The following is a 115343-nucleotide window of genomic DNA, read 5'->3' on the forward strand; positions in this document are numbered from 1 at the left end:
AATTAAATCATCGAATTCATTTCCACGATCAAGCCCGCCTGCTAATAACACAATCGGTTGTGTAAACGCAGATAAAGCTTTCTCAGTCGCTAACATATTCGTTGCTTTTGAGTCATTATAAACCTTACGATTGTTAATAGTTGTTACATATTCTAAACGATGTTTTACACCTGTAAAACGTTTTAACACCGCTGTAATCGCTTCATTAGAAACACCTAATAATTTTGCGATACTCATTGCTGCTAAAATATTTTCTAAATTATGTTGACCAGGTAAAACGATATCGCCTACTTCAACAACTTTTTCACCTTTAAAACAAAGAGCATTCTCTTTTATACATGCACCATCTTCAATTTCTTTCGTTGTCGAGAATAGTACTTTTTGCCCTTTACTATAAGCAGATAAAGCCATCACATCTGCATCATCTGCATTTATTACACTATAATCATTTTCTGTTTGGTTTTTAAAAATATTTGCTTTTGCTAAACCATATTCCTTCTTCGTCCCGTGATAATCTAAGTGGGCCTCAAATAAATTTAAAAACGCAGCAATTTTAGGCTGGAACAATTCTACTCCCATCAGTTGGAACGATGAAAGTTCTGTAACTACAACTTCATTTTCTTTTGCATCCTGTGCTACTTCACACGCTACAGTTCCTATGTTTCCTGCAATTACAGGATGCTTTTGTCCTTCTTTTAGCATTTCAAATGCAAGCATTGTCGTCGTCGTTTTACCGTTAGACCCTGTAATCCCAACAAATGGCGCTTCTGAAATACGATATGCTAATTCAACTTCCGTAACAATTGGAATTTGCTTTTCTTTCGCAGCAACTAATAATGGATTAGAATACGGGATTCCTGGATTTTTTACAACAAGAGAAATATTTCTCTCTAACAATTCTAAAGGATGACCACCGCATACAACGTCCATTCCTTTTGCTTGTAATTCTGCAGCAAGTACATTATCCGCTAAAGGCTTTCCGTCATTTACAATAACATTTGCCCCTAATTTTTGTAACAGCGTAGCTGCTGCATAACCACTTTTTGCAATGCCTAATACAAGAATATTTTTATTTTGAAATTCAGTTACAGTTTTCAATTACATCCACACCCCGATATAAATTCCTAACACAGCTAATAAAAATCCTACAGACCAAAATGTCACAACAACACGCCACTCTGACCAACCACATAATTCATAATGATGGTGTAATGGACTCATTTTAAAGACACGTTTTCCTGTTGTTTTAAAAGAAATGACCTGAATAATAACAGATAAAGTTTCCATTACGAATACTCCACCAATGATTACAAGTAGCAATTCTTGTTTTAATAAAATCGCTACAGCTGCAATGGCTCCACCTAAAGCTAAGGAACCTGTATCTCCCATAAACACTTTCGCTGGATTTGCATTGAATACTAAAAATCCAAGTACAGCTCCTACAACTGCCATACAGAATATCGCTACTCCAAATTGCTCTTGTGCTACTGCAATAATACTAAACGCTCCAAATGCAATAGCAGCTGTTCCTGATAATAAACCATCTAAACCGTCAGTTAAGTTAACTGCATTTGATCCACCAATAAGCATAAATAATACAAGTACAAAATACGCCCAACCTAGTTCAAACTTAACATCTGTTCCCGGAATCATGATGTATGTGTGGAACGCTTGCCCTTTTCCAATTAAAAAGAACGCAATAGCAATAACAAGCTGACCTACTAATTTTTGTTTTGATGTTAAACCAAGATTTCTCTTCTTAACTACCTTTATGTAGTCATCTAAAAATCCAATTAATCCGTAGCCAAATGTCACTAATAATAATAACGAAACCTCTGCACCTAAATGATTAAACTTAATCGCCATAATAAGTGAAGTTACCATCATAGATACATATATGACAATACCACCCATTGTCGGTGTCCCTGATTTTTTTTGATGTGACTTTGGTCCCTCATCACGAATACTCTGTCCGAACTTTAATTTCCTTAAAAATGGAATAAACAATGGCGAAAGGGCAACAGAAATTAAGAATGCTACCCCAGCCGTTACTAATAAACCTTGCTCAAGCACATGTAGTCCTCCTCTCACGTTGTTACTCTTCGTTGTTTAAACGCTCTGTAATTGCTTCTTTAGCGACTTCACGATCGTCAAAATGATGAACGTCTTTACCAATAATTTGATACGTTTCATGACCCTTACCAGCAATAATGATGATATCTTCAGCTTTCGCGTTAGCAATTGCATGGTATATCGCTTCTTTTCTATCAATAATTACTTCATAATTATTCCCATTTGCACCCTGCACCATATCATCTAAAATAGCCCCTGGCTCTTCACTTCTTGGATTATCAGAAGTATAAATTGCATGAGTTGCATATTTTGTTGCAACACTTGCCATGATTGGTCTCTTTGTTCGATCTCTATCTCCACCACAACCGACGATACAATATACATCGCCTTTTGCAAACTGTTTTGCTGTTTTTAATACATTCTCTAAGCTATCTGGTGTATGTGCATAATCAACAATAACTGTATAATTTTGTCCACCATCAACTACTTCAAAACGTCCTGGAACTCCAGCTAGTTGCTTTATTACATCAATAACCGTTTCTAAACTTACACCAGAAACAAGTCCTGCCGCTGTTGCTGCTAGTACGTTATATACATTAAATTTCCCAATCAATTTCATCGTGACATTTACACTTTCATACGGTGTTACAAGCGTAAATGTAGTTCCACCGCTCGTCATAACGATATCTTTGGCCATAATATCACTTGTTGTATCAATTCCATATGTTACAACAGTTGCCGCAGTACTTCTCATATATTCCGCAGTTACAGCATCATCATTATTCAGTACCGCGTACTTTTCACGATCATGGTTATAACTATTGCCAAGTTGTGCAAATAGCAATCCTTTTGCATGTTTATATTCTTCCATCGTTTTATGATAGTCTAAATGATCTTGTGTTAAATTTGTAAACACTGCTACATCGTAATCACATCCGTGTACACGACCAAGATCTAAAGCATGTGACGAAACTTCCATTACTGTACTATCTACACCGTGCTCAACCATTTTTGAAAACGTCTGTTGAAGTGTTAGTGCATCTGGTGTTGTATTTTTCACCTCAAATGTTTCATCACCGATTTTCATATTAATCGTTCCAATTAGCCCCGTTTTATGACCATGTGCGCGCATAATCTCATCCATAATATGCGATGTTGTTGTCTTTCCATTTGTACCTGTAATTCCGATTAAATGTAACTTGTGTGTTGGTTGACCATAAAAATAATCAGCTAAAACCGCTAACGAACGAAAAGTATTTTTCACAAGTACAACTGGAACGTCAACATCAATTGGTCTTTCCGCAACAATAGCAGCCGCTCCTTGTGCCGCTGCTTGCTTAGCAAAATCATGGCTATCAACCGTATATCCTTTCATACATACAAATAAGCTTCCCTCTTTCACTTTACGTGAATCAGCTTCTATAGATGTGATTTCTGGATTTTCTTTTGGAACAACTGGAAAATCATGCAAACATGATAAAAGTGTATGCAACTTCATTTCACTAAACCCTCTCTACATTGTGTATTTATCTCTTTTTTAATAGGCAACACGTTACCTCCTAAATATGTAAAATAGGAGGTAAGTGCTACTGTGTCTAATAAATAGACTTATTTATAATTAGGGCTCTTACAGCCTCAAATTAAGTAACTCTTCTATAAAGAACTCACTTCCACCAATTGTACCATAAAACGTACTAGGTTACCTTTAATTCCCGAAGTAAATTCTAATTTTTGAGCCCTCTTTTACTTTAGCTCCTGCTTCTGGGGATTGTTTAATTACTTTCTCTCCGTCTCCACTTATATCAAGCTTCAAATCGACGAGTTGTGTCTGTAAGTCTTTCTTTTTCATACCAATTAAATTCGGAACTTCCACAGTTGGTGTATCGCCCCATTTATATTCTCTCTCAACTTGTTCTTTTCTCGGTTTCACTCCCATAACAGGAAGTGCATCCCGAAGAATATTCCCAACAATTGGAGCTGCTACTACTCCACCAAATTGCGTTACACCTTTCGGATTATCAACAGCAACATAGACAACAATTTCCGGATCATCCGCTGGAGCAAAACCGATAAAAGATACTATATAATTATTCTCTAAATATTTACCATCTTTCACCTTTTGAGCCGTACCTGTTTTTCCACCTACACGATACCCATCAATGAAAGCACCTTTACCAGATCCCTTTGCTACAACATTCTCTAATGCATACCGAACTTTTTCTGAAGTTTCCTTGGAAATAACTTTTCTTTTTTCCACAGGTGTCTTTTTACTTACAACTTGATTATTTTTCGGATCAATAAATTCCTTAGCTATATATGGTTGATACAATGTCCCACCATTTACAGCCGCTGCTACTGCTGCTACTTGTTGAATTGGTGTTACAGAAACTCCTTGACCAAATGAAGTAGTTGCTTGCTCGACTGGACCAACCTTATCTAAATTAAATAAAATCCCACTACCTTCACCTTGCAAATCAATTCCTGTTTTCTGTCCAAAGCCGAAATTACGAATGTATTTAAACAATCGGTCTTTACCAAGACGATCACCAAGTTCAATAAATCCTGGGTTACATGAGTTTTGAACTACTTCTAAAAACGTTTGGCTACCATGGCCTCCTGCTTTCCAGCATTTCAATCTAGCTCCACCCACTTCAGCTGCTCCATCATCATAAAACGTATCTTTCTCTAAGTCTACTAAATTTTCATTCAAAGCTGCCGCTAACGTAATGATCTTAAATGTTGAACCAGGCTCATACGTACTCCATACTGGTAAATTTCTATTATACACTTCTGGAGAAACACTTTGAAAATCTGCTGGATCAAAACTCGGCCGACTCGACATACCTAAAATTTCACCATTTTTCGGATTCATTGCAATCGCAATCATACCATCTGGATTATATGTCGACTCTGCAATATTCATTTCTCTTTCCATAATTCTATTAATACGCGCATCAATTGTTAAGCCTAAATTCAAACCAGCTTCTGGTTTTTTGAAATCATCGCCAACATTAGGCATCCTTTGTCCTTTTGCATCTGCAAAAAAACGCACATGACCTTCATCACCATTTAGCTCTTTATCATAATATTTTTCAAGCCCCATCAAACCTTGGTTATCACTACCTGCAAACCCTAATACGTGTGATAAAAAGTTACCGAATGGATAGTACCGGATAGAGTCCTCTGCGATATAAACACCTTTCAAACTTAATCCTCGTACCTCTTTCGCTTTATCATGTGATATTTTTCTTCCGCCTTTATCTAACCTTACAATCGATTCTTTTTTTGTAATCCTCTTATAAATCTCATCTTTTTCCACACCTAATACTGCAGCTAACTTCTCTGCAGTCTCTGCTGGTTTTTCAATTTGCCTCGGTACAACAAAGACCGTTGGGGCACTTTTATTCGTAGCAAGTTCCACACCATTTCGATCTAAAATCTTCCCACGTTCAGGTTCAAAAGTAATATTACGACTCCACGAATCCTTTGCACGATCCGTTAACATATTCCCAAGAAAAAATTGTACATATCCAAGACGAATATCGATGATAGTGAAAATAAGTATACCTGATATGAGTATAAAAATAAGTCGTTTTCTAACCGTTACATTTGATACACGCATATTGGAACAAGCCTCCCTTACGCCTAGCTTGTTCCAATATATGCTTGTACTTATTTAATTAGAACTTCTTCTCTTTTACCATTACTGTTTTTCTGCTTCTTGTTGTGGTTCAAGTGGCGGTACAAGCGTTACACCTAACTCTGTACCAGGTTGCAACAATGTTCCTTCCGCCACACTTTGTTCGGTTACATATCCGGTACCAGTAGGTTTTAAGTTAAGCTTTAATGTTTTTGCTAAATTCATAACATCACGCAGTGCCCAGCCTTGTATATTTGGCATTGTAGGCTTATCTCCTACTAAGAAGACTCGATCGCCTTTTAATGTTTGCTCCGTTGCTTTTGGCACTTGCTGCTGCACTTTTCCTTCACCTAATACGATTGGACGAAGTTTTGCTTTATCAATTGCTTTTTTCGCTTCTTCCATCGTTTTCCCGGTTACATCTGGAACGACAGTTTGTTGTTCTTTCACATATTTTTTCGGGTCTTTTATTTCATTTGGCTTAATCTTTAAATACTCTAAACTATTTTTGGTTACATATTTAAAAATATCAGCTAAAGGCTGTGCGCCATTCTCATCATCTTTCAATTTCGGTTGTTTTACAGCTACATACACAACAAGTTGCGGATCGTCCATAGGTGCCATCCCTAAGAATGAGAATATATAATTCTCTCTTCCCGTCATATAGCCACCTTTTCCATCCGGAATTTGCGCCGTCCCTGTTTTACCACCCACTGAATATCCATCGACTTTATAAGCAGTTCCTGTTCCTTTCGGCGATGTAACAACACGTTCTAATAACTGTCTTACTTGCGCTGCTGTTTCTTTCGTAACAGGTTTTCCCACTTCTTCTGGCTTATGTTCTAATTTTACTTCACCTGTTATTGGATCTACAATTTTATCAATTGTATACGGCTTCATCATTTTCCCATCATTTGCAATAGCAGTTGCTGCTTGTACAAGCTGTATTGGCGTTACAGTAGAACCTTGTCCAAAAGCTGTTGTTACTTGCTGTATTTGCTGATCGAATAGAATTGTATTTGAACCTTCACCAGGTAAATCAATGTTCGTTTTTTCATCTAATCCAAAACTATGAATATATTTCCGGAAACGTTCTGGGCCAAGTTTTTGATCCCCTAAAATTGCAAACGCTACGTTGGAAGAACGCTCTACCCCTTCATCAAACGTGATAGATCCCCATCCAGCGCCTCCGTTATGATCTTTTATTTTTCGGTTTCCGACTTGGTATGTACCAGACTGATAATAATCTTGTCCTTTATACACACCTTCATTAATAGCTGCTGCTAGCGTGAAAATTTTCATTGTTGATCCAGGTTCAAATGCATTTGCAATTGCGTCATTATAAAAATACTTATTATTCTCTTCGTTCGGATCATAACTAGGCTTACTAGACATTCCTAATATTTTCCCTGTTTTTGGATCCGCAACAATCCCTATCAAACTTTCTGGTTCATAATGTTTACTCGCTTCTTTCATTGCATCTTCTAAATAACTTTGAATACGTTGATCTATCGTTAAATACGTGTTATCTCCATTTTTAGGTGCCTCTACATTCACTTTCCCGCCGTCAAGAGACACACCTTTACGATCGCCTGTATAAGCTACTTTTCCGTTAGAAGCTCCTAAATATTTATCCAAGCTCTTTTCTAAACCAAATTGCCCTATAGCAATCCCCTTATCATCGGGTCTCGCATGTCCTACGACATAAGATGCGAAATCACCGTTCGGATACACTCTTGCATTTTCAGTAATAAAAGATATACCTGGCAATTTTAATGCTTCTATTTGTTCCTTCTGTTCTTTCGTCAAGCCCTTACCTAATTTCCCAAATTCCACTTGACTTCTACCTTCTTTATTTAACGTATCTAAAATCTTCTCTTCATCTTTTCCGAGTACTCCCGCAATTTTCTTTGCAGTATCCTCTTTATTTTCAACATGATTCGCACCTTTTAATTCCGCTACAAGTTTATAAGAGTTTGCATCTTGCGCTAACACATGACCATTTTGGTCATAAATCGTCCCGCGATTCGCTTCCAGAACTCCTGTTTTACTATGTTTTTGCTTAGCGAGCGCATCCAAATCATGATCATGAACAGTTCCTGTTGCTTGTATGTAAAAAAATCGGGCTAATAATAGCAAAAAGAGCAGGAGGAATAAAATCATAAAATACCCTGCTCCCTTATTGGTATGAAATTTAGTCATATTTCTCTTCATTTTCCCTTCACACCTATTGCCTTATTTGAGGCCCTTCACATTATTCGCATTAATTTCTAGCCCGTGTTTTTTTGCAACTTCAGCGATTCGTTCATAGCGACTTAATTTCTCTACTTCAGCCTGTAACTCTTGATTTTCTTTTTGCTGCTGTACAATTTTTTGTTCTATCGTCGCTGCTTCTACATTAACTTGATAAAGGCCTGCTTTATTTCCAATAAACGCTACACAGGCATACAATAAAAAGCCAATAAATGCTACATACAACAGTTTTTCGATTCTTGTAATCTTCGCTTTAGCTTTTGGCTGAACCATCTGCTGTGGGGGCGTTTGAATCTGTACCTCTTCTTGTGCTTGTTGTTTGTACTTTACAGCTAAGTTACTCATACCTCTCTCCCCTTTTTATCGTTTTTCAGCGATTCTCAATTTCGCAGAACGCGCTCGATTATTTTCTTCTAACTCTATATCAGAAGGTAAAATCGGTTTTCTTGTAATAAGCTTTAATTTCGGCTTAAATTCATCAGGAATAATTGGTAATCCTGGTGGCAATTGTGGCGTTGTACTATTTCGCTTAAACGTCGTTTTACAAATACGGTCTTCTAAAGAATGGAATGTTATAACACTAACCCTTCCACCTGGCTTGACCATCTCAATCGCAGATTCCAACGCTTCTTCAAATACTTTCAATTCATCATTTACAGCTATACGGATTGCTTGGAACACTCGCTTCGCAGGATGTCCACCCGTTCTACGAGCAGGAGCTGGAATACCCTCTTTAATTAGTTCTACTAATTCTCCTGTCGTTTCAATAGCTTTATTCTCACGATACGCTTCAATTTTCCTTACTATTTGTTTTGAAAATTTCTCTTCACCATACTGGAAGAAAATTCTTACAAGTTGTTCATATGACCAGCTATTTACAACATCATATGCTGTTAATGGGGCATCTTGATCCATTCGCATATCTAACGGTGCATCATGATGATAACTAAAGCCACGCTCTGGTGTATCTAATTGCGGGGATGAAACACCTAAATCAAATAAAATACCGTCTACTTCTGTTATACCTAATTCCTGTAGTTTTTCAGATAAATGACGGAAATTACTTTTTACTGTTATGAACTGTTCACCGTATGAAGAGAATTTTTCTTTCGCATTTTGAATCGCTATCTCATCTTGATCAAACGCGATTAACTTTCCGCCTTCAGTTAATTGGGATAATAAATAAGAACTATGTCCTCCTCCCCCCAGTGTACAATCTACATATGTACCACCTGGCTTTATATCTAAGCCGTCTACTGTTTCCTTTAAAAGCACTGTTACGTGTTTAAACATTGTTGCACCTACTCTTTTTCCAATTAATTATGTTGAATGCATCTCCTCCTCCAAACGTATATTTCACGATTAGAGAACGAAATACTATGAAAGAACGACTCATTTAACTTGCCTACAAAGGCAGCATACTATACAAATCGCTATTTTCTTTTATTATATACTAAATTTTATCATCTTTTGCGGGAATTTAAATAAAAAACTGTCGAAAAAGATAATAATACGTTTACATTTTGTGCTATTTTGTCATATATTTAAGTATCCTGCATAATTACGATATTCACCGTTTGCCAGATTAATAATTCAGAAAAATTTCACTTCACAGTAAATTCAACGGAACAAAAATAAAATCCTGCTCCTAAGAGCAAGATTCTATAGTTTTATAACATGATGTTTTCCATCCCAAGAAAACGGTTTTTCCATTACACGCTCAACGAAATCCAAACCGAACTGATTTAAGTAGTAACATATATTCCACACACGCTCTTGCGGCGCCCCTAATGGACGAAGTGCAAATTGTATGCGACGGAATTTATTTAGCTGCACTTCATGTTTTTTCTCAACATTTCTTTTCAACATTCTTTCCAACAGTTCAATTTGTTCATTAATTTTGAATTCATTTTTCCCTGCAAACGCACTTAATCCAGGATCTATTTTCTTCACAAACTGTTGTAATGACGTATGGATATCCATTATTTCTTTTTTCGCCTCTACAAATCGATCATCTATCGGTTCCTCTATTTGATTAGATAACCAGTTTTCACGCAACTTATCTACGTTATTTAAAAACGGATCACTGTCTCGCAATTGTAAATCGTGTAAATCTGTCGCTACATCCCTCTCTATATAAGTGATTGTAATACGTGGAACGACAGGTGGCATTCGGAAACCGATAGTATGGAAGACTTGTTGTAATTCACTCCAGTAAGCTAATTCCCCTGGCCCTCCAATAAACGCCAGTGTAGGAAATACATACTCTTGCATAAGAGGGCGCGTTACAACATTATTACTAAAGCGTTCTGGGCTTCTCTCTAGCTCTTCCATCAATTCCTCATACGAAAAGGAATACGCTCCATCCTTCCCAACAAACTTCCCTTGATTGTCTTCAAGTAACACTCGCTCGTTATCAATTTCCATGAATATATGCACTGCATTATACTTCGTTTCAATAATCGGTTTATATCCTAATTCTTTAATTATTTCCTGTTGGTTATGAAGCCCCTCTTGCACTTCTTTATACTTACCTATAATTCGCTTAAAAAACGGCACTTCTAATTTTCTTAATTCAGGATGATGCGAATCGACAAGAATTAAACCAGAATTCACGAACATTTTCATAATAAGATGGCCAAAGAAATCTACATACGTATTCGATTTCCCCAAAGAATCATCAATAAATCGCAGTACATCCTTTGTAAAATTCGTTTCAGGGTATGTTTTAAAAATTTCTTCAATCCACTTTCTACAGTCCTCCAAAGAAAGATCGGACTCTGAAGCACTCGCCTTTTTCGGATTACGATCATGAAAAATAGTCTTTTTTATTTTTTTATTCTTCGTTACAAAAGTATGATTAATTTCATCCATATCATGGTCTTCACCAGCAATCCAGAAAACAGGAACAACTTTAACACCTAAACTTTCTTCCTTTTCCCTCGCAAGCTGTAAAACTGAAATGATTTTATGAATTGTATAAAGTGGTCCAGTTAATAAACCAGCTTGTTGTCCAGCTATAACAACATATGTATTTTCATCTCCAAGCGCTTTTACATTTTGAATCGTAGCTTCTCCCGCTTGTAATTTTGTATTATATTCTAATAAATGCGCTACTAAATCTTGGCGGAAAAACTCCCTCTCACGCAAATCATGTACACGCTGTTTAAAAGCATCTTCTGTTAACATATAGTCAAAACACGACCGTATCTCTTTTTTACCGTTCATATAGTCCGCTACAACACCTTGTTGCGGAACAGAGATTTCTTTTATCTCCATATAATTCTTCCTTTCGTATCCTGTTCTATCACCAATCCACATTGTAGTCAATGTTGCACGTAAAAGCAAAGAATTACACTTATTCTTTTACTTCTAATCCTTTTATTGCATCGAACAAAAATTGAAGTGTCGGAACGGATCGTTGCTGTTTCTTAGCTTCCTCTAATACATATCCAACAATCGCACCAATTTCCGTTTGTCTATTCGCCCTTACATCTGCCAGCATAGATGATGTATTATGAGACGTTCTTTCACATACGTGACGTACCATTTTCCATACCATTTCTTTTTCTTCTTTAACAAGAAAAACGACTTCCTGAAATACTTGCTCCATCAATCGATAAAAAAACGGGTTCGTAATCAACTCTCCGTTCTGGACTTGTAATAATGCTGTCAATGGATTGATACATACATTAACTACTAATTTTTTGTGCATGACATCCTTCCAATCATCTTCTATTTGAATCGGAAAATGAGGAAATGGAAAGCAATTAAATATTTTTTCAAAATGTATAAACTGGCCGTGCACGATTCCAAACTTCGTTACACCTATCCCCGTATGATAAACGGTATGTCTTTCTTCTTTTTTTGCACCATGCTCTACAATCCCAACCGCAATATTTTCATTCTTTATTTGCTGCATAGCATGAAGGTGCGACATTCCGTTTTGCAAAAAGATTAATGAGGATTCCCCTCGCACAAAAGGCAGTATGTCAGTTATATGATATTGCTTAACAGCAATAAATATATAGTCTAGCTTCTGGTCTAGCATACTTTCTATGGGCAAAACAGGTGGGAATACGGTTTCACGTTTTTCCTCCCTCATACAAGTTACACCCGTTATATTCAATTCCTCAGCCTGTTTAGCTGTCCTTGTAAACAACGTAACATCTTGATTACTTTTTTGTAAATAAAATGCATATAACAGACCGATAGCTCCTGGTCCCACAACTCCAATTTTCATTTTCACACAAGGAACTCATATAAATACGATACACAAGTCCCTTTTCCCTCCCCCTTTTTATCCCGCAAACGCCTGATTGGTGCGAAATTATAATTAACTAAAGGTGAACAAATCCCACCGATTACAGTTTCACTTTATCTTTCTCAATTCCATGAACACAGTTTACAATTTCATTGCTCTTTAACAAACAAATGCAACCTCTACTTTCAATATGTATATACTACCTATTAATATGCTTCTACTCTTAGTTTAGCAAATCCTCAAAAAAATAATAAAAGAAATATACTATCTTCTTCATAAAAATAAAAAAATGAGTTATAATATTATTATAAATATTTTTACTTTTCTGCATTCAACGAGACAAGAAAAGGATGTGATGTTATGGGATTCCCAAAAGTTGAGCGCTTGCTCATCAATTATAAAACATTAGACGAATTTAAAAAATTTAAAGGTTGCGGAGCTCAAGAATTATCCATGTTAGAAGAATTACAGGCAAACATTATTGAAAACGATAGTGAATCTCCATTTTACGGTATTTATTATGGTGGATCACTAATTGCACGTATGAGTCTATATATGAAAAGGCACGGCGGGGAACCATTCGAAATTACAGGTACTTACCTAGAACTCTATAAACTTGAAGTGTTACCAACTTTCCAAAAACAAGGATTCGGAGAAATGCTTGTAAATTATGCGAAGGGGCTACAGTTCCCAATTAAAACGATCGCACGTATCCATTCAGCTGGTTTTTGGGATAAATTAAATTTCCAGCCTGTATCAGTACCTGATGGTGATTTTTATGTTTGGAACCCCGAAACAAATTTGAATGCGGTTACAAACGAAGAGTCCGCATAAGAAATAAAAAAAACAGCTACATAGTAGCTGTTTTTTTATTTCTTTAACTTTTCTAATTTCCCATTCGAACGAGCGCTATTTCTTTCCGCTACCATTACACTTCTTTTTTGATCGATATAATCAAGCAATGTTCTATACTCTTCCTCATATACTGATAATCGCTCCAAAAGATTCTCTCTCTCTGTTTGTAACGATTCAATTTGCTGTTGCAACACCATTAAAGAGTTTTCATCTTTATAATTTTGCAAGAAATCAATAACATCATTTAATGTAATTGACGTAGGCTCTACTACCTTTGTCTCTTTTACTTCATAAGTTTCTACTTTACGTAGTTGCTTCGCTTCTTCAATACGTTCTTTGTATTGTTTTCTAACGTAAGAATTCCATCTAAAGCCACATGCTGCTGGTGTACGAGATAAATGTCTTCCCACTTCTTTAAAGGCAGATAATTGCGTTCCACCTTCTTGAATATGCCGGAGTACTACTTCTGCCAGAAGCAAATCTTCATCATCAGTCCAAGCATCTTGTCTTGTTGTCGCCATCTCTCTAGTCCTCCCTATGCATTTTTTATTAAGCATATGCAGTTACTAGAAAAGATAGAATACAACAAATAAAGAATAAGACAAAAAAAAATAAACGTAGAAGATATCTTCTACGTTTATTTTCCCGCAATTACTTGCTGATTACTTCTTTACCTTTGTAAGTACCGCATGCTTTACATACACGGTGAGCTAATTTCGCTTCACCACAGCTTGGGCACTCTACCATACCAGGTACTGATAATTTGAAATGCGTACGACGCTTTCTTTTTACTGTTTTAGAAGTTCTTCTAAAAGGTACAGCCATTCTTCCCACCTCCTTAAAAGAAATAGTTATTTTCATATGAAGGCCTAAACCAGTCTTCCGATTATTTGTCAAAAAACTTTGCAAGTCCTGCTAATCGTGGATCAACAGTCTTTTCTTTGTTTTCTTCCGAAATCACTTGCCAGTCTTGACCTTGCATCGGTGCTCCACCAGAAACATCATCACTGAAAATTTGCATTGGAATCTCCAAAAGTATATTTTCCTTGATTACGGGCAGTAAGTCAAGTACTTCTCCTTCTAAACAATGAATTTCAGCTTCAGTTTCAAATTCTTCTTGTGAAGTTTGGAACACCTCAGTTGTTTTAATGTCAAATGGTAATGTCACATCTACTAAAGAGCGAGAACATGGTAAAACCATGCTTCCAGTTATATGTAGATGGAACGTAAACTTACCGGATCCAAAATCAACTCTTCCTGTTACATGAGCAGGATTAATTTCACGAATATCTTTCTCGACCTCTTGTAGCTCACTTACATCTACCATCTCATCCAATGTCAATCCTTTATTTCTCAATTTATTCAATTGATGGATGGACCATTTCATATCATATCACCTCAAGGCAACAAACAAAATTATAGCTAGCCATTTTATATTTGTCAATGTTTTTTCTTTACACTATAATGAAGTCATCATAGTAAATAATATATAGAGTATCATGTTTTTCAAAAAGATGCTACATCGAAAGGAGAGATTACCATAAAAGCCAGTGGTATTGTTGTTGAATATAACCCTTTTCATAACGGTCATGATTATCATGTGCAACAAACAAAAAAGTTAACACACGCTGATATTACAATCGCCGTTATGAGTGGTCCTTTTTTACAGCGTGGTGAGCCAGCACTCCTATCCAAATGGTATCGTACCAAAATGGCCTTATCATGCGGTGTAGACCTTGTTGTAGAGCTTCCATACGCCTTCTCAACACAAAAGGCTGAAACCTTTGCAAATGGCGCTATTTCCATTTTAAACGCCCTGCACGTGTCTGAAATTTGTTTCGGTAGTGAAGATGGACAAATCGAAAATTTTTATAACACCATTTCTGTGCAAAAAAATGAAGACGAGACTTTTAATCGTCTTGTAAAGCAATTTATGAACGCAGGTAATAGTTACGCAAAAGCTACATCTGAAGCTTTCCTACACATTTTACCTTCTGAAAAAAACATAGACATGTCACAACCAAATAATATTTTAGGTTTCCAATACATGAAAGCAATCCTGACGCAAAATAGTTCTATGCACGCACAAACGATAAAAAGATTCGCATCTCATTATCATGATGAAACATTTAGCGACCAACATATTGCAAGCGCAACTAGTATTCGCAAGCAACTTTTTAGCGAAAATAGTTCTTTTACAGAAATTGAGCCTTTTATCCCAAAAGCGACTGCTTCTCTTATAGCAAATTACAAACAAAACTACGGGATATTACATAATTGGGAACAATACTTTTCATTTTTTAAATACAAACTCATGACGATGTCCCCAGAAGACTTACGACATATATATGAAATAGAAGAAGGTTTAGAGCATCGTATTTTATCAAAAATACAAACCAGTTCCTCCTTCCATTCATTCATGGAAGCATTAAAAACGAAGCGTTATACATGGACTAGATTACAAAGAGCTTGTACACACATTTTAACAAATACAACAAAAGAAGAAATACATAGCGCAAATATAGAGCAGCATGCACCGTACATTCGTCTACTAGGCATGTCACAAAAAGGACAAACTTACCTTTCAAAAAACAAGAAAAAAATAGAGCTTCCCATCCTTACCCATACAAAAACATTTGACCATCCTACTTTACGTATAGAGCGAAAAGCCAATTCTGTATATTTCTCCATCATGCAAGAACCATTCCGAACAGAACTACTAAAACAAGATGCAACACACCATCCAATTCGTTATGATGAATCAACTGCAAAATTTCTATAAAAAAACCTCTCTTTTTCAGAGAGGTTTATTTTTTCTCGCCCATTTTTTCCAAATACAGTAATGCATCATCCAGCGTATCAACTGGCACAACTTTCATTTTTGTTTTAATATCTTTCGCAGCCTCAAGTGCATCTTTATAATTCGATTTCTCCGCACCTTTTTCATTTGGCGCAAAGAACACTTCAGCACCAGCATCACTTGCAGCGACCACTTTTTGCTGAATACCACCAATCGGACCAATTTCTCCCTTTTCATTAATCGTCCCTGTTCCAGCTATTTCATGCCCTCTTGTTAAATCATCTTCCACAAGTTGATTATATATTTCTAATGTAAACATTAGGCCTGCCGATGGTCCGCCTATTTCATGAGAATCAATTTTCACTTTCGGATCTACCACTAGTTCTCTTTCCGTAACGATAGAAACCCCTATACCAACACGCCCATTTCCATTCGGAATGGTCTTTACATTTAAATTTTCTTTTAACTGTTTTCCATTCCTCTTGTACTCAACATTTACTGCGTCCCCTTCTTTTTTTCCCGTCATATATTCAATAAATTGCTCCGTCTTTTCAAATGTTTTTCCGTCGACAGCTACGATGACATCTCCAAGTTTAAGCTTTCCTTCTGACGGCATCCCTTTCGCTATACCAGCAACCAATACACCTTTATTTTCAAAAGAAACAGTACGATTTGCACGTTTATAAGCATTATAGATTGCTGCATTTTGCGAATCTTTCATCGCATAATTTTGGCGGAATTGATATTCTTCATCACTTTCACCTTTTTGTAATATTTCTTCCGCTTTCGAAATATGTGTATATTTATTAAACTGTGCCGCTATTAAATTCACCACATTTGCTGGCCCCATTGAAACCGTAACAAGCATAAAATCACCAGACTCTTTCGTTCCACCTTCAACTTGAACGTAAGGCTCTAATTTGGCCGCCATTCCTGGTTTTGTTACATAATACGGTAAACGTACGTAAACAAGTAACATCGCCAATATAACCCCTATTAAAATTGCATATATAAACCGAAAACGCTTAAACATTATGTTTCTCCTTCCACTTCTCAATTAATAAAAAAATATTTGCAACATGTTTTTCCGCTTCTACTTCTCCAACTCGAATAATGTCTTCAATGTTTGTAAAAGCACGTGAGCTAAATTGTTCTACAGCTGGTCGCATCATTAAATCCGATGCAATTTGTCGATTCATCACAAGCTCATGTTGCATAATTTCAATACTCTGCATAATTACATCATAAATAGACGTAACCTCTCCATTCACTTTAATCGGGGATACATCAACAGCGATAACAATATCGGCACCTAGCTCTTTCACAACCGACACTGGAATGCGATCAATCACTCCGCCATCCACCAATAATCGTCCATCTATTTTTTCTGGTACAAACACTCCAGGTACAGATATGCTAGCCCTCACCGCCTCTGCAACAGGACCACTTGTAAAAACTACTTTTTCCCCCTTCAAGATGTCAGTAGCCACAACAGCCGTCGGGATATCTAACTCTTCTAAATTTTTATTATATGTAAACATTTTAATCATATCTTTGACACGTTTTCCAGCAATAAATCCCATTTTCGGAACCGTAAAATCTAAATAATATTTCCTCTTAAAAACATTTGCCAGTTTATACAGCCTTTCAACGTTTGAGCTAGCTGCATAAAATGTACCTACTAAAGCCCCCATACTGCTTCCTGCAATCATATGAATCGGTATACCATTTTCCCTTAAAACTTTTATAACACCAATATGAGCAAATCCTTTTGCGCCCCCAGATCCAAGAGCTAAACCAATTTTCGGTTCTTTCATTTTTCTCACCCTTTATTTTTTTTCATTCCTTTTTTCATACTTATGGTCTAAATTCACCACGTATCCACGTATACTGAAATGAACGTTTTTTGGGACAAAGGGGGATTTACTTACATGTATGAAAAATGGAAAACGGCTTTCCTTACCATATCAACACTGTTTTTAACCTTTTCTCTTGTACTCCACCCCCAAGCTGCTCTGCAAGCTTCCATTCGAGGGTTAAATATATGGTGGGAAGTTGTATTCCCTTCACTTTTACCGTTTTTCATCATTGCGGAACTTCTAATTAGTATTGGTGTTGTAAAATTTATAGGCGTTATATTAGAACCACTCATGCGACCACTTTTTCGCGTTCCAGGAATAGGCGGATTTGTTTGGGCAATGGGAATGGCTTCAGGATTCCCTGCTGGCGCCAAATTAAGCGCTAGACTGCGTAAAAGTAATCAGCTAACACAAATTGAAGCAGAGCGCCTCGTATCTTTTACAAACTCATCTAATCCACTTTTTATTTTTGGAGCTGTTTCTATCGGTTTTTTCAATAATCCGAAATTAGGAATCGTATTAGCTGCTGCACATTATTTAAGTAACTTTTTCGTCGGGTTATTGATGCGTTTTTACGGCAATAACAACATTTCCACGAATGATAAACATACTACTAAAAAACGTCCTTTTCAAAATCCTTTTTCAATCCTACACGAGACACGCATGCAAGAAAAAAGACCCATAGGAAAATTACTTGGGGACGCTATCGTTTCTTCTATTCAAACGTTACTTATGATTGGTGGATTTATTATTTTATTCTCTGTTTTAAATAAAATGATTACTGTATTCCATATTACAACAGCACTTTCTTTTATTATGCAACATATTTTATCATTCTTCCAACTAACTACAGAATTTAGCATTCCGATATTATCAGGCATTTTTGAAATGACACTCGGAAGCCAAATGATTAGTCAAGTAAATGAAACACCCCTCCTGCAGCAAGCTATGGTAACAAGCTTTATTTTAGCATTTAGCGGCCTTTCTATTCAGGCACAAGTTGCTAGCATATTAGCTGAAACAGATATCCGATTTAAGCCCTATTTTTTCGCACGAATTATTCAAAGTATTCTTGCCCCTATTTTTACTTTTATATTTTGGAAACCATTTTATGAAAAAGTAACCTCTTTTTCACCAATGCAAAAAGATATCCCCGTATTTTTATCGAATCATTCTATACTGCATGAAATTTGGACATCTTTTGTACACTACGGACCGATATTTACATTATTTTGTTTATATGTATATGTTATCTTATTATTTTTTCGTAGCAACAAAGAAAAACCCCGTTCACTTTAACGGGGTTTGAAACTTTTCTTTTAAAGCACGTTCTACAACAGGAGGTACAAGATCTACCACGCTTCCTCCATATCTCGCAACTTCTTTCACAATGCTCGAGCTTAAAAATGAATATTGATTGTTTGTCATAATAAAAAAGGTTTCAATATTTTCATCTAATTTTCGATTCATAGAAGTAATTTGCATCTCATATTCAAAATCAGAAACCGCTCGTAGCCCACGTAAAATCGCGTTTGCATTACGCATTTTCGCATACTCCACTAATAGTCCACTATGTGAATCTACCTTTACATTCGGGATATGCTTTGTTGCTTCTCGAATTAAATCTAAGCGCTCTTCAACTGAAAAGAACGGTTTTTTTGACGAGTTGTTTAAAACTACTACATACACCTCATCAAATACTTTTGCTCCCCTTTTAATAATATCCAGATGCCCAAGGGTAATTGGATCAAAACTTCCCGAAGAAATCGCTATACTAGTCATTCCGTCCCCTCACCTTCATACTTATAAATCGATATTGCTGTAATCCCATAATTTTCAGCTCTTACTTTTACAAGTCTCCCTATAGAATCAGGTAGAACCACATCATTACCATGCTCTGACATAATTAATCCATCTCTATGTAACAATCCGTGTTGATCCATCACACTAATTAAAGATACAATTTTTTGATCTTTATATGGAGGATCAATTAATATAAGATCGAATGATATTTCACGTTTTATAAGAGCCTTTACCGCACGTTCTGCATCATTTCGATATACTTCAGCTTGTTCCTGTATTCGACAACTTTCTAAATTTTGATGGATTACCTTTATCGCTTTATTATCTCGATCAACAAAGATTGCTTTATCAATCCCTCTACTTATAGCCTCGATTCCAAGACCACCACTACCGCCAAATAAATCAAGAGCTGTACCGCCATCAAAATAAGGGCCTATCATATTAAAAATCGATTCTTTTACTTTATCTGTCGTTGGACGTGTTGTATTACCTGGCACCGCTTTAAGTGGATGCCCTTTACATTTTCCTGAAACTACTCTCATCTGTTGTCACTACCTTTATTTCAATCTATCGAGCAATTATAGAAAGCCTTTCTCCATTCAGTAACCGCTACCAAACTATACTATTCCATGAAATATTCCATTCATCTCTCAACGAACAATAGGAGAATTCGGCCGAAAATAACCGCTCTGCATTTTTATGTATTCATCTCACCATTCGCTAACACGAACCCATTATGTATATTTGTTTCACTTTATCTTTTTTATCCTATCATAAAATAAAAAAAAGAAAAATAAAAAGCCAAACATAAAATTTAATTTCATGATGTATATCTTCATTTAGATTGGACATAAATAATTATAACAACATCACCTTCGATGTTGTTGCCAACCGCGGAGAAGACTTACGTTTCCCCATAAGTTCTTCCTCCGGTTTCTCCTCTCCCTTTGCCTTCTTACTAGTACAAGCTAGTATAAGAAGGGCCCTGCTTTGCAGGGTTTTTTTTCTTTGTCTACTTTTCATTTAAAAAGTGAGATGGTACAGTAAGTAAAAGAAAGAGGAGGAAAAAATATGATTCAACGCTTTATAGAACTCGGAGAAGGCTACTCTGATTTATATGAATTACTTGAAATTGCCAAATCAAATCAAGAACGTATAACACATATGTTACAGTTTGAAACGATTAAAAATGAAAAAAAAGTGTGCTCACTTGTTGTAATATTAAAACCAACTACTACTGGTGATTTCCAACCATTATACATATGTCGTGAAGGCATTCCTGTACTTGAAAATAAAAAAAGTAAACGCGTCATTTTATTTGAAGAAACGGCAGAACAACTAGGAAAAAAAGTGACTAGCTTTACGGTAAAACCATCCACAACTTTCCCAGAAAAAGAACTGTTCTTCAATCATTTAATTGGTATTTTGCGAATGAATAATTTCATTCCTCCAATGAAATAACACTTTATTTCAAATAAAAAAATCCCCCGCTAAAATTAGCAAGGGATTTTTTTATTAACTATAATCGTATTCTTTTGCCCGATCAGGACGTGAATTTTCAAATTCCGTTTTTAAATACGGGCGGTACGACTGTTCTATCTTTTTCACAAAAGGAAGTTTGTTCAACTTTTGCATCATATGCTCAATTTGTTCCATATCACAATATACTACTGCGTATTTTAAGCGTTTTGATATGTAATGTATGTTACCATATTTCCTTAAAATCTTGGCATGTTTCAATGAATGTAAATAAACAATCATACTTTGTCGTTGCCCGAACATATTCTTCTCCATCTTCTCCTTTTAAAAACATATATTTTATATTTTATGAAAACCAATCAGAAATTTATGACATTACAGGACAAACTCTGTATACGTTTTCTTCTACCTTCTAAAAAACGGGGTGATTTACCCCGTTTTACAGCCACAACCTCCGCCGGTACCACAACCGCCACCACAGCCACCAGCATCAAAAAATGGATTTCCTGTTGGGACTTTGATGGAAGAAGAAACCTCAGAACCGATTGCGACACTAACTTCATCTAACAACTTTTGCAAAGCTGTTTCTACTCGTTTAAAAGCTGCAATCTTATCATGTAAGTCTATAGCACGCTTTAACTCCCTCATTTTCGTCGAAACGAAAGTATAATCAGGATGGTATTTACCGAAACGTTGCACTTCTTCATATCGTTCTTTCATCGCTGTAAATTGCTGAATTAACGTCTGAACTTCCATATCTTCATGCAATTCTTTATAACACTTACGATAATCTTCTGCTATATCTGAACAGATGATCGCTTTTGCAAGCTGCTCTGCCTTATCTAATATCAATACGCTTTCCAGCGTCGCTACAATCATGAGAGACACCTCCGAGTATTCATCATACCACATTTAGAATAGAACTACTAATTGAAGTGTCTCACTAAACAGAAAGATATCACTCTAACTATTTTCCGTATAATTCCAGCGTGTACTTATACATTAATATGTTCCGCAATATTATATTTCAGAACATCCCATTTCCCACCATTTTCTTTCACATAACTAATACATGCATTTTTTAATGGTGTCTTAAACGAAATATCTTCCGGTGCAATTGCATGTAAAATTGCTTTTATCGCATGTGAATGAGCTACAATGATAATACGTTTGCCAGAATGAGTTTCTGCAACATCTTTTACAGCAGCAAAACAACGAGTTACAATCTCTTCATCTTGCTCCATACCTTCTACTTTACCTTCTGCAATTAGCTCCCTAACAGTCGCAACCGGTTTCCCAGAAGCTTCACCAAAATTACGTTCAACAAATCGCTCATCTAATAAAATCGATTGCAATCCTGTAGCCCCTGCAATTTCCTTAGCTGTTTCGTGCGCTCTAATTAATGGGCTACTTATAATTACATCCCATGCTTCCGCTTGCAAAGCAACTGCACTTTGACTTGCTTGCTTCTTTCCCACTTCATTAAGGGGAATATCTTCACGTCCCTGAATAATCTCTTGAAAATTCCAATCAGTTTGTCCATGTCGTACTAAACAAATTTCCGTCATGCTCATGCTGCAACTCCTTTTTAAATAATCCGCTTCTATTGTATCAAAAGTTCTGCATGACGGACATAGTTTTCCCTTCCAATTATGTTGTATTTTGCTGCTTCATATACTGAAACATATCGATCATAATGGAGGCAACTGCCAATTGGTTTTGAAATTTCTCAACTTTATCTGGTATCGTTTTTTTGAAATGTTGCATAGCCGCTAACTCAAATGCCTCTTTTTCTTCAGGGTTTCGCGTTAGTTTTCTATACCAATACGGTTGCTCCCTAATATAGCGAGATAAATCCTCATCAGCCTTTATAAACTCCATAATTTCTGCTCTCATCCGCTTTCCCCCTAATCCTTCTGAAAGAAAAATGGATTATTTTCGGAAGTACTTTCTTCTTGCCGCGCGGGCTTCCCTTGAAATTGTTGAAAAACTTGTTGCACACTACCAATAGCACTCGTCACATTAGCTAAATGGTGTTGCATCTGTTCCACATCTAGCTTTTTAAAGAAAGAAAGCATTTGTCCCATCACATCAGCAGTTTTTTCCTCTTCAGTTCGAATATCTTTTTCTTTTTCTTGTTTATTTTCTTTTACCGAAGAAAAAGCTGGCGCTCCATCAGGTCTAAAAGTTGCCCATATTGGATCTTCTTCACCAAGTAAGTACCATTCTTCATAAAACTGTTGCCAAGTTTTGTGACCACTTCTAACCTCATGAACCATTTTAGGGTGATGGTTTACAAACTCTTTAAACTGTTGAACCGATGGATGTAACGGCCCTTTTGTTGTTGGCATAATCCTCACCTCTTCATGTATATCTACTATATAGTAAGAAAAAAAAGGCACATGGTTCGCCTATTTTTAGACGATTCATGCACCTTTTTATCCTGCTATTTGCATACGGTAAGATTCCGACCTACACTTCAGTGAATACGAAGTACTTAAACTTGAGGTGTCCCTACACGACTTAAAATTTCACTTTATTTTCGAATAAAGTTTTGTGTATAAAACTTATCGTATACCCCAACACCTAATCCTGTAAATTGTTCATTTAATACATTCTTTCTATGCCCTTCACTATTTAACCAACCTTGCACCGCCGCAATTCCATCACTATGTTGCGCCGCTATGTTCTCACCAGCAAGTTGAAACCCTACTTTCCCGCGCTGTAAACGATCTCCTAACGTACCTAGTGTAGGTGAATCGTGTGAAAAGTAATTATTATCCTTCATATCTTTACTATGCCCTATAGCCACATCTGCTGTTTGTTGATCCCAAGCTAACAGCGGTAACTTATGGCGACTTCGAATAATATTTGTTAAATCAAAAATTTGTTGCATATTCCCATTCTCTATTTGTTTCATTTTATCTGGAGTCAATGGTTGTTCAGCTAGTAATTCACCTGAATAAACAAGCTGATACGGTCTTTGGCGTAATAAGGTTTCATCATCCATATAACGAACACCAACAAGCTCATGTGTAAAATGATCAAAATATAATTGTGCCCAGCCATCTTCTACAGGTATTAATGGTTGTTCCATCACTTCCGTGTCAGATAACTCAAATTGATAACTATTTTTCCCTCTTTTCAACGAAATCTCATGCGAGAGTGGATTCTTTTTATACACTTCTTCATACTTTTCATTTATATAATAAGGCGGCACCTTAACTTGCTCTCCAGCAACATACGCCGTTACAACTTTTCGTTCCGCAACCCCAAATTGCACATACTGAGTTAAATCTTGATTGTATACCCACCATTCATATCCGTAAGCAGATGGCTCTATTCGAGATGGTTCGCCCCATTTTGCTAATAAATTTTCAGAGTCCCCACCAATCATATTTAAAACAGTATCGGAAGAGTCTTCATTTACTTGTTTTTTCTTTTTCACAATTTTATTTTCTTGCTTTGATTGAGATGGGGTTAATATATATTGTGAAACGAGTAATTTCCCGTATAAATCAACAGCTAAAATTAAAAATGTAATCATTACGATACGCAATAATTTCTTCAATCGATATACCTCCTGCACAAAACATAAAATTGAGATATACACAAATCCTTTTCTTCCCTTTTTTGTGTGTACCGTACTCTTTTCACTATATCATATTTTCACAAAAAAAGTCTGGATTATCCCTTTTCTCTCAATATGAATTGCACTTTCTTATTATTCATACTATTATAAAAATAATGATGTAACATGAAAAGAGGAGGTATTATATGCAATTTACAAATACGAAATTTAATGGGGCAGTCGTTGATTTAACACTATTAACAGAGATTATGGAAAAGAACCATTTCGTACTTGCTGGACAGTGGGATTATGAACGAGTTACATACGATTATAAATTTGAAATATTAAATGATATTTATTATTTGCGCGTACAAGGTTTGGCTGTTGAAGGTGATGTTGGTAGCAGACACGCTGAAATAAAGCTACTTCCTCCCTTATTAGGAAAACATTATTATCCTCACGGCGTTGAATATGGTGATGGTGAAACGTTCCCAACGAATGTACTTCAAAAAAGCGAACAACTCCTACAAAATATCGAAAAAGAGTTAAAAGAATTCCAAATCATTGAATAAAATAAAAGTGAGTGCATCAATATGATGCACTCACTTTTATTTCGTTTGTAAATACGGCGGCAATTGTTGCAACTGCTCTTTATCCTTTTCACGCTCTCGACGCGCCCATCGAAAGAATACATAGCCTATAATTGTGCCATACACTATTTCCTGGACAATTTTCATAATAATGCCGCCTGTTTGTTGGTCTTGTACGACTGGCATCCAGTGTAAAAATTCTGGTCCCGTTATATTTAAATCTGATAAAGTTCCCGCTGGTACACAAAGTTCCATCGCCTTCATCCAAGCAGCCGGATCCGTATACGTTGCGAATAACGGTGCAGTCGCAAAAATGATTAACGCACAAGCTGGCGTTAATAATATTCCGTTAGCAAACATATAACCAAGTTTCTTTATATCACTTAACGTTTGATATTCTGGTAATGGATTTAGCATCGGCCACCACATCATGATTGCCGTAAAGAACAATATAGCGAGACAAATAGGATGAGCAATTTGACTTTGTTTTACTGTATCAAAAACAACTGGTAAATGATAAAAAGAAAACAGGCCATTAAATACAAACAATGCAATAAGTGGCTTAGCAAATATCTTTAATATAATTTGAACGAACTTAAAAGAAGTAATATAACGATATAACCAAGTTGGTATACCAAGCAACAATAACGGTGGAACTGCAATATACATGACTGCCATTTCAAACATATGTGCACTAAATATAATATGACCAATTAAATCAATAGGCCCTCCCTTTACAAAGTACAAAAGAACAATCCCGGTCGTAAAATAAAAAATTTGCTTCTTACTTACCTTCGTCGCATGTTCAAATCGCATTCTATATGGCCCAATAATTAAAAAGTACCCAATAAGAATCGAAAGCATAAATAATAAAAAAATTGGACTCCATAGAGCTTGAAAACCAAATATCCACAAGTTACTCATTGTCACACCCACCTTCTGAAGGTTACCCTTTCACATAATATGAAGAGGGAGCTGTGACAACACAAGCTCCCTTATTTTTCACTTTTCAAATCCACACAATTGTCATAAAAGCTAAAATTGTAATTAACCCGATTAACAGACCGGAATAAAGAAAGAAACTTGCCGCTTCATGCCCTTTATGACTCATATGCATAAAATAATACAATTGAAAAATCACTTGTACCACTGCTAATAGTAAAATAAATGGTACTGAGAAAGTCGGACTAAAAGTTTTCGGATATGCTACTGCTACAAATGCAACAAATGTTAAAAAAATCATTAATGCAAACGTAATAACTTGATGCTTCATTTCCTCCGCACTTTTTCTCTTCCGATAAACAAGATCAACTTTAGGATTATTCGTTTGCTTTATCGCCATTGTTTATCCCACCATTCCCATTAAATATACTACAGTGAAAATAAACACCCAAACTACGTCAATAAAGTGCCAATAAATTGATGCAACATAAAACTTCGGTGCATTGTATAAATTTAGACCTCTCTTCGCATTTCTAAAGATTAATGTTAAAATCCAACACAATCCAAACAATACGTGGAGTCCATGTGTACCAACAAGAGCATAAAACGCGGAACCAAACGCACTACTTCTCATAGTATGCTTAAATTCATGCGTATAATGATAAAACTCATATATCTCAAATGCTAAAAACCCTAAACCTAGCAACACTGTTACTAGTAGCCAAAGTTGCATTTTTTTAAAGTTAAAGTTTTTCATATGATACATCGCATATACGCTCGTTAAGCTACTCGTTAATAAAAGCATCGTCATAATGAAAACGAGTGGCATTTGGAACATCTCTTGAGATGTTGGTCCACCATTTGTAGAATTCTTTAACGCTAAATATGTGCCAAACAAGGAAGCGAACAGTACTGTTTCGCCTCCAAGAAATAACCAAAAACCGACAAACTTATTTTTCCCCTCAAGGGTTGCTTTTTCAGGCTCTGCTGGAAATGTTTCATTCGTTAATTTTTCATCTACATGCATTATGCCTTGCCCCCCTTATCTTCTAAATCTTCCTTATGAATATGATATCCATGATCATCGATTACTGAACGTAGGAACATTGTGCCGAACGTAATGATTAAACCAATAATTGCTACTAATAACCAAAACTTATCTTTTCCACCCTGCATATACATTGCACCGAATGCCGCTATAAACAATCCTAAAGAAATGATAAATGGTGAAAACGATGGATTTGGCATATGAATATCACCAACTGGTTCCGCCGCGGTCATCTCTTTATTCCCTTCACGTTTTTCAATCCAAAACGGATCTAATCCGCGAACAAATGGCAATTGTTTAAAGTTATATTCCGGTGTAGGTGCTGGCATTGTCCATTCTAATGTACGTGCATCCCATGGATCACGACCAGCCTTTTCTTTTGATACTGTTGTTTTGATTACATTGAATAGAAGAACAATCGTTCCAAGAGCCATAAATACCGCTCCAATAGAACTAATCATATTCCCCATTTCCAACCCTTGACCTTCAAGATATGTGTAGTAACGACGCGGCATACCAATCAATCCAAGGAAATGCTGAATAAAGAACGTTAAATGGAAACCGATAAAGAATAGCCAAAATGTTATCTTTCCTAACGTTTCATTCAATACTTTATTAAACATCAGTGGCCAATAATAATGAGCTCCTGCAAGTAAACCAAATACCACACCGCCGACAATTACATAATGAAAGTGCGCTACTACGAAATAGTTGTCATGAAATTGATAATCAGCAGGCGCAGATGCTAGCATAACACCTGTAACTCCTCCCATTACGAATGATGGAATGAAAGCTACTGCCCACATCATCGGTGTCGTAAAACGAATACTTCCGCCCCACATCGTAAAGAGCCAATTGAATATTTTAATACCGGTCGGAACCGCAATCGCCATTGTTGCAACTGAGAAAATAGCATTTGCAACTGGACCAAGCCCAACAGTAAACATATGATGCGCCCATACCATAAATCCTAAGAATCCAATTAATACTGTCGCAAACACCATCGATGAATAACCAAATAATCGCTTTTTCGAAAATGTCGCGAAGATTTCTGAGAATATTCCGAAAGCTGGGAGTATAAGAATGTATACTTCTGGATGACCGAAAATCCAGAATAAATGCTCCCATATAATTGTATTCCCGCCCAATGCTGGATTAAAGAAACTTGTTCCAAATAAACGATCTAACATTAAAAGTCCTAATCCTACAGTTAACGGCGGAAAAGCGAATAATATTAGCGAAGATGTTACAAATGTCGTCCATGTAAACATCGGCATACGCATATACGTCATCCCTGGCGCACGCATATTAATAATGGTTACAAGGAAGTTAATACCTCCAATTAATGTACCAATACCGGAGATTTGCAAGCCGAGTACATAAAAATCAACACCATGGCCTTTAGAGGCTAAAGCTAAAGATGCATAAGATGTCCATCCTGCATCAGGTGCTCCACCTAAAAACCAACTTAAATTTAAAAATACTCCACCAAAGAAAAACAACCAAAATCCGAGTGAATTCAAAAACGGGAACGCTACATCGCGTGCACCAATTTGAAGTGGTACAGCGGCGTTCATAAATGCAAACACGAGTGGCATAGCTGCGAGGAAAATCATTGTTGTACCGTGCATCGTTAATACTTGATTATAAGCATCCCCAACAAGAAAAGCATTGTTAGGAATCGCTAATTGAAGGCGAATAAATAGAGCCTCTATTCCGCCTATTACAAAAAACAATCCACCTGCAATTAAATAGAGAATGGCAATCTTTTTATGGTCTACTGTCGTTAAATAATCCCATATGACAGCACCCATCCCCTGTTTTTTTGCTACAGAACTCACGTTTTCAACCTCCCCTTCGCGAATAATCCCTCTTTACTTTTCAACTTTTAACGTTTGTAAGTATGCATTTAATGCATCAATTTGATCATCCGTTAAGTTGCCATATTTACCAGTCATTTTATTTCCTGGTTTCATATTTTCAGGATCTTTCAGCCATTTTTTTAAGTTTTCTTCATTATTTTCGGCAATACCGGCAACCATATCGCGATCCGCAAAGTTTGCTAAGTTTGGTGCGATACGAGCGGAAGGTGGTCTACTATCATTAGATCCAACTGCGTGACAACCAATACAGCTTTTATTAAATATTTCTTGGCCCTCTTGCGCCTTTGTTGAAGCTACTTCTTTCTTCCCATCAATCTTCTTCATATCAGCAAGCCACTTTTTGTACTCGCTTTCATCTAAAGCTTTCACTTTGAATTGCATTAAAGAATGTGATGGGCCGCAAAATTCTGTACAAAAACCATTATAAGTGCCCGATTTATCTGCCTTTAACCACATTTTGTTCACATTGTCTGTATTTGTATCCATTTTCCCAGCTAAAGATGGAACCCAAAACGAATGTTTAATATCGGCACCCTTCAAATTCAAATACACTTTCTTACCTGTGGGGATGACTAAATCTTGAGAAGTTACTATCTTTTCTGATTTATAAGAAAATTCCCACCAATAAAGATTCGCTGTTACATCAACAACGATAGTATCTTTATCAATATTCTTTTTCTCCATCGCACTTACATCAGCAAGTTTGAATGTATATGTAACCGTCGGAACAGCTAAGATTAGCAAAAGAATAATCGGAATAACTGTCCAAATAATTTCTAGTTTGTGATTCCCTTCAACTTGCTCCGGAATATAATCTTCCTGACCTTTCTTTTGTCGGAAACGCACAATTACATATAAGAAAATAATAGTAACTACTAGTACTACTCCTACCATGATCGCAGTTGCTAGTAAGAGCAAATCATATTGCATTTTTGCTACTTCTCCTTGCGGAATTAAAGTAGATTGAAAGGCTTTACCGCATCCCCCTAACAGTAAAGCCAGCAGTGAAACGAACGAAAGCAGTCGCCACTGTTTCTTCATACAAACAACCCCCACTTTCCTTGTGAATTAGATTGTACTTTATAGTTAAGTAAAGTAAATCTCAACGTAAAGAAATCCAATTATGTCGTTGTCTTAGAAGAATGTAACTACAATCATTGATACAAATAAGATTGTTAAATAATTTAGGGAATAAACAAACATTTGTACGGACCATTTGATGTCATCTTGCTTACGGAAGCCATAAAATCCTAAAACGATCCATCCGATGTTTAACAATGTTGCAATTACCATAAATGTTATCCCTAGTCCACTCATATAAAATGGTAGTGGTAATAAACATACTGTCCAAATCATAATTTGGCGTTTCGTAATTTCAAATCCATGAACTACAGGAAGCATTGGAATTCCTGCATTTCGATATTCATCAACACGTTTCATCGCTAATGCGAGAAAATGTGGGATTTGCCAAATAAACATAATTAAAAATAACATCCAAGCAATTGGATGACCTAAAGATGGATCGATTGCTGCCCATCCAATTAAAGGTGGAACTGCTCCAGATATACTACCTACAACAGTATTTAGTGTATACTTTCTCTTTGTCCATAATGTATATAAGACAACATATGTGAAAGCACCAATAAATCCCATTAATACTGCCATTGGTGTTGTTAATAATAAAAATACAAATCCAAGAAGTAATATAACTAGTCCAAATGTAAGTGCAAATCCTGGTTTATACTTCCCAGTAACCGTTGGACGGGTTTTTGTTCTTTCCATTAACGGGTCGATGTCTCGATCAATGTAGTTATTTAAACAACATACCCCTGCCATAATTAATCCAGAACCAACGATTGTAAAGAATAACTTATCCAGATTGTCCATCACACTTAATCCATTAAAATGTAATGCCAACCAAAATCCTGTAAATACAGTAAGTGTATTTGAGTTTACAATCCCCATTTTAACGAGCGCTGATAAATCTTGTAGCCGAGTTGTTTCCGGTACACTTGTAACAGCTGACTCATCATGCAGCTCACTTGTTGCATGGTTCATCACTTTAACCCCCTCTTAAAACTTTCATCTTTCTTTTTGCGCCTATTTCGAATGAAATATTTCGCTTCTATATAGCAATATTATTACAGTAGAAATATTGTTAATCCATTCTACTACTAATCTACGCCCATACTCCAATATATTAAATCATATTTCCCGAACATTTTGTGAAGAAAACATGAACTTTTTGTGTCGAATATAAAAACTTAATTCTTACTTGTCCTTATCATAACATGATGTTACCTTCTATAATAAACTTTTTTGTCATATTTAACACGTATTCTCCCCATATCTTTTCAAAATAGCCTGTTTTTCACCTAAAAATTCCCTTATACATCCTATTTCCACACCCATTTTCTCTCCCCTGTCTGCCCCCGCCATTTCTTTGCTATTTTATTATTTTTTATATATCATAGGAACTAGCGCTTTTTATTCTATACATAATGGAATGAAAATATTTCGCAATAACTTCATAGCAGAAAGATGGTGAAATAGATTGCAACGCTTTATTAAATGGTTAGCAGTCATTACGAGTCTTGATTTATTAATAGTTTTACTAGGAGGCGCCTTAGTTACAAAAACAGGTTCTGGCCAAGGGTGCGGTAAATCATGGCCACTTTGTAACGGTGAATTTGTTCCATCTAATTTATCAATGGAAACTATTATTGAACTAAGTCACCGCCTTACATCAGGATCAGCAGGAATTCTTGTCACTCTCCTTTGTATTTTGTCCTGGAAATATTATAAACATGTGCGCGAAACAAAAACGTTAGCAATTTTATCCTTCGTATTTTTAGTTGCACAAGCATTAATGGGAGCTGCAGCAGTTGTTTGGGGACAAATGCCAGCTGTACTTGCTATCCATTTCGGTATTTCCTTAATTTCATTTGCATCTGTCATTTTATTAACGTGTCTTATCTTTGAAATCGACCAGAAATTTGATGCACGTTCACTTATTATGGACAAAAAAATGAAATTTCATATTTATGGTGTAACAATTTACAGTTATATTGTCGTCTACACTGGGGCTTTAGTACGTCACGAACGAGCTAGCTTAGCCTGTCCAGACTTTCCTTTATGTAGCAAAAATAGACCTATGCCAACTCAACTACATGAATGGGTTCAAATGGGACATAGAGTTGCAGCGATGTTAATTTTCGTTTGGATACTATACGCGATGATTCTCGCTATTCGCCATTACAAACAGCAGCCTGTCGTATACTGGGGATGGATCATTTCATTTACCCTTGTTACACTTCAAGCGATCGTAGGAATTTTAGTCGTATTTACAAATGCTAATTTAGTAATGGCATTATTACATTCACTATTTATTTCTTGCTTGTTTGCTGTACTATGCTATTTAGTTATGTTAGGTACAAGAAGTAAAGCGAATGCAAAAGAAGCTGAATCAACTTCTAAACAAACAAAATAAATTTAAATTCAAATTAAAATACCTTGCCGAATTGGCAAGGTATTTTTTGCGATAAAAAAAGAGCTGTATTTACACAGCTCTTTTTCTATTTTAGTGATCTAATTCAATCAGTAAGTCACCCGTTTGAATTGCATCTCCATCATTAACATATACTTTTTTCACTTTACCATTGAACGGCGCTTGAACTGTCGTTTCCATTTTCATCGCTTCTGTAATTGCCATAGAATCGCCTTTTTTCACTTCATCGCCTTCTTTTACAACTACTTTAATAACCGTTCCTGGCATTGTTGCACTAATATGGTTTGGATTTTCACGGTTTCCTTTCACACGTTGTGCCACTGTTGCTTTCACACTTTCATCTTTCACAACAATCTCACGTGGTTGTCCGTTAAACTCCAAGTAAAGAATTCGATTTCCATCCGGCTGTGGCTCTCCAATTGATACTAGTTTAACCATCAATGTTTTACCTTGTTCGATTTCCACATTGATTTCTTCACCAAGTCTCATACCATAGAAGAATGTCGGTGTATCAAGTACAGATACACTTCCATAAAGCTCCGCAACTTTTTCGTAATCCATAAATACTTTTGGATATAATGCATATGCAACGACATCAAAAATCGTCACTTCACGTCCAAGCTTATGGAATAGCTCTTCTTTTAACGCGTCGAAATCTACTGGCTCTAATAATTCACCCGGTCTTACTGTTAATGGCTCTTTCCCTTTTAAAATAATTTCTTGTAACTTTTTCGGGAAACCACCATATGGCTGTCCTAAATCTCCTGCGAACATTTCAACAACAGATCCAGGGAAGTCCAAAGCATGTCCACGCTCTAAAACATCTTGTTCTGTCAGGTGGTTTTGAACCATAAATAATGCCATATCGCCAACAACTTTTGATGACGGTGTTACTTTTACAATATCTCCAAACATGTCATTCACACGACGGTACATTACTTTCACTTCATCAAAGCGATCTCCTAAACCAACCGCCTTCGCTTGTTGCTGAAGATTACTATACTGTCCACCTGGCATTTCATGCATATATACCTCTGTGTGAGGTGCATTCATACCACTTTCAAACGGTGCATAGTATTTGCGTACATCTTCCCAATAATGAGATAGCTTTTCTAAAGAATCGATATTAACATCTGGTTGTCTTTCATTTCCACCTAGTGCATAGAATAATGTGTTCGCACTCGGTTGTGACGTTTGACCAGCCATAGAACTCACTGCTACATCGACAATATCAACACCTGCTTCAATTGCCTTCGTATACGTTAATATACCATTTCCACTCGTATCGTGCGTATGCAGGTGAATCGGAATCGATACCGTCTCTTTTAATGCTGAAACTAAATCATATGCTGCGTTTGGTTTTAGTAAGCCAGCCATATCTTTAATACCTAAAATGTGAGCTCCCGATGCTTCCAACTCTTTTGCTAAGTTTTTATAATAATTCAAATCATATTTACTACGTAACGGATCATGAATATCTCCTGTGTAGCACATTGTTGCTTCTGCAATTTTACCAGTATCTCGTACAGCATCAATTGCAACTCTCATACCTTCTACCCAGTTTAAACTATCAAAAATACGGAACACATCAATGCCTGCTTGAGCAGAACATTCCACAAATTTTTGAATTAAATTATCTGGATAGTTTTTATAGCCAACTGCGTTTGACGAACGTAGTAACATTTGGAATAAAACGTTCGGCATTTTTTCACGAAGATCTAGTAATCGTTCCCATGGATCTTCTTTTAAGAAACGATACGCGACATCAAACGTTGCACCGCCCCACATTTCAGCTGAGAATAGGTTTGGTAACATTCTCGCTGTTGGCTCTGCAATTTGATGTAAATCTTTTGTACGAATACGAGTTGCAAGTAATGACTGATGTGCATCACGGAATGTTGTATCCGTTAAAAGTACACGGTTTTGATCCTGTACCCATTTTACTAACCCATCTGCTCCACGCTCATCCAAAATTTGTTTCGTTCCGTTTTGAATCGGCTCTGAGTGTAATACATTCGGTATACGAGCATCCGGGAAAATTGGCTTTTCTTTTTTCCCTACTCCTGGGAAGCCATTTACTGTTACTGAGCCAATGTAATTTAACATTTTCGTTCCGCGGTCTTTACGTTTCGGGAACAAGAATAGTTCAGGTGACACATCAATAAACGAAGTATCATATTCTCCTGATAAGAAGTTTTTATGTTTTACTACATTCTCTAGGAATGGAATATTTGTTTTAATACCACGAATACGGAATTCTTTTAAGTTACGTTCCATTTTTGCAGCAGCTTGCTCAAAAGTAAGTGCCCAAGTTGTAACTTTTACAAGTAAAGAATCGTAGTATGGTGTAATAACTGCACCTTGGAAGCTATTTCCTGTATCAAGACGCACACCAAAACCACCGCCTGATCGATACGCCATAATTTTTCCTGTATCCGGCATAAAATTATTTAGTGGGTCTTCAGTTGTTACACGAGATTGGATTGCAAATCCGTGCACAACCACTTCCTCTTGCTTCGGAACACCTACTATTTTACTATGTAATGCATGTCCATCAGCTATTAAAATTTGTGATTGAACGATATCGACTCCTGTAATCATCTCTGTAATCGTATGTTCTACTTGAACACGTGGATTTACTTCAATAAAGTAAAACTCATCATCTTTTACAAGGAATTCTACTGTTCCTGCGTTTAAATAATTTACATTTTTCGTTAACTTCACAGCAGCATCACAAATACGCTGGCGCAACTCATTTGAAAGTGATACACTCGGTGCTATTTCTACAACTTTTTGATGACGACGTTGTACAGAACAGTCTCGCTCGTATAAATGAACAACATTGCCCTCTTCATCTGCTAAAATTTGAACTTCTATATGTTTAGGTTTTTCAACGAATTTTTCTACGTATACTTCATCATTACCAAAGGCTGCTTTTGCTTCTGACTTCGCTCGATTATACGACTCTCTTAATTCTTCACTAGTACGTACAATACGCATACCACGGCCGCCACCGCCAAGGGAAGCTTTAATAATAATCGGGTAATCATACTTTTCAGCAAATTCTTTGACTTCTTCTATTGAATTTACTGGCCCATCACTACCAGGAATAACTGGAATTTGTGCTAGCTGCGCTTGTGTTCTTGCTTTCACTTTATCTCCAAACATATCTAAATGCTTACTCTTTGGACCGATAAAGATAATTCCTTCTTCTTCACAACGTTTTGCGAATTGAATATTTTCTGACAAGAAACCATATCCAGGGTGGATTGCATCTACATGATTACTTTTTGCAATCTCAATAATGCCTTCAATATCTAGATAAGCATCAATTGGCTTTTTTCCTTCCCCAACTAAATAGGACTCATCAGCTTTATAGCGATGATAAGAACCACTATCCTCTTTAGAATAGATTGCAACCGTTTTTAATCCGAGTTCCGAACAAGCTCGAAACACACGAATTGCAATCTCTCCACGGTTAGCTACCAATACTTTTTGAATACGTTGCAGCTTTGTCATGATTTTCCCCCTCTACTTTCCTACCACTCTAGAGATAAAATATATACACACCATAAAGAGCGTGAAGTTCTTCACTTTCTACATTATATTATACTTAGAAAGCTTCACTTTATTTTTATCCATCATACCTTATTTTTTAACAAATGATAAGTTTTCTGATCAATTTGTTTCACAAAAATAGTATAGCATACCTCTTCCTTTTCTAACAACTCAATTGTATATCACATTTAATTAAATGTGATATATTTTTTATTATAAATACTAATTAATATATCATATTTAATATTTTTAAAAAATAAAAAAACACATCGCGCTCTAAAGCACAATGCGTTTTTTATTTTACAACAACAAGACGTGGTCCATCTTGTTCTCTTTCTTTCATTATCTCATTTTGCTCTTTTTCTTGTCGTTTTACATGACTAGCAATATTTAATAATATACCCATCGAGATTAGATTAGCCAACAAAGAACTACCACCATAACTAATAAACGGTAAAGGTACTCCTGTAAGCGGTATTAATCCAGACATACCACCAACGTTAATAAAAGTTTGTATCCCAAGTAAACTTGCAATTCCAATCGCAACTAAACTTCCAAATGGATCTTTACATTTTTGTGCTACTCTAAACGACCGAATAATAATAAGTAGTAAACAGATTAAAATGATAGCTACACCTATAAACCCAAGTTCTTCAGATATAATTGCCATAATAAAATCCGTTTGCGGCTCTGGTAAATAGCCATACTTTTGTATACTATTCCCTAATCCTCTACCACCTAATCCACCTGAGGCAATTCCAATAAAAGAATTAACTAATTGGAATCCATCATTTTGAGGATCGTTAAATGGATCAAGAAAAACTGAAAATCGAGCTTTTTGGTAGTTACTTAATTTATAATTTCCGATAAAATACAACGCCGGAATCCACACGACAGATGTTAATAAAAATCTTTTAATCCACAAGTTAACATTAACTCCTGAACAGAAGAACATAATTAACACTGTTCCACCTATTAAAATGTCAGTCCCTAAGTCATTTTGTAATAAAATTAATACCATCGATCCACCGACAATAACTAGGGGAGGTATTATTCCTTGGAAAAAAGGAGTTTGCCTCTCTTGTTTCTTAGCAAAAAAACTTGCTAGCGTAATAATAACTGCTATTTTTACAAACTCAGCTGGTTGTATACCTAGTATCCATCCTTTTGCGCCATTTATGACCTGCCCGAAAACTAAGGCTGCTGTTAGTAAGGCAAGGCTCCCTAACCCGATTGCTGCTAGAACCATTTGTTCTCTCCAAAATTTATAAGGGATTATAACGACAATCACTAGTATTACCGTTCCAATAGCAAGAGCAACTAATTGTTTTTTAAAAAAGTAATCTGCTGGCCAGTTATATTTCGACAAAATCGCGACAATGGAACTAGAACTATATACCATTATAACTCCCAACACACATAAGATAACAAGAGGAAGTAACAATGAATAATCCATTGATTTCCATACTCTTTTCATTTCATTTCCTCTCTCTGTTTCAATTTAATTATTGTTGTATTCCATATGTACATTGATTCTTCCTGCTTTATTATACAAATAAAAAGCCCAAACTTTTTCAGTTTGAGCCCCCTTATTTGAACCCGTTATTGTTGTTTGTTTGTAAATGCTTCATGAAGTGCAGATAACTCACGTTCAAGCTCTCCTAACATTGCTTTCCCTTGTTCTTCTGCAATAAGACCAAGGCGAACTGCAAAATCGACCTCGCGGGATAGTCCAAACATTTGTGTGTCTAACACTTCTTCATATAATGGACATTGCGGCATTGTCAGATTGTCCATTTGTACCTTAATAAGTCTTAAAATCTTCTCCGCATCCGCTTGTAGAAGGGCTAGTGCCTTTTCCTGATGATTTGATACTGTCTCAGACGCCAAATTGATTCCCTCCGTTTCCGTCCTACTCTCTCCTATCTATTAATATTAGCGATAGTTTTAGTAAATTGCAATAGAAACATTTTTTGTGACAACCGTGTCTAATGCTATTATACTGAAAAGTGGGAGTATAACACAAATGGGGGAACAACAATGAGCGAAATTTTATTTATTAATGGAAAAGTTCGTTTTCCAATCACTATCGATCCAACTGTTTGGATCTTTGATGATCGAAAAGTAGATTTGACAACTTACTTTGATGAAACAAGAGAAAACACGTCTGAACTAGAAGCTTACTTAAAAAACACTTCAGAACATTGGGATCGCGAAATCCGTGATGGTGCTGCGTTTCCACCGATACAACAAAGTGTAAAGAAATATAAAAAAGAACAGCTAATTACTGGAACGTTCGGTATACCATTTCATCCATTTCTTGCTAACGCCGAAATTTCAGATGACGCTACGCAAGTCGAAATTGAAACAGTAGATCAAACAATACTACTTCCATTAGAAACTGTAGAAAATGCTATTCTTGGTTTTTCAAAAGAAGGAAAGCCATTAAAAGAGGATGGACCTGTTCATCTCTATTTCAATGATGGATCTAATCAACAAAATCCAATCCGTAACATCCGTAAATTTACAATTCTTTAAAGTATATACGTTAGAAGAAAAAGGAGTGAGCCTCAGCTCACTCCTTTTATAATAAATCCGCTGCTAGTTGCGCTAAATTCGATCGCTCCCCTTTAACAAACTTTACATGACCACTAATACGTTGCTCTTTAAACTTCTCTACAACATATGTTAAACCGTTATTATACTCATCCAAATACGGATGATCAATTTGCTGGGGATCTCCCATTAATACGATTTTACTTTTTTCTCCTACTCTTGTTAGTATCGTTTTCACTTCATGCTTCGTTAAATTTTGTGCTTCGTCAATTATAATGAACTGATCCGGAATACTTCTCCCACGTATATAGGTAAGAGCTTCCACTTCAATCGAACCCATTCCAGCTAAAATAGCATCTAACTCTCCTGGCTTTTTCGTATTAAATAAATACTCTAGATTATCAAAAATCGGTTGCATCCACGGTCTTAACTTTTCTTCTTTTTCTCCTGGTAAATAACCGATATCTTTTCCGACTGGAACAATTGGCCTTGCAACTAGTAGTTTTTTATATAGCCCTAAATCTTCAGTTTGCATGAGCCCCGAAGCTAAAGCTAGTAATGTTTTTCCTGTACCAGCTTTCCCAGTTAACGTTACTAGCGGAATATCTTCACGAAGCAACAATTCTAATCCCATAATTTGCTGCACATTTCGTGGTCGTATCCCCCATACTTGTTCATTGTGAAAAATAAGTTTCTTTACCTTCTTACCTAAGTGATCCACAATGCCAAGTGCTGAACTAGATCCCCCTAATGCATCTTTCATCACTACAAACTGATTTGGATAAAAAGGGTGATTTGCAATTTCGGATAAAGGCAATTCACCTTTTTCATAAAAATAATCCAATTGCTCTTTTGATATATACCCTTCTAAAAATCCTGAATATATATTATCTACTTCAATTACACGATCACTTAAATAATCTTCCGCCTTCAAACCAATTGCATCAGCTTTTACCCTTACGAGCACATCTTTACTTACTAAAATAACAGACTTCCCGTCCTCTTTTTCTTGTTCTTCTAAAGATAGATTTTTTGCTACAGCTAAAATTCGATTATCATTTGTTTTTTCTACAAAAATATCTTGTAGTTGAACAAATGAACGATGATTTAATTCAATACGAAATGTACCGCCGTTTTCTAGCGGAATACTTTCATGCAGCTTTCCTATTTCACGAAATTTGTCTATTAACTTAGATACATAACGAGCGTTTCGTCCTACTTCATCCATATAACGTTTTTTCGAATCAACCTCTTCTAATACAACTGCCGGAATCACTACTTCATTGGCTTCAAATGAAAAAATAGATAAAGGATCCTGCAAAAGTACATTCGTATCTAACACATAAATTTTATCCAACCTGTTACCCCCTGACTCCACTTTTAAATTTGTAGAACAAGGGTTTCATCCATAAAATATGGACGAACCATTGTTATAATTATATGTACCGTATAAACGAGGTAGAATCGAAATTCACAGCCATTAAACCTTTTATTTATTTTTTATTCATTTCTATTCAATATATTACTTTTAATTATAATTATTAACATAAAATCACAATAACTGATTACAAAAGTTAATAACTGATTTTCTGATTTATCACATTTATAATTCTTTTATTCCTACTAACACTTGGTTATCCAGCTTTTTCGCTGCGCGAATGTCATATGTTTTCTCATACGTTGGCTCAGTTGCAAGTTTCGCTCCATAAAACATAACATCACGTACTTCTTGTACATTTACTTCTATTACAGTTAATTTTAGAGGAATGCCTTCCATTCTATCAGTCAAAATTTCACCTGCACCACTTATGGAAAATACGGATTCATTCGCCATTATAGTCAATACTACCCCAGTACTATGACGTATATTTTCCACAATACGCGAACGGTGATCTACTGCAAATCGAATACTAGTTTTACTCACTGCATACACCCAAGAAATAGCACTTACGTTAGGAACTTGTTTTTCGAAGTCTGTTGTTGCTACCATAACAATACATTCTTTACGTAACGTTTGTACTAAATCATCTGTTAATGTAGGCTCTACTACATTCGCCATATTTCCACCTCCAAATATACTTAATATATCCTTATCATAACTTATTTTTCGAATTGCGAAAATATTATTTTTTCCCGCTATTATTCAAAAACATTATACTTCCATGATATACTTGTACTGATAGAATCCGTATTGAGGTGACGAAATGAGAGTCAAATGTATGATTTGTGATAAAAAAGATATGTTAGATGATGAAAATCCTATGGCAAAAAAACTGCGTAACCGCCCTATTCATACATATATGTGCATGGAATGTTCGGAACGAATTGCAGAACGTACGGTGGAACGTCATGCAAGTGGTAATTTCCGATTATATCGTGATAAAAAAGTCGAAGACGATTGGTAAAATGTAAATAAGTCCTTAATCATATAGATAAGGACTTATTTATATTTTTCAGGTTCACGATTCATTTGATCCAAAAAGCAATCAATAGCTTCTAATGGAAACCTGGCAGATTTTTTTTCTCCATTCATTTCATATGTAATCAAATACATTTCTTCGTTCTTTTGAACTTCCACATTTTTTAATTTATGTTCTTCATATATCATATTTTGAAATAACAAATACGTTTCTTTTGCAGCACGATCATCTGGACGTGCTTCGGCAACTGTTTTAATCGTTAACCAATTATATAATGCATCTTGTACTGAACGCATAAAAATTCGCCCCCTCACCCAGCTTTTTGTTGTCTTGCTTGACGTAAACGCAACCTATAAATCCCAAGTACAATTGCCGCTACAACAAGGCCCTCTCCAACAGGTAAAAAAACTGCAAAGAAAGTTAAAACTGTACACCCAATCGCTAACGATATATATATCACTATATTTTTTATTATTGATAGTTTTCTTGCAAAACCTAAATTATACACAAGTGCACTTAATATAATAATGATGCCATACAGTAACCACATCCCTAGTTCTGGATTTTCATCAACTTTACATAATTTCGCAAAAAACGACATTCTTTCTAACATCATTCATCCCCCTTTCTCACAAAAAACAAATTTTATTTATGTACTTAATACAAGAGTAACCTGCAAAAAAAATACTGTCCACAAAAAAGAGTAAATATTCCAAAAATAAATATAATAAAAAAACAGCTACCCCTCAAAGGTAGCTGTTCTATTATTTTACGCTTCTACAGATTTCTTTTTCTTAGCAGCTCTTTCACGTTCGCTCTTATCAAGAATCTTTTTACGTAAACGAATTGATTCTGGAGTTACTTCACAGAACTCGTCATCGTTTAAGTACTCTAATGACTCTTCTAAAGTCATTAAGCGTGGTTTTTTCATTGTTGAAGTTTGATCTTTCGTCGCAGAACGAATGTTAGTTTGTTGTTTCATTTTCACAACGTTAACTGTTAAGTCGTTCTCACGAGTGTGTTCTCCGACAATCATACCAGCATATACTTCTGTACCTGGTTCAACGAAGATTACACCACGGTCTTCAACTTGCATAATACCATATTGTGATGCTTTTCCTGTTTCAAGTGAAACTAGAACACCTTGGCGACGTCCACCAACTTGTCCAGCGTGTACTGGTTGGTAGCAATCGAATGTATGGTTTAAAATACCGTAACCACGAGTTAATGTTAAGAATTCTGTTGTGTAACCAATTAAACCACGTGCTGGAACCATGAAAGTAAGGCGAACTTGACCGTTTCCGTTATTCACCATATCTAACATTTCACCTTTACGTGCACCCATAGATTCCATAATAGAACCAGTGTATTCTTCAGGTACATCGATTTGCACGCGCTCTACAGGCTCACATCTTACGCCATCAACTTCTTTAATAATTACTTCAGGCTTAGATACTTGTAGTTCATAACCTTCACGACGCATGTTTTCAATTAGGATAGATAAATGTAATTCTCCACGTCCAGATACGATCCACGCATCAGGAGAATCTGTATTATCTACACGTAAACTTACATCTGTTTCTAATTGTGAACGAAGACGCTCTTCAATTTTACGAGATGTAATGAATTTACCTTCACGACCTGCAAATGGGCTGTTATTTACAAGGAATGTCATTTGTAGTGTTGGCTCATCAATACGTAATAATGGTAAAGCCTCTTCATGCTCAACCGGACATACTGTTTCACCTACGTTAATGTCTTCCATACCTGAAACCGCTACTAAATCTCCAGCTTTTGCTTCTTCAATTTCTTGACGTTTTAATCCAATGTAACCAAATAATTTCGTTACACGGAATTGTTTTACAGTTCCGTCAACTTTCATTAATGCAACTTGTTGTCCTACTTTCATTGTACCACGGAATACGCGTCCAACCCCGATACGACCAACATAGTCATTGTAATCAAGAAGTGCTACTTGGAATTGAAGTGGCTCTTCGCTGTTATCAACTGGTGCTGGAATATGTTCAATAATTGTGTCAAACAATGATTTCATATTCTCTTCTTGATTTGCTGGATTTGAATCTAAGCTTGCTGTTCCGTTCATTGCTGATGCAAATACAACTGGGAACTCTAATTGATCTTCATTTGCACCAAGTTCGATGAATAAGTCAACTACTTCATCAACTACTTCATCAGGGCGAGCGAAGTCACGGTCAATTTTGTTTACAACAACGATTGGAGTTAAGTTTTGCTCAAGAGCTTTCTTTAAAACAAATCGTGTTTGTGGCATACAACCTTCATATGCATCAACAACAAGTAGAACACCATCAACCATTTTCATGATACGTTCTACTTCTCCACCGAAGTCAGCGTGACCAGGTGTATCTAAAATGTTAATTCTTTTATCTTCATAGTGAATCGCAGTATTCTTCGCTAAAATTGTAATACCACGTTCTCTTTCTAGATCGTTTGAGTCCATTGCGCGTTCTTCAATATGTTCATTCGCACGGAACGTCCCCGCTTGACGTAATAACTGGTCAACAAGTGTTGTTTTACCATGGTCAACGTGGGCAATAATTGCTATATTTCGTAAATCTTGTCGTTTTTTCAACATGTCCAACTCCTAATGTCTTTTTAATCCTTCTCTATTATAAGAGCGAAGGGGATACAATGGCAATCAAAATAAAATCAAGAATGAAAATATAGTTGTATTCTTACTTTTGTGAAAGTAAAATAAAATTGGAGGGTGAAGAAATGGAACACATTCAATATCGCTTTTTATTAACTGCAATTATCGGTGTTATTTTCTTAATCGGTATCGGCATTATGGTTGCAGAAAATAGTCCCATCGGTATTATTATTTGCATTATCGGCACATTTGTTACAGTTGGATACGGTTTTGTAACAAAAAGAAAAATGCGTAAATCGCAATAACGTCAAAAAGTAAGAAGCGCTTATACAGCCTCTTACTTTTTTTGTTACTCCGCTATAAATCGTAACACCTCTTCATACACCCCTGGTTTTGCAACTAATACGCTGCTCTTCTCTACCATAGAAAGCGGGGATCCAGAAAATGTTGTCACCTTGCCTCCAACTTCCTCTACAATTATCTGTCCCCCACCAAAATCCCATGGTGATAATCTCGGCGTTACATATGCATCTATTCTTCCTGTCGCAACGTATACCATCTCTAACGCTGCACAGCCATATGATCTCGTGCCTCTTGCTTTCTTAACCAGTGCCATCATACTTTCCTTATTAAGCAATGGATTGTCGGTAAGCCATATCGCATTTAAAGCTACAATACCTTGCTCTACAGCTCCTTTTTCCAATAAAGGTATTGGTACTTCATTACAAAATGCTCCAGCTCCCTTTACCGCATGGTATAATTCATCATGAACTGGATCATAAATGAGTCCAACCTTTCCGATACCATTCTCATAAATTCCAATTGAAATTGCGAAATTTCTTTTTTGATGAACAAAGTTCATCGTGCCATCAATTGGATCAATTAACCAAACAACCCCATCCGAAGAAGTTACCTCATCTCCATAACCTTCTTCTCCTAAAATATTATGGTTCGGGAATGTCTCTTTAATTTTCCCAATTAAAAACTGTTCTATTTCTCGGTCCATATTTGTTACTAAATCAGCTGCATTGGATTTCGTTTCTATAATAAGTGCGTTTTCCATTGATGCCATTAAAAATTCTCCTGCATCTCGAATCCACTGCTTGGCGTGTGCATCGATGTCTTTCCATACTTCTTGCATGTTTAAACACTCCGATCTATACTGTTCACAGAAAAAACGAACCCTTTATAAGGTTCGCACCAACTAATTTTTTATACATATACTATTATTACGCTTCTAAACGAATCATTTCAAGTCTTAACACTTCTAACTTTTGTACACACTCTTCTTTTTTCAGTTTATCATTTTCCATCATCGCATCATATAAAGTTGCTAATTCATAATCTAGCTCCAAACGTAGCACCGGTATTCTCTTTTCAGCATCTGTTCTCTTTAACGCATTAATCACCTGTCTCATATTATTTGCCTCCTCCCAATATTCGTCTGCCCTCGGACTAGAATTGATTTAATTTTCTGATTTTTTGTTTTATACTATACTATGTTGGATAAATCATCTATGCAACAAAATTATATTTTTTTATTTAAATTTTTTTGTGCTGTTTTTTTTATGAATAGTACAAGCTATGCTAAAATAAAAGCAAAATAGGAGTTGGAGGAACAATCATGACACTACAAACATTCAAGTCAACTGATTTTGAGGTCTTTACAGTTGATGGTCTCGAAGAACGAATGAGTGCAATTAAAACGAACATTCATCCTAAACTGGAAGCTTTAGGGGAACAGTTTGCAACGTATTTATCCAAACAAACTGATGAGAACTTTTTTTATCATGTAGCAAAACATGCACGTCGCAAAGTCAATCCACCAAACGATACTTGGGTTGCTTTTTCAACAAATAAACGCGGATATAAAATGCTACCACATTTCCAAATTGGATTATGGGGTACTCATGCCTTCATATACTTTGGTTTAATCTATGAGTGTCCACAAAAAGTGGAGACGGCTCACGCCTTCTTAGAACATTTAAATGATTTAAAAACAAATATTCCAAATGACTTCGTTTGGTCCATTGACCATACTAAACCAAGTGTAAAATTACATAAAACACTTGAAACAGCAGACTTACAAAAGATGATTGAACGTCTAGCTACTGTGAAAAAAGCAGAATTATTAGTTGGTATTCATATATCACCAGAGGAGTTTTCAGCAATGACCAACGAACAATTCCTTGCTAAGATTGAATCTACGATGCAATCACTCCTTCCTTTATATGCACTTTGTAATCGATAGTAGAAAACGGACAATTTATATTGTCCGTTTTTAGTTGTTATCACATTATATCACTTCAGTTTTCATTTTTCAAAATATTTTTTACAATTTCACAAGCTTTTGTTCTTCAGTTTCTTTCGCCCTTTGAATCGCACGGTATATAGAATATCCACTTACTTCTTGAAACTCTTTATCAATTTTCTTCTCTTCTGCTTTGGATGGAACAATCTCTTTAAAACGACGATATAATGCCATTAATTCTTCTCTTATAATTCCTTTTTCGTATGCTTTCTCAATTGCTTCATAAAACTTCACAATTGCAACCATTTCCTCATTTGACCAATCATAATCTAACGGATATTGATATTCCATTTTGCACCTCATTTATCATTTCTTCTTATTTCAATATGCTATCTTAAAGGGATTTTTTCTTCTTCACTATAGCCACTTTGCATTATACACTATTTATTCATTGTGATGGAATTGTCTTCCTCTATAAGGCAATTGGAAATAACTATTTAACATATTCACTGTAAAAACATTTTTTTCTATACATCTATAATTATTGGTGATATAATCCTTTTGTTTTATAGAAAATAAAGTGAACCTACCATCTCAAAAACGCTTTTGTGATTGGCAGAAAAACAAGTCTCATTCTAAAAAAGCACTTAACTTTTTTAGAACAGATTATATAAAACAAACTCTAATAAATATTATGAAAAAGAAGGGGTGTATAGATTGTCCCAATACGAAACACCATTGTTTACCGCTTTAGTTGAGCACAGTAAGCGAAATCCAATTCAATTCCATATTCCTGGTCACAAAAAAGGACAAGGCATGGATCCTACATTTCGCGAATTTATTGGGCATAATGCATTAGCAATTGATTTAATTAATATTGCGCCGCTCGATGATTTACATCATCCAAAAGGTATGATTAAAGAAGCACAAGATTTAGCAGCCGCTGCATTTGGTGCAGATCATACTTTCTTTTCTATTCAAGGTACAAGTGGTGCAATAATGACAATGGTGATGAGCGTTTGCGGTCCTGGTGACAAAATCCTAGTGCCACGAAACGTGCATAAATCAGTAATGTCAGCTATTATTTTCTCAGGTGCAAAACCGATTTTCATGCATCCTGAAATCGATCCAAAACTTGGTATTTCACACGGAATCACAATTCAATCTGTCAAAAGGGCACTTGAAGAGCATTCAGATGCGAAAGGCTTACTTGTTATTAACCCAACATACTTTGGCTTTGCTGCGGACTTAGAACAGATTGTACAATTAGCACATTCTTATGATATCCCTGTATTAGTTGATGAGGCTCATGGTGTTCATATTCATTTTCACGATGAATTGCCGATGTCAGCGATGCAAGCCGGTGCAGATATGGCAGCAACAAGCGTTCACAAACTAGGTGGATCTTTAACGCAAAGTTCTATTCTTAATGTGAAGGAAGGCCTTGTGAATGTAAAACATGTTCAATCTATCATTAGCATGCTTACGACTACATCAACTTCTTACATCTTGTTAGCGTCCCTAGATGTTGCTAGAAAACGTCTTGCTACAGAAGGAACGGCACTCATAGAACAAACAATACAATTAGCGGAACAAGTTCGTGATGCTATTAACGCTATTGAGGATCTTTACTGTCCTGGGAAAGAAATGCTAGGTACAGATGCTACTTTTAACTATGATCCTACAAAGATAATTGTATCTGTAAAAGATTTAGGTATTACAGGCCATCAGGCTGAAGTATGGCTTAGAGAGCAATATAACATTGAAGTAGAACTCTCAGATTTATACAATATACTATGTCTTGTCACTTTTGGGGATACAGAAAGTGAAACAAATACACTTATTGCAGCATTACAAGATTTAGCAGCGACATTTAGAAATAAAGCCGATAAAGGTGTTCAAATACAAGTAGAAATTCCAGAAATACCAGTGCTAGCACTTTCTCCTCGAGATGCTTTTTATTCGGAAACAGAAGTCATCCCGTTTGAAAATGCAGCAGGTCGTATTATAGCTGATTTCGTTATGGTTTATCCGCCAGGGATTCCAATCTTTACTCCGGGGGAAATTATTACACAAGATAACTTAGAGTATATTCGTAAAAACTTAGAAGCGGGTTTACCTGTACAAGGTCCTGAAGATATGACATTACAGACATTACGTGTAATTAAAGAGTACAAGCCTATCAGTTGATAGGCTTTTCTTTCACCCTTTTTCCCTTTTCTCATACGATATTAAGTAATGTAACGTATAGGTGGGGATACGATTATGATTGTAATAGGCCGTTCTATTGTACATCCTTATATCACAAATGAATATGAGCCATTTGCAGCTGAGAAACAACAAATTTTATCGATAATGGCAGGAAATCAAGAAATTTATTCCTTCCGAACATCTGATGAACTCAGCTTTGATCTAAATTTGCGAGTGAACATTATTACTTCTGCATTAGAACTTTTTCAAAGTGGATTTCAGTTTCGCACATTTCAACAATCCTTTTGCAACCCCCAGTATTGGAAAAGAACGTCACTTGGAGGATTTGAGCTCCTACCAAACATACCCCCTTCCATTGCCATTCAAGATATTTTCAAAAACGGAAAACTATATGGAACTGAATGCGCCACCGCAATGATCATTATTTTTTACAAAGCTTTACTAACATTATATGAGGAAGAAACTTTCAACCGTCTCTTTGCAAACCTTTTACTTTATACATGGGACTACGATCAAGATTTAAAGCTCATAACAAAAACGGGTGGCGATCTTGTTCCGGGTGATCTCGTTTATTTTAAAAATCCACAAGTGAATCCAGCTACGATCGAGTGGCAAGGAGAAAATACAATCTATCTAGGAAATTTCTTTTTTTACGGACATGGCGTAGGCGTAAAAACAAAAGAGGAAATTATATACTCATTAAATGAACGACGAGTCCCTTACGCTTTTATTTCAGCTTTCTTGACCGATACGATTACCCGTATTGATAGCCGTCTGATGAGCCACTACGCCTCTCCTAGCACTCCACAGACATCGATAGGATTTATTCCGATTAGAGATGATGCAATCGTTGCAACAGTTGGCCATACAACTACAATTTATTAAAAAAGCGCCTACATATGTATATGTAGGCGCTTTTTCTTATTTAAGCTTTTGTATGTTCTTTATGGTCACATTCGCAATGAGATCCACATTTTCCGTATAGTACTGTTGATTTTTCATCTTCAAAATGTCCGATTGTTCCTTCACATACTTGGCATACGATTGTTCCCATTTTTCATTTCCCCCTGAGTTTTAATACTAATCTACTTATTTATAATTAAGCTTTCGCCTTGTCTCTATTAGCACAGTCACAATTTGTACCACATTTTCCGTAAAGTACTGTCGTTTTTTCATCTTCAAAATGTCCGATTGTTCCTTCACATACTTGGCATACGATTGTTCCCATTTTTCATTTCCCCCTAAGTTTATGGTCCTAAAAACTTTTAGCTGTCCATTTCCTATCAATCATTGGGCTTTTGTATGCTCTGTGTGATCACATCCGCAAGATCCACATTTCCCGTAAAGTACCGTTACTTTTTCATCCTCGAAGTGTGCAATTGTACCTTCACAATCTTGACATACGATCGTTCCCATTTTTCATTTCCCCCTAAGTTTATAATCCCAAAAACTTTTGTAACCGCTTAACTTTCTGTCTTTATTTTAATATGTTATACTTTTTACGTCAATAGGTTTTTAGTATAACACATTAAATATTTTTAATTTAAATTAGTATGCGATATTAAAACAAAAAAACAGCCATATTTATACGTACGACTGTTTTACATTAATTATTCTTCATACTCCGCATGCAAAGAAGTAGGTGGGACTAAAAATTTAAAAAACTGAGCTAGCTCTGCTGCTTCCTCTTCTGATCCTAATTTAAAAACTTCCTGTATATGTTGCACATTCTCTACATCATCTCTTCCAAGTAAAGTAGACCTTCCTGTTTGCATGCAAACAATGAGCGGCTTTCCAAAAAACATATTTGTATAAATAACACCAAAATCATAACGAGTATCATGTGTCATAAACCCCAAAAATCGTACCTTCACACTTTCATGCTCATCATACAATTTTTCAAACATCGTTTTCCACCTTTCTACATCACCTTTCATTAAGTATATTAAACAAAAAAAGGAATACTCCTTTTAATTGTCGAAAAATTCAGTAGGATGTAAAATAATAGTATTCTACTAAGTTAGGAGGAACTTATATGCAACATGCCTTTATTACGCTTGTACCTAAATCCAATCAACAAGCTGTTTCAACAGATGATATAAAACAACTTTTTCAGTACTATAAAACAGTTACTTCCAAAACTGGTGTTCAAATTAATTATACTTATACGAATACCGCTTTCCCTTACGAAATTTTAGATACATCAGCAACAACATTAAAACTACAATCTACTCACGATCGATATGACTCCATTTATGTTGGTGTTGGTATAGAAAAGGAACAATCTTTTATTCAGATTTCTTTACCACCTAATGCAACATTCGGTGATAAAGGAAAAGCAAATGAATTTTGCCGTTTTCTGGCGAAGAAATTAGAAGGAGAATTACAATTATTTAATGGAAGAACAATGTATTTCTATAAACGTTAATTTAAAAACAAAAATAAATGATTAGAAAGATCATACTATTTGTGCAAGTAAGAAGCATCGCTTTTCTCCTTGCACTTAGTATGACATACGCTATTACATACGCTAAGTACAAAAATATAAGAAAAAGAAAAATTTTATAATGAAGTTTATCACGACTTGACAGTAATAACACTGCTGAAAATCCACTCCATAAAACTAGATGAAAAAATGAAGCTAGCGTAATTTTCATAGCGTTACCTCCTTCTTCTTCCTATTATATGCTTCAGCTCTTCCCTCTTAACATTTTGAAAGTAGACTTTTCCAAAATCCACCTAATTCATCGTTGGATTTTTTCTTTTATAAATTCTCCAACTATTCAAATACGAATATCCCTCATTTTTAACAATAAATTCTCTTCTATCTCCTATAAGATAGATTATTCATTTATCGCATGGTATACTCCTTAAAAAGAGAAGATAGAAAGGAATTAATGATACATGGTATTTAGCAATTTGTTTTTTTTATGCCTTTTTTTACCTGCAATTCTTTTCGTGTACTACTCAGTACGGAAAGAATTACAAAACATAGTTCTTCTATTATTTAGTTTATTATTTTATGCTTGGGGAGAACCAATATATGTCTTCCTAATGCTTTTTTCTATTTTCATCAACTATTGGTTCGGAATATGGCTTAATAAAGACCGACTGTCTAGTTCGAACAGAAAAATTATTCTGACTATAGCAATCGTTGTCAATACTGCTATACTCGGATATTTCAAATATGCTAATTTCTTAGTAGATAATATAAATGGAATTTTCCATACAAACATTGTACTAGAAAAAATCCCCTTACCAATCGGGATTTCATTTTTCACTTTCCATGCAATGAGTTATATTATTGACATTTATAAGAAAAAAGTAGAAGCTCAGCGAAATCTATTTGATCTCGCACTATACTTTACTATTTTCCCACAATTAGTAGCAGGACCAATTGTTCGATATAATACAATCGCTTATCAATTACATGTTAGAACAGTTACTGCTGATAAGTTTTCAGAAGGAATTCGTCGTTTTATCATTGGATTAGGAAAGAAGGTTTTAATTGCGAATCAATTAGGAGCTATTGCCGATGAAATATTTGCGATGGATCCAGCAACAATGAGCGTATCTACCGCTTGGATTGGTGCGATCGCTTACACATTACAAATTTATTTCGATTTTTCAGGTTACAGTGATATGGCAATTGGATTAGGAAAAATGTTCGGATTTGATTTCTTAGAAAATTTCAATTACCCGTATATTTCCAAATCTATCTCTGAATTTTGGCGTCGTTGGCACATTTCACTTGGTTCTTGGTTCCGTGATTATGTGTATATTCCATTAGGTGGGAATCGCGTATCCACTTGGAAAATCTATCGTAATCTCTTCATTGTATGGGCGTTAACCGGATTTTGGCATGGAGCTAGTTGGACATTTATGATTTGGGGTATTTATTACGGATGTTTAATTGCTTTAGAAAAGGCTGGTTTCGAAAAATTATTACAAAAATTATGGTGGCCGATTCAACACGTATACGTTATGTTTTTAGTGATTATTGGTTGGGTGTTCTTCCGCGCTGATAATTTTAGCTACTGTTCTAAATTTTTACAAGCAATGTTCGGATTAAATGGATCGTTGACTGACATTACGAGTTATTTCTATGTGATGAATTATTGGGGAATCTTTATACTTGCTATTATTACATCAGCTCCAATTTTCTCTTGGATCAAGAATCAATTAGCAAATAAAAAGGTAGTCATTTTATCTCCACTTTATTACTTGAGTGTCTTAATCATAACTATGATGTATTTAACGAATGCAACTTACAATCCATTTATTTACTTCCGCTTCTAAAGGAGGGCTAACTATGAAAAATTTCACTAATCGTATATTAATTACAGGATTTCTCACGATTATTTTTGGAATGTGTATATGGACCGGAAAAATAATATATTGGGACAAAAAAAGTTTTTCTGATTTTGAAAATAGAGAATTAGCTTTGAATCCAGTCCTAACTATTGATACTATAAAATCCGGAAAATATTTCAAAGATACTGAATTACACTTTACAGATCACATTGCAGCACGAGACAGATTTATTGAAACATACACAAAGTTACAAATGAAATTCAATCGAACTTTCGTAAATAACAATTATGTTGCAGATGACGGGTTTATTTTATCTGCACCTACCAAAATAGATATGCGTAATCAAATTAAACAATCTGTTAACGAATTAGAAAACTTACAAACTCAATTTCCAAAAACAGAATTTTATTTCTTGTTAGCTCCAAGTAAACTAACGGCATTTTCGTATAAATACCCGCCATATGTAGATCGTGGGTACGATCAAAAGCATCGGGATTATTTTGTACAAGAGTTACAGAAAATAAATTTTCCTGTTATTGATGTTCTTCCTGCTTTTCAAAAAGAATTTACTCATGAACAATTAGAAGAGCTATACTTTAAAACTGATCACCATTGGAATATGAAAGGTGCATTTTATGCATACGAGCAAACAATGAAGCACATTGCTAATGAATCTAAAACATTTAAAGGTAATGCTGTTAATCGAGATGATTATAAAATAACTATAGAAAAACCGAATGGACAATTTATCGGTAGTTGGAATAAACAACTGTATAATTTAATAGAAACACCTGAAACAATCCCATATGTACAATTAAAGCAAAACCCAAATATGTGGGATAATTACACTGTATATCTCGGTCCAAAATCAGAAGAATCGATGAAAATGCCGATGAAGGAATTCTTTGCAGTGGACAAAAATAAGCATTCACCAGACTATAGTTCCGTTTATCAAACAGACTATGCACAGATAAATATCTTAAATCCAGATGCAAAAAACAAACTACATGCTGTCATTATTAAAGATTCTTATGCAGATGCAACTTATCCTTTATTTGCACAAGAGTTTGAACAAACAACATTTATTGATCCACGATTTGCGGCAAGCAAAAATGTAAAACAAGAACTCGAAAAACTAAATGCTGATATCGTGTTATTCCTTTATAATGACACTAGTACAAATAAAGAAATGTATCAATTTGAAAATAAAGAATAAAAACAAGAGGTGAATCAACAAAATTCACCTCTTGTTTTTCTATGCATATAACGCATAAAAAAAACGTCTTCTAAATTTAGAAGACGTTTTTTTATAATTATTTTACAATGTGAATTGGCATTCCAAGAGCAACTTCAGCTGCTTCCATTGTGATCTCACCTAATGTTGGGTGAGCGTGGATTGTTTGAGCGATATCTTCTGCAGTCATTCCTGCTTCGATAGCTAAACCAATCTCAGAGATAATATCAGAAGCGCCTGCACCAGCAACTTGAGCACCTACAAGAAGACCATCTTCTTTACGTGTTACAAGTTGTAGGAAACCGTCAGTGCTGTTTAATGATAATGCACGACCGTTAGCAGCGAATGGGAACTTAGATACAGCTACTGTCATTCCTGCTTCTTCAGCTTGTTTCTTAGTGTAACCAACAGATGCTAATTCTGGATCAGTGAAGCATACTGCTGGAATTCCGATGTAATCGATTGCTGATGCATGGCCACTAATTGCTTCAACAGCTACTTTACCTTCGTAAGAAGCTTTGTGAGCTAATGGTGGTCCAGGAACGATATCACCGATTGCATAGATGTTTGATACGTTTGTACGACATTGCTCATCGATTTCGATGATGCCGCGGTCAGTCATTTTAACTCCAACTTGCTCAAGACCGATTTCTTGAGTGTTTGGACGACGACCTACAGTTACTAATACGTAATCTGCTTCTACAGTTTGGATTTCACCTTTAACTTCAAAGCTAACTTTTACGCCAGTTTCTGTTTCTTCAACGCCTTTAGCCATAGCTTTTGTATGGATATTAACGTTACCTTTCTTTTGAAGAGCACGTTTAACAACAGAGCTCATAGCTTTTTCGAAACCAGCTAAGATTTCGTCGCCAGCTTCTACTACAGTAACTTCTGTACCGAAGTTAGCATATGCAGTTCCTAATTCCATACCGATGTAACCGCCGCCGATTACAACAAGTTTTTTAGGAATTTCAGGTAAGCTTAAAGCGCCTGTAGAGTTGATAACACGTTTAGAGTATTTGAATCCTGGAATTTCGATTGGTGTAGAACCAGTTGCAAGAACAGCATTTTTAAACGTATAAGTTTGAGCTGCATCTTCAGTCATTACGCGTAATGTGTTAGCATCTACGAAGTAAGCTTCACCGCGAATGATTTCAACTTTGTTACCTTTAAGAAGGCCTTCAACACCGCCAGTTAATTTCTTAACTACGCCGTTTTTCCATTCTTGAACTTTTGTAAAGTCAACTTTTACGTTCTCTGCAGTGATACCCATGTCATCAGAATGCATTGCATTCTCATAACGATGACCTGCATTGATTAACGCTTTTGAAGGAATACATCCAACGTTTAAGCATACGCCACCAAGGTTAGCTTTTTCAATGATTGCTACCTTTTGACCTAATTGTGCTGCACGAATTGCCGCAACGTATCCACCAGGACCTGCACCAACAACGACTGTATCTAATTCAATTGGGAAATCTCCTACTACCATTGTTATTACGCCTCCATTACTAATAATTGTGGGTCATTCAATAGACGTTTAATTTGGTTTAATGCTTTTTGAGCAGTTGCACCGTCAATTAAACGATGGTCAAAGCTTAGAGATAATGCTAATACTGGAGCTGCAACGATTTCACCGTTTTTCACAACTGGCTTCTCAGCGATACGGCCGATACCAAGGATTGCTACTTCTGGGTGGTTGATAACTGGAGTGAACCATTGTCCACCTGCAGAACCAATGTTTGTAATTGTGCAAGAAGCACCTTTCATTTCAGCCGGAGCTAAACGACCTTCACGTGCTTTACCAGCAAGATCATTGATCTCGTTAGAAATAGTGAAGATTGATTTACGATCTGTATCTTTAACAACTGGTACTAATAGACCTTTGTCTGTATCAGCTGCGATACCGATGTTGAAGTAATGTTTATGAACGATTTCTTGAGAAGCATCGTCTAAAGCAGTATTCAACATTGGGAATTCACGTAATGCAGATGTTAAAGCTTTAACAACGTATGGAAGGTAAGTTAATTTAATACCTTTGTCAGCTGCAACAGCTTTGAACTTCTTACGGTGAGCAACAAGCTCAGTTACATCAACTTCATCCATTAATGTTACGTGAGGAGCTGTGTGCTTAGAGTTAACCATTGCTTTTGCAATCGCTTTACGGATACCACTCATTTTCTCACGAGTTTCTGGATATTCACCAGCTGGGATTGGTTGTGCTTTTGGTGCTGCTTCTTCTTTCGCTGCTGCTGGAGTAGCTTCTACTGCTGCTGGAGCCTCAGTTGCTGCTACTGCTTGTCCACCATTTGCAAATGCATCGATGTCAGCTTTAACGATACGGCCGTTCTTACCAGAACCAGCTACTTTATGAATGTCTACGCCGTTTTCACGAGCATATTTACGAACAGATGGCATAGCGATTACGCGCTCATTTACTACTTCTGCAGTTGCTGCTGGAGTAGCTTCCGCTGCTGGAGCTTCTACTGCTGCTTCTTCAGCTTTTGGAGCTTCGTCATGATCGTCACCTTTAAATTTAAGATTTTCGTATCCAGGAGCATCAAATTTAATTAATGTATCTCCTACAATTGCAACTGTTCCTTCTTCTACAAGTACTTCAAGTACTTTACCTTTAACAGGAGAAGGGATTTCTACTACTGCTTTATCATTTTGTACTTCAAGAAGTACATCGTCTTCGTTTACTTCATCGCCTGGTTTAATAAACCATTTTACGATTTCACCTTCGTGGATACCTTCACCGATATCTGGTAGTTTAAATTCAAATGCCACGGAATTCAGCCCCCTGATTCATTTCATTATTATGGAATATGTACAAAAGAAACCAGCATGTGCTGATTTCTTTTGCACATGAAAAGCTAAAAATTAGAAGTTCATTACTTTGTTAACAGCTTCAACAATATCTTTATGGTTTGGTAACCATACGCTCTCAGCTTGAGAGAATGGGAATACTGTATCAGCAGCTGCAACACGTACAACTGGAGCTTCTAAGTTTAAGATTGCACGGTCGTTAATTTCCGCTACAACGTTAGCTGCAATACCAGCTTGTTTTTGCGCTTCTTGAACTACAACTACGCGGCCTGTTTTTTCAACAGAAGCGATGATTGTTTCGATATCTAATGGTTGAACTGTACGTAAGTCAACAACCTCTAAAGAGATACCTTCTTTTTCAAGTTCTTCAGCAGCTTTTAATGCAGCGTGAACCATAGCACCGTAAGCGATAACAGATACATCTGTACCTTCACGTTTGATATCAGCTTTGCCTAAATCAATTGTGTATTCGCCTTCTGGTACATCTTGACGGAATGAACGGTACAATTTCATATGCTCTAAGTAGATAACTGGATCGTTGTCACGAATCGCAGAGATTAAAAGACCTTTTGCATCGTATGGAGTAGATGGAATAACAACTTTTAGACCAGGTTGTTGAGCCACTAATCCTTCTAAGCTATCAGCATGTAGTTCAGGAGTATGAACGCCACCACCGAATGGAGAACGAATTGTTACTGGAGCAGTCCAACGTCCACCAGAACGGTAACGCATACGAGCTAATTGACCAGAAACTGAATCCATTACTTCATAAATGAAACCGAAGAATTGGATTTCTGGAACTGGACGGAATCCTTCAAGTGCAAGTCCAACTGCAAGTCCACCAATACCAGACTCTGCAAGTGGAGTATCCATTACACGATCTTCACCGAATTCAGCTTGTAAACCTTCAGTAGCACGGAATACACCGCCGTTTACACCAACGTCTTCACCAAACACAAGTACGTTAGGGTCATTTTTCATTTCAACGCGTAAAGCATCAGTGATTGCTTGAATCATTGTCATTTGAGCCATGGCTTACTTCGACTCCTTTTCTTTGTAAATTTCATATTGTTCAGCTAAGTTGTAAGGCATTTTTTCGTACATGATTTCCATTAAATCAGTAACTTTTTGTTTTGGAGCTTGGTCAGCCTTAGCAATTGCTTGTTTGATATCTTCTTTTGCTTCTTCGATTACTTTCTCTTCAACTTCTTGAGACCATAGGCCTTTGTTTTCTAAGAATGCACGGAAGCGTACGATTGGATCTTTTTGTTCCCATTCGTTCTCGATATCTTTTGTACGGTAACGAGTTGGGTCATCACCAGCCATTGTATGTGGACCGTAACGGAATGTTAAAGTCTCGATTAAAGTAGGGCCTTCGCCATTTACTGCACGCTCACGAGCGAAAGCAGTTGCTGCGTATACAGCTAATGGATCCATACCGTCTACTTGAATTCCGTAAATACCTGCTGCTACTGCTTTTTGTGCTACAGTTTTAGCTGCAGATTGCTTTTCTACTGGAGTAGAGATTGCATAACGGTTGTTTTGTACAACGAAGATTGCTGGAGCTTTGAAAGCACCTGCAAAGTTCATACCTTCGTAGAAGTCACCTTGTGAAGCACCACCGTCACCAGTGTAAGTAATTGCAACAGATTTTTTACCACGTAGTTTCATACCTAACGCAACACCAGCAGTTTGGATGATTTGCGCACCGATAATGATTTGTGGAGCAAGTGCATTTACATTCTCAGGCATTTGGTTACCCATGAAATGTCCACGAGAGAATAAGAATGCTTGGTATAATGGTAAACCGTGCCATACTAATTGTGGCACATCACGATATCCTGGTAAGATGAAATCTTCTGCTTCAAGTGCGAAATGACTTGCTAATTGAGAAGCCTCTTGTCCAGCTGTTGGTGCGTAGAAACCTAAACGTCCTTGACGGTTTAAAGAAATAGAACGTTGATCTAGTACGCGAGTATACACCATACGGCGCATTAATTCTTTTAATTGATCATCTGATAATTCAGGCATAGCTGCTTCATTCACAACTTCGCCTTTTTCATTTAAAATTTGTAATGTTTCAAATTGAGCTGCGATAGCTTTCATTTGCTCATCAACATTAAATAGGGTCTTTTTTGTTTTAGTACCCATTCCGTTCACCTCTTCCTCTCTTGAACCATATTCTGAAACGCTTTCACTATCTATTAGCTAGACTGAAAACGCAACAATGTAAACCAACAAATTTATCTGTCGGTTGAGAATAATTTTGTGTACCTAACAATCTGTACTAATGTTTTTTCAGAAACATATTAATACAATCTTGATCACGTTTTTTAGTTTACAACTATTCTAATTACGATGTCAATTACTTTGAATACGTTTTTTTATAAATAATCTGCAGGTTTCTTCTACACAAACGTGTTTTTATTTTTCACATCTGTATTAGTAAGCATTAACCTGCTGTTATATTATTCCCTTTTTAACTTGTTTTTTCTCTTAGAATAATATGTAAACGATTTAATTCTTTTTAGTTTTTCTCTCTTCTTAACAAAAATATACAAACTCTTCTTCCTTTTATAGGTAATTACCCATACATTTCTACTCTTCCCTCCATACATTATAGTAACCGCAATATTAGCGGGAAATGATAAAGGAGGTCATCTCATGTACGGATACTCATATTGCTATCCAACTTGTTCATATCCTTCCTACGGTTATGGCGATTCTTGTGGTGGGTCTGGACGCGGCTTCGCCTTAATCGTTGTGTTGTTTATTCTTTTAATTATCGTTGGTGCTGCTTGCATTCGCTAATGTAAAATGAAACAACTATGGAAAAAAACAGACAGCTTTGCCGTCTGTTTTTTTATTACATACATAAATATTCTATAGTAAAACGCTTTCCAAAGTGCTTCCCTACTTGTCGATGACTTTTTTCATCTCCTTTGGTAGACTAAAGAAGAAAGGAGAGATTACATATGCTTACAATGAAAGATGTCATTCGCGAAGGAGATCCTATTTTGCGAAACGTTGCAGAAGAGGTATCAATGCCGGCGAGCGAAGAAGATACAACTGCCCTTAAAGAAATGATTGAATTTGTAATCAATAGCCAAGATCCTGAAATGGCTGAAAAATATAGTTTACGCCCTGGAATCGGATTAGCTGCTCCGCAAATCGGTATTTCAAAGAAAATGATTGCAGTTCACGTAACAGATACGGACGGTACGTTATATAGTCATGCATTATTCAACCCAAAAATCATTAGTCATTCTGTTGAACGTACATTTTTACAAAGCGGGGAAGGCTGTCTATCAGTAGACCGTGAAGTACCTGGTTATGTCCCTCGTTACACAAGAATTACAGTGAAAGCAACATCTATTAGTGGTGAAGAAGTAAAATTACGTTTAAAAGGTTTACCAGCAATCGTATTTCAGCATGAGATTGACCATTTAAATGGTGTTATGTTCTATGATCACATTAATAAAGAAAATCCATTTGCTGCTCCTGACGATTCAAAACCTCTAGAGCGATAATAAAAAAAGGCGGGAGTAAATCTTCCGCCTTTTTTTATGAAATGGGTTCCATATTCACTTATAGCAATCCAGCCCATTTTAAGCCATGATATATGCCGTCTTCACTAACATCCTTTGTCACATGATTTGCAAGTTTTTTCAAGTCTTCATGACCATTCCCCATCACAATACCTGTCCCAACTGCTTCAATCATTTCTAAATCATTTAAGCCATCTCCAAATGCATACACTTGTTCACGGTTAAATCCTAATTTTTCAATGAATTTCTCAATTCCTTTTGCCTTCGAACCACCATTTGGAATAATATCCATTGAATATGCATGCCAGCGAATAAAATGAAAGTCTGGATACTGATTAATAAACTTTTCCTCTTCATTCACTTCACAGAAAAGAAGTGTTTGATAAATATTACGTTTCTCATAGAAATCAGGTTCATATGCCGGATGCTCAAAATTTAAGCTTCCAAAACCTTCTTTCACATAATCATGATATTCCACTGATGCTCTCATTTCTTGATGATCAAGGTATACAAGCGGATATCCTTCTTGTTTTGCAAACTGAGTAAACTTATGTAAGGCAGCTGGATGTAACGGGTTATTAAATATTACCTCATCTTCAAATACAACGTACTGTCCATTAAAGCTAACATAATTGTGTATATTGAGTTCCTCACGAATATCTTCAAACATAAATGGCGCACGTCCTGTCGCAATTGCTACATGCACACCTTTTTCTTGTAAATGTCTTACTGCATCTCGTGTAGATTGTGGAATCTTCTTATCATGATCTAATAATGTTCCATCAATATCAAAAAAGACAATTTTATCATTCATTTGTCAAAATCCTTTCTGTTACTCTATATTCCTATTTTGATTATCGCTTTTCAAATTCTAAAAAAAAGTATAACATATTAAACATCTGTGAAGAAAGCGTTCACTTTCTGACCTTATTTATGAAACCTGCATATATATATTAGTAAAAAATGTGGATACTTGTTCGTATGAATTTTCTTTTCTATTCTTTCTCATACTATACCTATAACTAACGGCTACTAATCGTTACTATAGAATAACTTTCCCTGTATGAGAAAGGACAAGATTCAACATTCACTTTTGTCTTCTTTCTTATATCAGAGACGGAGTTTTCACTAGTAATATGCATGTTTAAAATAAGGAAAGGAAGGAGTAATCATGCTGAAGAAGCTGAAGAAAAAGCTCAAGCGTTATTTAAAAGATCTAGTCCGTAAAAAGACAATCGCTTAAATTGTGCCCATTTCGGGCTTTTTCTTCATTCTCATTCGAAAAAACATGAAAATCGTGACTGTTTGCTTTATAATAAGTAACAGATAATGCAAAACATAGACAAGGAGAGGTTTTCCAAATGATTTTTAAAGTATTTTATCAAGACAAAATGACTGAGGTTCCAGTACGTGAAAATACAAAAGTTTTATATTTAGAGGCTACGTCTGAAAAGGATGTTCGTAAGAAATTAAATAAGTTCGCATATAATATCGAGTTCGTTCAGTCTGTTACTGGTGCTCATCTTGAATATGAAAAAGAAAACGCTGATTTAACATTAGCGGAAATCGTATAGTCATATGAAATTTCTAAAGAATGATCAGGCTGCCGTTTTTGCTTTAGGTGGACTTGGTGAAATCGGTAAAAATACATATGCTGTTCAATTTCAAGATGAAATTATTATTATTGATGCTGGAATTAAATTCCCAGAAGACGAACTCCTCGGAATCGATTATGTAATACCAGATTACACTTATTTTGTGCGAAACGAAGATAAAATTAAAGGATTATTCATTACACATGGTCACGAAGATCATATCGGTGGAATTCCTTACTTATTACGTCAAGTAAACATCCCGATTTATGGTGGGAAATTAGCAATTGCGCTAATCAAAAACAAATTAGAAGAGCACGGATTACTTCGTAAAGCAAAACTTTATGAAATTCAAGAAGATGATGTTATTAAATTTAAAAAGACATCTGTTTCCTTCTTCCGTACAACTCACAGTATCCCAGATTCATACGGAGTTGTTGTGAAAACACCTCAAGGACAAGTTGTTCATACTGGTGATTTCAAATTTGATTTCACACCAGTTGGTGAACCAGCGGACTTAACAAAAATGGCTGAAATCGGAAAAGACGGTGTACTTTGTCTCTTATCTGACAGTACAAACAGTGAAGTTCCAAACTTTACAATGTCTGAGCGCCGTGTTGGTGATAGCATTCAAGATATTTTCCGCAAAGTAGAAGGTCGTATTATCTTCGCAACCTTTGCATCAAATATCCATCGTCTACAACAAGTTGTTGAAGCGGCTGTTGAAAACAATCGTAAAGTTGCTGTGTTCGGTCGCAGTATGGAAGCAGCGATTGAAATCGGACAAAACCTCGGTTATATTCGCTGTCCGAAAGATACATTCATAGATACATCTCAACTAAACCGCCTACCGGCTAATAAAGTTGTTATTTTATGTACAGGTAGTCAAGGTGAACCAATGGCAGCACTTTCACGTATTGCTAATGGTACTCATCGTCAAATTCAAATCATTCCTGGCGACACAGTTGTCTTCTCTTCTTCACCAATCCCTGGTAACACAATTAGTGTAAGCCGTACAATTAACATGTTGTATCGTGCTGGTGCTGATGTAATCCACGGAAAGCTGTCAAACATTCATACAAGTGGACACGGTGGACAAGAAGAACAAAAACTAATGCTTCGTCTAATTAAACCGAAGTATTTCATGCCAATTCACGGTGAATATCGTATGCAACGTATGCATATGAAGTTAGCAAATGATTGTGGTATTCCAGAAGAAAACTGTTTCATCATGGATAATGGAGATGTTCTTGCTCTTCGTTCTGATGAAGCAAGCGTAGCTGGTAAAATACCATCTGGATCTGTCTATATTGACGGAAATGGTATTGGAGATATCGGTAATATCGTATTACGCGATCGTCGTATTCTTTCTGAAGAAGGTCTTGTTATTGTAGTTGTAAGCATTGATATGAAAGAGTTTAAAGTTGCAGCAGGACCTGATATTATCTCACGTGGTTTCGTGTATATGCGCGAAAGTAGTGATTTAATTAATGATGCTCAAACATTAATTACAACTCATTTAGAAAAAGTAATGGAGCGTAAAACAACACAATGGTCTGAAATTAAAAATGAAATTACAGACACATTAGCACCATTCCTTTATGAGAAAACGAAACGTCGCCCAATGATTTTACCAATCATTATGGAAATATAAGAAAAAGGACAATACCTTCATGGTATTGTCCTTTTCTCTTATCTTAAAAAGTGTTTGAAACGATCTACTTCATCGTCATGACCAATTACAATTAATATATCTCCCGCTTGAATATTTTCCGTAGCCCGAGGAGATACAATAACTTCTTTACCACGTTTAATCGCTACAATATTCAATCCAAACTTCGCACGAATATCTAATTCGATTAAAGAATGACCATCAATTTTTTTATTCGCAATAATCTCTACAATACTATGCTCATCTGAAAGCTCAAGGTAGTCTAATACATTACTTGATGCAATATTATTAGCAATCCTTTTTCCCATATCACGCTCAGGGTGCACAATGTGATCTGCCCCTATTTTACTTAACACTTTTTCATGGTAATCATTTTGAGCTTTTACAGTAATATTTTTTACACCTAACTCTTTCAGAATTAATGTTGTTAAAATACTTGAATTTAAATTGTCTCCAATCGCAACGACTACATGATCAAAATTACGAATACCAAGACTTTTTAATACCATCTCATCTGTCGAATCTGCAATTACAGCATGCGAAGCGATATTTGCAAACTCATTAATTTTATCCTCATCTGAATCAATTGCCATTACTTCCATACCTAATTGAGCGAGTTCCCGGCAAATACTTCCACCAAAACGTCCAAGCCCAATGACAGCAAATTCTTTCTCTTTTTCACCCACAGGAATTCCTCCAATAACATCGAATACTATGTATTTTTATTGTAACATACTTTAGATTTGCTACAAAAACCTGTATATCATTCTTATTTTTGTTTTTGCATATAAAAATACTGTTGTAAATAAAATGCGATACTGAAAATTAACATACCAAATACAAATATATTTCCAAATGAACTAAATGTTTCAAAAACGAATAATAACGTTTCTTGTCCGAAGAAAGCAAATAATAGTTGTGTAAATGCGAATAGCAATGCCAATATATAATGATGTTGATGGAATAAATAATGTGTTGCACCTAAAAAAGCGATAAACGAAATGATGAAAATCCACCAATTCTCTAAAAACAGTTGCCAATTAGTAAATTGATATCCATTTACTAATATCGCAATAATTCCTATAACTGCCATCGTTGGCACACTCCAAAATAATGCTCGTCCTCTAAAGAAGAGAGTTCCTTTAACATCACCTTTTTCATGTGCAATGTATGTTAGTACTACCGTACTTATATACAAAACTGAAAGAATTGTTAAAACGATAATAAGCCAAAAATGTAATTGATAGTACTCATGCTCTATGTTTGTCACGATAGCCGCTAACATACACGGGATTAGCATTCCAGTCCAACCATCTACTTTTCTTTCATTCCAAAACACCGTGTTACCAATCCGTATTCCTAACAACATAAAAATAATGATACCTAGTACAAATAATGTCGTTTTATTCCCTACTAAACTCGTTGAGAAAGCAATTAATCCAATAAATAAAAAGAGCACAAAGCCATTCATAATTTCTAATACAGGTGATAAATATCTCTTCACCCATTTATATGTTTCATCATATTCATGATTATCCACTAAACGGTAGGCATAAAAACTTATCCCAAAATACACCGCCGCAATAATAACATACGCATATAAGACGAAACACAACATTGCACTGCTAATTTGCACGTAATTCCCCACCCTTTTTTCTATGTTTCACATTGATTTTACACACTTTCTACACGAAATGTAAACATATATAAGCTAGTTACTAATCATCTTCCCAATAAGCGATAATGAATAATGAGCAGCGGCTCAAAACCACTGCTCATTACTTTATCCATTTGTATACCGATGTCTATCCAAAACAAATATGAAAGATGTTTTCGTCTTGGAACTAACAAGTACCCACTTTAAATTTTTGCAAATTTGGCGAGCAAGTTTACTTTCTAGTTCCTTTCCACTTCACATATTGATCTAAAAATGCGATAGCTTTCTCAATAGCCTCTTCATCTGGTTTTAATTTTGCGTGGTGTAAACCATATTCTGAATTTACCCCAAGCCAAAACATAAATCCAGGAATCTCTTGAAGCATATAACCAAAATCTTCCCCTGTCATTGCCTCAGTACATGTAATTACATTCATATCAGTTTGTTCACTTACAAACTGCATAAACTCTCTCGTTAATGCTTCATGGTTATATACTTGATGGTACATCGCCCCGTAGTCAATGGCTGCTTCACATTGAAAGGAAGCTTCTATACCTGCAACAATTGCCTCAATTCTACTTTTAACACGACTCATTGATTCCACTGATAACGTTCGGATCGTTCCTTCTAACCGAGACTTTTCTGCTATGATATTTTGAACTGTACCACCTGTTATTTTTCCGATTGTAATTACTGCACTATCAAGAGGATTCACATTACGACTAATAACGGATTGAAGTTGTGTAACAAGGTGACTTGCTGCAACAATCATATCATTTGCAGTATGCGGGTAGGCTGCATGTCCACCTTTCCCTTTTAAATCAACATATAACTCTGATGTATTCGCAAATAATAGTCCCTCTTTTGTTGCAATTGTTCCTACAGCGTATTCAGGTGCAATATGAAGACCAAGAATTATATTCGGCTTCCATTCTTTTAACTCTTCACTCTCTAACATAGGAAGAGCCCCTCCTGGACCTTCTTCAGCTGGTTGGAATAGAAACACAAGGTGATCATCTATTCTTTCTGTTACAGCTGCTGTTAGAAGGCCTAAACCGATTGTTGTATGCAAATCGTGCCCACATGCATGCATCATTCCTTCATGAATAGAAGCAAACTCATATCCAGTTTCTTCGGTAATTGGTAAACCGTCTATATCTGCGCGATAACCGATAATTTTTTCTGGATTCTTTCCATTTACTTTAACAATGACACCCGTTTTCCATACTTTCACTTCCACATATTCATTCGAAAGCGTTCCTATGTAATCTAAAATATACTGTTGTGTTTTCCACTCTTTAAATCCAATTTCCGGTATTTTGTGTAAGTCTCTACGAATTTGAACGAATTTGTTTACTGCCATTTTTGCACCTCTATCTATAAAAAGCGTAAGAGCCTGTTATGCTCTTACGCTTTTTGTTTTTATTTCTCTGGGTTTAATTGACGAAGCTCTTGTTTAATTTCAGTTTTTGCTTTTGTCTTCTCATCAATCTCTTTAATTACACGTGCTGGAGTACCCGCAACAACTGTATATGGAGGTACATCTTCTGTTACAACAGCTCCTGCTGCTACAACTGCACCCTTACCTACTGTAACTCCCTCTAACACAACTACGTTAGCACCAATTACAACATCATCTTCAACGATAACTGGTTTTGCTGAAGGTGGCTCAATAACACCTGCAAGTACTGCACCCGCACCTACGTGACAGTTCTTACCAACTGTTGCACGTCCACCAAGTACCGCATTCATGTCAATCATAGTACCTTCACCAATTACAGCACCGATATTAATTGTTGCATTCATCATAATAACAGCGTTGTCGCCGATTTCAACGTGGTCACGAATAATCGCGCCTGGCTCAATACGAGCTTTAATACCTTTTAAATCAAGCATTGGAATCGCAGAATTACGACGGTCATTTTCAACAACGTAATCAACAATGTGCTTGCTATTTTCATCAAGAATTGTCTTAATATCAGACCATTCTCCAAATAATACACCAGACTTTTTATTTACAAATGCTTGTACTGTTTCAGGGAATGTTACTTCTTTTAAATCCCCTTTTATGTATACCTTTACAGGAGTTTTCTTTTCACTTTTTTGAATAAACGAAATAATTTCGTTAGCGTCCATCATTTTCATTCTTGTTGCCTCCTAAATCCATTTATAATGTTACTCTACCAAACGATAGAGCGAGTAGCAAGATAATAATCCTATTTTTCCATTTGAATTTCTTCTATAATTTCTAAAAATGCCCGTACTTGCTTTAATTGTCTAGCGGATTCACTCGTCAATAACCATGTTTCTCTCGTTAATTGAACAGGTGTTTTATACATATTTTCCTGTACTTCTTTTAAAACAGTAGAAGGTAAAAGAGCATAACCTATACCATTTAAAACGAGTTGTTTACAAGTCTCAATTTGATCAACGACAATTGTTCTCTTAGGTGGATTAGAAAATAAACCATACCACCAATTTTGTATTTGTCCATAATAAGTCGAATCACTTTTAAATTGAATAAATGGTCTATTTGTTTCTTTTAACATCGAAATATCTTTTATTTCTTTATCCACTAAATAAAGTTCATCTTCAAATAATTGTTGTTTCTGACCTTTATATTCTTGTGTGCCTCTCAATATAGCAACATGAACGTCTCCTTCATAAAATTGCTTTTGCACTTCACTGCTCCAGCCAGTAAACAGCGATATTTTCACAGAAGGGTATTTATGTACAAACTTCTTCAAAACAGGAGGAAGCCAATATTGACCAATAACTGATGCAACAGCTATTTTTAACGTTCCGTGAGTTTCCGTTCTAAAAACAGCTAGCTCACTTTTAATATCCTCTTCCTTTTGTAGCATTTCTTTTGCATAATTTGCGACTTTTTCCCCTTCAGGTGTAATTGTCAATCCTTTTTGTGAGCGAATAAAAAACTTCATTCCCCATTGTTTCTCCATAGATTGTAATCGTTGACTAAGCGCAGGTTGTGAAACAAATAAACGTTCCGCCGCTTTTCTCATATTTGATTCCTGAGCTAACACAACCATCATTTGAAAATCATCAATTTGCAACTTTCTCCCTCTTTCCTTAGCTTCCATACACCTTATCTCAATAAGCTTTTCATCCTTAATTTAACTTCATACTCTTATATTTTTTATCTTTTTAAATATAATACATACACAACTGATATGCACGAAAAAAAGTGACTTCTCCGCTTCTATGAAGTCACTTTTCTCACATTAACGATTATGTTGCCTTACTTTTTTATTCAACAATTTTAAAATAGCTCGACGTGTTAAAATCCCCTCAAAATATCCCTCTTCATTAACAGCGCAAATAAAAGGATGATCAATTGTCATTTCTAAAGCTTTTGCAAACGAATCTTCTAACTTAAGAACCGGAATGTCTTCCTTCATCACCTGTTCTACTTTCATTTCGTCAAGTCTTTCAAACTCAATGCGTTCTAGCCCTAACATACCGTCTAAAATCATAGCAGTACTAATTAACCCATGCAATTTATACATCGGGTCCAAAACAGGTATCGCCGAATATCCAGATTTCACAAGAACGAGTAAAGCATGCTCTAAACCATTCCCCATTTGGACATGTGCTACTTTTTCTGATGAAATCATTAAATCTTTCACAAAAATTTGTTGAAACTCGTCTTTTGGAATACTAATCATGTTACATCCCCCATCTTCCCTTTTTCCTACTTTTAATCACCGACTCTATTCACATTTTATGATAGCGTTTTCATATTATTATTTTGTCCTTACTTTATTTCAATAAAAACAAAATTACACAGCTATTTTAGCATACAACACAAAAAAAAGACTACCATTCCGGTAGCGCTTAATACCCTTTATTTTTTAATCTGTAAAATAACCTTGTGATTTTTTTATATTGCGTCACATCTGTCTGTTTTAAACCATTCTCAATATCTGTAAGTTCCACAGCTAAAATTTCACTCGCATAATTTTGCTGAAATAGAATATCTAGTAACAAACTCTCTTCTTCTTCCGTTAAAACAAATTCCCTTTTCATATACCCCTTCTCCTTATACTCGCATCGTTACTCTTATTATATAAAATTTCCAGCCTATTTAATAGATGTAATATTCAGTTTTTAGTGAAAGATATATATAAAATTGTTTTTTATTTCGTATATCGATTCGCATAACTAAACGCCGCATAAGCATCTGGCTTAATTTTTGCAGTTAATCCCATCGCTTGAATTTTCGCTGTCATATCTAGAATAAATTCTTTTGTTAAACCATCATTTCCGATATCCAAGTGAATTTCCATTATAAATCCAGCCCCATCTTGAGCATATGGATGCAATAAATCCCATATTGTTTGTATATGTTTTGGAGTAAATAGGCATGCAATCTCTTGGCTAAACTGCGTTTCTAAATATATTTTCTCACGTAAAGTTGCTGGCTTATCTTTCACTGATTTATGGTGTAAACACCCCCAGGCACCTTTTCCAACGCGATGAATATGAATTGCCGTAATAAACCTCGTATCCTTTTGATGTGCTTGTGAGTCTGTCCCAATGGATAAGCGATATAAATTTCGTGGATCCTTTTCAATGAAACTACAAATACGGCTAAAGACCATATCAAAATTTAAATGTCTCTCTGAAACATTATAAAATGTATGTTCACCGGCCACATAGTCACGTCCTTTCAATTAGACAGACTTTTCGTATTCTCATTGTATGGGACAAAAATAAAAATTATAACTTCCTATCCTTTATTCGTTTCAATATTTCGAATTACATAATGGCAAACTTGACACGTATAAATTACATTTTGATTCGATTGAGCCGTTAATACATGAAGAATCTCAGCAGAATTGTGACATTTAGGACAAATCACAACTGGTAAACGTTCCATACAATACACCTCCTCGTTATTTTTATCCCGCTTTTGCTATCATTGGTGATGACTACTATTCAGTATAGGACGAATAAGCCCCACTGATTACAATTTCACTTTATTACCATTGTGGGAAAAATAAAAATTCCCTATACATATATGCTAAAAAGTAATAGAACTAAAAAAGGTGTTGCCATATGGCAACACCTTTTTTATATGTATCAAGAAATGATATCGTAAATCTCAATTGCAACCATGTCGATATTATCGAATTGATACACTTGAGGTTTTTCACCTTGTTGATACACTTCTAACTCATACATTTCACTTTTATCGAAAAATTTCACGCTACATTTGCGCTCACCGTTCACTTCAAAATAGCGTTGTGCTACTTCACCGCTTTCAGCTTGTTCTTGTAGACTAACAAGTCGAGTTAAAATTCCTTGGAGTAGAGACATGAAATCTCTCCTTTCTCTGATCTTCCTACCAATAGGTTTTACAGCTATACTCATTCTATCCGTCATAACAGAAAAAATGTTCCACAGTCTAGGATAAAGGTTATTGGCCAGAAACTCAACTAAAAATTTGTCGAAATGCGAAGGAAAAAAACAGAAAGAACATCTTTTCCCTTCTTTATTGCGATTTTTATACTGGAAGAATATAATAAAAAACAGAAAAAAGGAGGAATTACAATGAAAAAAATTGAGGTTTACACACAACCTGATTGTCCGCCATGTGTCATTGTGAAAAATTTTTTAAAGCATAATAACATTGTATATGAAGAATTTGACGTAAAAAAAGACGCTGCTGCACGCAATCGTCTTTTATATGACTATGATTCGTATTCAACTCCAACAGTTGTAATTGATGGAGAAGTTGTTGCTGGTTTTCAAATTGAAAAATTACAACAGCTACTCAATATTGAATAAGAATAGGTAGAGACCTATTCTTATTTTTATCCCGCTATTTGTGGGCTATTACTCAGTGGGAGATGAACACCCCTCACCGAGTAAAGTGTCACTTTATAATTGTTGTAATCTTTTTATTTCAGTTAAAAGTTCTTGACTTTCATGATATCCGGCCAATTTCCATTTCCCTTGATCTCTTTGCAATGTTACAATTTGATATTGTCCACTTTTTGCCCGCTCATATACATATAAAATTTTATGCTCTTCATCATATGACATTTTCGTTTCTGAATGAAAAGAAAACGGCGCTTCTTTTGCTGGAAGTAAATATTCACCACTTTGTTTATCACTTCTACTATTTTCATCTGTAAATACTTGAAGGAAATTCTCTGTAAAATATGGTGATAACGTTTCTATCATCTTATTCATCGGCAAATGCTTCCCACGAATTGAAAATTGGGTTTCATAGCCCTTTTGTATCGTTGTAAACACTTCTTTCCGATCGACTTTCACTTCCTCTTTTCCTAAAACAGTTGTGACACTATAACCAACTAGAAAGGCAACGCATACAAATAGAACTAACCATATTCCATATTTCCTCATTTTTTCACCTTCCTTTTAAGAGAACTTGTCTTTGTAGTATTCATTGTAACAATGATTATGCAAAGAAAGGGCTGGTTTCGTTCGTAAAATCTTTACAACGATAGACAGCATTTTCATCACCATTTTCACTATTACCAATTTATGATAAAAACAAACAAAAAATGCACGAATCTCTTCGTGCATTAAAATAAAACATCTTCTTCATATAAATATTCATACGATAAATCTATAAATAAAAAGTTTTCATCATCAATTGGGAAAGAAAATGTTCGTACCATCTCACCGGTTTCAATATCAGCATATAAATCTGAAAGTCTTGCCTTATTCTCAAAACGCATTTTCATAATATTTTCTAGAAAATACGGACGCCAACTCCAGTTCTTCATATAATACTCAGGCATCACAATCCATTCCCCATCTTTTTTCATAACGTTTCCTGATTGCTGGAAACCATCTTCGTTACAAATAAATATGCGGAAACTATACTGTGATACACTTTGGCTAAATTGTAATAACCAATCATTTATATCTTCATTCTTCTTCTGTTTGGCTAGAACATCACCAATTCGATCACGTAACATTTCGGTTAAATTATAAATTTTTTGTAATTTCTTCTTTTCATGTTGAATAAATTGATGACACTCATTACCAAGTCGTTCTTTCAAAACGTTCGTTTCAATAAAATCAGGTAAGCACTCTTTCAAATAATTCCCTTGATAATATCTACCACCGTTTTTCCAAGCATATTGTAGTTGATAAAAAGCATCTATTTCTTCATATAACAATGTCGCACCAATTCTTCTAGCAAGTAATGATAAAGAATATAAAATATCTTGATAAGATTGTAAAAGTGCAGTTTGTCTTAAGTTTGTTAAATCTACTTTTAAAATATCTGGTGCTAACACGCTAATACGTTCTAAATTACTTGTACCCGTTCCGACTTTATTAATCGAAATTTGAATACCATATGTACGATAATACATAAGCAAATGATTAAATTGCTCTATATCTTCTTTACACTCATGCTCTGTAATTTCTAAAACAATGTGTTTCAAATTTAAACCTTGCTCTTCATACATCAATAAAAGTTGAAGTAAACTTTCATCATCATCGTTCATTAATACGTTAGCATTCCGATGGATAAATAATAATAGTTTTTGATCACTTTCTAAATAACGATTTAAAGCTTTTTCTACTATAATGTTATCCGCTTCCAGTTGAAACTCACTTGGAATAGAATCATCATGAAAGAAAGAAGCTAAACTTTGTATGCCCTCTTCTGTTTGAATACGTCCTACTACTTCATATCCAATTACAGTATGCTCATCAGCACTAAAAATAGCTTGATAATAAGGAAGGACTTTATCCAAGTTACTCATTACATCTAATGCATCTATCAACGTGCTTCCCTCCCTTTACTTTTCAAAAATTATAACATGATATTTACGGAAAAATAATAAAAAATCCCTTCAGTTTTCCTGAAGGGATTAGAGGGGTAAAATGCTAAGGGGAATTAGCAATTCTACTATGAAGAAAAAAGAGGTCTTAAATATAACGTATATATGACCTCTTGTAAACACCTTTCTTTCATATGTCACAATTCCGTCACATTTAACCGTAAAAAAACGAATCGAACATTCATTTTCTCATCCCTTTTAAAATGGATATTGATGTAAATGTTGTCCTCCATCCATTGTCATGCAAGTCCCATTTATGTACGCAGCTTCATCTGAACATAAATAATAAGCTAGACCTGCGATTTCTTCTGGCGTACCTAGCCTTCCAAGCGGAACACTTTGTATCGTACGCTTAGCCATTTCTTCTGAAATCCATAATTTATCAGCACCGCCCGTACGTTCAATTGGTCCTGGTGCGATAGCGTTAACTCGTATTCCATATTTACGTCCCCACTCAACAGCAAGAGTTTTTGTCATCGCTAATACACCGGCTTTAGCTGCTGCCGAATGGATAACCCCTGGGCCTGCATCCCATGCATATGTTGCTACCATGTTAATGATATTCCCTTTTATACCTTTTTCAATCCAATATTTTCCGACAGCATGGCTACAGTAAAATGTACCGTTTAACACAATATTAATGACTGAATTCCAGCCATTCACGGATAAATCTTCTGCCGGACAAATAAAGTTTCCAGCTGCATTATTTATTAAAACATCAATTCGACCAAACTTCTCATCAATCTGTTCAATCATTTTCTGAATATCATCCGTATTCCTTACATCCATTTGTACAGGTAATACTTGCCCTGGAAATTGTTCAATTTCCAACTTTGTTTCCTCTAGTTTTTCCTTTGTACGTCCTGTAATAACAACTCGTGCCCCTTCTTTTGCAAAACGAGTCGCCATTCCTTTTCCCATTCCACTTGATCCACCTGTTATAATAACTACCTTCTCTTTCACATACATCCCCTCCAAAAAAATGAATACACATTCATTTTATCACTTTATTTAATAGAAATCTTTATATTTTTAAACTTTTCTGATATTTTAACGTAAAGAGGTTTCTTTTTATTCGTTTTTTTCGTAATCTATACTACTTTTTATTATTTAAAATATATTTTAAATAAACTGAAAGGAGATTTGAGTAACCTATAATTGTAACGAACACATGTGATATAAGTCAAATAGGTATACTCATATTTTTATGAAGAAAATTACTAGAAGAGATTTTTTAAAAGTTGGCATGCGCACTTGTCTATATTCATTTATAACCACTAGCATCGGATACTATTACGCTAAATATATTGAGCCTCATTTACTCTCTTTTACAGAGCATACACTTACATCACAACTCATACCAAAAAGTTTTCATGGTATGAAGATTCTTCAATTTAGTGATTTACATCTCGGATACTATTTCTCTCTCCAACATTTATCTCAAATCGTTTCTAAAATTAATGCTGTAAAACCCGACATTGTTCTTTTTACTGGTGATCTCATTGATAATTATCAAACATATACTGACACTCCTTTCGTTTCATCCATTTTAAAAAATATACAAGCACCCTTCGGTAAATTTTCTATTTATGGTAACCATGATCACGGCGGATATGGAACGGAATACTACGAACACATCATGCGCGAATCCGGATTTGAACTATTATTAAATAGCGAAAAGAGAATTCGTCTACTGGATAATAGTGAAATTTCAATTTTCGGTCTTGATGATATACTACTAGGCAAACCCAAAATAGACGAGACACTACAGTACGCGAGGCAAAACACTTATAATATTGTTCTTGTTCACGAGCCAGATATTGCACCCAAAATTGCTAAATATCCTGTTAACTTACAACTTTCTGGTCACAGCCATGGCGGACAAGTACAAATTCCTTTTGTAGGCGCTATTATTACCCCATCACTTGCTAAAAACTATGTTGAAGGCTTCTATACGATTCAAGACTTAGCTCTCTATGTCAATCGAGGCCTTGGAAGAACACGTGTCCCATTCCGATTTATGTCAAAACCTGAAATTACGATTTTCACGCTCCAACATTCGTAATAATTCGCCTATTTTCTTACATATCCTTTCTTGTACGCGCTCATCCATGTTTCATTTACCATATGATAAAAGTGAGTCCAATAAAGGAGGTTTGTTCATGTACCCATATTATCAACCAATCCCAGTCCGCTCAGCACCTATTGGTCCAGTAGGCGACTCACGCTTCTTTCCGTTTTTTGGCGTTCCATTTCTAGCTGGCATTGCTGGTGGACTGCTCGGCGGAGCATTAGCTTTCGGTCCTAGACCGTATTACCCACCATATCCACCACCTTTCCCACCGCCAACACCTTATCCTTGTTATGGTGGACCTTGTCAACAACCATACTATTATTAATGTACCGTACAATTCTATCAATGTTATTCCCTCTCTTAACCGTTTCATGATCCATTAGCATGCTTACAATAAAAACTATTCTCTCTACGCATTCTTTTAATTAAAGAACGTATAATAAGTAGAGAACAAAGTAAAAAAACCTCTTAAAAAAGAGGTTTTTTTACTTTGTTCTCATTATTCAGCATCCGTGTTTTGATACGCCATCTTAAACAACTTCACTTGGCTATCAATTTCTTCTGTACTACTATTAATAACGTAATAATAGTCACCGGTTTTATTTTGTTCACGCGTTTTCACATTATCAGCTAATGTTAGCTGTAAAATCGCCTTAATTCTCGCCTTCATTTCAATATCTAATATCGGGAAAGATATTTCTACTCGCTTTTCCATATTTCGCGTCATCCAATCAGCCGAAGATAAATATATCTTTTCCTCTCCATTATGATGGAAATAATAAATTCGGCTATGTTCTAAATATCTCCCGACAACACTAACTACCCGAATATTTTCACTTACACTTGGAATACCAGGCCGTAGGCAACATGTTCCTCGAACGATGAGCTCTACCTTTACTCCAGCTTGTGATGCTTCATACATTTTTTTTATTAATGGTTTATCTGTTAATGAATTCATCTTAGCAATAATATATCCATTTCCATATTGCCTATGATAACGGATTTCTTCATCTATTAAATCCATAAATTGCTCTCTTATATCAAATGGCGCAACCGATAAATGATGAAAATGTGGCTTTGTTGTATAACCACTCAAATAATTAAAGAAATTTGTTGCATCGACCCCGAAGTCTTTTCGTGATGTAATATACCCAAAATCAGTATATAACTTTGCTGTTGCGTCATTATAATTTCCAGTCCCAAGATGTACGAACCTTTCAATTTTTCCGTTTTTTCTTCTTACAACTAGCGTAATTTTACTATGTGTTTTCAAATGACTTACACCGTAAATAACGTGACAGCCTGCCTTTTCTAATTCTTTAGCCCAATGCACATTATTTTCTTCATCAAATCTTGCCTTTAACTCAACTAATACCGTCACTTGCTTTCCTTTTTCAGCCGCTACTTTTAGCGCCTGAATAATCGGCGAATCCCCACTTACTCGATATAATGTTTGTTTGATCGCAAGTACATTCGGATCGTCTGCCGCATCACGGACAAAATCAACTACCGGCTGAAATGATTCAAAGGGATGATGTAATAAAATATCATGCTCAATTGCTTTTTCAAATACATCTTCCGCATCCCCTAAGTCTTGAGGCCGTTGCGGAATAAGAGCCGGATATACTAGATGTTCATATAAAGGAGCTAGTTTTTTATATAAAGAAAATAAACATGTTAAATCTAGCGGTCCATCCATTATATACACATCTTCATCTTTTACTTCCAACACCTCATATAATAATGCTAATACTCTTTCATCAATATGCTCTTTGCCAACTTCTAAACGTACAGCAGCTCCCCACTTACGCTTCTTTAATTCTTTTTCAATTACCTTTAATAAATCCCTCGCACCTTCTTCATGAATTGTTAAATCCGCATTACGTGTAATACGGAAACGAGTAACAGATGATACATTATATCCTGTAAATAATTTATGAGTAAAACCACTAATTACATCTTCTAATAAAATAAATTTATGCTTTTGCCCTTCACTCGGTAAAAATATGAAACGTTCGAGTAATGAAGGAACTTGTACAATTCCTAACTTCGTACGGTTTTCTTCCTCCACTTGTTTCTCATCATATAAAAGAGTAGCTAAATTCAAACTTTTATTTAATAACATTGGAAATGGACGGTATGCATCGATAGCTACAGGTGTTAAGACTGGGAAAATTTGCTCATCAAAATACTCTTCTATAAATTCTCTCTGTTCTTTCGTCAAATCGTGGAATGTTAAACGCTCAATTCCCTCTAGCTCTAGCGCTGGCAACACATAATTTTTAAACGTATTATATTGTACAGTCATTAATTCATGGGCCTTTATCGCAATTTTATTTAATTGCTTTTTTGGTGTTAAGCCAGCCTTATTTTCTGGTTGGTTAAACCCAGCACTCACTTGATCCTTCAATCCTGCCACGCGTACCATAAAGAATTCATCTAAATTTGAGCTGAAAATGCTAATAAACTTTAATCTTTCCAAGAGCGGATTCGTTTCATCCTGTGCTTCTTGTAGTACACGTTCATTAAATGCTAACCAACTTAATTCTCGATTATTGTAATAAGCTGTATCATTTAAATTTACTATATTCCCCTTCAACATTTCCATCCTCTTCACACTTCCCTTGAAACTTTTTTACTATAATTTAGTTACTTTTATTTTAGCAAATTACAATATTCCAAAGTGTTAATTTTTTGTAAAGACATCCGTACAACTTAACGTTTTGATTCAAAGGATAAATGAATAGTCGTTTTCAATACTCTTTCTAACTGTTTTTTTTGTTTTTCAGCTTGCACTTTTTCCGCTAATGCCGATTGCTCACATACAATTTTAAATGTTAACCCTTCTTTACTTTCTGTTATAGATATCGATTCAACAAGCGATCTTTGTCTTATATTTAGAGCTGCTGAAAATTGTAAAACAGCTCCTAATAGACGGATTTTTTTTTGTTCATTTTTATCGAACCATCCTTCAAATGGGGACAAGTGTTGTTTGAATAACATTTTTGATTTATAAGACGCAATAAGCGCTAATCTAACTCGCTCTTTATGCATCATCCCATCAATTGTTTTATTCGCTAATAAATAAAACGTATGTAAGCGGCTCGCTTCTTCATCTATATACTTACCTATATTAAATACTTTCGCCGCTTGATGGAATACTTCCCAGTCTTTTGCTGACATAGAAATTAGCCCTGTTTCCTCAAGCTGTTGACAAATCAATCTTCCATGTTTAATAAGCTGAATTACAAATTCCATATCCATTTCATATTCATGTGATAATAAATGTAAACTTTCTTCGACTACGTTCGGATAATATGAAATCCCCAAGTCTTTTGTCAACTCTTCATAGAAAACACCTTCTCGTAACCCTTTTCTACTTAATACAAATGCTGGTGCCTCTATAACATTAACAAGCGTATGAAAAACTTCGACTGCTGGAATAATTGTATCTGCTCGATCTTTTGCCAACCCTTCCATTTTTTGAAGTTCTATGAACGACAATACTTCCAATTCTTCTTTCACATTTTTAATATCTTCTTCTTTCATTTTATATAAATGTACCCCTGCTATAGGATAACAAATTAAATTTTGATGGATTTTCACTAAATTCCTCGCACTACCACCAATTGCAATAAGAGGCAATTTCTTATCAATTAACCATGGTAATGTTCGAAATTGATATTCTAAGTACGTTTGAATCTTTTCCAACTCGTCTTCAGTAGGTATATCCTCTTTGATAAATTGTTGCTTTAAAGAAAGTGCTCCAAAAGGAAAGCTACGATACTCTAATATCTCTCTATTTCGAAAGTATGTTACTTCCGTACTTCCTCCACCAATATCTACTGTAATTCCTTCAGAGAACGAAGTTGAATTCATAACTGCTAAATAGCCGTAACGTGCCTCCTCATATTCTGATAATACTCTAAGAGTAAAGTCTGTTTGTCCTTCAACAAGTTTTTTAATTGCCACTTGATTCTCAGCCTGTCTAATTGTTGCTGTTGCAACACAAAGTACATGATGCAACTGGTGGAATCGTGTACTTTCCTGAAATTGAAATAATGTTTGTAACAATACCTCTATTCCTTCTTCAATCAACACACCATCAATTAAATAATTCCTTAACCGAGCAACTACTTTCGTATTTTCAACCTCCTTATAAAAACCTCCATTTTGCTTTTCATAAATAACTAAACGCATTGTATTAGATCCAATATCTATAATGGCATATTGCTGTTTTAATATTTCTTTCAAACTTCTCACTCTTTCATTATCAAATTTCTAAAGCACATTCTATTACTATTATACAAAATAGTTGTTTTTTGTAACAATATTGCTTTAATATTGAAAATATATACAATCACTTTTTGCATATAATAAAAACCTCTTTTATTTATGTTATAATAATAAAAAATTGAAAGGAGATTCCATATGAAACCTTCACAACCACAATCTCAATTACAAAACCAACATTCTATTAATCGACTAGCTCAATCTATTTTCGTTGTGAATCGTCATGCTAAAGCTGCAACTAATCCGAAGTATTTATACTGGTTAAAAAAGACGGCTTTAGAACGCTTAATTGCTGAAAAAAAAGCTATTAAAGAAGGATTACATTTTTCTAGAAATCCACGTTTTAGCCAACAACAATCTGATGTTCTTATACGTTTAGGTGATTATTTTTTCCATATTCCTCCTACCAAAGAAGATTTTCGAATCCTACCACATCTTGGTCATCTTGAATCCTCCTATCGAAATCCGAAAACAACCTTATCTTTAACAGTAGCAAAAAAAACACTTCAAGATTATATTGGTCCTGAAGCACTGAAACAAGAAAAAAAATTAAGTGAACCTGTCCCATGGTATAGTCGTACTTATACAAAAAAATAAAACAGTTTGGCCAATTGATAGGCCAAACTGTTTTATTTTTTCTCTTCTTTAATTTTAATATTTGCTTGTTTATAAAAAGCTATTTTTTCTGTATTATAAGATTTCGTAAATTCATTAAACTTGTCTTTTTCGGATTCAATATCCTTATACGATTGATTTACTACCTTTACCTTTTCACTAATATCTTTTAATTTTGTACCTTTATCTTGTAACATTGTATATAATTCTTTTTCTTGTTTTAACGATTTATTATAGCTATCATACATTTTGTTAAATGAATCTTGTCGTTTCTCATATGTGCTTTTCACTTTATCCGCTTGATCTTTCAATTTCTTATCTTCAATTTTCTTCACATATTTATCTGCTGATTTTACTTCTTCTTGTGCTTTATTTAAAGATTCTTTTTCTTTTGTAAGCACTTTTTCTCGTTCATCTGTATTTTTCACTGCTTGGTTCAGTTTTTCCTTAACAGTTTGATTATTATCTTTTCCTTCTTGAACAATCTGGTTATATAATTCTTGTCCCTCTTTCTCTAAAGTTTCAAGTTTCTTTGCATCTTCAAACATTGTTTTCTCTTGCTTTGCAGCATTTTCAAACGCAACATATAATTCCTCTTCTGGTTTCGGCCCGAAACAACCCGCTAGTAAAGTCATTGATAATGCAGTTACAATTGCTAATTTACTATACTTCAACATCTTTTTCCTCCTACTTATATACGATCATCGTGTAAAAAGCTATGACAGTTATATACCCTTCTATAAACTCCACACTCGCACCTTTTTTACGAAAATCATTATTATTGTTTATAATGCTTGTACAAATTGTATTACTTGAAATTGCATTTTACGTTTTTGAACTAAATAGCAGTTTCATATCCATCTTTTACTTGGCACTTTTTAAAACCTGTTCATACTATGTATTACATAAAAGTACAACGGAATTCATCACAGCCATAATAATTTGAAGAACAACAGTAATCATTCACCTAGTAAAAGATGTTCGTTGTTCTCTCACGTCTATCATTCTATCATTCCCTTTCCGCTTTCTATCAAATAATTTCTTTGTTCATTTTACACAGTTTAAATACTAACTTGTAACAACTTACAATTATTCTTGCCATTCTCTAAAAAGGAAAAGTGTAGAGCATGCTTTCCTCTACACTTTTAAAATGAAACACATTGTGCAAAATGCATTGACACATCCATCATAATTATATGCTTATTCCATATATTTTTAAAGACTTTTATTACAATAAAAGTTCTTTTTGTAATAAAAGTCAAAAAAATGTTACATTAAAAACTTCTTCATATCATATTTCTTTAAATCGAAGTTTCACTCATTTTCTTACAAATCCCTATGCTGGTACAATTGATTTTGTGCCTTTCTTAACAATTCTTCAAAAGTTTTTCCTTCTATTGGATAACTAGCAGCTCCAAATAATAGAGTTATACTTAACAAGCCATTTTCTATTTCGCTTTCAATACTTTTCATTAATCGGTTTGTTATTGTCGACTTTTCATGTCCGTTATCAATCGCCACAATCACATACTTATTTTCATCCCACCTAGTAACGACGTCTCCTTTACGAATTGTCTGTACAATCGTACTCTCCAATTTTTGTACTAGCACCTCCAATTTTTTTTCTTGCACTGTTTCTTTTAGTTCTTTCCATTCTTTCATAGAAAGAATGTACACTGTAATATTATGAGAATCCCGTTCTGATAAAGCAGCTACTTTCTCAAAGAAATCAACTACAAAATTATTACTTGCCATTCCTCCTACTTCCGTATCCATACTCCTGCTCGCCCTTTTATCATACCAATGTCCAAAATAATAGCTGAGTATCATTTGCAATATATAAATAATAAAGACAGTATAAAATGATCGCGAATCCAGTTTTGTAATTACATCCTGAAGCGCAATCCATTCTGTAACTGCCACTGTATTCCCAAGTAATAATCCACTAATTTTCCCTTTATGTTTCATACTTCTCCTCCCTTCTATACCAATATATGTTTCTATAACAATTATGTTTTTCTACAAAATAAAAAATGTACATATTGAGTGTACATTTCCGCTTAAGCTTGTCTACCATTTCTATTCTATTTCATATATATACTATATATCGTTTTAGAAAGAGGTGACTTATATGCTACAAAAAGAGAATCTATCAGATATTATACGTTTACTAGCAGGTTTTCTATTATCATTAAAATTACTGTTTAATTCTTTCGGAGTGAACTTTATTACAAACGATCAAATTGATGCTATTGTAAATGTTGCTTCCTTTCTTTTCATTTTATATTTTGGTTATAAAAATAATTATGTAGGAAAAAAAGGAATCGCGCAAAAAAAAGTACTCAAAAAACACAACCTTCATTAAAAAAAGGAACCTTTCGTACAGGTTCCTTTTTATCATTGCCGCACTACAACTTCATTTGTTTGCAGTGGACCATATGATACTCCTTTATATTGAAATGTATATGTAGCCTGAAATAATGCGTTTTTAAGTGCTTTATCTTTATTTGCTTTTATTTTACAAATTAGCTCTACCTTCTCATTCGGTAATAAATTATCAATTCGCCACCTTACAAGCTGGAACAGGAACTCACTCATCCCCTTATCGGCCTTTAATGAGTTTGGAATATAGGCAAAATAATCTCGAATCATATGACTTACTACAACTCGTGAAATCATTTCCATTCCTTTATTTTCAACTTCAATTCGAATAATAAGTATGTCATTTACATCATAGGTCAGTTCATATGAAAATTTTTCTTTATACATACTACGGATTTGCAATGTAACTGCTACATTAGGACATTCGTTTTCCTTTTTTGAGCCATCAATCCATAACACCGGTTGTAGCGGTATTGAACGCCTTCCTTGATCCGAAATTCGTTTCCATATTTTCATAATAATATTCACCCCATTTCAGATGCATCATATCCATACGACCTTATTCTGCCTCTCTACACAATATTAATAAAGCTTGTTACAAACGATATATAGTTATTACTCTTCCTTTTATCCTATTCGACAATATAAAGAAAAAACCATTTTTCCTCTGTTAACAGAAGGTATTCTTACTGAAATATTTTTTTACAATTTCCTTCATTGACTTTACACCAATACTAAGTATTGTTCACTCTTTCTCTGTCCATACAACAGAATATTTTGGCGGAAGAAAAAGTTTGCCTTTTAGTCAAATTTGACTATAATATTCTTTATGGCTTTGTCAGTGCACTTGTATTGATTTAAAAACTATATTTCAAATTTTTATGTGCTGCACTCAAAACTTCATATAGTTTACTTATTATTAAAGGAGGGTTATATTTGGAATCTCAATTATCAAAAAAAGACTCCAACAATACAAAATTTGTTGTTGCAGGTTTATTACTTGGTATTTTAATGGCGGCAATGGATAATACAATCGTTGCAACAGCAATGGCAACGATTGTTGGAGACCTAGGAGGATTTGACAAGTTCGTTTGGGTCACATCTGCATATATGGTAGCAACAATGGCAGGGATGCCTATCTTCGGAAAACTTTCTGATATGTACGGACGGAAACGCTTTTATATTGGTGGCCTCATTCTTTTCTTATTCGGTTCTGCACTTTGTGGAACAGCATCTAGTATTGAACAGCTAAGTATTTATAGAGCAATTCAAGGGATCGGTGGCGGCGCTCTTATGCCTATCGCCTTCACAATTATGTACGACATATTCCCGCCAGAAAAGCGCGGAAAAATGACAGGGCTATTCGGTGCGGTTTTCGGGACATCTAGTGTATTCGGCCCTTTATTAGGTGCTTATATTACAGACTATATAAGTTGGCATTGGGTCTTCTATATTAATATTCCATTAGGACTTATTTCCTTCTTCTTCATTACGAAATACTACAGTGAATCTCTAGAATTTAGAAAACAAAAAATTGATTGGGCTGGCGCTATTACACTTGTTATTAGTATCGTTTGCTTAATGTTCGCCTTAGAGCTTGGTGGTAAAGAATATGCATGGAATTCTACTGTAATTATCGGTTTATTTACAACAGTTGTGATTATGCTTATTATTTTCTTCTTCGTAGAACGAAAAGCAACTGAACCTATCATTTCTTTCCATCTATTTAAAAAACCTTTATTCGCAGCTAGCCAAGGAGTTGCCTTTTTCTATGGTGCCGCTTTTATTATCTGTACAGTTTATATCCCAATCTTCGTTCAAGGTGTTCTCGGTGGTTCAGCCTCCAATGCTGGATTAATTTTAACACCTATGATGGTTGGCTCTGTAATTGGAAGTCAAACAGGTGGACAGTTAGCTTCTCGAACAAGTTATCGTAACATCATGATGGTGTCTGGTGTTTTCTTCGTAATTGGTATTTATTTACTAAGCACTTTAACAATGGATACACCTCGTCTACTTGTAACGCTATTTATGGTTCTCACTGGACTTGGAGTTGGTTTCTCGTTCTCAGTTTTAAGTATGTCTTCTATCCACAAGTTAGAAATGCGAGACCGTGGTTCTGCTACATCAACAAACTCATTCTTCCGTTCACTCGGTATGACTCTTGGTGTAACGATTTTCGGTACCATTCAAAACCATATTTTTACTACTAAATTAAACACTGTGTTCCCTCCTGAACTAGCTAAATTAGCTCCAAAAGGCGGAGACACAAGTTTCTTATTATCACAAGGTGCTACCGAGAAGATTCCAGCTGAAATATTAATTGGTATTAAAGATGCTCTCGCTACCTCTATTGCCAGTACATTCTTCTGGGCACTTATCCCGGCTGTACTAAGTATTATTTGTATTTTACTTATGGGAAATGAACGCCTCTTTACAGGTCCAAAAACGAAACAAAAACAAAAGCAAGTAAGTTAATATAGAGAAAAGAAACGGCATATCCCTTTATGAAAACGGATATGCCGTTTATAATATGTATAAAGTTTTTATTTATAGGAGTTGAGACAGCATGAGCATGAAATTAGTCATTCTCGGCTTGCTACTCGAAGGAGATAAACATCCATATGAAGTGCAGCACATCATGAAAGAACGACAAATGGATTGTTATATTAAATATGCAAAAGGATCACTTTACTACGCCTTCGAGCAATTAGAAAAGCAGGGTGCAATTAGTATTACCACGATTGTTCGAGATACGAATAGACCCGATAAAACAATCTTTCATATAACAGAAGAAGGTAAACGGTTATTTCACACGTTACTATTAAAACAATTCGAGGCAAAAAATCAAATATATAAACCAATTTATTCGGCACTCTCTTTCGCTCATTTTGGTGATGATCAAGAGTTAATTCCTATTTTAGAAAAAAAGAAAAATGATACCGTTCAATATTTACATAAAATGCAAACTATTTATGATTGTAGCAAAGGACAAATTCCACGTGCACAACTATATATTTTACAAAGCGTTATTGAACATATTACAGTTGAATTGCAATGGCTAAACACCCTCCTTACAGATGCAGTTGCAGGACGACTTTCAGAAATTGATATAGATGAAGGTTAAACTTATAAAGAAGAAACTGTAAAAAGACAATAAAGTTATTTCATTTTAAAACCTAAAACAAGCATATCCCCGTTCTACTTTAGGTCGAGGTTATGCTTGTTTTATTTTCGATATAAGATGGACCGATTGTTAAATACTATAACTGGCATCTTATCTCTGTACAGGTACACACTTCTTTATAAGTTTAATCGCACTTTATTTCAATTACCGCTACCTCTCTCCAACTCTATAAGAATCAGAAGAATCCGAATAATAAAAATAAAAAACTTTAGAATTTTCTTATTTTAAAACAGTAGACAAAATTCCAAAAATTGTGTTAGAATTTGTTTCAATATCATATCGCTTGTTAAATTCCTTTCAAAGGGAAAATGGGTACACGAACATTTTGTTTCGTGTTTAAAAGGGAAGATTGGTGAAACTCCAACACGGTCCCGCCACTGTAAATGCTGAGATTTCTTTTTAGTGCCACTGTGAAAACGGGAAGGTGAAAGTAATTATATGAAGCATAAGTCAGGAGACCTGCCTGTTTTAACAACACTGATAGATTCACGGATGATGATGAGGTGTTAAAACAAAAAGGAAGGCTTATTTTCTATGCCTTTGTACTTTTTGTTATAGGTATTTCCTAGTAAACGGAAATGCTTACTTTCAATTAGGGAGGAATTTGAAATGGCAATTCAAACAAGTAATTTAGGTTATCCACGTATCGGACTACAACGAGAGTGGAAAAAAACATTGGAAGCTTTTTGGTCCAATAAAATCGATGAAGAACAATTTTTAACAACAATGAAAGAAATTCGCCTACAACACGTTAAAGCACAGCAAGAAAAAGGGATTGAACTTATTCCAGTTGGCGATTTTACATATTATGATCACGTTTTGGATACTGCTTATATGCTAGGATTTATTCCATCACGTTTTTCTGAGTTTACATCTTACCTTGATGTATATTTCGCAATGGCGCGCGGCTCTAAAGATCACGTAGCTTCCGAAATGACAAAATGGTTTAATACAAACTATCATTATATCGTTCCTGAATATGAAGAGGGATTACAAATCTCTTTAAAAGATAATCGTCCACTTCGCTTATATGAAGAGGCAAAACAAGAATTAGGAGTAGATGGAAAGCCTGTTATTTTAGGACCATATACTTTCTTAAAATTAGCGAAAGGCTATACACAAGAGCAATTTGCTACGATTTTAAACCAATTAGTTGCACCTTACGTACAACTAATTTCAGAACTACATGCAGCTGGTGCACAAATCATTCAAGTTGATGAACCGATTTTCGCTTCTTTAAAGAAAGAAGAAATTCAACATGCAAAAGAAATTTACGAAGCTATTCGTAAAGAAGTTCCAAATGCGACTCTTCTTTTACAAACATATTTTGATAGTGTAGAAGAAAACTATGAAGAAATCATTACATTCCCTGTATCTAGTATTGGATTAGATTTCGTTCATGGTAAAGAAGGAAATCTAAATGCTATTTCAAAATATGGATTCCCAGCTGATAAAACTTTAGCTGTCGGTTGTATAGATGGCCGTAACATTTGGAGAGCTGACCTTGATGAAGTTCTTACGTTATTTACAACGTTACAAAAACAAGTCCAAACGAAAGATTTCATCGTTCAGCCTTCTTGTAGCTTATTGCATACACCAATCGATAAAACAGAAGAAACCCACTTATCGACTGAGCTATTTGATGCGCTAGCATTTGCAAATCAAAAATTAGAAGAGTTAGTTCTTATTCATTCTGCTCTGACTCAAGGTACAGAAAGCATTAGTAATGAGCTAGAAACATATCGAAATGTACATCAGACAATTCGCTCATCTGCTGCACGTAACCGTGAAGATGTCAAAGCAGCACGAACAGCACTAAAAGAAGAAGATTTTTCACGTCCTCTTCCATTTGAAAAACGATACGAATTACAACAAGTTGCTCTGGAGTTACCATTGTTACCAACAACAACTATCGGTAGCTTCCCGCAAACAACTGAAGTTCGTCAAACGCGAAAAGAATGGCGTAATGGTGTTATTTCAAATGAACAATATGAACAATTTATTGAAAAAGAGACAGAAAAATGGATTCGTTACCAAGAAGAAATTGGTCTTGATGTTCTTGTTCATGGCGAGTTTGAAAGAACTGACATGGTCGAATATTTTGGTGAGCGCCTTGCTGGTTTCTCATTCACTAAAAACGGTTGGGTACAATCATACGGTTCCCGCTGCGTAAAACCACCTGTTATTTATGGTGATGTAGCCTTTATTAACGGAATGACTATTAAGGAAACGGTTTATGCACAAAGCTTAACAGAGAAAGTTGTAAAAGGAATGTTAACTGGACCTGTTACGATTTTAAATTGGTCCTTCGTTCGAAATGACATTCCAAGAAAAGAAGTTTCGTATCAAATTGCATTAGCTCTTCGTCACGAAATTGAACTACTTGAATCTTCCGGAATTCGAGTAATCCAAGTCGATGAGCCAGCACTTCGTGAAGGAATGCCACTAAAAGAAAAAGATTGGGACGCTTATATTACATGGGCAGTACAATCCTTCCTTTTAGCAACTTCTTCTGTAGCAAATGAAACACAAATTCATACGCATATGTGTTACAGTAATTTCGAAGATATTGTTGACGCGATTCGCGCATTAGATGCAGATGTGATTTCTATCGAAACATCAAGAAGTCACGGAGAATTTATTGATACATTAAAACATACAACATATGAAAAAGGCATCGGTCTAGGGGTATATGATATTCATAGTCCACGTGTACCGAGTAAAGATGAAATGTATAAAATCGTAGAACAATCTTTAGAAGTATGCGACCCTAAATATTTCTGGATTAATCCTGATTGTGGTTTAAAAACGAGAAGAACGGAAGAAGTTATCCCAGCTTTAGAACACATGGTGCAAGCAGCAAAAGATGCTCGTTCCCTGCTAAAAACAAACGCATAACAAAAATGGGTTATCCTTTTTGAGGATAACCCATTTTTTATTCTTTACTTTCAAAAAAGAATTCGTATTGTATTTTATATAATTCATCATCCGTTGGTTCTTCAAGAGGAATTGCCTGTAATACAACTGTATACTCACCATTTGGAATAGGGATTTGAAATTTATTTGAAAGAATACTTGTTACAACGATACACCCATTTTCAACTGTAAAAGGAACTGTAACCGTTCTAATCGCTTCTTCTTTCTCAATATGCTTTCCGCAAGTCACTTTTACTTCACAAGTATAATCAGAAAGTGCTTCAAAAATAACAGTTCCATCCGCCTTCGCATAACCTCTTTCAAAATCTTCATCCGTCCAGTCCACGTAAGGCTGATCACCGTCATAGTTCATCAACATTAATTGCGAATAAGAAATTGTTAACTCCATCGTTCCCATTCTCCTTCATTATGAAATATGCAACTACTACTTTACGTCAAATTTCACACGCGTACCATCTGGGTATTTATCTAACTTATTTCCTACCCAAGACCCTGCTCCGCGGTTATCTGCTGGACTTATATATTCAATATGTGCTCCTTTTCCGCCTTCTTTACACATCGCCATTGGCCATTCATCACGATCATACCCTTTTTTTGATGGATATGGAGCTAACGATAATTTCCTTCTATCCGCAGCGCCACCACGATCGATTGTACAAACTTCTGAATGTCCTTCTTTTATAGCATCCGTAATATGTTTCCCTGTCTCTGGATATCGCTCTTTCGGAAATTCTAGAACTTGATCATACGCATTCGTTTTTTTGATACTTGTTTCCTCTGGAACAAGTACTTCATACACCGCTACTACAATAGAAAGAATTGCAATAATTGAAATGATAATACCTTTTAATTGCTTCATGTATACCTCCATGATTCTACCAGTTTCTTTTCCTCAGTTATTATAACAAACTTCTCCTGTATATGTTTTCAGACATTATTTTAGCTCTTCTTCGCCATTCCGCCAAAAAACTCTCATTTTCCTTCATCTTTTCACTAATGCTGTAGAAAACTAATAACCTTCCGACATTCTTTTTCAAAGGAAGTCCTCATAAAAGATTGAAATGATATATACGATACTTTTTGGGGAGGAAATATTATGGAAGCTACCTATAAAACGAAAGATGTCACGAATAAAACAGGCATCCCAAAACATATAGTTCGCAAATATAGTCAACTGTTAGAGGATCATGGTTATATCATTTCCAAAACAGCTGATGCTCGCATTTATAAACTGGATGATTTAAAACTATTGAAATCTATACATGAAAGAGCTGCTACATTGCAAGAAGACATTTCAGAAACGATACCTATTATTTTAAAAGAAAAAGAGGCCCCACCTGTACCCGTTATACAAGATAAGCAAGAAATACAGCCGAAAGAAAAAGAAGATGGGCGTAACTTTGAGGAGTTCATGTTAAAACTTGAAATGCTCGCTCAATTAAATGAAGCAATTATTCATCAAAATTCTACCCTTATTACCCAAAATCGTTTAAAAGATGAAAAGCTAGATGAATTGATGCAACAAGTTTATGTAAAAGAAGGCTCTCAAGAAAAAATGCTACAAGAGTTAGTGGATCATGCGGCTCAAACAGATGCCCTGCAAAAAGAAAAGATGGACTTATTAATGAATCATATGTATAAACGAGAATCTAAGCAAGAAGAAAAAATGAATAAACTCGTAAATCAAATTTATAATAAAGACAGCAACCGTGATGCACAACTTATGCAAGTAATTCGCGAAATTCAAGAAACAAAAAGATTAGTCGCAGCTTCGAAAGAACAAAGCTTTTTTCAATCATTTAGAAGTTTATTTAGCCGAACAAAACAAGAAAAAACATCTGAATAAAATACTATATTTTTTCCTATATAAAATAAAAAGTTACCTTCCATCGGTAACTTTTATTCCTTATTTCTTACAGCTGGCAATATAATAATCGCTTCAGTTCCTTTCCCACTTTCGCTTTTATATTCCAGTGTACCATTATGCGCTTGTAAAATACTAAATGTTACCATAAGCCCTAATCCTGTCCCTTTTTCTTTTAAAGAATAATATGGTTGTCCCAGCCTTGCTAACTGTTCTGTCGTCATTCCAACACCACTATCTTTAACTCTTATTACAATCGTTTCATCTTTTTGCATAGCCGTTACTTTTAAATATCCTTTATTTCCTTGAATTGCTTCAATACCATTTTTAACAACATTCATAATAGCTTGCTTCAATTTCGTCTTATCTCCGATCGTATAAAGACTTTCAGAAATCTCAACTTGCAAATATACACCTTGCATCGCTGCAAATGATGACATAAGAGTTGTCATTTCTATTAATTGAGCGGATAAGCAAATGTGTTCTTTTTTCTCAATTTGTGGCCTTGCTAAATTCAAATAATCTGAAATAATTTGTTCTGCCCGATCCAATTCGGCTAATACGAGACGCATATAATCCTTATTTTTCACATCTTCCGTACTTTGTAACAATTGAATAAAACCACGAACAACAGTGAGCGGATTTCGAACCTCATGTGCAACACTTGCTGCCAACTCACTTACAATATTAAGCTTTTCTGACTTTTGCATCTCTGTACGTAATATTGCATTTTCATTTAAATATTCTGTTAAGTACACTTGAAATACCATAGTCATAACCATAATAAGCGAAGCAAATATATATCCGCTATATAAGTGTGAGATATGTGGTGTAAACCCCGTTTCTAACAGAACGTTAATCATTCCAATCACTAAATAGACAAGTACGTATAATGATGAAATCATAAATGCTAAAATTAGCTTCTTATCTCTTGAAAATAGAGACCATTTCTTTGATAAAAATAATGGCACTATCAATAGAAATATTACTTCTATGACTGGAAGAAGGCTCATTCCCTTTAGCGCCCATTCATATGCAACAAAAATAACGGCCGGGATTAAACCAACAATCCCACCATATAAAAAACCACTAACAATCGGGATTGGGTGAAAATTATACCCACAAATGTCACCAAAACAAATAGAGTATGTCATAGAGAGAACGAGTGTAATGCTGGATAAAAACATAATAAAGTAGCGGTTCGGCTTCGGAGGCATTTCTTGATAACGATTTAAACGAATCGCTTCATATAAAAATAGTGGCAAAATAATGATGGCAATTTGGATCATTAAATCACGGATCAGCTCCATAACCTCTCATCCCCTATATGTATTTTGATATGATTATATCATTTTACGGGTTTATTTGTTTCAAAATTTTGATTTTTCTTAACATATTTGTTAATTCTTTGTTAACAGCACATAATAATTGTTACAGATTTTCGAAATGAATGTAAACCCTGTACCAAATTTCCGTCGGACAGTATACAATGAATACGGATTACAAAGAAAATAAAAAATACTTCATGAGACGGACAACTATAGCAAAATACAGCATATAATCCATACTATCTATGTTTACAAATAAGTGATCATTATTTTAGTAGGAGGAAGATAAATATGGCGGGTACTACGCTTGTTTTAAAAGAAGAAAATTTGGTCGTTCTAGAAAATGTTGAAAAATCAGTATATGAAGAGTTACAGCATAAAACCGGAGAAGAAAATTGCACATGTGCTGTGAATGAATCAGTTGTTCACCTTGGCAAAGTATCCTCTGTACTTTGGAATGAAGATGAAATAGATTGGGAGTACGGATATTAAAAAGTCGCTTACAGCGGCTTTTTTTCTATTTCCTTACTCTTTCTACATAACATATACGCAAGCGAAACCATAGAAAATATGTTAAAATGAACTTAATTTTCAAACGGAAGAAAGGGAGATACAATGGAACAATTCATTAATCCTAGAGTAAAAGACATCCAAATTTCTGGAATCCGTCAATTCTCTAACATGATTCAAAACTATGATAATCTTATCTCTTTAACAATTGGACAACCCGATTTCCCTACGCCTTCTCTCGTAAAAGAAGCGGCAAAACGGGCTATTACAGAAAATTATACAAGCTATACACATAACGCCGGTTTACTAGAATTACGCAAGGCAGCTTGTAACTTTGTAAAAGATAACTACGATTTACAGTATTCACCTGAAAACGAAACCATCGTTACAATCGGTGCCAGTGAAGCAATTGATATTGCATTCCGAACGATTTTAGAGCCAGGAACAGAAGTTATTTTACCTGCCCCTATTTACCCAGGATACGAGCCAATTATTCGATTATGCGGTGCTACACCTATTTTTATCGATGTTCGTGAAACTGGATTTCGTTTAACAGCCGAAGCGCTAGAAAATGCTATTACAGAAAAAACAAGATGTGTTGTACTACCGTATCCTTCTAACCCGACTGGTGTAACTTTATCAAAAGAAGAATTACAGGATATTGTAACTGTCTTAAAAGATAAAAATATTTTCGTTCTTTCTGATGAAATTTATAGCGAACTTGTATACGAAGAAAAACACACATCTATCGCTCATTTCCCAGAAATGCGTGAAAAGGCGATTGTCATTAACGGTTTATCTAAATCACATTCTATGACTGGCTGGCGTATCGGTCTATTATTCGCACCAAGCTATTTAGCAGCACATATACTAAAAGTTCATCAATACAACGTAACGTGTGCTACTTCAATCGCTCAATATGCTGCAATTGAAGCATTAACAGCTGCTAAAGATGCACCAAAAATGATGCGTCATCAATACAAAAAACGCCGTGATTACGTGTATAATAGACTCATTCAAATGGGCTTAACAGTTGAAAAACCAACAGGTGCATTTTACTTATTCCCATATGTTGGTCATTTAACATCTTCATCATTTGATTTTGCACTTGACCTTGTCAAAGAAGCTGGACTAGCTGTCGTTCCTGGAACAGCATTTTCTGAATATGGTGAAGGTTATCTTCGCTTATCCTATGCGTATAGTATTGAAACTTTAAAAGAAGGCTGTGATCGATTAGAGGCCTTTCTACAACAAAAAGCTAAGAGTTAAACTCTTAGCTTTTTTTATGCATAATGATCGCAAGTTTGGCGCTTTAGTAATTTATGAGGAATAATAATACACTTTGCAGTAGACTCCGCATTCTCTACTTTATCCACTAAAGCTTTTGCTGCCTCATATCCTAGTTGATAAATATTCACATCAACTGTCGAAAGTGGCGGACTCGCAATTTCTGATAATAAAGCATTGTTAAAGCTTATAATGGAAACATCCTTTGGTACAACGAATCCTTTTTTAGAAAGAGCACTTAACACACCAAGTCCAATTAAATCATCCGTTGCCACAATTGCTGTCGGTGGTTGCTGTAGTCCCATTAACTCCTCAACGGCTTGTTGACCACTTTCCCTCGAAAAATCAAAATGTAAAATATACTCTTTTGGTAATACAATGTCCGCTAATTTTAAAGCATCACTCATACCAGCCAAACGATCTCTCGTTACAAGTAAATCTGATCCACCGCCGATGAACGCGATTTGTTTATGACCTAATGAAATCAAATATTCTGCTACTTCTCTTGCAGCTGTATAATTATCATTATCTACATATGTAATTTCATCTTTTCGATCATACGGTTTCCCAATTAAAACAAACGGGAAATTTTGTTTATGCAAATATTGAATAATCCGATCATTCTCTCTTGAATATAAAAGAATAATGCCACCAATTTGGCGCCCCTGCACCATCTTTACAACACCATTATAAATTTCATCTTCCGTTTCACCTGTCGACATATAAAGCGCATACCCTTCCACATGTGCAAATGAACTAATCCCTCTTATAACTTCTGGGAAAAACGGATTTTGAAAAGCTTTACTTGCAGAACTTGGCATAACAAGGCCAAGTGTTTTCGTTGTTTGGTTAGCTAGATTTCTTGCGTTTAAATTAGGATGATATCCCAGTTCACTCATTACTTTCCGAACACGACGCTTTGTTTTTTCACTTATACTTGGGTTATCAGCAATTACACGAGAAACGGTAGATGGTGCTACATTTGCCTTCTTCGCCACATCTTTAATTGTAACTGTCATAAAAATCCCCCTCCTCTCACTTCTCTGCCATTTTTTATATACTTTTATCTTGCACCCGTTGCAAGTAATAGGAGAAATCATAAACTTTCATTGATTCTATCTTGTAAATCCTATCATATTCTCCCTCTCCATGTATTGTAAGGGATATAGCTCATTTTTCCTATACTATAATATACTATTTATTTCACTTCTTTTCATATGTGATGTCAAATCTCTTTTCATCTCCCTATAAAGCTTTTTATAGGGAGATGAAAAGAAAAATGGGACGTAATGTCCCATTTTTCATCCTTTCGTACCTCCAGCAGTTAAACCAGAAATAAAATATTTTTGTAGTGATAGGAATAAAATTGAAATTGGGATTGCAATCAATACTGAACCCGCTGCAAACGTTGTAAATTCATTACCAAATTTCTTCGCTACCATTTCATATAACCCAACTGCTAACGTATAATTTTCTGGTGTGCGCAAAATAACACTCGCTAAAATGAAATCTGTAAATGGACCGATGAAAGTGAATAACGCCACAACCGCTACGATTGGCTTTGCAAGTGGCATAATGATTTGCCAAAAAATACGGAAATGTCCTGCCCCATCCATACGAGCTGACTCATCCAATTCTTTTGGAATCGTATCAAAATATCCCTTCATAAGCCATGTATTCATTGGAATTGCCCCGCCTACATAAATTAAAATTAATGCAAGGTGCGTATCGATTAACCCTGTTAACTGTGCTAATACATATAGAGCGATTAGCGCCGCAAAGTTCGGAATCATTTGCAGAATTAAAAACGTTAATAAGCCATTTTTTCTTCCAACAAAACGGTATCTTGAAAATGCATAAGCAGTAAAACTAATTGCTAACACTGAGAAAATCATCGTTATAACACTTACTTTTAATGTGTTTTTATACCATAGTAAATAATTACTATTCTCTAAATCTAATAACTTACGATAATGATCTAACGTTGCATTTTGCGGAATAATACTTGATCCAGATAAACTATCACCTGGATTAAATGATGAGCCAATAATCCATAATAACGGATAGAAAATGATGGCACACATTACGAAAATAACGAAATAACTTAATGAGAGACGTAACATCTTTTGTCTTTTAATATTCATTTACATCATATCCTCTTCTTGGAATGATTTTGTTCTCTTAAATTGCCATAACGCAACTGTAATAACGATTAACGATAATATCATTGTAAGAGCTGCTGCTTTCCCGTACTGCGCCGAAGTCATCGTTAACTTATAAATCCATGAAATTAAAATATCCGTTCCACCCGCGTCTTGTCCAGCTACAGCAGGACCTCCGCCGTTAAATAGATAGATGATACTAAAGTTATTAAAGTTAAACGTATATTGCGTAATTAATATTGGTGCTGTTGCATATAAGACAAGTGGCAATGTAATTTTACGAAACTGTTGCCAAGATGTAGCTCCATCTACTGTAGCAGCTTCATATAACTCTCCTGGAATCGATTGCAGTATACCTGTTGTCATTGCAAAGACGAACGGGAATCCAAGCCACGTTTGAATCATAATTAAAGCGATTTTTGCCCAAAATGGATCTGTCATCCAAGCAATCTTTTCGATTCCAAATAAAGCTAATACTTGATTGTTAATTGCTCCAAATGTTTCGTTAAACATACCAGAGAAAACAAGAATAGATACGAACGCTGGGACCGCCCACGGTAAAATGAAGATTGTCCGAATAATTGCCTTCCCTTTAATACCAGGCTGATTTACGATAATCGCTAAGAAAATACCAAGCGCAACTTGTAATGTCGTTGCAACGAATGTCCAAATGACAGTCCAAGAAAATACGCTTAAAAATGTCTCTCTCCACATCGGTAATGTAAAGATATCAATAAAGTTTTTGAAGCCCACCCAATCTACTAATTTAGCTGGAGGCGAGTGGTATAAATCATAATTCGTAAATCCAATTAAAATTACGAAAATGATTGGAAATACAACTACAAAGATAAGTAATAGAAAACCTGGTGAAACCATTAAATATGGAAAACCTTGATCTAGTAAATTACGGTATTGCTCTTTTACAGAGTTTAATGGTGTACCTATATCACGTTTCTTCCCGTTTTGGTATGCATCATATAAATTAAATGCATATATTCCGAGTCCAAACACGATGACAATGAGTGCCAAGATTCCTTCTACTAATAGAAAGACAGAATGGTCGCGTGGAACTTCTGTACCAAGCGTTACAATTCCCCATAATCCCATATTTAATAAATCAGCAAAGGCTACAATAAATGAACCTGTTAATACTAGAAAAATAAGACCTTTTACAAATTGTTTGTTATACATTTGGCCCATGCCTGGAATGATTGATAACATGGTTGCCATTTTCCTATGTTTTGAACCGTTTAAGCCGTTTGCTGGTTCCATAGATGTTTGCATGTTCCTTCCCCCTTTTTTCTGGGAGAGAATTCGTGCCCCTCATATTAGAGGCACGAATTTCACCTTATTTTTTCTTACTATGATTTGCCTCAATATTACCTTTAATTTGCTTCACTGCATTATCAAGTGCTGCTTTTGGTGCCTCTTTCTCCGTAACAACTAATTGAAGTGCATCTCCAGCTGGTTTCCATACTTCTTGCATTTCTGGAATGTTCGGCATTGGAATTCCATTTTCAGATTGCGTCGCAACTGCTTTTGCAGCTTCATTATCTTTAATAATTGGATCTTCCATTACTGATTTTACTGGAGGAATTTCTTTTGTTTTCTCAAATCGAATTTTTGCATTTTCTTCATTCGTTACCCATTCAGTGAACTTTGTAGCTAAATCATTTTGTTTAGAGAAACTTGTTACATGCCATCCTTTAACCCCAACAAATGTTTTCATTGGTTGACCATTTGGTAATTTCGGCATTGGAGCAACACCATAATCAATTCCGTTCTTTTCCATCGCTTGGAACGCCCATGGGCCGTTCATGATAGATGCTGCTTTTCCTTCGTTAAATAGTCCATCAGCAGCAGGTCCGCCAGATTCACCGATAATACCTTTTGGGAATAGCTTTTCTTTGTACCATTTTTGAAGGTATTCAGCACCTTGTACTGCTCCGCTATTATTTAATCCAACATCACTTGCATTTGGCTTTCCATCTTTTTCACCAAACACATAACCACCCATACCTGCCATGAATGCATTAGCAAAGTAGAAGTTATCTCCTAATGTTAAAAATCCGTACTTGCCATCCTTCGTAAATTCTTTTGAGAAGTTAAACAGCTCGTCCATCGTTTCTGGTGCTTTTGGCATTAATTTTTTATTGTAAATAAAGATTGGTGTCTCAATTGCTTTTGGTAAACCATATAATTTTCCGTTATATGTCTGTGCTTGTATTGATGAGTCAGTAAATTTACTCTTTACGGCATCATCAGCTTTCACTTCAGAAAGTAAACCTTCTGTTACTGCGTTTCCGATTTGATCATGTGGCAATGTTACGACATCTGGTCCCGTCCCCGCTGGTCCATCAAGGCGTAACTTCTTCACTTGGTCTGTCATTTGCATTTCAACAACTTTTACTTTTACTTTATATTTTTCCTCAAAGCTTTTCACCGCTGGTTCTAAAGCAACACCTTTTTTATCATCTTCCCAAACAAGAAGATCGTAATCTTTCTTTGCTTTACTTTCTTCTTTCTTCCCTGAATCTTTCGGCCCACATGCAGATAACATACCAATTGATAATGCTGAAACCGTTAATAATGATAATGCTTTCTTCATCCCAAAAACCTCCCTAAATTGTATATGTACCCTACTAATTGAAAACGTTTGCATTGAATTGTTTAATAGAAGCGCAAACAATATCTCAATCTATGAAAACGTTTGCGCTATTTGTCTATCATTATACATTCTTTTATTCATTTTGCAAATATTAATTTAAAAATATTATTACTACACTCTTTATACATTGACTTTATATGAAATGAATACTACTCTTATAAACAATATTAAAGCTATGCAAAAAGCAATCGTTTGCAACATATGCTTTATTATTACACTTAAGGGAACAATATGTATGGAGATATTAAAGGGGGATTTTCTATATGCTTAAAGAAGCCATTTATCATAGGCCAAAAGATAACTATGCATACGCTTATGATGAAAAAACGATTCACATCCGAATACGTACGAAAAGAGAGGATGCTCAAAGCGCCACTCTTATTTACGGTGATCCTTATGAATGGAAAGATGGGAAATGGATTTCATCAAGTACACCGATGAAAAAAACTGGTTCTACTACATTGTTTGATTATTGGTCTATTTCCATCGAACCACAATTTAAGCGCTTACGTTATGGATTCGAATTAAAAAATGATACAGAAACGCTTATTTATGCAGAGCGAGGATTTTTCTCTACCATTCCAAATGATGACGTTGGTAACTTTTTCTGTTTTCCATTTATTCATGCAAATGATGTATTCAAAGCACCTTCTTGGATTAAAGACACCGTTTGGTATCAAATTTTCCCAGAACGGTTCGCTAATGGAGATCGTGCACTAAATCCAGAAAATACTCTTCCTTGGGGTAGCGCTGAGCCAACTCCAACTAATTTTTTCGGCGGAGATTTTGCTGGTATTATTCAAAACCTTGATCACCTTGTGAAGCTTGGAATTTCAGGAATATATTTCACCCCTATTTTCAAAGCACATTCAAACCATAAATATGACACAATTGACTACATGGAAATCGATCCGCAATTTGGCACAAAAGAAACGTTCAAAGAACTCGTTCAGGCATGTCATACACACGGTATAAAAGTAATGCTCGATGCCGTGTTTAATCATAGTGGATACTTTTTCGATAAATTTCAAGACGTACTAGAAAATGGTGAGCAGTCAGCATATAAAGAGTGGTTCCATATTCATGAGTTTCCAATTAGAACTGAGCCACTTCCAAATTATGATACTTTCGCGTTTACACCGTATATGCCTAAATTAAATACAGCACACCCTGATGTAAAAGAGTATTTACTTGAAGTAGGGCGTTATTGGGTAAAAGAATTTAATATAGACGGTTGGCGCCTTGATGTAGCAAATGAAGTCGACCACAGCTTTTGGAGAGAATTCCGAAGTGAGATAAAGACATTAAATCCTGAAGTATATATTTTAGGAGAAATTTGGCACGATGCACTTCCATGGCTACAAGGAGATCAATTTGATGCTGTAATGAGCTATCCTGTTACAAACGCTCTACTGTCTTACTTTGCTAACGATTCCATTAAAGCAAATGAATTTATGAAACAAATTACAGAATCCCTCCATTCCTACTCTATGAACGTAAATGAAGCAGCGTTTCATTTATTAGACAGCCATGATACACCAAGAATATTGACAACATGTAACGGAGATAAAAATAAATTAAAATTACTTTATGTATTCCACCTTTCTTTCATCGGCTCTCCTTGTATTTATTATGGAGACGAAATTGGTATGGACGGCGGTATGGACCCAGCTTGCCGCAAATGTATGATTTGGGATACGAAAGAACAAGATCATCTATTATTTACACATGTACAAACATTAATTTCATTACGAAAGCAATATAAAGCATTTGGAGGGCATGGTACTTTCCAATTCATCGAAGCAAATGATGAATATAATTATATTTCTTATACGAAAACGTATGAAGACGAAACTATCTTTTTCGTTTTAAATCCGACTGATAGTGAAATTACTGCTTCCCTCCCTCTCCATGTTACTGGAAAGAAAATCATTAACATTTATACAAACGAAGAATTTTCAGCGGAAGCAAATGTATTACAAGTTACACTTCCTCCATATGGATTCTCAATCTTAAAATGGTAATAAAAAATCCTTATACCAAGTGGTATAAGGATTTTTTTTATTTTAATTTAAATACCATCGCTTCATACGGACGTAATGTCATGTTATCTATCGATCCATTCTCTACGTCGTAATTGTGTATGAATACCTCTGCTTCACTATAATTAATGTCCTCAGGCATTTCAAATACACATTCTTCCGCCGTAAAGTTTGCAATGACAAGAAGTTTTTCTTCTCCATATGTTCTTACGTATGCAAAAATAGAAGGGTTATTCTCTAATATTGAATCATATGATCCATACACAATAATCTCATTATTTTTACGTAACTCAATTAATTTTTTATAGTAATAAAAAATTGAATCTTTATTTTGGATCGCTTGTTTCACATTGATTTCTTTGTAGTTAGGGTTTACCGTAATCCAAGGCTCACCTGTTGTGAATCCAGCATGATTCTGATCGTCCCACTGCATCGGTGTTCTAGCATTATCTCGGCCTTTTATATAAATAGACTGCATCACTTTATCTATATCTTCACCGCGCTCTATCACTTTTTCCTTATACATATTTAATGTTTCAATATCTCGATATTCATCAATCGATTCAAATCGAACGTTTGTCATTCCGATTTCTTCTCCTTGATAAATATACGGTGTTCCTTTCATCATATGAAGCACCGTCGCTAACATTTTCGCAGATTCAATGCGATACATTTCATCATTACCAAAACGAGATACAACGCGAGGCTGATCATGGTTATTCCAATACAGGCTATTCCATCCAGTATGCTCTAATGCTTTTTGCCACTTCGTTAAATTCTCTTTTAAAGTAAGGAGTGAGCATGGTTTTACATCCCATTTCCCGCCTTCTCCTGAATCTAAATCCATATGTTCAAATTGGAATACCATCTGCAGTTCTTTTCGTTCTTCTCCAGTATACATTTTCGCTTCTTCTGTCGTTACACCAGGCATTTCACCAACCGTCATAATATCATAATGAGACAATACTTCTTCATTCATTTCATGTAAATATTTATGAATGTTTGGACCGTTCATAAAATGCTTATGACCTGAAACATACCCCTCTTCTTCCGTTTCAACAGCTGGTAATCCCTCTTCTTTAGAAATAAAATTAATAACATCCATACGGAAGCCATCAATTCCTTTTTCTAACCAAAACTTCATCATTTCATAAACATCTTGTCTTACCTTTTCATTATCCCAATTTAAATCCGGCTGTTTTTTAGAAAACAGATGTAAATAATATTCATCTGTCATTTCATCATACTTCCATGCTGATCCACTAAAAGCTGCTCCCCAGTTGTTCGGCTCTTTTCCTTCTTTTCCAGGACGCCATATATAGTAATCTCTATATTTATTATCTTTTGATTTACGTGATTCAATAAACCAATTATGTTCATCAGAAGTATGGTTAACAACTAAGTCCATCATAAGTTTCATATTGCGTTCATGCATTTCATGTAGTAGCTCATCCCAATCTTCCATCGTTCCGAACTCATTCATAATTTTACAATAATCACTTATATCATAACCATTATCATCATTTGGCGATTCATAGACCGGTGATAACCAAATGACATCAATCCCTAATTCTTTTAAGTAGTCTAACTTTGAAATAATCCCACGAAGATCCCCAATACCATCACCGTTACTATCCATAAAGCTACGAGGATAAATTTGATATACTACACTTTCTTTCCACCACTGTTTTTCCATTATGCTACCCCATTTCATTAATAATTCGATTTTCTCTTTTTAAGGCGCAAACGTTTTCATTAATGAATGATAACAGATTCTATCTTAATTTAAAATAGCGCTTACAACTTTTATTCTTATTTTTCTAAGAAAATATACGCAAATTACTAATATTCCTCTAATAAATGAAAACGTTTTATTTTTTTGTTTATTTTTTGAATCTATTAGTTTATAATAAATTCAAAGAAAACGTTTGCATAATTTTTTCTAGGGGGCAATACCATGGCAGAATTGAAATTAGAAAACATTTATAAAATATATGATAATAATGTAACCGCTGTAACAGATTTTAATTTACACATTCAAGATAAAGAGTTTATCGTATTTGTCGGTCCTTCTGGATGCGGAAAATCTACAACATTACGAATGGTAGCTGGACTTGAAGATATTTCAAAAGGAGAGTTTTCAATTGATGGTAAGCTAATGAATGATGTCCCTCCAAAAGATCGCGATATCGCAATGGTCTTCCAAAACTATGCTTTATATCCACATATGAGTGTGTATGATAATATGGCATTTGGATTAAAACTTAGAAAAATACCAAAAGATGAAATCGATCGTCGCGTGAAAGATGCAGCAAAAATTTTAGGACTGGAACAATATTTAGATAGAAAACCGAAAGCGTTATCTGGTGGACAACGTCAACGTGTTGCGTTAGGTAGAGCAATTGTTCGAGACGCGAAAGTGTTCTTAATGGATGAGCCTTTATCCAACTTAGACGCTAAATTACGTGTTGCAATGCGCTCAGAAATTTCTAAATTACATCACCGTCTTGGAACGACAACAATTTACGTAACACATGATCAAACAGAAGCAATGACAATGGCTTCACGTCTCGTTGTTATGAAAGACGGAAAGATTCAACAAATCGGAACTCCAAAAGAAGTATATGAAACACCTGAAAATATTTTCGTTGGTGGATTTATTGGCTCACCAGCAATGAATTTCTTCCGTGGTAAATTAACTGAAACCGATTTCGTTATAGATAATTCATTAAAGGTCAAAGTAACTGAAGGAAAAATGAAGATGTTACGTGAACAAGGCTATGTAAATAAGGAAATTGTTTTAGGTATTCGTCCTGAAGACATTCATGATGAACTCTTATTTTTAGAAGCTTCACAATCTACTGCCTTCACAACAAAAATCGAAGTTGCTGAGTTACTAGGTGCTGAATCTATTTTATATATGAAACTTGGAGATCAAGATTTTGCAGCACGTGTTGATGCAAGACATACATTTTCACCTGGAGATCAAATTAAACTAGCATTTGATCTGAATAAAGCACATTTCTTTGATAGTCAAACTGAACAATGTATTCGTTAAAAAATAATTTTTCCCTATATAACATACAAAAAAACCGTCCACATATTTTGAGGGCGGTTTTCATTATTATACGAGGGCTTCTACTGTATGAAATGATTGTCCTTTCGTGCCAATAATACCGAAAATCGGTAAGTCACTCAGCACCACTTCTTCTTGCTGTTTCATAAAAGATGACGTTAATTGTTTTATCTCTATCCAAACGTCATTAATACAAAGTACATTGGAATCGTTCTCTTGTTGGCGAGAAAAAATAGAATCTATTTTATATAAACCAGCATTTTGAAAAAGCATATCAATACGACTAAATGCATTCAAAGTAATACTGATAACGCGTTGCCAATCTCCTTGCTTTCCCATATCATAGGATACAAAAAGTGCTTCTCCGCCTAGATTCGTAATTTCCTCCACTGTTGCTTGTCCACTTTCTTGATCAATGTCCGTCACAATTACTTTTGCGCCTTGTTTAGCCAACAAAAGAGCTGTATTACGTCCCATACCGATGCCACCGCCAGTTACGATAGCAACTTTCCCTGCAAGCTTCATTTTCATTACCCCTTCTATAAGTCTTACCGTCATTCAGTATACTCCTTTATGAGATTAGTCTGCAAGCAAGAAAAGTTTCTTATTTATTTGTAAGCGATTACTTTTTTACTTCTTCTTTTTTCTTACTATTACGCTGATCGAAAACTAAACCGATGAAAATTAAAATCCCCCAAAAGATTACGCTACCTCCAGTCATTTCAATTTCCCCCTTATTATATATAGATATTATTTAAATTATTATAACATTTTCTTAATTTTCGATCTATTTAAATTAATAATGATATGGAATAACTTTTTTCCTATTATATATCCTTTAAAATATATTTGTATAATAAAAAAAGACCTTCTTATTTTATGTATAAAAAGGTCTCTGTTTTTATTATACAAGACTTATCACTTTCGTTTTTGTAATTAAATCCTGAAAACCACAATTATCTTTGCGGAATAACATCATATATACGTTACATAATATCGGAATTCCAAGTAGTAATATGTTCGGTAATAACAATACAAAAAATCGTATAATTAGTGTTTGTAACGTTATCTTTTCACTCTTCAATGAAATTAATTTTATTCTCGTTACCTTTTTACCAAGTGTAACACCGTTCCAAATAAAGGGTACCAAAATAAAATATATCGCCATTAATATAAAAACTACTGCAAGATCATATCTATAATCGCCAAAACTAATATTAAAGCGATTAAAAATAGCACTATAATTTCCGGTCATAACAGCTACTACTGCACCATACATAACCGAGATTAGAAACATATCAATTAGGGAAGCACCTATGCGATTCATTACAAGCGCTGGACGATGCATCTTTAACTTCATTTTATGTCGACTCCTTCATATCCTTCTTTACCCGTCTCATCGTACCACTTCTAAAAAACATTGTAAACTAGCGTTTCTCTTACTTTTCTTGTACAATGTGTTACAACAGCATTGTAAAGGAGGTTCCCATATTGAAAAAATGGATAATCCTATTCGTCGCATTCCTATTAGCCGGTTGTGCTGGAAATACAAATCATATAACTTATACGATTAACGATGAATATGAACTCATACGTACTTCTGGAAATGCATTTGAACTTTTCCCGTCGCAAGACGCTGTATACGCCACACAATACATTCCTGCAAAAATTACAGACATTGCTTGGGATGATAAATACATTATTGCAAAACAAATTGAGGAAAAGTCAGATCCGAATAACCCTGACGCAGCTATTGCAAATAAAAAAAGTGAGCATTATTGGATTATTGACGTAAAGCATAATAAACGTTTTGGTCCTTATAATGAAAAGCAATTTAATGAACAAAAAGATGCGTTTAAAATTAAGGTACCTTTTCAAAGTGTAGATTCATACATAAAAGAACAGAAAAAACAGTCAGCATAATAGTTTAAGCGCTGACTGTTTTTTCTTACATGTTTTTAAAACATCTTACTCAGAAAGTGAGATATTAAAAGTTTGTGCCTCTTTTACAACATCTTGCGTTTCTGTATCTGCTACGACTACATTATCTGTTGTAAACTTAATATCCTTTACCTTTTCTTTTCCATCATCAAGTATTAAGCCGATAATACCATCTCTTGTTTCACCAGGCTTATAGTCTTCCCTTGATACATTTTTTGTACCAACGAGCGTATCTTCATCATATAAAAAGTTTTGAGTTGCTACTTTAAAATGTTGCTTATCATTAATCGTAACATCATTCATAGAGAAAAATTGTATATTTTTATTCCCGCTATTTTCCACCTTATATGTAATTTCAGCGTAACGAATCGTATCACTAATCTCTGTACCACTTATCGATGCATATAACTCTGCATCTTCTTGACTTACTTTATCTCCTAATCTACGCTTTACTTCTTCCGGAGTTAATGCCGTATATACTTTTAATGTATTTTTTGCATCTTTACTCATCTGCGATAAAGAGATTACTTTCACATCTTGTATGTGAATTTTCATTGGTGCTACTTCAAATGTTTGATTCACAGATTGAATCTGTTCTAACTTAAAAGTACCCCACCCTGTTTCTTTCACTTTTTGTCCTACTTTTTTCAGCTCACGTCCACCATATTCTTTTGTTTCAGGAATAGATTCTTTCTTCTTCGGTTCAACTTTCTTTTCTTCTTGATGGAAGCAACCACTTAACATAAGAAGAAAACTACATAAAACAAAAATATTTTTCCATGCTTTCATCATATAATTTCTCCTAACACTATCATTCATTAATATTAATTAGTCCCTTGCTTTGTAAACTATAGAAACAATGAGAAGCCCACAAAATGAACTTGTCAGTCCAGATACTATTATACCTCCTATTTGGAAAATATGAAAATAGGGATTTACGAATGCGTGGACGATAAATATAATAGCTGCCACAATGATTGCCGAAACCCAATACTTCCTTTTTTCTGAAGCTATCATAATAGATTCCCCTGTTTCATCTTTATACTTCCATAGTACATGTACTAGTAATAATAAACCAACGCATGTACTCCCGTGCTGCATATATTTATACACTGGAATACTATATAATGCTCTTTGTAACGATGGTATTTGCACAACGAAGTAGCCTGTATGATGAGTAAACGCATCCCACACGACATGCGTGAGCATACCAAATAAAGCGGAATAGCAAAATACAAAGAAATCCTTCCATGTATGAAGCCCCCACCTCTCATCTACTGCATATGTATAATAGCCAGCAAATGGTTTAGGTAAATGTGTTATAAACGGCTTTTTTAAAATGTAATGATATATGTATGCTAACAGAAATACGAGCGGTAAATTTAAATATAAAAACCCAAGCCATGTATGGCCAATAACACCATACGGTCTAAAGTGTAAAAAATATTCAAAATCAGGCGCCATACTCCCTAATATAAGAGCCGTTACTGAAATATATTGAGAATGCTTTTTCGCAAAAGGAAGAATTGCTGCTGGATGTGCGAATGTAAACGGCATGCGTTGACTCCTTTTCATATTTTCAATAGAATACCATCTATCATAACGAGAGAATTGATCTTCATGCAATATTTATTTTCACATTGGAATATGATAGTTTACATGTTATAATCCACATGAAATATTCAGAAAATAAGGAGGAGTTCACGTGTCATTAACACTTGCCTTTTTTCTCATTCCGCTTATCTTCTTTGTATTTACATACATCGGCTTTTTTCTGTGGAAGCACTTAAAAATTATAAAATACCTTCCTGCTCTCGTTGGCTTTATGAGTGTTCTTTTCATATTTATATGGAAGAGAATGTCTTGGGGCTGGGAAGGTCTCGGTTTTGGCGCACTTCAATATACAATTTTATTCGCAAGTTGTCTTACCCTTGTATTTGCTTCTTTTTTAGAATCAAAATCTGTTATGAATTGAGGTTTATATATTGATTGACGTACCCTTTTTAAAAAATGTCACATTAAAAAAAGAACATATCCCTAGTTTTTCCGCATATCCTTACTGTTTATCCGCTATCCGAACTTTACAATCGCTAGCATTCCACCCAAATGTAACATTCATTATTGGAGAAAACGGAACGGGAAAATCAACATTACTCGAAGCAATTGCTATTGCTTTAGGATTTAATGCAGAAGGTGGAACGAAGAATTTCCGCTTTAGCACAAACGATTCACATTCATCTTTACATGAATACCTTCGAATTTCCAAAAGTTTCAATACACCAAATGACGGTTTCTTTCTTCGCGCTGAATCATTTTATAACGTTGCTTCTTATATTGATGAAATGGATGCTGATTTAGAAGCACGCGGAAATCCAATTATTGACTCATATGGTGGTACCTCACTCCACAAACAATCACATGGTGAATCATTTTTCTCATTATTTATGAATCGTTTTTCAGGACAAGGTTTATACATTTTAGATGAGCCTGAGGCCGCTCTATCACCAATGAGACAACTTTCCATGCTCATTCGAATGCATGAACTAGCGGAACAAGGTTCACAATTTGTTATCGCGACGCATTCTCCTATTTTAATGGCTTATCCTGAATCTACTATATACTCATTAACACAAGAAGGGATTCACGAATCCACATTAGAAGACACCGAGCATTACCAAACGACGAAACTTTTCTTTGAAAATCGTGACCGATTATTTCATCATTTATTTGATTCTTAAAAAAAAGAAGCAGCGATTGCTGCTTCTTTTTTATAGTGCTTCTATAAATAATGCTACCCCAATACCGCCACCGACGCATAGAGAGGCAATTCCTTTTTCTAGCCCGCGTCTTTTCAATTCATGAATTAAACTTACCGTAATACGAGCTCCTGTACAACCGATTGGATGTCCAAGTCCTACACCACTACCGTTTACATTCACCTTTTCACGATCTAAACCTAATTCTTTCTCTACAGCTAGGTATTGTGCAGCGAAAGCTTCATTAATTTCAAGTAAATCTGCATCTTCTAATGACCAATCTACTTTTTCTAATCCTTTACGAATTGCTGGTGCTGGTCCAATACCCATAATTTTCGGATCTACTCCAGCTACTGAATATCCAACAATTCTAGCTAACGGTTGTAAGCCTTTTTCTTTCGCTTTTTCTTCGCTCATTAATACTAGAACCGCACTTCCATCATTAAGGCCAGATGCATTCCCTGCCGTTACAGATCCATCTTTACGGAAAGCTGGTTTTAATCCTGCTAATTTTTCCGCTGTAATATCTGCACGTGGATGTTCATCCTTCGAAAATACTACTTCTTTTCTACGTTCTTTTATCGTAATAGGAACAATCTGCTCGTCAAAGTATCCAGACTCGATTGCTTGCAGTGCCAATGTATGACTACGAAGCGCAACTTCATCTTGTTCCTCTCTTGTAATTTCATATTGGTCAACTAAGTTTTCCGCAGTTTCCCCCATCATAATATGATGGATTGGATCTTCTAATACTTCCCACACCGTATCACGAATTTCTCCGTGCTGTAGACGTTGTCCCCAGCGGTGTTGTTTCAATGCATAAGGGCTTGAACTCATTGCTTCTACTCCACCTGCAATAACAACATCACTTACACCTAATTGAATTTGCATTGCAGCTGACATAATTGCTTGCATACCTGAAGAACATTGGCGTTGGATTGTATAACCCGTAACTGTGTCAGGAAATCCTGCCGCTAATGCAGCTGTTCTTGCAGTATTTGCTTCATCAGTTCTTTGAATACAATGACCTAAAATTACTTCATCAACTTCATGTGGTTCTACCCCGCCTCGTTTTACAGCTTCCTGAAGTACAGGAACCGCTAATTCTACTGGCGTTACATTTTTTAGCGCTCCTCCAAAAGTTCCAATTGGCGAACGAACTGCAGCTGTAATAACAACATTATGCATTTTGTACTTGCCCCTCTCTTATGTACCCTAGTCAGTTTTTAGGTGAAATTCCATAAGATGTATGTCTACATCTATCATACTATAAACATACTAAAAAATCAAAATATTTAATATAATAAAAATAGAAGGAATTAACCTTCTATTCTGTTAATGCGTATAGGAATTTTTGTAAAATCTTCTCAGTTGTTTTATTCAAATTCGGTAACTTATCTACCGGAAAATATTGAAGCTGTAATCCTTCATGGTCAAGCCTTAATTCTCCACTCACATGATGCCCCTGATACAGATGAATGACATTAAAAATTTCATCTCCATTTGGATATTGGAAGTACACTTCTTTTCCCGAAAGAACCCCGATAAATTGCATAATTTTCGCATTTAGTCCCGTCTCTTCAAATAGTTCTCTGCGAGCAGTTTCTTCTGTCGTTTCTCCTAGCTCCATCGCTCCGCCAGGTACACCCCAATCATATGTATCTGAACGATATTGAAGCAATACTTCTTGATTATCATTTAAGATAATAATTGCTGATCCTACTAGAATAAGCGGCCTTGTACCAACGACTTTGCGTAACTCTTCAATATACCCCAATATGTAAACTCTCCTTTCCTCACCCTTCCTTATCATAACAAAATTCTTCTCCTTTTGTTGATGTAATTTTAAAGAAAAAAAGGAAGCTTTCGCCTCCTTTTTTCACCTTTATTTCTTAAAACTTTCATATTTTACAGCTTCAAAAGCTTCTTCAATTTCATCATTACGATAATGGACATATGTAAAACGCCCTAATTCTACTAATCTTGCTATTTCTTGTAACGCTTTATGTTGCTCATATGTTTCCTCTAGCTTAATATGTACATAAAACTTCATTAATGGATGTTCATATAAAGGTTCTCCCACCTCTACATATACATCTTCCACCCCTTGCACAACTCTTATATAACTTGCAAATTGATAAAGAGCTTCTCTGTCTGAAACGATTTTTAAAGTATACATATATTCTCCCCCTTTCCTTTACTATATCAAAAAGACGATCACACTACGTTATAGAACTATGAAATTTTTTCGACTTGTAATAAACAAGGCGTTTATCCATACATAGGGTCTTTTCCCAACATATATTATAGAAAGAATTTTTTCAGTTGAGGTGTTCCTTATGGATCCATACGTCAATATATGTATTTGCATTACTCCAGGCGCCAATATTTCTGATGACCGTATCGCAAAAGATTTAGCAGTTGCAGAATCAATTTGGCACCCCATTACATTTCAAATTCAAGACGTAATTATTTTAAATGAACTTTTCCGTTTTTCTGACCGTGAAATTAGTTATAAAAATTCTATTCAAAGTCAGGAAAAATTAGCATCCTTTTTCCAAACCTGTGTAAATGAAGCTCCTGAATGCGACCTTTACATTTGTTATATTGGCAGTGATTATTTCAAAGAAACAGCCGTAATTGCCTGCGCTTACTCTTTAGCAAAACAACAGCAACTTACTGGTTATATCGTTTTAACAAATTCAGCTGCTCCCATGAAAAATATATATACGCTCGCTCACGAAGTCGGTCATATTTTATTTACAAGACGTATTCATGGGAAACTTACTCACGCAGATCCTCATTCCCCAACTGGCTCGGAGCACCATCCTTCTCCAACAAATCTTATGTACCCTATCGTACCTCGTCCTGAAAATGTCCATATTCATTCCTTATTAACAAACGAACAAAAAGAGCTCTCTTTACAAAGCTCTTTATTGCAAAGAAAAAAACAGTAACTGTCCTATTACTGTTTAAAACAATTTATTTAATCAACAAACCAATTCACGGCTGCAAAGGATACACTATACATCTAAGCGTAATCTCTCTTAAAATCAAAATATAGTATTTCTTTGGAAATAATTTTTTTCATGTCCAGAGCAGCCACTTTCCTATTAATTTTAAAAGATACCTTCAGGCTTATCACCTAATAAAATATTAAAATAATCCTCATGTATTTCTTTTGGTGAAAACAGTATAGTCAATCTTAGAAATCAATCCCTCATATTTATAAATAACTGTCCCTCTTGCTTATTCGTATACTTCTCTTTTTTCTAATTTGATATGAATTTTTAAAAGCATATAAATAACAATGAAAAGAATTATTTGTTGTACATACATTCCAATAACACTTGATACATCTATCATTCCAAATGCATATTCTAATACAATTGGAACTAGTAAATATGACAAAGTAAACCAACCGCCAAATTTAATATTTATTACAGTCGCTAAAAGAACTACTACACCAACAAGAGTGAAGCTTTCTATAACAGTAAATTTAATAAATGTAGTACCATAAAAATTATTTAACAATGCAATACTAAAAATTGATAGAAACCATATCGCACCTGATATATACATAATTAAAAATTCAGTTCGTTTACGCTTAAATGCTGCTGTTCTCATCCCCCATATTAATACAGTAATTCCTGCAGAAATCATAATCGGATATCCGATTAATTCAATTAAAGAATAAGACAAGCGATGGTCGGCTTCACTAAAGAATACACTCTTCATCATCGTGAAAGCCAATAAATTTATAATAAAGTAAAGCAATAACTTATAATTACCTTTTCTATCTATATCCATCTCTTCCGCAAGTTGATTAGCATATTCTTTTGGAGCATGACCGAATATATCACTTACCGTCTTTCCCTTCTTCTTACCTTCTATTAAATGTAATTCCGCATCTTCTATAAAGGAAATAATATCAGTTTCTCTAATGCCCTTGGTTCGTAAATACCCTTGGGTATCATCTAAAAATTTTTGTCCTTCATTCGATAACACTTTTATCCCTCCCTTATTTAACCGTTTCTCTTCTATTCGTCTTCATCATAATTTCAAGGAAAATTAAAATAAACAAACTTCCGTATAAACATATAATTTGAAATAACATTGGCACGAGGTCTTCCGATGTAAATGTTTGAAACACTAACATAATAGAAAGTGGAATAATTAAATATAAGTTTTTAAACCATCCATCAAAATATATATTTATCGCTACTGTGATGATAAATATACCTCCAGCTAATATATAGCTTTGCGTTTGAGTGAATATAAATATTTTTGTAGGATATATCACATCTAATATCGTTACAGCCCCTATTAGAAACATTGGTACAATCATGACTAAAGACCACATAGCAAACCATGTTTTTGTAAAACTTGTTACGAAGGTCATTTTACGAAGTAAAAAATTAGGACCCATAACAACTAAAATCAATGAAAAACTATACCCAACGCACTGAATAAGTGACATCTGTAATAATCCGTTATTCACTATTAGGATAGAAGCAATAATCCAAAACGAAACGATATTCATTACTGTAAAACCAATTTGCTTCCACGTTTCCTTCCTATCTCTTTCCATCACTTTTACAAGTTCATTTGCATATTCTTTCGGTGAGCTTCCGAAAATTTCTTCTACACTTTTCCCATCAGTCTCACCTTCTATTAAATGAAGTTCTGCGTCTTCGATAAAGCTTTCAATGTCGCTTTCTTTCACACTCTTTGCCGCTAAAAATAATCTCATATCTAATAAAAACTTTCGTGCTTCACTTGATAGCATTATTTTTTTCTCCCTTTCCCCTCAAGTAGACGCCCTACACTACTTTGCATCGCTTCCCAGCGATCCATAAACTCATTAAGTGCTTCCTCGCCTTTTTCTGTTAATGTATAATATTTTCGCTTTGGACCAGATGGAGATTCCTTCATTATACTCGTTATTAATCCTTCTTTTTGCATTCGTATTAATAACGGATAAATACTTCCCTCACTTGCCATTGTAAAACCATACTTCGCTAGCCTTTCACTCATTTCATAACCGTATATTTCACCTTCAGAAATAATAGCAAGTAAGCACCCTTCTAAAATCCCTTTCAGCATTTGACTTGTCGACATAACTCAAATCCTCCCACTATCTTGTTTTACAAGATAGATAAGCGTAAGTATCTTGCTTTACAAAATAGTATAGCAAAGACTATTTTGTAAAACAAGATAGCTAACAATATTTTTCCAAATCTTTGCAGGATTTTTATTATCCACTCTCTAAATAGAGCAATATGAGAACTTTATTACGAAGGGATGTTTTTCATCATGGTTACAAATCAAGTTGTCTTTTTAACAGGTGCTGCAAGTGGGATTGGTTATGAAATGGGAAACGCTTTTGCAAAAGAAGGTGCAAAAGTTGTCATTACCGATCGTCTTGAAGAGCGGGCGAAAGAAGCAGCTAAACAATTACAAAAAGAAGGCTATCAAGCTATCGGTTTAAAATGTGACGTTACATCCGAAGAAGAGATTGCAGCAGCAATTTCTCAAACAGTTACTCATTTCGGTTCATTACATATATTAATTAACAACGCAGGAATGCAACACGTTTCACCCATTGAAGATTTTCCAACCGAAAAGTTCGAACTGCTTATTAAAATTATGCAAATCGCTCCTTTTATCGCAATTAAGCATGCCTTCCCAATCATGAAAAAACAAAAGTATGGCCGAATTATTAATGTCGCTTCCATTAATGGTCTCGTTGGATTTGCAGGAAAATCCGCCTACAATAGCGCCAAACATGGTGTAATTGGATTAACAAAAGTGGCTGCTTTAGAAGGCGCTACTCACGGAATTACCATTAATGCGCTTTGTCCTGGTTATGTCGATACCCCTCTCGTACGTAATCAACTTCAAGATTTAGCTACTACACGAAATGTACCACTTGAAAATGTTTTAGAAGATGTTATTTATCCACTTGTACCACAAAAACGCTTATTACAAGTACAAGAAATTGCTGATTATGCTATGTTTTTAGCGAGTGAAAAAGCGAAAGGTATAACGGGTCAAGCTGTCGTTATCGATGGTGGTTATACCGCTCAATAAAGTGAAGGCTTTAACTACCTGTTAATGCGGGATAAAAAATAAAGTTTGCTCACGAAGAGCAAACTTTATTTTTTATCGCGAGGACCTTCCTACTTTAGTAATTGTTTAGGGAGTTTCTCAATTGCAACAATTACCCCATCTAATTTACTTTCAATACGATGGAGTAAATATAATGTTACAACAATTGGAAAGCCTACATTACCTACTATCCTGATCCACTCTTCCATCTTTCTCTCCTCCTTTCATTATATAAATAAGAGCAAAGAAGAGATTTAGGCATAAAAAAAAACAAACTATTATGTATTAGCTTGTTTTTTCAAATAATGATGCAATTTCCTGTTTATAATCTCCTCGTATAATACCTTTCTCGGTAATAATACCTGTAATTAATTCATTCGGTGTTACGTCAAATGCAGGATTATAAACATCAGTTCCAATTGGTGCCACTTGTTTTCCAAAAATTTTCGTAACTTCTGTTTCATCTCTTTCTTCAATAATAATTTCAGCACCTGTTTGTTTCGTAATATCAAATGTCGATAGAGGCGCTGCAACGTAGAACGGGATATCGAAATACTTTGCTAATATAGCTAAATTCATTGTTCCAATTTTATTTGCTGTATCTCCATTTGCTACAATTCGGTCCGCTCCTACTATAATCGCATTTATTTCTTTCTTTTGAATCGCATGCGCTGCCGTATTATCTGTAATAAGTGTTACATCAATATTTGCCTGTTTCAATTCCCAGGTTGTTAAACGCCCGCCTTGTAAAACCGGTCTCGTTTCACACGCATACGCATGTAAACGTACACCTTTTTCTTTCCCAATATAAAACGGTGCTAATGCAGTACCATATCTAGCAGTTGCAATACTTCCAGCGTTACAAATTGTTAAAATGTTATCACCGTCTTTAAAACATGTTAATGCATGTTCTCCAATACTCCGGCATACCGCTTCATCTTCTTGCTGAATGAGAAGCGCTTCTTCTTCTAATTTTTTTTGTGCTTCTTTTATTGTAATAGTTTCTCGAATCGATTCTCTCATACGATCGATTGCCCAAAATAAATTGACTGCTGTCGGGCGTGACGTACCTAAATAATTACAATCTCTATTAAACTTCTTTTGAAATTCTTCAATATGTACAGTGTTATATTTTTTGGATGTAAGCGCCAAACCAAATGCAGCTACAATTCCAATTGCAGGCGCTCCTCGTACTTCTAGCATGACAATACTTTTCCATAC

At 35.2% G+C, this 115343-nt stretch carries 124 protein-coding genes, 1 pseudogene and 1 riboswitch (2 of these 126 only partly in view); of the genes and pseudogenes, 37 read left to right on the forward strand and 88 right to left on the reverse strand.

Annotated features, from left to right (window positions below; translation table 11 throughout):
* The 9 genes from murD to panE all read right to left on the reverse strand — a co-directional run.
* Positions 1-1098, reverse strand: partial view of a UDP-N-acetylmuramoyl-L-alanine--D-glutamate ligase gene (murD, locus tag KZZ19_RS19045; protein ID WP_088097538.1) — the 5' portion only. It extends 255 nt beyond the left edge of the window; only the first 1098 of its 1353 coding nucleotides appear in the window; the start codon lies at positions 1096-1098; the stop codon falls past the left edge of the window.
* The gene (mraY, locus tag KZZ19_RS19050; RefSeq protein WP_000893058.1) at positions 1099-2073 is read right to left on the reverse strand and encodes a phospho-N-acetylmuramoyl-pentapeptide-transferase; all 975 of its coding nucleotides are present in this window, start codon (positions 2071-2073) and stop codon (positions 1099-1101) included.
* A gap of 22 nt (positions 2074-2095) precedes the next feature.
* Entirely contained in the window at positions 2096-3571 is a 1476-nt protein-coding gene (gene murE / locus KZZ19_RS19055; RefSeq protein WP_088097539.1) for a UDP-N-acetylmuramoyl-L-alanyl-D-glutamate--2,6-diaminopimelate ligase, read from the reverse strand.
* A gap of 207 nt (positions 3572-3778) precedes the next feature.
* Complete coding sequence (locus KZZ19_RS19060) at positions 3779-5695, reverse strand: stage V sporulation protein D (RefSeq protein WP_001266227.1); 1917 nt, start codon at positions 5693-5695, stop codon at positions 3779-3781.
* 81 nt (positions 5696-5776) lie between these two features.
* On the reverse strand, positions 5777-7927 hold the full coding sequence (locus tag KZZ19_RS19065) for a penicillin-binding protein (protein ID WP_098341867.1): 2151 nt from the start codon (positions 7925-7927) through the stop codon (positions 5777-5779).
* A 21-nt stretch (positions 7928-7948) separates the two neighbouring features.
* Entirely contained in the window at positions 7949-8311 is a 363-nt protein-coding gene (gene ftsL / locus KZZ19_RS19070) for a cell division protein FtsL (protein WP_000067081.1), read from the reverse strand.
* 15 nt (positions 8312-8326) lie between these two features.
* Entirely contained in the window at positions 8327-9259 is a 933-nt protein-coding gene (gene rsmH / locus KZZ19_RS19075; protein WP_088097541.1) for a 16S rRNA (cytosine(1402)-N(4))-methyltransferase RsmH, read from the reverse strand.
* 369 nt (positions 9260-9628) lie between these two features.
* Positions 9629-11245: a bacillithiol biosynthesis cysteine-adding enzyme BshC gene (gene bshC, locus KZZ19_RS19080; protein ID WP_237979369.1), complete on the reverse strand. Its 1617-nt coding sequence runs from the start codon at positions 11243-11245 to the stop codon at positions 9629-9631.
* Positions 11246-11324: 79 nt separating this feature from the next.
* On the reverse strand, positions 11325-12215 hold the full coding sequence (gene panE, locus KZZ19_RS19085; protein WP_237979370.1) for a 2-dehydropantoate 2-reductase: 891 nt from the start codon (positions 12213-12215) through the stop codon (positions 11325-11327).
* 375 nt (positions 12216-12590) lie between these two features.
* Between panE and KZZ19_RS19090 the strand changes: the two genes are divergently transcribed.
* The gene (locus KZZ19_RS19090; RefSeq protein ID WP_060488409.1) at positions 12591-13064 is read left to right on the forward strand and encodes an N-acetyltransferase; all 474 of its coding nucleotides are present in this window, start codon (positions 12591-12593) and stop codon (positions 13062-13064) included.
* A gap of 35 nt (positions 13065-13099) precedes the next feature.
* On the opposite strand, the gene KZZ19_RS19095 is transcribed toward KZZ19_RS19090, so the two are convergent.
* From KZZ19_RS19095 to KZZ19_RS19105, 3 genes are all read right to left on the reverse strand, one after another.
* A complete protein-coding gene (locus tag KZZ19_RS19095) occupies positions 13100-13606 on the reverse strand; it encodes an RsfA family transcriptional regulator (protein WP_237979371.1) in 507 nt (168 codons plus the stop codon).
* Positions 13607-13736: 130 nt separating this feature from the next.
* A complete protein-coding gene (gene rpmF, locus KZZ19_RS19100; RefSeq protein ID WP_001984764.1) occupies positions 13737-13910 on the reverse strand; it encodes a 50S ribosomal protein L32 in 174 nt (57 codons plus the stop codon).
* 61 nt (positions 13911-13971) lie between these two features.
* A complete protein-coding gene (locus tag KZZ19_RS19105; RefSeq protein ID WP_000872150.1) occupies positions 13972-14472 on the reverse strand; it encodes a YceD family protein in 501 nt (166 codons plus the stop codon).
* Positions 14473-14625: 153 nt separating this feature from the next.
* Between KZZ19_RS19105 and KZZ19_RS19110 the strand changes: the two genes are divergently transcribed.
* On the forward strand, positions 14626-15867 hold the full coding sequence (locus KZZ19_RS19110; protein ID WP_322349753.1) for a nucleotidyltransferase: 1242 nt from the start codon (positions 14626-14628) through the stop codon (positions 15865-15867).
* 25 nt (positions 15868-15892) lie between these two features.
* On the opposite strand, the gene KZZ19_RS19115 is transcribed toward KZZ19_RS19110, so the two are convergent.
* Complete coding sequence (locus KZZ19_RS19115; RefSeq protein ID WP_237979373.1) at positions 15893-16918, reverse strand: SepM family pheromone-processing serine protease; 1026 nt, start codon at positions 16916-16918, stop codon at positions 15893-15895.
* Positions 16911-17702: a patatin-like phospholipase family protein gene (locus KZZ19_RS19120; RefSeq protein WP_088097547.1), complete on the reverse strand. Its 792-nt coding sequence runs from the start codon at positions 17700-17702 to the stop codon at positions 16911-16913. Before KZZ19_RS19120 ends, KZZ19_RS19115 begins: the two co-directional genes overlap by 8 nt.
* Before the next feature lie 114 nt (positions 17703-17816).
* Here KZZ19_RS19120 and ylbJ point away from each other — a divergent pair, with 114 nt between their 5' ends.
* Positions 17817-19043, forward strand: a complete 1227-nt coding sequence (gene ylbJ, locus KZZ19_RS19125) for a sporulation integral membrane protein YlbJ (RefSeq protein WP_088097548.1) — start codon at positions 17817-17819, stop codon at positions 19041-19043.
* Here ylbJ and coaD read toward each other — a convergent pair.
* Together coaD and rsmD are read right to left on the reverse strand one after the other, a co-directional pair.
* Positions 19035-19526: a pantetheine-phosphate adenylyltransferase gene (gene coaD, locus KZZ19_RS19130; RefSeq protein WP_088097549.1), complete on the reverse strand. Its 492-nt coding sequence runs from the start codon at positions 19524-19526 to the stop codon at positions 19035-19037. The genes ylbJ and coaD overlap by 9 nt on opposite strands.
* A complete protein-coding gene (gene rsmD, locus KZZ19_RS19135; protein ID WP_073516240.1) occupies positions 19523-20089 on the reverse strand; it encodes a 16S rRNA (guanine(966)-N(2))-methyltransferase RsmD in 567 nt (188 codons plus the stop codon). The genes coaD and rsmD overlap by 4 nt, the downstream gene beginning before the upstream one ends.
* A 529-nt stretch (positions 20090-20618) precedes the next feature.
* Here rsmD and KZZ19_RS19140 point away from each other — a divergent pair.
* A complete protein-coding gene (locus tag KZZ19_RS19140; protein ID WP_237979375.1) occupies positions 20619-21008 on the forward strand; it encodes a DUF7147 family protein in 390 nt (129 codons plus the stop codon).
* 54 nt (positions 21009-21062) lie between these two features.
* On the opposite strand, the gene KZZ19_RS19145 is transcribed toward KZZ19_RS19140, so the two are convergent.
* From KZZ19_RS19145 to KZZ19_RS19170, 6 genes are all read right to left on the reverse strand, one after another.
* Positions 21063-21329, reverse strand: coding sequence for a YlbG family protein (locus KZZ19_RS19145; protein WP_002080814.1), 267 nt, complete (start codon positions 21327-21329; stop codon positions 21063-21065).
* A 126-nt stretch (positions 21330-21455) separates the two neighbouring features.
* Positions 21456-21905, reverse strand: coding sequence for a YlbF family regulator (locus KZZ19_RS19150; protein WP_088097551.1), 450 nt, complete (start codon positions 21903-21905; stop codon positions 21456-21458).
* 116 nt (positions 21906-22021) lie between these two features.
* A complete protein-coding gene (locus tag KZZ19_RS19155; protein ID WP_140392577.1) occupies positions 22022-22594 on the reverse strand; it encodes a histidine phosphatase family protein in 573 nt (190 codons plus the stop codon).
* Positions 22595-22676: 82 nt separating this feature from the next.
* Complete coding sequence (locus KZZ19_RS19160) at positions 22677-22922, reverse strand: YlbE-like family protein (RefSeq protein WP_001200991.1); 246 nt, start codon at positions 22920-22922, stop codon at positions 22677-22679.
* Positions 22923-22933: 11 nt separating this feature from the next.
* Positions 22934-23377 carry a YlbD family protein gene (locus KZZ19_RS19165; protein ID WP_088097553.1) on the reverse strand — a complete coding sequence of 148 codons (444 nt, stop codon included), beginning with the start codon at positions 23375-23377 and terminating at the stop codon, positions 22934-22936.
* Between the two features lie 185 nt (positions 23378-23562).
* A complete protein-coding gene (locus KZZ19_RS19170) occupies positions 23563-24597 on the reverse strand; it encodes a CAP domain-containing protein (protein WP_000735386.1) in 1035 nt (344 codons plus the stop codon).
* A gap of 206 nt (positions 24598-24803) precedes the next feature.
* On the opposite strand from KZZ19_RS19170, the gene KZZ19_RS19175 reads away from it, so the two are divergent.
* A complete protein-coding gene (locus KZZ19_RS19175; RefSeq protein WP_001160938.1) occupies positions 24804-25169 on the forward strand; it encodes a YugN family protein in 366 nt (121 codons plus the stop codon).
* Between the two features lie 36 nt (positions 25170-25205).
* On the opposite strand, the gene ctaG is transcribed toward KZZ19_RS19175, so the two are convergent.
* The 6 genes from ctaG to ctaB all read right to left on the reverse strand — a co-directional run bounded on the left by ctaG (position 25206) and on the right by ctaB (position 31118).
* Positions 25206-26111, reverse strand: a complete 906-nt coding sequence (ctaG, locus tag KZZ19_RS19180) for a cytochrome c oxidase assembly factor CtaG (protein ID WP_088097554.1) — start codon at positions 26109-26111, stop codon at positions 25206-25208.
* An 85-nt stretch (positions 26112-26196) separates the two neighbouring features.
* Positions 26197-26529 (reverse strand): cytochrome c oxidase subunit IVB, encoded by a 333-nt coding sequence (ctaF, locus tag KZZ19_RS19185; protein WP_048563214.1) that lies wholly within the window; start codon positions 26527-26529, stop codon positions 26197-26199.
* 3 nt (positions 26530-26532) lie between these two features.
* Positions 26533-27156: a cytochrome c oxidase subunit III gene (gene ctaE, locus KZZ19_RS19190; protein ID WP_000557858.1), complete on the reverse strand. Its 624-nt coding sequence runs from the start codon at positions 27154-27156 to the stop codon at positions 26533-26535.
* The gene (gene ctaD, locus KZZ19_RS19195; RefSeq protein WP_170955056.1) at positions 27156-28991 is read right to left on the reverse strand and encodes a cytochrome c oxidase subunit I; all 1836 of its coding nucleotides are present in this window, start codon (positions 28989-28991) and stop codon (positions 27156-27158) included. Before ctaD ends, ctaE begins: the two co-directional genes overlap by 1 nt.
* 60 nt (positions 28992-29051) lie before the next feature.
* Positions 29052-30101, reverse strand: coding sequence for a cytochrome c oxidase subunit II (gene coxB / locus KZZ19_RS19200; protein ID WP_000745278.1), 1050 nt, complete (start codon positions 30099-30101; stop codon positions 29052-29054).
* Between the two features lie 93 nt (positions 30102-30194).
* Entirely contained in the window at positions 30195-31118 is a 924-nt protein-coding gene (gene ctaB, locus KZZ19_RS19205) for a protoheme IX farnesyltransferase (RefSeq protein WP_001015062.1), read from the reverse strand.
* Between the two features lie 496 nt (positions 31119-31614).
* Between ctaB and ctaA the strand changes: the two genes are divergently transcribed.
* Positions 31615-32550, forward strand: a complete 936-nt coding sequence (gene ctaA / locus KZZ19_RS19210; protein ID WP_237979377.1) for a heme A synthase — start codon at positions 31615-31617, stop codon at positions 32548-32550.
* A gap of 90 nt (positions 32551-32640) precedes the next feature.
* On the opposite strand, the gene pyc is transcribed toward ctaA, so the two are convergent.
* From pyc to KZZ19_RS19225, 3 genes are all read right to left on the reverse strand, one after another.
* Entirely contained in the window at positions 32641-36087 is a 3447-nt protein-coding gene (gene pyc, locus KZZ19_RS19215) for a pyruvate carboxylase (RefSeq protein WP_237979379.1), read from the reverse strand.
* A gap of 334 nt (positions 36088-36421) precedes the next feature.
* Positions 36422-37603, reverse strand: coding sequence for an FtsW/RodA/SpoVE family cell cycle protein (locus KZZ19_RS19220; protein ID WP_237979381.1), 1182 nt, complete (start codon positions 37601-37603; stop codon positions 36422-36424).
* Positions 37604-37728: 125 nt separating this feature from the next.
* Positions 37729-38016, reverse strand: a complete 288-nt coding sequence (locus KZZ19_RS19225) for a YlaN family protein (protein ID WP_000135698.1) — start codon at positions 38014-38016, stop codon at positions 37729-37731.
* A gap of 150 nt (positions 38017-38166) precedes the next feature.
* On the opposite strand from KZZ19_RS19225, the gene KZZ19_RS19230 reads away from it, so the two are divergent.
* Complete coding sequence (locus KZZ19_RS19230) at positions 38167-38664, forward strand: peptidyl-prolyl cis-trans isomerase (RefSeq protein ID WP_237979383.1); 498 nt, start codon at positions 38167-38169, stop codon at positions 38662-38664.
* 46 nt (positions 38665-38710) lie between these two features.
* Here the strand turns inward: KZZ19_RS19230 and KZZ19_RS19235 are convergent, their stop codons facing one another.
* Positions 38711-40039 (reverse strand): PhoH family protein, encoded by a 1329-nt coding sequence (locus tag KZZ19_RS19235; RefSeq protein ID WP_237979384.1) that lies wholly within the window; start codon positions 40037-40039, stop codon positions 38711-38713.
* Positions 40040-40285: 246 nt separating this feature from the next.
* Positions 40286-40741 carry a pyridoxamine 5'-phosphate oxidase family protein gene (locus KZZ19_RS19240; RefSeq protein WP_237979385.1) on the reverse strand — a complete coding sequence of 152 codons (456 nt, stop codon included), beginning with the start codon at positions 40739-40741 and terminating at the stop codon, positions 40286-40288.
* Between the two features lie 145 nt (positions 40742-40886).
* Between KZZ19_RS19240 and KZZ19_RS19245 the strand changes: the two genes are divergently transcribed.
* Complete coding sequence (locus KZZ19_RS19245; protein ID WP_088097559.1) at positions 40887-41087, forward strand: YlaI family protein; 201 nt, start codon at positions 40887-40889, stop codon at positions 41085-41087.
* A gap of 35 nt (positions 41088-41122) precedes the next feature.
* Here the strand turns inward: KZZ19_RS19245 and KZZ19_RS19250 are convergent, their stop codons facing one another.
* From KZZ19_RS19250 to typA, 3 genes are all read right to left on the reverse strand, one after another.
* Complete coding sequence (locus tag KZZ19_RS19250) at positions 41123-41398, reverse strand: hypothetical protein (RefSeq protein WP_088097560.1); 276 nt, start codon at positions 41396-41398, stop codon at positions 41123-41125.
* Positions 41399-41412: 14 nt separating this feature from the next.
* Positions 41413-41715 carry a YlaH-like family protein gene (locus tag KZZ19_RS19255; RefSeq protein ID WP_000893656.1) on the reverse strand — a complete coding sequence of 101 codons (303 nt, stop codon included), beginning with the start codon at positions 41713-41715 and terminating at the stop codon, positions 41413-41415.
* Between the two features lie 156 nt (positions 41716-41871).
* Positions 41872-43716 (reverse strand): translational GTPase TypA, encoded by a 1845-nt coding sequence (gene typA, locus KZZ19_RS19260; RefSeq protein WP_000914755.1) that lies wholly within the window; start codon positions 43714-43716, stop codon positions 41872-41874.
* Between the two features lie 140 nt (positions 43717-43856).
* On the opposite strand from typA, the gene KZZ19_RS19265 reads away from it, so the two are divergent.
* Complete coding sequence (locus KZZ19_RS19265) at positions 43857-44036, forward strand: DUF5325 family protein (protein WP_000400129.1); 180 nt, start codon at positions 43857-43859, stop codon at positions 44034-44036.
* 44 nt (positions 44037-44080) lie between these two features.
* Here the strand turns inward: KZZ19_RS19265 and KZZ19_RS19270 are convergent, their stop codons facing one another.
* Entirely contained in the window at positions 44081-44872 is a 792-nt protein-coding gene (locus KZZ19_RS19270; RefSeq protein WP_237979386.1) for an inositol monophosphatase family protein, read from the reverse strand.
* Between the two features lie 88 nt (positions 44873-44960).
* Entirely contained in the window at positions 44961-45149 is a 189-nt protein-coding gene (locus KZZ19_RS19275; protein WP_001250166.1) for a hypothetical protein, read from the reverse strand.
* Between the two features lie 206 nt (positions 45150-45355).
* On the opposite strand from KZZ19_RS19275, the gene KZZ19_RS19280 reads away from it, so the two are divergent.
* Positions 45356-45982, forward strand: coding sequence for a YktB family protein (locus KZZ19_RS19280; RefSeq protein ID WP_088097563.1), 627 nt, complete (start codon positions 45356-45358; stop codon positions 45980-45982).
* Positions 45983-46063: 81 nt separating this feature from the next.
* Here the strand turns inward: KZZ19_RS19280 and KZZ19_RS19285 are convergent, their stop codons facing one another.
* Positions 46064-46333 (reverse strand): UPF0223 family protein, encoded by a 270-nt coding sequence (locus tag KZZ19_RS19285; protein ID WP_237979387.1) that lies wholly within the window; start codon positions 46331-46333, stop codon positions 46064-46066.
* A 366-nt stretch (positions 46334-46699) separates the two neighbouring features.
* On the opposite strand from KZZ19_RS19285, the gene speA reads away from it, so the two are divergent.
* Together speA and KZZ19_RS19295 are read left to right on the forward strand one after the other, a co-directional pair.
* Positions 46700-48172, forward strand: coding sequence for an arginine decarboxylase (speA, locus tag KZZ19_RS19290; protein WP_140392535.1), 1473 nt, complete (start codon positions 46700-46702; stop codon positions 48170-48172).
* A 75-nt stretch (positions 48173-48247) separates the two neighbouring features.
* Positions 48248-49078, forward strand: coding sequence for a protein-glutamine gamma-glutamyltransferase (locus tag KZZ19_RS19295; protein ID WP_088097566.1), 831 nt, complete (start codon positions 48248-48250; stop codon positions 49076-49078).
* A gap of 40 nt (positions 49079-49118) precedes the next feature.
* On the opposite strand, the gene KZZ19_RS19300 is transcribed toward KZZ19_RS19295, so the two are convergent.
* From KZZ19_RS19300 to KZZ19_RS19315, 4 genes are all read right to left on the reverse strand, one after another.
* Positions 49119-49247, reverse strand: a complete 129-nt coding sequence (locus KZZ19_RS19300; RefSeq protein ID WP_000536796.1) for a GapA-binding peptide SR1P — start codon at positions 49245-49247, stop codon at positions 49119-49121.
* A 45-nt stretch (positions 49248-49292) separates the two neighbouring features.
* A complete protein-coding gene (locus tag KZZ19_RS19305; RefSeq protein ID WP_000536801.1) occupies positions 49293-49421 on the reverse strand; it encodes a GapA-binding peptide SR1P in 129 nt (42 codons plus the stop codon).
* A 59-nt stretch (positions 49422-49480) separates the two neighbouring features.
* Positions 49481-49609, reverse strand: a complete 129-nt coding sequence (locus tag KZZ19_RS19310; protein ID WP_000536778.1) for a GapA-binding peptide SR1P — start codon at positions 49607-49609, stop codon at positions 49481-49483.
* A gap of 194 nt (positions 49610-49803) precedes the next feature.
* Positions 49804-50100, reverse strand: coding sequence for a DUF3055 domain-containing protein (locus KZZ19_RS19315; RefSeq protein ID WP_237979388.1), 297 nt, complete (start codon positions 50098-50100; stop codon positions 49804-49806).
* Between the two features lie 128 nt (positions 50101-50228).
* On the opposite strand from KZZ19_RS19315, the gene KZZ19_RS19320 reads away from it, so the two are divergent.
* The gene (locus KZZ19_RS19320; protein WP_237979389.1) at positions 50229-50621 is read left to right on the forward strand and encodes a DUF1885 family protein; all 393 of its coding nucleotides are present in this window, start codon (positions 50229-50231) and stop codon (positions 50619-50621) included.
* A gap of 1 nt (position 50622) precedes the next feature.
* On the opposite strand, the gene KZZ19_RS19325 is transcribed toward KZZ19_RS19320, so the two are convergent.
* Positions 50623-50850 carry a hypothetical protein gene (locus tag KZZ19_RS19325; RefSeq protein WP_000705129.1) on the reverse strand — a complete coding sequence of 76 codons (228 nt, stop codon included), beginning with the start codon at positions 50848-50850 and terminating at the stop codon, positions 50623-50625.
* A gap of 247 nt (positions 50851-51097) precedes the next feature.
* Between KZZ19_RS19325 and KZZ19_RS19330 the strand changes: the two genes are divergently transcribed.
* On the forward strand, positions 51098-52492 hold the full coding sequence (locus tag KZZ19_RS19330) for an MBOAT family O-acyltransferase (protein ID WP_237979390.1): 1395 nt from the start codon (positions 51098-51100) through the stop codon (positions 52490-52492).
* Between the two features lie 13 nt (positions 52493-52505).
* Positions 52506-53723 carry a DHHW family protein gene (locus KZZ19_RS19335; RefSeq protein ID WP_237979391.1) on the forward strand — a complete coding sequence of 406 codons (1218 nt, stop codon included), beginning with the start codon at positions 52506-52508 and terminating at the stop codon, positions 53721-53723.
* A gap of 97 nt (positions 53724-53820) precedes the next feature.
* On the opposite strand, the gene lpdA is transcribed toward KZZ19_RS19335, so the two are convergent.
* The 4 genes from lpdA to pdhA all read right to left on the reverse strand — a co-directional run bounded on the left by lpdA (position 53821) and on the right by pdhA (position 58721).
* The gene (lpdA, locus tag KZZ19_RS19340; RefSeq protein WP_000260106.1) at positions 53821-55233 is read right to left on the reverse strand and encodes a dihydrolipoyl dehydrogenase; all 1413 of its coding nucleotides are present in this window, start codon (positions 55231-55233) and stop codon (positions 53821-53823) included.
* A 5-nt stretch (positions 55234-55238) separates the two neighbouring features.
* Positions 55239-56531: a pyruvate dehydrogenase complex dihydrolipoyllysine-residue acetyltransferase gene (gene pdhC / locus KZZ19_RS19345; protein ID WP_063260465.1), complete on the reverse strand. Its 1293-nt coding sequence runs from the start codon at positions 56529-56531 to the stop codon at positions 55239-55241.
* 93 nt (positions 56532-56624) lie between these two features.
* Positions 56625-57602, reverse strand: coding sequence for a pyruvate dehydrogenase complex E1 component subunit beta (pdhB, locus tag KZZ19_RS19350; RefSeq protein ID WP_088097569.1), 978 nt, complete (start codon positions 57600-57602; stop codon positions 56625-56627).
* A 3-nt stretch (positions 57603-57605) separates the two neighbouring features.
* The gene (gene pdhA, locus KZZ19_RS19355; protein WP_000536893.1) at positions 57606-58721 is read right to left on the reverse strand and encodes a pyruvate dehydrogenase E1 component subunit alpha; all 1116 of its coding nucleotides are present in this window, start codon (positions 58719-58721) and stop codon (positions 57606-57608) included.
* 579 nt (positions 58722-59300) lie between these two features.
* On the opposite strand from pdhA, the pseudogene KZZ19_RS31195 reads away from it, so the two are divergent.
* A pseudogene (locus KZZ19_RS31195) lies at positions 59301-59381 on the forward strand (YjcZ family sporulation protein); the annotation flags it as partial.
* A gap of 164 nt (positions 59382-59545) precedes the next feature.
* A complete protein-coding gene (def, locus tag KZZ19_RS19365; protein ID WP_237979392.1) occupies positions 59546-60100 on the forward strand; it encodes a peptide deformylase in 555 nt (184 codons plus the stop codon).
* A gap of 58 nt (positions 60101-60158) precedes the next feature.
* Here def and KZZ19_RS19370 read toward each other — a convergent pair whose 3' ends face one another.
* Entirely contained in the window at positions 60159-60932 is a 774-nt protein-coding gene (locus KZZ19_RS19370) for a Cof-type HAD-IIB family hydrolase (protein ID WP_000998282.1), read from the reverse strand.
* Between the two features lie 547 nt (positions 60933-61479).
* On the opposite strand from KZZ19_RS19370, the gene KZZ19_RS19375 reads away from it, so the two are divergent.
* The gene (locus tag KZZ19_RS19375) at positions 61480-61692 is read left to right on the forward strand and encodes a DNA-dependent RNA polymerase subunit epsilon (RefSeq protein ID WP_000576434.1); all 213 of its coding nucleotides are present in this window, start codon (positions 61480-61482) and stop codon (positions 61690-61692) included.
* Between the two features lie 4 nt (positions 61693-61696).
* The gene (gene rnjA / locus KZZ19_RS19380; protein ID WP_000670372.1) at positions 61697-63364 is read left to right on the forward strand and encodes a ribonuclease J1; all 1668 of its coding nucleotides are present in this window, start codon (positions 61697-61699) and stop codon (positions 63362-63364) included.
* 38 nt (positions 63365-63402) lie between these two features.
* On the opposite strand, the gene KZZ19_RS19385 is transcribed toward rnjA, so the two are convergent.
* The 10 genes from KZZ19_RS19385 to KZZ19_RS19430 all read right to left on the reverse strand — a co-directional run bounded on the left by KZZ19_RS19385 (position 63403) and on the right by KZZ19_RS19430 (position 70379).
* Positions 63403-64068 (reverse strand): potassium channel family protein, encoded by a 666-nt coding sequence (locus KZZ19_RS19385; protein WP_000504032.1) that lies wholly within the window; start codon positions 64066-64068, stop codon positions 63403-63405.
* Between the two features lie 83 nt (positions 64069-64151).
* On the reverse strand, positions 64152-65018 hold the full coding sequence (locus tag KZZ19_RS19390; protein WP_097816908.1) for a cytochrome C oxidase assembly protein: 867 nt from the start codon (positions 65016-65018) through the stop codon (positions 64152-64154).
* A 253-nt stretch (positions 65019-65271) separates the two neighbouring features.
* Entirely contained in the window at positions 65272-66402 is a 1131-nt protein-coding gene (locus KZZ19_RS19395) for an N-acetyldiaminopimelate deacetylase (protein ID WP_237979394.1), read from the reverse strand.
* A gap of 59 nt (positions 66403-66461) precedes the next feature.
* On the reverse strand, positions 66462-67184 hold the full coding sequence (gene dapD / locus KZZ19_RS19400) for a 2,3,4,5-tetrahydropyridine-2,6-dicarboxylate N-acetyltransferase (protein WP_061678285.1): 723 nt from the start codon (positions 67182-67184) through the stop codon (positions 66462-66464).
* 71 nt (positions 67185-67255) lie between these two features.
* Positions 67256-68140, reverse strand: coding sequence for a LysR family transcriptional regulator (locus tag KZZ19_RS19405; RefSeq protein WP_061678286.1), 885 nt, complete (start codon positions 68138-68140; stop codon positions 67256-67258).
* A gap of 141 nt (positions 68141-68281) precedes the next feature.
* Complete coding sequence (gene cbpB, locus KZZ19_RS19410; RefSeq protein ID WP_016086509.1) at positions 68282-68725, reverse strand: cyclic-di-AMP-binding protein CbpB; 444 nt, start codon at positions 68723-68725, stop codon at positions 68282-68284.
* A 169-nt stretch (positions 68726-68894) separates the two neighbouring features.
* Positions 68895-69086: an antirepressor AbbA gene (gene abbA, locus KZZ19_RS19415; RefSeq protein ID WP_237979396.1), complete on the reverse strand. Its 192-nt coding sequence runs from the start codon at positions 69084-69086 to the stop codon at positions 68895-68897.
* Positions 69087-69196: 110 nt separating this feature from the next.
* On the reverse strand, positions 69197-69715 hold the full coding sequence (locus tag KZZ19_RS19420; protein ID WP_000896653.1) for a ribonuclease H-like YkuK family protein: 519 nt from the start codon (positions 69713-69715) through the stop codon (positions 69197-69199).
* Between the two features lie 74 nt (positions 69716-69789).
* Positions 69790-69939 (reverse strand): hypothetical protein, encoded by a 150-nt coding sequence (locus KZZ19_RS19425; protein WP_088097573.1) that lies wholly within the window; start codon positions 69937-69939, stop codon positions 69790-69792.
* Positions 69940-70142: 203 nt separating this feature from the next.
* Positions 70143-70379 (reverse strand): YkuJ family protein, encoded by a 237-nt coding sequence (locus tag KZZ19_RS19430; protein ID WP_000055151.1) that lies wholly within the window; start codon positions 70377-70379, stop codon positions 70143-70145.
* A 234-nt stretch (positions 70380-70613) separates the two neighbouring features.
* On the opposite strand from KZZ19_RS19430, the gene KZZ19_RS19435 reads away from it, so the two are divergent.
* Entirely contained in the window at positions 70614-70850 is a 237-nt protein-coding gene (locus KZZ19_RS19435; RefSeq protein WP_237979397.1) for a glutaredoxin family protein, read from the forward strand.
* 93 nt (positions 70851-70943) lie between these two features.
* Here the strand turns inward: KZZ19_RS19435 and KZZ19_RS19440 are convergent, their stop codons facing one another.
* The 3 genes from KZZ19_RS19440 to fadH form a co-directional block, all read right to left on the reverse strand.
* Complete coding sequence (locus KZZ19_RS19440; protein ID WP_016086504.1) at positions 70944-71432, reverse strand: DUF3993 domain-containing protein; 489 nt, start codon at positions 71430-71432, stop codon at positions 70944-70946.
* A gap of 182 nt (positions 71433-71614) precedes the next feature.
* Complete coding sequence (locus tag KZZ19_RS19445) at positions 71615-72832, reverse strand: EAL domain-containing protein (protein ID WP_000564301.1); 1218 nt, start codon at positions 72830-72832, stop codon at positions 71615-71617.
* 255 nt (positions 72833-73087) lie between these two features.
* Complete coding sequence (fadH, locus tag KZZ19_RS19450) at positions 73088-73852, reverse strand: 2,4-dienoyl-CoA reductase (protein WP_000660913.1); 765 nt, start codon at positions 73850-73852, stop codon at positions 73088-73090.
* Between the two features lie 244 nt (positions 73853-74096).
* Here fadH and KZZ19_RS19455 point away from each other — a divergent pair, with 244 nt between their 5' ends.
* Both KZZ19_RS19455 and KZZ19_RS19460 read left to right on the forward strand, forming a co-directional pair.
* Positions 74097-74954 (forward strand): metallophosphoesterase, encoded by an 858-nt coding sequence (locus KZZ19_RS19455; RefSeq protein WP_237979398.1) that lies wholly within the window; start codon positions 74097-74099, stop codon positions 74952-74954.
* Positions 74955-75051: 97 nt separating this feature from the next.
* The gene (locus tag KZZ19_RS19460) at positions 75052-75288 is read left to right on the forward strand and encodes a hypothetical protein (protein WP_048563234.1); all 237 of its coding nucleotides are present in this window, start codon (positions 75052-75054) and stop codon (positions 75286-75288) included.
* Positions 75289-75462: 174 nt separating this feature from the next.
* Here KZZ19_RS19460 and KZZ19_RS19465 read toward each other — a convergent pair whose 3' ends face one another.
* Both KZZ19_RS19465 and KZZ19_RS19470 read right to left on the reverse strand, forming a co-directional pair.
* Positions 75463-77571 (reverse strand): polyphosphate kinase, encoded by a 2109-nt coding sequence (locus tag KZZ19_RS19465; RefSeq protein ID WP_088097577.1) that lies wholly within the window; start codon positions 77569-77571, stop codon positions 75463-75465.
* A 107-nt stretch (positions 77572-77678) separates the two neighbouring features.
* Positions 77679-79217 carry a Ppx/GppA family phosphatase gene (locus tag KZZ19_RS19470; RefSeq protein ID WP_237979399.1) on the reverse strand — a complete coding sequence of 513 codons (1539 nt, stop codon included), beginning with the start codon at positions 79215-79217 and terminating at the stop codon, positions 77679-77681.
* Positions 79218-79394: 177 nt separating this feature from the next.
* On the opposite strand from KZZ19_RS19470, the gene KZZ19_RS19475 reads away from it, so the two are divergent.
* Positions 79395-79853 carry a YkyB family protein gene (locus KZZ19_RS19475; protein ID WP_000804864.1) on the forward strand — a complete coding sequence of 153 codons (459 nt, stop codon included), beginning with the start codon at positions 79395-79397 and terminating at the stop codon, positions 79851-79853.
* A gap of 32 nt (positions 79854-79885) precedes the next feature.
* On the opposite strand, the gene KZZ19_RS19480 is transcribed toward KZZ19_RS19475, so the two are convergent.
* Positions 79886-80548, reverse strand: a complete 663-nt coding sequence (locus tag KZZ19_RS19480; protein WP_088097579.1) for a YkyA family protein — start codon at positions 80546-80548, stop codon at positions 79886-79888.
* Between the two features lie 649 nt (positions 80549-81197).
* The gene (locus tag KZZ19_RS19485) at positions 81198-81839 is read right to left on the reverse strand and encodes a diguanylate cyclase domain-containing protein (RefSeq protein ID WP_088097580.1); all 642 of its coding nucleotides are present in this window, start codon (positions 81837-81839) and stop codon (positions 81198-81200) included.
* 163 nt (positions 81840-82002) lie between these two features.
* Between KZZ19_RS19485 and KZZ19_RS19490 the strand changes: the two genes are divergently transcribed.
* Positions 82003-82236 (forward strand): SPP1 phage holin family protein, encoded by a 234-nt coding sequence (locus KZZ19_RS19490; RefSeq protein ID WP_237979400.1) that lies wholly within the window; start codon positions 82003-82005, stop codon positions 82234-82236.
* Positions 82237-82268: 32 nt separating this feature from the next.
* Here the strand turns inward: KZZ19_RS19490 and KZZ19_RS19495 are convergent, their stop codons facing one another.
* The gene (locus KZZ19_RS19495; RefSeq protein WP_048546157.1) at positions 82269-82769 is read right to left on the reverse strand and encodes a hypothetical protein; all 501 of its coding nucleotides are present in this window, start codon (positions 82767-82769) and stop codon (positions 82269-82271) included.
* Positions 82770-83189: 420 nt separating this feature from the next.
* Here KZZ19_RS19495 and KZZ19_RS19500 point away from each other — a divergent pair, with 420 nt between their 5' ends.
* From KZZ19_RS19500 to metE, 3 genes are all read left to right on the forward strand, one after another.
* Positions 83190-84731: an MDR family MFS transporter gene (locus KZZ19_RS19500; protein ID WP_237979401.1), complete on the forward strand. Its 1542-nt coding sequence runs from the start codon at positions 83190-83192 to the stop codon at positions 84729-84731.
* 91 nt (positions 84732-84822) lie between these two features.
* The gene (locus KZZ19_RS19505; protein WP_237979402.1) at positions 84823-85380 is read left to right on the forward strand and encodes a PadR family transcriptional regulator; all 558 of its coding nucleotides are present in this window, start codon (positions 84823-84825) and stop codon (positions 85378-85380) included.
* Positions 85381-85733: 353 nt separating this feature from the next.
* Positions 85734-85921, forward strand: a riboswitch (cobalamin riboswitch).
* A gap of 128 nt (positions 85922-86049) precedes the next feature.
* Positions 86050-88338, forward strand: coding sequence for a 5-methyltetrahydropteroyltriglutamate--homocysteine S-methyltransferase (gene metE / locus KZZ19_RS19510; RefSeq protein WP_237979403.1), 2289 nt, complete (start codon positions 86050-86052; stop codon positions 88336-88338).
* 37 nt (positions 88339-88375) lie between these two features.
* Here metE and comJ read toward each other — a convergent pair whose 3' ends face one another.
* Positions 88376-88765 (reverse strand): competence protein ComJ, encoded by a 390-nt coding sequence (comJ, locus tag KZZ19_RS19515; protein WP_088097584.1) that lies wholly within the window; start codon positions 88763-88765, stop codon positions 88376-88378.
* A 36-nt stretch (positions 88766-88801) separates the two neighbouring features.
* On the reverse strand, positions 88802-89236 hold the full coding sequence (gene nucA / locus KZZ19_RS19520) for a DNA-entry nuclease (protein ID WP_000811502.1): 435 nt from the start codon (positions 89234-89236) through the stop codon (positions 88802-88804).
* 237 nt (positions 89237-89473) lie between these two features.
* Here nucA and KZZ19_RS19525 point away from each other — a divergent pair, with 237 nt between their 5' ends.
* A complete protein-coding gene (locus KZZ19_RS19525) occupies positions 89474-90223 on the forward strand; it encodes a DUF3967 domain-containing protein (RefSeq protein WP_088097585.1) in 750 nt (249 codons plus the stop codon).
* Between the two features lie 53 nt (positions 90224-90276).
* Here the strand turns inward: KZZ19_RS19525 and kinB are convergent, their stop codons facing one another.
* Positions 90277-91551, reverse strand: coding sequence for a sporulation sensor histidine kinase KinB (gene kinB / locus KZZ19_RS19530; RefSeq protein WP_088097586.1), 1275 nt, complete (start codon positions 91549-91551; stop codon positions 90277-90279).
* A 309-nt stretch (positions 91552-91860) separates the two neighbouring features.
* On the opposite strand from kinB, the gene KZZ19_RS19535 reads away from it, so the two are divergent.
* Together KZZ19_RS19535 and KZZ19_RS19540 are read left to right on the forward strand one after the other, a co-directional pair.
* On the forward strand, positions 91861-92061 hold the full coding sequence (locus KZZ19_RS19535) for a hypothetical protein (protein ID WP_000929285.1): 201 nt from the start codon (positions 91861-91863) through the stop codon (positions 92059-92061).
* Positions 92062-92184: 123 nt separating this feature from the next.
* The gene (locus KZZ19_RS19540) at positions 92185-93348 is read left to right on the forward strand and encodes an aminotransferase A (protein WP_088097587.1); all 1164 of its coding nucleotides are present in this window, start codon (positions 92185-92187) and stop codon (positions 93346-93348) included.
* A 14-nt stretch (positions 93349-93362) separates the two neighbouring features.
* Here KZZ19_RS19540 and malR read toward each other — a convergent pair whose 3' ends face one another.
* The 4 genes from malR to KZZ19_RS19560 form a co-directional block, all read right to left on the reverse strand.
* Positions 93363-94385, reverse strand: a complete 1023-nt coding sequence (gene malR / locus KZZ19_RS19545) for a maltose operon transcriptional repressor MalR (RefSeq protein WP_088097588.1) — start codon at positions 94383-94385, stop codon at positions 93363-93365.
* Positions 94386-94667: 282 nt separating this feature from the next.
* Positions 94668-95510 carry a maltosaccharide ABC transporter permease MalD gene (gene malD, locus KZZ19_RS19550; protein ID WP_001022594.1) on the reverse strand — a complete coding sequence of 281 codons (843 nt, stop codon included), beginning with the start codon at positions 95508-95510 and terminating at the stop codon, positions 94668-94670.
* A complete protein-coding gene (gene malC / locus KZZ19_RS19555; RefSeq protein ID WP_088097589.1) occupies positions 95511-96812 on the reverse strand; it encodes a maltosaccharide ABC transporter permease MalC in 1302 nt (433 codons plus the stop codon).
* 64 nt (positions 96813-96876) lie between these two features.
* Complete coding sequence (locus KZZ19_RS19560) at positions 96877-98136, reverse strand: extracellular solute-binding protein (RefSeq protein ID WP_088097590.1); 1260 nt, start codon at positions 98134-98136, stop codon at positions 96877-96879.
* A gap of 323 nt (positions 98137-98459) precedes the next feature.
* Here KZZ19_RS19560 and KZZ19_RS19565 point away from each other — a divergent pair, with 323 nt between their 5' ends.
* Positions 98460-100220, forward strand: coding sequence for an alpha-glycosidase (locus KZZ19_RS19565; protein WP_237979404.1), 1761 nt, complete (start codon positions 98460-98462; stop codon positions 100218-100220).
* 37 nt (positions 100221-100257) lie between these two features.
* Here KZZ19_RS19565 and malL read toward each other — a convergent pair whose 3' ends face one another.
* The gene (malL, locus tag KZZ19_RS19570; RefSeq protein ID WP_237979405.1) at positions 100258-101934 is read right to left on the reverse strand and encodes an oligo-1,6-glucosidase; all 1677 of its coding nucleotides are present in this window, start codon (positions 101932-101934) and stop codon (positions 100258-100260) included.
* A gap of 261 nt (positions 101935-102195) precedes the next feature.
* Between malL and KZZ19_RS19575 the strand changes: the two genes are divergently transcribed.
* A complete protein-coding gene (locus KZZ19_RS19575) occupies positions 102196-103296 on the forward strand; it encodes an ABC transporter ATP-binding protein (protein ID WP_237979407.1) in 1101 nt (366 codons plus the stop codon).
* 66 nt (positions 103297-103362) lie between these two features.
* Here KZZ19_RS19575 and KZZ19_RS19580 read toward each other — a convergent pair whose 3' ends face one another.
* The 3 genes from KZZ19_RS19580 to KZZ19_RS19590 all read right to left on the reverse strand — a co-directional run bounded on the left by KZZ19_RS19580 (position 103363) and on the right by KZZ19_RS19590 (position 104674).
* The gene (locus KZZ19_RS19580) at positions 103363-103872 is read right to left on the reverse strand and encodes an SDR family NAD(P)-dependent oxidoreductase (RefSeq protein ID WP_088097594.1); all 510 of its coding nucleotides are present in this window, start codon (positions 103870-103872) and stop codon (positions 103363-103365) included.
* A 64-nt stretch (positions 103873-103936) separates the two neighbouring features.
* Positions 103937-104035: a flagellar motor protein gene (locus KZZ19_RS19585; RefSeq protein ID WP_087954423.1), complete on the reverse strand. Its 99-nt coding sequence runs from the start codon at positions 104033-104035 to the stop codon at positions 103937-103939.
* Positions 104036-104218: 183 nt separating this feature from the next.
* On the reverse strand, positions 104219-104674 hold the full coding sequence (locus KZZ19_RS19590) for an RDD family protein (RefSeq protein WP_088097595.1): 456 nt from the start codon (positions 104672-104674) through the stop codon (positions 104219-104221).
* A gap of 131 nt (positions 104675-104805) precedes the next feature.
* Here KZZ19_RS19590 and KZZ19_RS19595 point away from each other — a divergent pair, with 131 nt between their 5' ends.
* Positions 104806-105237 (forward strand): DUF3997 domain-containing protein, encoded by a 432-nt coding sequence (locus tag KZZ19_RS19595; protein ID WP_088097596.1) that lies wholly within the window; start codon positions 104806-104808, stop codon positions 105235-105237.
* Between the two features lie 45 nt (positions 105238-105282).
* On the opposite strand, the gene KZZ19_RS19600 is transcribed toward KZZ19_RS19595, so the two are convergent.
* Positions 105283-106047: a hypothetical protein gene (locus KZZ19_RS19600; RefSeq protein WP_237979409.1), complete on the reverse strand. Its 765-nt coding sequence runs from the start codon at positions 106045-106047 to the stop codon at positions 105283-105285.
* A gap of 36 nt (positions 106048-106083) precedes the next feature.
* A complete protein-coding gene (locus KZZ19_RS19605; RefSeq protein ID WP_237979410.1) occupies positions 106084-106812 on the reverse strand; it encodes a DUF4184 family protein in 729 nt (242 codons plus the stop codon).
* Positions 106813-106960: 148 nt separating this feature from the next.
* Here KZZ19_RS19605 and KZZ19_RS19610 point away from each other — a divergent pair, with 148 nt between their 5' ends.
* Together KZZ19_RS19610 and KZZ19_RS19615 are read left to right on the forward strand one after the other, a co-directional pair.
* On the forward strand, positions 106961-107230 hold the full coding sequence (locus KZZ19_RS19610; protein WP_237979411.1) for a hypothetical protein: 270 nt from the start codon (positions 106961-106963) through the stop codon (positions 107228-107230).
* 10 nt (positions 107231-107240) lie between these two features.
* A complete protein-coding gene (locus tag KZZ19_RS19615; protein ID WP_237979412.1) occupies positions 107241-107993 on the forward strand; it encodes an AAA family ATPase in 753 nt (250 codons plus the stop codon).
* A gap of 30 nt (positions 107994-108023) precedes the next feature.
* Here KZZ19_RS19615 and KZZ19_RS19620 read toward each other — a convergent pair whose 3' ends face one another.
* The 3 genes from KZZ19_RS19620 to KZZ19_RS19630 form a co-directional block, all read right to left on the reverse strand.
* Positions 108024-109199 carry an acetyl-CoA C-acetyltransferase gene (locus KZZ19_RS19620; protein WP_088097600.1) on the reverse strand — a complete coding sequence of 392 codons (1176 nt, stop codon included), beginning with the start codon at positions 109197-109199 and terminating at the stop codon, positions 108024-108026.
* 139 nt (positions 109200-109338) lie between these two features.
* Complete coding sequence (locus tag KZZ19_RS19625; RefSeq protein ID WP_000540524.1) at positions 109339-109788, reverse strand: NUDIX hydrolase; 450 nt, start codon at positions 109786-109788, stop codon at positions 109339-109341.
* 108 nt (positions 109789-109896) lie between these two features.
* Entirely contained in the window at positions 109897-110190 is a 294-nt protein-coding gene (locus KZZ19_RS19630) for a DUF3928 family protein (RefSeq protein WP_237979413.1), read from the reverse strand.
* A gap of 160 nt (positions 110191-110350) precedes the next feature.
* Between KZZ19_RS19630 and KZZ19_RS19635 the strand changes: the two genes are divergently transcribed.
* The gene (locus KZZ19_RS19635) at positions 110351-110968 is read left to right on the forward strand and encodes a DUF955 domain-containing protein (protein ID WP_088097601.1); all 618 of its coding nucleotides are present in this window, start codon (positions 110351-110353) and stop codon (positions 110966-110968) included.
* A gap of 292 nt (positions 110969-111260) precedes the next feature.
* Here KZZ19_RS19635 and KZZ19_RS19640 read toward each other — a convergent pair whose 3' ends face one another.
* The 3 genes from KZZ19_RS19640 to KZZ19_RS19650 are packed head-to-tail and all read right to left on the reverse strand — an operon-like array spanning position 111261 to position 113132.
* Positions 111261-112019 (reverse strand): DUF1129 domain-containing protein, encoded by a 759-nt coding sequence (locus KZZ19_RS19640; protein WP_237979414.1) that lies wholly within the window; start codon positions 112017-112019, stop codon positions 111261-111263.
* A 13-nt stretch (positions 112020-112032) separates the two neighbouring features.
* Positions 112033-112800, reverse strand: a complete 768-nt coding sequence (locus KZZ19_RS19645) for a DUF1129 domain-containing protein (protein WP_237979415.1) — start codon at positions 112798-112800, stop codon at positions 112033-112035.
* Positions 112800-113132: a PadR family transcriptional regulator gene (locus tag KZZ19_RS19650; RefSeq protein ID WP_237979416.1), complete on the reverse strand. Its 333-nt coding sequence runs from the start codon at positions 113130-113132 to the stop codon at positions 112800-112802. The genes KZZ19_RS19645 and KZZ19_RS19650 overlap by 1 nt, the downstream gene beginning before the upstream one ends.
* A 195-nt stretch (positions 113133-113327) precedes the next feature.
* Between KZZ19_RS19650 and KZZ19_RS19655 the strand changes: the two genes are divergently transcribed.
* Complete coding sequence (locus KZZ19_RS19655) at positions 113328-114104, forward strand: 3-hydroxybutyrate dehydrogenase (RefSeq protein ID WP_237979417.1); 777 nt, start codon at positions 113328-113330, stop codon at positions 114102-114104.
* An 89-nt stretch (positions 114105-114193) separates the two neighbouring features.
* On the opposite strand, the gene KZZ19_RS19660 is transcribed toward KZZ19_RS19655, so the two are convergent.
* Entirely contained in the window at positions 114194-114331 is a 138-nt protein-coding gene (locus tag KZZ19_RS19660) for a YvrJ family protein (protein ID WP_088110387.1), read from the reverse strand.
* Between the two features lie 76 nt (positions 114332-114407).
* Positions 114408-115343 carry the 3' portion of an S-methyl-5-thioribose-1-phosphate isomerase gene (gene mtnA / locus KZZ19_RS19665; RefSeq protein ID WP_237979419.1) on the reverse strand. The gene runs 120 nt beyond the window's last position, so the window shows 936 of its 1056 coding nt (coding positions 121-1056); the start codon falls outside the window, past its right edge — the gene reads right to left on this strand; its stop codon occupies positions 114408-114410.

The sequence above is a fragment of the Bacillus thuringiensis genome, assembly GCF_022095615.2.
GTDB lineage: Bacteria > Bacillota > Bacilli > Bacillales > Bacillaceae_G > Bacillus_A > Bacillus_A cereus_AG.

What these genes read in the sequence shown, in the direction of transcription:
- murE (WP_088097539.1), bottom strand. Translation starts at nt 3,571, where the DNA reads ATGAAGTTGCATACACTTTTATCATGTTTGCATGATTTTCCAGTTGTT.
- KZZ19_RS19060 (WP_001266227.1), bottom strand. Translation starts at nt 5,695, where the DNA reads ATGCGTGTATCAAATGTAACGGTTAGAAAACGACTTATTTTTATACTC.
- KZZ19_RS19065 (WP_098341867.1), bottom strand. Translation starts at nt 7,927, where the DNA reads ATGAAGAGAAATATGACTAAATTTCATACCAATAAGGGAGCAGGGTAT.
- ftsL (WP_000067081.1), bottom strand. Translation starts at nt 8,311, where the DNA reads ATGAGTAACTTAGCTGTAAAGTACAAACAACAAGCACAAGAAGAGGTA.
- rsmH (WP_088097541.1), bottom strand. Translation starts at nt 9,259, where the DNA reads ATGTTTAAACACGTAACAGTGCTTTTAAAGGAAACAGTAGACGGCTTA.
- bshC (WP_237979369.1), bottom strand. Translation starts at nt 11,245, where the DNA reads ATGGAGATAAAAGAAATCTCTGTTCCGCAACAAGGTGTTGTAGCGGAC.
- KZZ19_RS19090 (WP_060488409.1), top strand. Translation starts at nt 12,591, where the DNA reads ATGGGATTCCCAAAAGTTGAGCGCTTGCTCATCAATTATAAAACATTA.
- KZZ19_RS19095 (WP_237979371.1), bottom strand. Translation starts at nt 13,606, where the DNA reads ATGGCGACAACAAGACAAGATGCTTGGACTGATGATGAAGATTTGCTT.
- rpmF (WP_001984764.1), bottom strand. Translation starts at nt 13,910, where the DNA reads ATGGCTGTACCTTTTAGAAGAACTTCTAAAACAGTAAAAAGAAAGCGT.
- KZZ19_RS19105 (WP_000872150.1), bottom strand. Translation starts at nt 14,472, where the DNA reads ATGAAATGGTCCATCCATCAATTGAATAAATTGAGAAATAAAGGATTG.
- KZZ19_RS19115 (WP_237979373.1), bottom strand. Translation starts at nt 16,918, where the DNA reads ATGTTTAAGCGTTTTCGGTTTATATATGCAATTTTAATAGGGGTTATA.
- KZZ19_RS19120 (WP_088097547.1), bottom strand. Translation starts at nt 17,702, where the DNA reads ATGAAAGAACCGAAAATTGGTTTAGCTCTTGGATCTGGGGGCGCAAAA.
- ylbJ (WP_088097548.1), top strand. Translation starts at nt 17,817, where the DNA reads ATGTATGAAAAATGGAAAACGGCTTTCCTTACCATATCAACACTGTTT.
- coaD (WP_088097549.1), bottom strand. Translation starts at nt 19,526, where the DNA reads ATGACTAGTATAGCGATTTCTTCGGGAAGTTTTGATCCAATTACCCTT.
- rsmD (WP_073516240.1), bottom strand. Translation starts at nt 20,089, where the DNA reads ATGAGAGTAGTTTCAGGAAAATGTAAAGGGCATCCACTTAAAGCGGTG.
- KZZ19_RS19140 (WP_237979375.1), top strand. Translation starts at nt 20,619, where the DNA reads ATGATTCAACGCTTTATAGAACTCGGAGAAGGCTACTCTGATTTATAT.
- KZZ19_RS19145 (WP_002080814.1), bottom strand. Translation starts at nt 21,329, where the DNA reads ATGTTCGGGCAACGACAAAGTATGATTGTTTATTTACATTCATTGAAA.
- KZZ19_RS19150 (WP_088097551.1), bottom strand. Translation starts at nt 21,905, where the DNA reads ATGATTGTAGCGACGCTGGAAAGCGTATTGATATTAGATAAGGCAGAG.
- KZZ19_RS19155 (WP_140392577.1), bottom strand. Translation starts at nt 22,594, where the DNA reads ATGACGGAAATTTGTTTAGTACGACATGGACAAACTGATTGGAATTTT.
- KZZ19_RS19160 (WP_001200991.1), bottom strand. Translation starts at nt 22,922, where the DNA reads ATGAGAGCAGAAATTATGGAGTTTATAAAGGCTGATGAGGATTTATCT.
- KZZ19_RS19165 (WP_088097553.1), bottom strand. Translation starts at nt 23,377, where the DNA reads ATGCCAACAACAAAAGGGCCGTTACATCCATCGGTTCAACAGTTTAAA.
- KZZ19_RS19175 (WP_001160938.1), top strand. Translation starts at nt 24,804, where the DNA reads ATGCAATTTACAAATACGAAATTTAATGGGGCAGTCGTTGATTTAACA.
- ctaG (WP_088097554.1), bottom strand. Translation starts at nt 26,111, where the DNA reads ATGAGTAACTTGTGGATATTTGGTTTTCAAGCTCTATGGAGTCCAATT.
- ctaF (WP_048563214.1), bottom strand. Translation starts at nt 26,529, where the DNA reads ATGGCGATAAAGCAAACGAATAATCCTAAAGTTGATCTTGTTTATCGG.
- ctaE (WP_000557858.1), bottom strand. Translation starts at nt 27,156, where the DNA reads ATGCATGTAGATGAAAAATTAACGAATGAAACATTTCCAGCAGAGCCT.
- ctaD (WP_170955056.1), bottom strand. Translation starts at nt 28,991, where the DNA reads ATGGGTGCTGTCATATGGGATTATTTAACGACAGTAGACCATAAAAAG.
- coxB (WP_000745278.1), bottom strand. Translation starts at nt 30,101, where the DNA reads ATGAAGAAACAGTGGCGACTGCTTTCGTTCGTTTCACTGCTGGCTTTA.
- ctaB (WP_001015062.1), bottom strand. Translation starts at nt 31,118, where the DNA reads ATGAACCATGCAACAAGTGAGCTGCATGATGAGTCAGCTGTTACAAGT.
- pyc (WP_237979379.1), bottom strand. Translation starts at nt 36,087, where the DNA reads ATGACAAAGCTGCAACGTATTCAAAAAGTATTGGTAGCTAACCGTGGA.
- KZZ19_RS19220 (WP_237979381.1), bottom strand. Translation starts at nt 37,603, where the DNA reads ATGAAAAGAGTATGGAAATCAATGGATTATTCATTGTTACTTCCTCTT.
- KZZ19_RS19230 (WP_237979383.1), top strand. Translation starts at nt 38,167, where the DNA reads ATGAGCGAAATTTTATTTATTAATGGAAAAGTTCGTTTTCCAATCACT.
- KZZ19_RS19240 (WP_237979385.1), bottom strand. Translation starts at nt 40,741, where the DNA reads ATGGCGAATGTAGTAGAGCCTACATTAACAGATGATTTAGTACAAACG.
- KZZ19_RS19245 (WP_088097559.1), top strand. Translation starts at nt 40,887, where the DNA reads ATGAGAGTCAAATGTATGATTTGTGATAAAAAAGATATGTTAGATGAT.
- KZZ19_RS19250 (WP_088097560.1), bottom strand. Translation starts at nt 41,398, where the DNA reads ATGCGTTCAGTACAAGATGCATTATATAATTGGTTAACGATTAAAACA.
- KZZ19_RS19255 (WP_000893656.1), bottom strand. Translation starts at nt 41,715, where the DNA reads ATGTTAGAAAGAATGTCGTTTTTTGCGAAATTATGTAAAGTTGATGAA.
- typA (WP_000914755.1), bottom strand. Translation starts at nt 43,716, where the DNA reads ATGTTGAAAAAACGACAAGATTTACGAAATATAGCAATTATTGCCCAC.
- KZZ19_RS19265 (WP_000400129.1), top strand. Translation starts at nt 43,857, where the DNA reads ATGGAACACATTCAATATCGCTTTTTATTAACTGCAATTATCGGTGTT.
- KZZ19_RS19270 (WP_237979386.1), bottom strand. Translation starts at nt 44,872, where the DNA reads ATGCAAGAAGTATGGAAAGACATCGATGCACACGCCAAGCAGTGGATT.
- KZZ19_RS19275 (WP_001250166.1), bottom strand. Translation starts at nt 45,149, where the DNA reads ATGAGACAGGTGATTAATGCGTTAAAGAGAACAGATGCTGAAAAGAGA.
- KZZ19_RS19280 (WP_088097563.1), top strand. Translation starts at nt 45,356, where the DNA reads ATGACACTACAAACATTCAAGTCAACTGATTTTGAGGTCTTTACAGTT.
- KZZ19_RS19285 (WP_237979387.1), bottom strand. Translation starts at nt 46,333, where the DNA reads ATGGAATATCAATATCCGTTAGATTATGATTGGTCAAATGAGGAAATG.
- KZZ19_RS19295 (WP_088097566.1), top strand. Translation starts at nt 48,248, where the DNA reads ATGATTGTAATAGGCCGTTCTATTGTACATCCTTATATCACAAATGAA.
- KZZ19_RS19300 (WP_000536796.1), bottom strand. Translation starts at nt 49,247, where the DNA reads ATGGGAACAATCGTATGCCAAGTATGTGAAGGAACAATCGGACATTTT.
- KZZ19_RS19305 (WP_000536801.1), bottom strand. Translation starts at nt 49,421, where the DNA reads ATGGGAACAATCGTATGCCAAGTATGTGAAGGAACAATCGGACATTTT.
- KZZ19_RS19310 (WP_000536778.1), bottom strand. Translation starts at nt 49,609, where the DNA reads ATGGGAACGATCGTATGTCAAGATTGTGAAGGTACAATTGCACACTTC.
- KZZ19_RS19315 (WP_237979388.1), bottom strand. Translation starts at nt 50,100, where the DNA reads ATGTTTGAAAAATTGTATGATGAGCATGAAAGTGTGAAGGTACGATTT.
- KZZ19_RS19320 (WP_237979389.1), top strand. Translation starts at nt 50,229, where the DNA reads ATGCAACATGCCTTTATTACGCTTGTACCTAAATCCAATCAACAAGCT.
- KZZ19_RS19325 (WP_000705129.1), bottom strand. Translation starts at nt 50,850, where the DNA reads ATGAAAATTACGCTAGCTTCATTTTTTCATCTAGTTTTATGGAGTGGA.
- KZZ19_RS19330 (WP_237979390.1), top strand. Translation starts at nt 51,098, where the DNA reads ATGGTATTTAGCAATTTGTTTTTTTTATGCCTTTTTTTACCTGCAATT.
- KZZ19_RS19335 (WP_237979391.1), top strand. Translation starts at nt 52,506, where the DNA reads ATGAAAAATTTCACTAATCGTATATTAATTACAGGATTTCTCACGATT.
- lpdA (WP_000260106.1), bottom strand. Translation starts at nt 55,233, where the DNA reads ATGGTAGTAGGAGATTTCCCAATTGAATTAGATACAGTCGTTGTTGGT.
- pdhB (WP_088097569.1), bottom strand. Translation starts at nt 57,602, where the DNA reads ATGGCTCAAATGACAATGATTCAAGCAATCACTGATGCTTTACGCGTT.
- pdhA (WP_000536893.1), bottom strand. Translation starts at nt 58,721, where the DNA reads ATGGGTACTAAAACAAAAAAGACCCTATTTAATGTTGATGAGCAAATG.
- def (WP_237979392.1), top strand. Translation starts at nt 59,546, where the DNA reads ATGCTTACAATGAAAGATGTCATTCGCGAAGGAGATCCTATTTTGCGA.
- KZZ19_RS19370 (WP_000998282.1), bottom strand. Translation starts at nt 60,932, where the DNA reads ATGAATGATAAAATTGTCTTTTTTGATATTGATGGAACATTATTAGAT.
- KZZ19_RS19375 (WP_000576434.1), top strand. Translation starts at nt 61,480, where the DNA reads ATGATTTTTAAAGTATTTTATCAAGACAAAATGACTGAGGTTCCAGTA.
- rnjA (WP_000670372.1), top strand. Translation starts at nt 61,697, where the DNA reads ATGAAATTTCTAAAGAATGATCAGGCTGCCGTTTTTGCTTTAGGTGGA.
- KZZ19_RS19395 (WP_237979394.1), bottom strand. Translation starts at nt 66,402, where the DNA reads ATGGCAGTAAACAAATTCGTTCAAATTCGTAGAGACTTACACAAAATA.
- dapD (WP_061678285.1), bottom strand. Translation starts at nt 67,184, where the DNA reads ATGAAAATGATGGACGCTAACGAAATTATTTCGTTTATTCAAAAAAGT.
- KZZ19_RS19405 (WP_061678286.1), bottom strand. Translation starts at nt 68,140, where the DNA reads ATGGAAGCTAAGGAAAGAGGGAGAAAGTTGCAAATTGATGATTTTCAA.
- cbpB (WP_016086509.1), bottom strand. Translation starts at nt 68,725, where the DNA reads ATGATTAGTATTCCAAAAGACGAGTTTCAACAAATTTTTGTGAAAGAT.
- abbA (WP_237979396.1), bottom strand. Translation starts at nt 69,086, where the DNA reads ATGAAAAGGGAATTTGTTTTAACGGAAGAAGAAGAGAGTTTGTTACTA.
- KZZ19_RS19425 (WP_088097573.1), bottom strand. Translation starts at nt 69,939, where the DNA reads ATGGAACGTTTACCAGTTGTGATTTGTCCTAAATGTCACAATTCTGCT.
- KZZ19_RS19430 (WP_000055151.1), bottom strand. Translation starts at nt 70,379, where the DNA reads ATGTCTCTACTCCAAGGAATTTTAACTCGACTTGTTAGTCTACAAGAA.
- KZZ19_RS19435 (WP_237979397.1), top strand. Translation starts at nt 70,614, where the DNA reads ATGAAAAAAATTGAGGTTTACACACAACCTGATTGTCCGCCATGTGTC.
- KZZ19_RS19440 (WP_016086504.1), bottom strand. Translation starts at nt 71,432, where the DNA reads ATGAGGAAATATGGAATATGGTTAGTTCTATTTGTATGCGTTGCCTTT.
- KZZ19_RS19455 (WP_237979398.1), top strand. Translation starts at nt 74,097, where the DNA reads ATGAAGAAAATTACTAGAAGAGATTTTTTAAAAGTTGGCATGCGCACT.
- KZZ19_RS19460 (WP_048563234.1), top strand. Translation starts at nt 75,052, where the DNA reads ATGTACCCATATTATCAACCAATCCCAGTCCGCTCAGCACCTATTGGT.
- KZZ19_RS19465 (WP_088097577.1), bottom strand. Translation starts at nt 77,571, where the DNA reads ATGGAAATGTTGAAGGGGAATATAGTAAATTTAAATGATACAGCTTAT.
- KZZ19_RS19475 (WP_000804864.1), top strand. Translation starts at nt 79,395, where the DNA reads ATGAAACCTTCACAACCACAATCTCAATTACAAAACCAACATTCTATT.
- KZZ19_RS19480 (WP_088097579.1), bottom strand. Translation starts at nt 80,548, where the DNA reads ATGTTGAAGTATAGTAAATTAGCAATTGTAACTGCATTATCAATGACT.
- KZZ19_RS19485 (WP_088097580.1), bottom strand. Translation starts at nt 81,839, where the DNA reads ATGAAACATAAAGGGAAAATTAGTGGATTATTACTTGGGAATACAGTG.
- KZZ19_RS19490 (WP_237979400.1), top strand. Translation starts at nt 82,003, where the DNA reads ATGCTACAAAAAGAGAATCTATCAGATATTATACGTTTACTAGCAGGT.
- KZZ19_RS19495 (WP_048546157.1), bottom strand. Translation starts at nt 82,769, where the DNA reads ATGAAAATATGGAAACGAATTTCGGATCAAGGAAGGCGTTCAATACCG.
- KZZ19_RS19505 (WP_237979402.1), top strand. Translation starts at nt 84,823, where the DNA reads ATGAGCATGAAATTAGTCATTCTCGGCTTGCTACTCGAAGGAGATAAA.
- metE (WP_237979403.1), top strand. Translation starts at nt 86,050, where the DNA reads ATGGCAATTCAAACAAGTAATTTAGGTTATCCACGTATCGGACTACAA.
- comJ (WP_088097584.1), bottom strand. Translation starts at nt 88,765, where the DNA reads ATGGAGTTAACAATTTCTTATTCGCAATTAATGTTGATGAACTATGAC.
- nucA (WP_000811502.1), bottom strand. Translation starts at nt 89,236, where the DNA reads ATGAAGCAATTAAAAGGTATTATCATTTCAATTATTGCAATTCTTTCT.
- KZZ19_RS19525 (WP_088097585.1), top strand. Translation starts at nt 89,474, where the DNA reads ATGGAAGCTACCTATAAAACGAAAGATGTCACGAATAAAACAGGCATC.
- kinB (WP_088097586.1), bottom strand. Translation starts at nt 91,551, where the DNA reads ATGGAGCTGATCCGTGATTTAATGATCCAAATTGCCATCATTATTTTG.
- KZZ19_RS19535 (WP_000929285.1), top strand. Translation starts at nt 91,861, where the DNA reads ATGGCGGGTACTACGCTTGTTTTAAAAGAAGAAAATTTGGTCGTTCTA.
- KZZ19_RS19540 (WP_088097587.1), top strand. Translation starts at nt 92,185, where the DNA reads ATGGAACAATTCATTAATCCTAGAGTAAAAGACATCCAAATTTCTGGA.
- malR (WP_088097588.1), bottom strand. Translation starts at nt 94,385, where the DNA reads ATGACAGTTACAATTAAAGATGTGGCGAAGAAGGCAAATGTAGCACCA.
- malD (WP_001022594.1), bottom strand. Translation starts at nt 95,510, where the DNA reads ATGAATATTAAAAGACAAAAGATGTTACGTCTCTCATTAAGTTATTTC.
- malC (WP_088097589.1), bottom strand. Translation starts at nt 96,812, where the DNA reads ATGCAAACATCTATGGAACCAGCAAACGGCTTAAACGGTTCAAAACAT.
- KZZ19_RS19560 (WP_088097590.1), bottom strand. Translation starts at nt 98,136, where the DNA reads ATGAAGAAAGCATTATCATTATTAACGGTTTCAGCATTATCAATTGGT.
- KZZ19_RS19565 (WP_237979404.1), top strand. Translation starts at nt 98,460, where the DNA reads ATGCTTAAAGAAGCCATTTATCATAGGCCAAAAGATAACTATGCATAC.
- malL (WP_237979405.1), bottom strand. Translation starts at nt 101,934, where the DNA reads ATGGAAAAACAGTGGTGGAAAGAAAGTGTAGTATATCAAATTTATCCT.
- KZZ19_RS19575 (WP_237979407.1), top strand. Translation starts at nt 102,196, where the DNA reads ATGGCAGAATTGAAATTAGAAAACATTTATAAAATATATGATAATAAT.
- KZZ19_RS19580 (WP_088097594.1), bottom strand. Translation starts at nt 103,872, where the DNA reads ATGACGGTAAGACTTATAGAAGGGGTAATGAAAATGAAGCTTGCAGGG.
- KZZ19_RS19585 (WP_087954423.1), bottom strand. Translation starts at nt 104,035, where the DNA reads ATGACTGGAGGTAGCGTAATCTTTTGGGGGATTTTAATTTTCATCGGT.
- KZZ19_RS19590 (WP_088097595.1), bottom strand. Translation starts at nt 104,674, where the DNA reads ATGAAGTTAAAGATGCATCGTCCAGCGCTTGTAATGAATCGCATAGGT.
- KZZ19_RS19600 (WP_237979409.1), bottom strand. Translation starts at nt 106,047, where the DNA reads ATGATGAAAGCATGGAAAAATATTTTTGTTTTATGTAGTTTTCTTCTT.
- KZZ19_RS19605 (WP_237979410.1), bottom strand. Translation starts at nt 106,812, where the DNA reads ATGCCGTTTACATTCGCACATCCAGCAGCAATTCTTCCTTTTGCGAAA.
- KZZ19_RS19620 (WP_088097600.1), bottom strand. Translation starts at nt 109,199, where the DNA reads ATGCATAATGTTGTTATTACAGCTGCAGTTCGTTCGCCAATTGGAACT.
- KZZ19_RS19630 (WP_237979413.1), bottom strand. Translation starts at nt 110,190, where the DNA reads ATGTATACTTTAAAAATCGTTTCAGACAGAGAAGCTCTTTATCAATTT.
- KZZ19_RS19635 (WP_088097601.1), top strand. Translation starts at nt 110,351, where the DNA reads ATGGATCCATACGTCAATATATGTATTTGCATTACTCCAGGCGCCAAT.
- KZZ19_RS19645 (WP_237979415.1), bottom strand. Translation starts at nt 112,800, where the DNA reads ATGCTATCAAGTGAAGCACGAAAGTTTTTATTAGATATGAGATTATTT.
- KZZ19_RS19650 (WP_237979416.1), bottom strand. Translation starts at nt 113,132, where the DNA reads ATGTCGACAAGTCAAATGCTGAAAGGGATTTTAGAAGGGTGCTTACTT.
- KZZ19_RS19655 (WP_237979417.1), top strand. Translation starts at nt 113,328, where the DNA reads ATGGTTACAAATCAAGTTGTCTTTTTAACAGGTGCTGCAAGTGGGATT.
- KZZ19_RS19660 (WP_088110387.1), bottom strand. Translation starts at nt 114,331, where the DNA reads ATGGAAGAGTGGATCAGGATAGTAGGTAATGTAGGCTTTCCAATTGTT.